The organism is Streptomyces puniciscabiei (genome assembly GCF_006715785.1).
Lineage (GTDB): Bacteria > Actinomycetota > Actinomycetes > Streptomycetales > Streptomycetaceae > Streptomyces > Streptomyces puniciscabiei.
Genome location: NZ_VFNX01000002.1, coordinates 112196 through 222722 on the forward strand (window position 1 = coordinate 112196; position 110527 = coordinate 222722).

At 69.8% G+C, this 110527-nt stretch carries 112 protein-coding genes, 1 tRNA gene and 9 pseudogenes (1 of these 122 only partly in view); 51 read left to right on the top strand and 71 right to left on the bottom strand.

All coding sequences use genetic code 11. The features are described from left to right. Window position 1 precedes the first annotated feature (1 nt). The 3 genes and pseudogenes from FB563_RS45285 to FB563_RS44350 form a co-directional block, all read right to left on the bottom strand. On the bottom strand, window positions 2–238 hold the full coding sequence (locus FB563_RS45285) for a hypothetical protein (RefSeq protein WP_055705070.1): 237 nt from the start codon (window positions 236–238) through the stop codon (window positions 2–4). A 306-nt stretch (window positions 239–544) separates the two neighbouring features. Further along, window positions 545–1396, bottom strand: a complete 852-nt coding sequence (locus tag FB563_RS31285) for an RNA polymerase sigma factor SigF (RefSeq protein ID WP_055705069.1) — start codon at window positions 1394–1396, stop codon at window positions 545–547. 385 nt (window positions 1397–1781) lie between these two features. After that, window positions 1782–2427, bottom strand: a pseudogene (locus FB563_RS44350) (glutamate synthase-related protein); the annotation flags it as partial. A gap of 288 nt (window positions 2428–2715) precedes the next feature. Between FB563_RS44350 and FB563_RS31295 the strand changes: the two are divergent. After that, the gene (locus tag FB563_RS31295; RefSeq protein ID WP_055705067.1) at window positions 2716–3321 is read left to right on the top strand and encodes a PRC-barrel domain-containing protein; all 606 of its coding nucleotides are present in this window, start codon (window positions 2716–2718) and stop codon (window positions 3319–3321) included. Then, window positions 3318–3770: a PRC-barrel domain-containing protein gene (locus FB563_RS31300; protein WP_055705066.1), complete on the top strand. Its 453-nt coding sequence runs from the start codon at window positions 3318–3320 to the stop codon at window positions 3768–3770. Before FB563_RS31295 ends, FB563_RS31300 begins: the two co-directional genes overlap by 4 nt. Before the next feature lie 129 nt (window positions 3771–3899). On the opposite strand, the gene FB563_RS43205 is transcribed toward FB563_RS31300, so the two are convergent. The 3 genes from FB563_RS43205 to FB563_RS31310 form a co-directional block, all read right to left on the bottom strand. Then, window positions 3900–4067: a hypothetical protein gene (locus FB563_RS43205; RefSeq protein WP_159045464.1), complete on the bottom strand. Its 168-nt coding sequence runs from the start codon at window positions 4065–4067 to the stop codon at window positions 3900–3902. A 92-nt stretch (window positions 4068–4159) separates the two neighbouring features. Beyond that, complete coding sequence (locus tag FB563_RS31305; RefSeq protein ID WP_234357637.1) at window positions 4160–5089, bottom strand: YihY/virulence factor BrkB family protein; 930 nt, start codon at window positions 5087–5089, stop codon at window positions 4160–4162. 118 nt (window positions 5090–5207) lie between these two features. Beyond that, entirely contained in the window at window positions 5208–5393 is a 186-nt protein-coding gene (locus FB563_RS31310) for a CsbD family protein (RefSeq protein WP_055705064.1), read from the bottom strand. Window positions 5394–5557: 164 nt separating this feature from the next. Here FB563_RS31310 and FB563_RS45585 point away from each other — a divergent pair, with 164 nt between their 5' ends. The 6 genes from FB563_RS45585 to FB563_RS31340 all read left to right on the top strand — a co-directional run bounded on the left by FB563_RS45585 (window position 5558) and on the right by FB563_RS31340 (window position 16879). Continuing rightward, window positions 5558–6397 (top strand): ATP-binding protein, encoded by an 840-nt coding sequence (locus tag FB563_RS45585; RefSeq protein WP_425281747.1) that lies wholly within the window; start codon window positions 5558–5560, stop codon window positions 6395–6397. A 301-nt stretch (window positions 6398–6698) separates the two neighbouring features. Further along, entirely contained in the window at window positions 6699–7058 is a 360-nt protein-coding gene (locus tag FB563_RS44360) for an STAS domain-containing protein (protein ID WP_055705106.1), read from the top strand. Continuing rightward, a complete protein-coding gene (locus tag FB563_RS31325) occupies window positions 7055–7990 on the top strand; it encodes an anti-sigma factor RsbA family regulatory protein (RefSeq protein WP_199832753.1) in 936 nt (311 codons plus the stop codon). The genes FB563_RS44360 and FB563_RS31325 overlap by 4 nt, the downstream gene beginning before the upstream one ends. Before the next feature lie 874 nt (window positions 7991–8864). After that, window positions 8865–13151: a HAMP domain-containing protein gene (locus tag FB563_RS31330; RefSeq protein WP_055705063.1), complete on the top strand. Its 4287-nt coding sequence runs from the start codon at window positions 8865–8867 to the stop codon at window positions 13149–13151. Window positions 13152–13242: 91 nt separating this feature from the next. Continuing rightward, a complete protein-coding gene (locus FB563_RS31335) occupies window positions 13243–15645 on the top strand; it encodes a SpoIIE family protein phosphatase (protein WP_055705104.1) in 2403 nt (800 codons plus the stop codon). A gap of 727 nt (window positions 15646–16372) precedes the next feature. After that, a complete protein-coding gene (locus FB563_RS31340; protein WP_055705103.1) occupies window positions 16373–16879 on the top strand; it encodes a MarR family winged helix-turn-helix transcriptional regulator in 507 nt (168 codons plus the stop codon). A gap of 19 nt (window positions 16880–16898) precedes the next feature. Here the strand turns inward: FB563_RS31340 and FB563_RS31345 are convergent, their stop codons facing one another. From FB563_RS31345 to FB563_RS31375, 7 genes are all read right to left on the bottom strand, one after another. Further along, window positions 16899–18086: a PP2C family protein-serine/threonine phosphatase gene (locus FB563_RS31345; protein WP_055705062.1), complete on the bottom strand. Its 1188-nt coding sequence runs from the start codon at window positions 18084–18086 to the stop codon at window positions 16899–16901. Window positions 18087–18159: 73 nt separating this feature from the next. Further along, entirely contained in the window at window positions 18160–19911 is a 1752-nt protein-coding gene (locus FB563_RS31350) for a PP2C family protein-serine/threonine phosphatase (RefSeq protein WP_142219110.1), read from the bottom strand. Further along, entirely contained in the window at window positions 19908–20981 is a 1074-nt protein-coding gene (locus FB563_RS31355) for a SpoIIE family protein phosphatase (protein ID WP_142219111.1), read from the bottom strand. Before FB563_RS31355 ends, FB563_RS31350 begins: the two co-directional genes overlap by 4 nt. Beyond that, window positions 20978–21421, bottom strand: coding sequence for an anti-sigma regulatory factor (locus FB563_RS31360; RefSeq protein ID WP_055705315.1), 444 nt, complete (start codon window positions 21419–21421; stop codon window positions 20978–20980). The genes FB563_RS31355 and FB563_RS31360 overlap by 4 nt, the downstream gene beginning before the upstream one ends. Beyond that, window positions 21421–21837, bottom strand: coding sequence for an STAS domain-containing protein (locus tag FB563_RS31365; RefSeq protein ID WP_055705299.1), 417 nt, complete (start codon window positions 21835–21837; stop codon window positions 21421–21423). The genes FB563_RS31360 and FB563_RS31365 overlap by 1 nt, the downstream gene beginning before the upstream one ends. Further along, the gene (locus tag FB563_RS31370) at window positions 21834–22730 is read right to left on the bottom strand and encodes an STAS domain-containing protein (RefSeq protein ID WP_055705300.1); all 897 of its coding nucleotides are present in this window, start codon (window positions 22728–22730) and stop codon (window positions 21834–21836) included. Before FB563_RS31370 ends, FB563_RS31365 begins: the two co-directional genes overlap by 4 nt. Window positions 22731–22838: 108 nt before the next feature. After that, entirely contained in the window at window positions 22839–24029 is a 1191-nt protein-coding gene (locus tag FB563_RS31375) for a PP2C family protein-serine/threonine phosphatase (protein WP_055705301.1), read from the bottom strand. 196 nt (window positions 24030–24225) lie between these two features. On the opposite strand from FB563_RS31375, the gene FB563_RS31380 reads away from it, so the two are divergent. Beyond that, window positions 24226–24660, top strand: a complete 435-nt coding sequence (locus tag FB563_RS31380) for a MarR family winged helix-turn-helix transcriptional regulator (protein WP_055705302.1) — start codon at window positions 24226–24228, stop codon at window positions 24658–24660. Window positions 24661–24934: 274 nt separating this feature from the next. On the opposite strand, the gene FB563_RS31385 is transcribed toward FB563_RS31380, so the two are convergent. After that, window positions 24935–25228: a hypothetical protein gene (locus tag FB563_RS31385; RefSeq protein ID WP_142219112.1), complete on the bottom strand. Its 294-nt coding sequence runs from the start codon at window positions 25226–25228 to the stop codon at window positions 24935–24937. A 198-nt stretch (window positions 25229–25426) separates the two neighbouring features. On the opposite strand from FB563_RS31385, the gene FB563_RS31390 reads away from it, so the two are divergent. Beyond that, entirely contained in the window at window positions 25427–25633 is a 207-nt protein-coding gene (locus FB563_RS31390) for a hypothetical protein (protein ID WP_142219113.1), read from the top strand. A gap of 292 nt (window positions 25634–25925) precedes the next feature. Here FB563_RS31390 and FB563_RS31395 read toward each other — a convergent pair whose 3' ends face one another. From FB563_RS31395 to FB563_RS31435, 9 genes and pseudogenes are all read right to left on the bottom strand, one after another. After that, window positions 25926–26774 (bottom strand): MFS transporter, encoded by an 849-nt coding sequence (locus FB563_RS31395; protein WP_055705303.1) that lies wholly within the window; start codon window positions 26772–26774, stop codon window positions 25926–25928. Between the two features lie 159 nt (window positions 26775–26933). Continuing rightward, window positions 26934–28085: a hypothetical protein gene (locus FB563_RS31400; RefSeq protein ID WP_055705304.1), complete on the bottom strand. Its 1152-nt coding sequence runs from the start codon at window positions 28083–28085 to the stop codon at window positions 26934–26936. Window positions 28086–28432: 347 nt separating this feature from the next. After that, window positions 28433–28669, bottom strand: coding sequence for a hypothetical protein (locus FB563_RS31405; RefSeq protein ID WP_142219114.1), 237 nt, complete (start codon window positions 28667–28669; stop codon window positions 28433–28435). A 118-nt stretch (window positions 28670–28787) separates the two neighbouring features. Further along, window positions 28788–29054 (bottom strand): DUF4235 domain-containing protein, encoded by a 267-nt coding sequence (locus FB563_RS31410; RefSeq protein WP_055705316.1) that lies wholly within the window; start codon window positions 29052–29054, stop codon window positions 28788–28790. A gap of 5 nt (window positions 29055–29059) precedes the next feature. Beyond that, complete coding sequence (locus FB563_RS31415) at window positions 29060–29506, bottom strand: DUF3618 domain-containing protein (protein ID WP_055705306.1); 447 nt, start codon at window positions 29504–29506, stop codon at window positions 29060–29062. Then, window positions 29503–29874, bottom strand: a complete 372-nt coding sequence (locus FB563_RS31420; RefSeq protein WP_055705307.1) for a phage holin family protein — start codon at window positions 29872–29874, stop codon at window positions 29503–29505. The genes FB563_RS31415 and FB563_RS31420 overlap by 4 nt, the downstream gene beginning before the upstream one ends. Before the next feature lie 230 nt (window positions 29875–30104). Then, complete coding sequence (locus FB563_RS31425; protein WP_055705308.1) at window positions 30105–30653, bottom strand: phosphatase PAP2 family protein; 549 nt, start codon at window positions 30651–30653, stop codon at window positions 30105–30107. Between the two features lie 55 nt (window positions 30654–30708). Further along, a pseudogene (locus FB563_RS31430) lies at window positions 30709–30912 on the bottom strand (ribonuclease BN); the annotation flags it as partial. A gap of 152 nt (window positions 30913–31064) precedes the next feature. After that, window positions 31065–31802: a VOC family protein gene (locus FB563_RS31435; RefSeq protein ID WP_055705310.1), complete on the bottom strand. Its 738-nt coding sequence runs from the start codon at window positions 31800–31802 to the stop codon at window positions 31065–31067. A gap of 630 nt (window positions 31803–32432) precedes the next feature. Between FB563_RS31435 and FB563_RS31440 the strand changes: the two genes are divergently transcribed. Further along, complete coding sequence (locus FB563_RS31440; RefSeq protein WP_055705311.1) at window positions 32433–32771, top strand: hypothetical protein; 339 nt, start codon at window positions 32433–32435, stop codon at window positions 32769–32771. A gap of 190 nt (window positions 32772–32961) precedes the next feature. On the opposite strand, the gene FB563_RS31445 is transcribed toward FB563_RS31440, so the two are convergent. Beyond that, window positions 32962–33555 (bottom strand): hypothetical protein, encoded by a 594-nt coding sequence (locus tag FB563_RS31445; RefSeq protein WP_055705312.1) that lies wholly within the window; start codon window positions 33553–33555, stop codon window positions 32962–32964. A gap of 171 nt (window positions 33556–33726) precedes the next feature. Between FB563_RS31445 and FB563_RS31450 the strand changes: the two genes are divergently transcribed. After that, a complete protein-coding gene (locus FB563_RS31450) occupies window positions 33727–34272 on the top strand; it encodes a DUF4232 domain-containing protein (RefSeq protein WP_055705313.1) in 546 nt (181 codons plus the stop codon). Between the two features lie 854 nt (window positions 34273–35126). Here FB563_RS31450 and FB563_RS31455 read toward each other — a convergent pair. The 7 genes from FB563_RS31455 to FB563_RS31485 all read right to left on the bottom strand — a co-directional run bounded on the left by FB563_RS31455 (window position 35127) and on the right by FB563_RS31485 (window position 41678). Then, entirely contained in the window at window positions 35127–35354 is a 228-nt protein-coding gene (locus FB563_RS31455) for a DUF5133 domain-containing protein (protein ID WP_055705314.1), read from the bottom strand. Window positions 35355–36029: 675 nt separating this feature from the next. Then, window positions 36030–36200 (bottom strand): DUF5670 family protein, encoded by a 171-nt coding sequence (locus FB563_RS31460; RefSeq protein ID WP_055705189.1) that lies wholly within the window; start codon window positions 36198–36200, stop codon window positions 36030–36032. Window positions 36201–36431: 231 nt separating this feature from the next. After that, window positions 36432–36662 carry a hypothetical protein gene (locus FB563_RS31465; RefSeq protein WP_055705190.1) on the bottom strand — a complete coding sequence of 77 codons (231 nt, stop codon included), beginning with the start codon at window positions 36660–36662 and terminating at the stop codon, window positions 36432–36434. Window positions 36663–36825: 163 nt separating this feature from the next. Beyond that, window positions 36826–37980, bottom strand: a complete 1155-nt coding sequence (locus FB563_RS31470; protein WP_055705191.1) for an XdhC family protein — start codon at window positions 37978–37980, stop codon at window positions 36826–36828. Beyond that, window positions 37973–40111, bottom strand: coding sequence for a xanthine dehydrogenase family protein molybdopterin-binding subunit (locus FB563_RS31475; protein WP_055705192.1), 2139 nt, complete (start codon window positions 40109–40111; stop codon window positions 37973–37975). The genes FB563_RS31470 and FB563_RS31475 overlap by 8 nt, the downstream gene beginning before the upstream one ends. After that, the gene (locus tag FB563_RS31480; protein ID WP_055705193.1) at window positions 40108–41100 is read right to left on the bottom strand and encodes an FAD binding domain-containing protein; all 993 of its coding nucleotides are present in this window, start codon (window positions 41098–41100) and stop codon (window positions 40108–40110) included. Before FB563_RS31480 ends, FB563_RS31475 begins: the two co-directional genes overlap by 4 nt. Then, entirely contained in the window at window positions 41097–41678 is a 582-nt protein-coding gene (locus FB563_RS31485) for a (2Fe-2S)-binding protein (RefSeq protein ID WP_055705212.1), read from the bottom strand. Before FB563_RS31485 ends, FB563_RS31480 begins: the two co-directional genes overlap by 4 nt. Before the next feature lie 280 nt (window positions 41679–41958). Between FB563_RS31485 and FB563_RS31490 the strand changes: the two genes are divergently transcribed. Then, window positions 41959–42528, top strand: coding sequence for a TetR/AcrR family transcriptional regulator (locus FB563_RS31490; RefSeq protein ID WP_055705194.1), 570 nt, complete (start codon window positions 41959–41961; stop codon window positions 42526–42528). A gap of 179 nt (window positions 42529–42707) precedes the next feature. Here FB563_RS31490 and FB563_RS31495 read toward each other — a convergent pair whose 3' ends face one another. Continuing rightward, entirely contained in the window at window positions 42708–43127 is a 420-nt protein-coding gene (locus FB563_RS31495; protein WP_234357653.1) for a hypothetical protein, read from the bottom strand. Window positions 43128–43330: 203 nt separating this feature from the next. On the opposite strand from FB563_RS31495, the gene FB563_RS31500 reads away from it, so the two are divergent. After that, window positions 43331–44311 carry an alpha/beta fold hydrolase gene (locus FB563_RS31500; protein ID WP_055705195.1) on the top strand — a complete coding sequence of 327 codons (981 nt, stop codon included), beginning with the start codon at window positions 43331–43333 and terminating at the stop codon, window positions 44309–44311. A gap of 452 nt (window positions 44312–44763) precedes the next feature. Here the strand turns inward: FB563_RS31500 and FB563_RS31505 are convergent, their stop codons facing one another. The 3 genes from FB563_RS31505 to FB563_RS31515 all read right to left on the bottom strand — a co-directional run bounded on the left by FB563_RS31505 (window position 44764) and on the right by FB563_RS31515 (window position 47423). Further along, window positions 44764–45264 (bottom strand): hypothetical protein, encoded by a 501-nt coding sequence (locus FB563_RS31505; RefSeq protein WP_055705196.1) that lies wholly within the window; start codon window positions 45262–45264, stop codon window positions 44764–44766. Between the two features lie 267 nt (window positions 45265–45531). Beyond that, window positions 45532–46179, bottom strand: a complete 648-nt coding sequence (locus tag FB563_RS31510; protein WP_055705197.1) for a response regulator transcription factor — start codon at window positions 46177–46179, stop codon at window positions 45532–45534. Further along, complete coding sequence (locus tag FB563_RS31515) at window positions 46164–47423, bottom strand: sensor histidine kinase (RefSeq protein WP_055705198.1); 1260 nt, start codon at window positions 47421–47423, stop codon at window positions 46164–46166. Before FB563_RS31515 ends, FB563_RS31510 begins: the two co-directional genes overlap by 16 nt. A gap of 151 nt (window positions 47424–47574) precedes the next feature. Here FB563_RS31515 and FB563_RS31520 point away from each other — a divergent pair, with 151 nt between their 5' ends. Continuing rightward, window positions 47575–48039 carry a hypothetical protein gene (locus FB563_RS31520; protein ID WP_234357654.1) on the top strand — a complete coding sequence of 155 codons (465 nt, stop codon included), beginning with the start codon at window positions 47575–47577 and terminating at the stop codon, window positions 48037–48039. A 176-nt stretch (window positions 48040–48215) separates the two neighbouring features. Here FB563_RS31520 and FB563_RS31525 read toward each other — a convergent pair whose 3' ends face one another. Then, window positions 48216–48854 carry a Vgb family protein gene (locus FB563_RS31525; RefSeq protein WP_055705199.1) on the bottom strand — a complete coding sequence of 213 codons (639 nt, stop codon included), beginning with the start codon at window positions 48852–48854 and terminating at the stop codon, window positions 48216–48218. 479 nt (window positions 48855–49333) lie between these two features. Continuing rightward, window positions 49334–49723: a VOC family protein gene (locus FB563_RS31530; RefSeq protein ID WP_055705200.1), complete on the bottom strand. Its 390-nt coding sequence runs from the start codon at window positions 49721–49723 to the stop codon at window positions 49334–49336. Between the two features lie 113 nt (window positions 49724–49836). On the opposite strand from FB563_RS31530, the gene FB563_RS31535 reads away from it, so the two are divergent. After that, window positions 49837–50484 (top strand): TetR/AcrR family transcriptional regulator, encoded by a 648-nt coding sequence (locus FB563_RS31535; RefSeq protein WP_055705201.1) that lies wholly within the window; start codon window positions 49837–49839, stop codon window positions 50482–50484. Window positions 50485–50582: 98 nt separating this feature from the next. On the opposite strand, the pseudogene FB563_RS44365 reads toward FB563_RS31535, so the two are convergent. Then, window positions 50583–50746 (bottom strand): annotated as a pseudogene (locus tag FB563_RS44365) (ISL3 family transposase); the annotation flags it as partial. Here FB563_RS44365 and FB563_RS43215 point away from each other — a divergent pair. Then, the gene (locus tag FB563_RS43215) at window positions 50697–50900 is read left to right on the top strand and encodes a hypothetical protein (RefSeq protein ID WP_055705202.1); all 204 of its coding nucleotides are present in this window, start codon (window positions 50697–50699) and stop codon (window positions 50898–50900) included. The pseudogene FB563_RS44365 and the gene FB563_RS43215 sit on opposite strands and share 50 nt — an antisense overlap. Before the next feature lie 78 nt (window positions 50901–50978). On the opposite strand, the gene FB563_RS31545 is transcribed toward FB563_RS43215, so the two are convergent. After that, window positions 50979–51437, bottom strand: a complete 459-nt coding sequence (locus FB563_RS31545) for a GNAT family N-acetyltransferase (protein ID WP_055705203.1) — start codon at window positions 51435–51437, stop codon at window positions 50979–50981. A gap of 195 nt (window positions 51438–51632) precedes the next feature. Here FB563_RS31545 and FB563_RS31550 point away from each other — a divergent pair, with 195 nt between their 5' ends. The 4 genes from FB563_RS31550 to FB563_RS31565 all read left to right on the top strand — a co-directional run bounded on the left by FB563_RS31550 (window position 51633) and on the right by FB563_RS31565 (window position 53263). Further along, complete coding sequence (locus FB563_RS31550; RefSeq protein WP_055705204.1) at window positions 51633–51824, top strand: hypothetical protein; 192 nt, start codon at window positions 51633–51635, stop codon at window positions 51822–51824. Then, complete coding sequence (locus FB563_RS31555) at window positions 51793–52236, top strand: hypothetical protein (protein WP_107100565.1); 444 nt, start codon at window positions 51793–51795, stop codon at window positions 52234–52236. Before FB563_RS31550 ends, FB563_RS31555 begins: the two co-directional genes overlap by 32 nt. 179 nt (window positions 52237–52415) lie before the next feature. Next, a complete protein-coding gene (locus tag FB563_RS31560) occupies window positions 52416–52871 on the top strand; it encodes a hypothetical protein (protein ID WP_142219115.1) in 456 nt (151 codons plus the stop codon). Continuing rightward, window positions 52868–53263, top strand: coding sequence for a GNAT family N-acetyltransferase (locus tag FB563_RS31565; protein ID WP_055705206.1), 396 nt, complete (start codon window positions 52868–52870; stop codon window positions 53261–53263). Before FB563_RS31560 ends, FB563_RS31565 begins: the two co-directional genes overlap by 4 nt. 547 nt (window positions 53264–53810) lie before the next feature. Here the strand turns inward: FB563_RS31565 and FB563_RS31570 are convergent. Then, window positions 53811–54911 (bottom strand): hypothetical protein, encoded by a 1101-nt coding sequence (locus FB563_RS31570; protein ID WP_055705207.1) that lies wholly within the window; start codon window positions 54909–54911, stop codon window positions 53811–53813. Window positions 54912–55212: 301 nt separating this feature from the next. Between FB563_RS31570 and FB563_RS44370 the strand changes: the two genes are divergently transcribed. The 3 genes from FB563_RS44370 to FB563_RS44990 all read left to right on the top strand — a co-directional run bounded on the left by FB563_RS44370 (window position 55213) and on the right by FB563_RS44990 (window position 56395). After that, the gene (locus FB563_RS44370; protein WP_234357655.1) at window positions 55213–55500 is read left to right on the top strand and encodes a hypothetical protein; all 288 of its coding nucleotides are present in this window, start codon (window positions 55213–55215) and stop codon (window positions 55498–55500) included. Then, window positions 55476–55742, top strand: coding sequence for a hypothetical protein (locus FB563_RS44375; protein WP_234357656.1), 267 nt, complete (start codon window positions 55476–55478; stop codon window positions 55740–55742). Before FB563_RS44370 ends, FB563_RS44375 begins: the two co-directional genes overlap by 25 nt. Window positions 55743–56272: 530 nt before the next feature. Further along, window positions 56273–56395 (top strand): hypothetical protein, encoded by a 123-nt coding sequence (locus tag FB563_RS44990; RefSeq protein WP_267888636.1) that lies wholly within the window; start codon window positions 56273–56275, stop codon window positions 56393–56395. 43 nt (window positions 56396–56438) lie between these two features. On the opposite strand, the gene FB563_RS31580 is transcribed toward FB563_RS44990, so the two are convergent. Beyond that, a complete protein-coding gene (locus FB563_RS31580; RefSeq protein WP_055705208.1) occupies window positions 56439–56699 on the bottom strand; it encodes a hypothetical protein in 261 nt (86 codons plus the stop codon). A gap of 30 nt (window positions 56700–56729) precedes the next feature. On the opposite strand from FB563_RS31580, the gene FB563_RS31585 reads away from it, so the two are divergent. Beyond that, on the top strand, window positions 56730–57029 hold the full coding sequence (locus tag FB563_RS31585) for a hypothetical protein (protein ID WP_055705209.1): 300 nt from the start codon (window positions 56730–56732) through the stop codon (window positions 57027–57029). A gap of 437 nt (window positions 57030–57466) precedes the next feature. On the opposite strand, the gene FB563_RS31590 is transcribed toward FB563_RS31585, so the two are convergent. Next, window positions 57467–58231: a YqjF family protein gene (locus tag FB563_RS31590; protein WP_142219116.1), complete on the bottom strand. Its 765-nt coding sequence runs from the start codon at window positions 58229–58231 to the stop codon at window positions 57467–57469. A 674-nt stretch (window positions 58232–58905) separates the two neighbouring features. Here FB563_RS31590 and FB563_RS31600 point away from each other — a divergent pair. After that, window positions 58906–59466 (top strand): barstar family protein, encoded by a 561-nt coding sequence (locus FB563_RS31600; protein ID WP_234357850.1) that lies wholly within the window; start codon window positions 58906–58908, stop codon window positions 59464–59466. Window positions 59467–59743: 277 nt separating this feature from the next. Here FB563_RS31600 and FB563_RS31605 read toward each other — a convergent pair whose 3' ends face one another. From FB563_RS31605 to FB563_RS31615, 3 genes are all read right to left on the bottom strand, one after another. Then, window positions 59744–60103, bottom strand: a complete 360-nt coding sequence (locus tag FB563_RS31605; RefSeq protein ID WP_055707796.1) for a helix-turn-helix domain-containing protein — start codon at window positions 60101–60103, stop codon at window positions 59744–59746. Window positions 60104–60185: 82 nt separating this feature from the next. After that, complete coding sequence (locus FB563_RS31610; RefSeq protein ID WP_055707797.1) at window positions 60186–61691, bottom strand: S1 RNA-binding domain-containing protein; 1506 nt, start codon at window positions 61689–61691, stop codon at window positions 60186–60188. Between the two features lies 1 nt (window position 61692). After that, the gene (locus tag FB563_RS31615; protein WP_055707798.1) at window positions 61693–62295 is read right to left on the bottom strand and encodes a recombinase family protein; all 603 of its coding nucleotides are present in this window, start codon (window positions 62293–62295) and stop codon (window positions 61693–61695) included. 475 nt (window positions 62296–62770) lie between these two features. Between FB563_RS31615 and FB563_RS31620 the strand changes: the two genes are divergently transcribed. After that, on the top strand, window positions 62771–63496 hold the full coding sequence (locus FB563_RS31620; RefSeq protein ID WP_055707799.1) for a DUF4241 domain-containing protein: 726 nt from the start codon (window positions 62771–62773) through the stop codon (window positions 63494–63496). Window positions 63497–63623: 127 nt separating this feature from the next. On the opposite strand, the gene FB563_RS31625 is transcribed toward FB563_RS31620, so the two are convergent. Then, window positions 63624–64130 (bottom strand): hypothetical protein, encoded by a 507-nt coding sequence (locus FB563_RS31625; protein WP_234357851.1) that lies wholly within the window; start codon window positions 64128–64130, stop codon window positions 63624–63626. Window positions 64131–64195: 65 nt separating this feature from the next. Between FB563_RS31625 and FB563_RS44385 the strand changes: the two are divergent. Next, window positions 64196–64509, top strand: a pseudogene (locus FB563_RS44385) (GNAT family N-acetyltransferase); the annotation flags it as partial. Window positions 64510–64538: 29 nt separating this feature from the next. Here FB563_RS44385 and FB563_RS43220 read toward each other — a convergent pair. Beyond that, window positions 64539–64691 (bottom strand): hypothetical protein, encoded by a 153-nt coding sequence (locus tag FB563_RS43220; protein ID WP_159045562.1) that lies wholly within the window; start codon window positions 64689–64691, stop codon window positions 64539–64541. A gap of 705 nt (window positions 64692–65396) precedes the next feature. Here FB563_RS43220 and FB563_RS31635 point away from each other — a divergent pair. From FB563_RS31635 to FB563_RS31650, 3 genes and pseudogenes are all read left to right on the top strand, one after another. Next, window positions 65397–66890, top strand: coding sequence for an alpha/beta hydrolase (locus FB563_RS31635; RefSeq protein WP_055707800.1), 1494 nt, complete (start codon window positions 65397–65399; stop codon window positions 66888–66890). Window positions 66891–67266: 376 nt separating this feature from the next. Beyond that, entirely contained in the window at window positions 67267–67566 is a 300-nt protein-coding gene (locus tag FB563_RS44390) for a hypothetical protein (RefSeq protein ID WP_234357852.1), read from the top strand. Between the two features lie 19 nt (window positions 67567–67585). Next, window positions 67586–68155 (top strand): annotated as a pseudogene (locus FB563_RS31650) (IS630 family transposase); the annotation flags it as partial. A gap of 31 nt (window positions 68156–68186) precedes the next feature. Here the strand turns inward: FB563_RS31650 and FB563_RS31655 are convergent. Beyond that, on the bottom strand, window positions 68187–68696 hold the full coding sequence (locus FB563_RS31655) for a DinB family protein (RefSeq protein WP_055707806.1): 510 nt from the start codon (window positions 68694–68696) through the stop codon (window positions 68187–68189). Then, window positions 68693–69190 (bottom strand): SRPBCC family protein, encoded by a 498-nt coding sequence (locus FB563_RS31660; protein ID WP_079048914.1) that lies wholly within the window; start codon window positions 69188–69190, stop codon window positions 68693–68695. The genes FB563_RS31655 and FB563_RS31660 overlap by 4 nt, the downstream gene beginning before the upstream one ends. Before the next feature lie 271 nt (window positions 69191–69461). On the opposite strand from FB563_RS31660, the gene FB563_RS31665 reads away from it, so the two are divergent. Next, on the top strand, window positions 69462–70040 hold the full coding sequence (locus FB563_RS31665; protein ID WP_055707803.1) for a GNAT family N-acetyltransferase: 579 nt from the start codon (window positions 69462–69464) through the stop codon (window positions 70038–70040). A 640-nt stretch (window positions 70041–70680) separates the two neighbouring features. On the opposite strand, the gene FB563_RS31675 is transcribed toward FB563_RS31665, so the two are convergent. Continuing rightward, window positions 70681–71163 (bottom strand): hypothetical protein, encoded by a 483-nt coding sequence (locus FB563_RS31675; protein ID WP_142219118.1) that lies wholly within the window; start codon window positions 71161–71163, stop codon window positions 70681–70683. A 489-nt stretch (window positions 71164–71652) separates the two neighbouring features. Here FB563_RS31675 and FB563_RS31680 point away from each other — a divergent pair, with 489 nt between their 5' ends. Then, on the top strand, window positions 71653–72213 hold the full coding sequence (locus FB563_RS31680) for a hypothetical protein (RefSeq protein ID WP_324615856.1): 561 nt from the start codon (window positions 71653–71655) through the stop codon (window positions 72211–72213). Window positions 72214–73172: 959 nt separating this feature from the next. On the opposite strand, the gene FB563_RS31685 is transcribed toward FB563_RS31680, so the two are convergent. Both FB563_RS31685 and FB563_RS31690 read right to left on the bottom strand, forming a co-directional pair. Next, a complete protein-coding gene (locus tag FB563_RS31685) occupies window positions 73173–74195 on the bottom strand; it encodes a DNA-directed RNA polymerase subunit alpha (RefSeq protein WP_142219119.1) in 1023 nt (340 codons plus the stop codon). A gap of 367 nt (window positions 74196–74562) precedes the next feature. Next, entirely contained in the window at window positions 74563–75462 is a 900-nt protein-coding gene (locus FB563_RS31690; protein ID WP_055709665.1) for a phosphotransferase, read from the bottom strand. A 366-nt stretch (window positions 75463–75828) separates the two neighbouring features. Between FB563_RS31690 and FB563_RS31695 the strand changes: the two genes are divergently transcribed. Continuing rightward, window positions 75829–76377 carry a GNAT family N-acetyltransferase gene (locus tag FB563_RS31695; protein ID WP_055709664.1) on the top strand — a complete coding sequence of 183 codons (549 nt, stop codon included), beginning with the start codon at window positions 75829–75831 and terminating at the stop codon, window positions 76375–76377. 608 nt (window positions 76378–76985) lie between these two features. On the opposite strand, the gene FB563_RS43600 is transcribed toward FB563_RS31695, so the two are convergent. The 4 genes from FB563_RS43600 to FB563_RS31725 all read right to left on the bottom strand — a co-directional run bounded on the left by FB563_RS43600 (window position 76986) and on the right by FB563_RS31725 (window position 80688). Further along, on the bottom strand, window positions 76986–77126 hold the full coding sequence (locus FB563_RS43600; RefSeq protein WP_199832998.1) for a YciI family protein: 141 nt from the start codon (window positions 77124–77126) through the stop codon (window positions 76986–76988). A 269-nt stretch (window positions 77127–77395) separates the two neighbouring features. Next, on the bottom strand, window positions 77396–78295 hold the full coding sequence (locus FB563_RS31710) for a Vgb family protein (protein ID WP_055709663.1): 900 nt from the start codon (window positions 78293–78295) through the stop codon (window positions 77396–77398). A gap of 5 nt (window positions 78296–78300) precedes the next feature. Continuing rightward, window positions 78301–78957 (bottom strand): CatB-related O-acetyltransferase, encoded by a 657-nt coding sequence (locus tag FB563_RS31715; protein ID WP_055709662.1) that lies wholly within the window; start codon window positions 78955–78957, stop codon window positions 78301–78303. Between the two features lie 261 nt (window positions 78958–79218). Continuing rightward, window positions 79219–80688, bottom strand: a complete 1470-nt coding sequence (locus FB563_RS31725; protein WP_055709661.1) for an MFS transporter — start codon at window positions 80686–80688, stop codon at window positions 79219–79221. Between the two features lie 152 nt (window positions 80689–80840). Here FB563_RS31725 and FB563_RS31730 point away from each other — a divergent pair, with 152 nt between their 5' ends. From FB563_RS31730 to FB563_RS31745, 4 genes are all read left to right on the top strand, one after another. After that, window positions 80841–81407, top strand: coding sequence for a TetR/AcrR family transcriptional regulator (locus FB563_RS31730; RefSeq protein WP_055709660.1), 567 nt, complete (start codon window positions 80841–80843; stop codon window positions 81405–81407). A gap of 223 nt (window positions 81408–81630) precedes the next feature. Beyond that, window positions 81631–82074: a hypothetical protein gene (locus FB563_RS31735; RefSeq protein WP_055709659.1), complete on the top strand. Its 444-nt coding sequence runs from the start codon at window positions 81631–81633 to the stop codon at window positions 82072–82074. A gap of 491 nt (window positions 82075–82565) precedes the next feature. Continuing rightward, entirely contained in the window at window positions 82566–82925 is a 360-nt protein-coding gene (locus tag FB563_RS31740) for a VOC family protein (protein WP_055709658.1), read from the top strand. 1024 nt (window positions 82926–83949) lie between these two features. Continuing rightward, window positions 83950–84252 carry a hypothetical protein gene (locus FB563_RS31745; RefSeq protein WP_142219121.1) on the top strand — a complete coding sequence of 101 codons (303 nt, stop codon included), beginning with the start codon at window positions 83950–83952 and terminating at the stop codon, window positions 84250–84252. A 379-nt stretch (window positions 84253–84631) separates the two neighbouring features. Here the strand turns inward: FB563_RS31745 and FB563_RS31750 are convergent, their stop codons facing one another. From FB563_RS31750 to FB563_RS43225, 3 genes are all read right to left on the bottom strand, one after another. Next, entirely contained in the window at window positions 84632–85381 is a 750-nt protein-coding gene (locus tag FB563_RS31750) for a transposase family protein (RefSeq protein WP_142218408.1), read from the bottom strand. A 248-nt stretch (window positions 85382–85629) separates the two neighbouring features. Then, on the bottom strand, window positions 85630–85923 hold the full coding sequence (locus FB563_RS31755; protein WP_055707405.1) for a hypothetical protein: 294 nt from the start codon (window positions 85921–85923) through the stop codon (window positions 85630–85632). Between the two features lie 118 nt (window positions 85924–86041). Further along, window positions 86042–86197: a hypothetical protein gene (locus FB563_RS43225; RefSeq protein WP_159045550.1), complete on the bottom strand. Its 156-nt coding sequence runs from the start codon at window positions 86195–86197 to the stop codon at window positions 86042–86044. A gap of 213 nt (window positions 86198–86410) precedes the next feature. Here FB563_RS43225 and FB563_RS31760 point away from each other — a divergent pair, with 213 nt between their 5' ends. Continuing rightward, a complete protein-coding gene (locus FB563_RS31760; protein ID WP_199832880.1) occupies window positions 86411–87052 on the top strand; it encodes a nucleotidyltransferase domain-containing protein in 642 nt (213 codons plus the stop codon). 324 nt (window positions 87053–87376) lie between these two features. Here FB563_RS31760 and FB563_RS44400 read toward each other — a convergent pair. Both FB563_RS44400 and FB563_RS31770 read right to left on the bottom strand, forming a co-directional pair. After that, window positions 87377–87709: pseudogene (locus FB563_RS44400) on the bottom strand (transposase); the annotation flags it as partial. A gap of 114 nt (window positions 87710–87823) precedes the next feature. After that, complete coding sequence (locus FB563_RS31770; protein WP_142219123.1) at window positions 87824–91378, bottom strand: hypothetical protein; 3555 nt, start codon at window positions 91376–91378, stop codon at window positions 87824–87826. 222 nt (window positions 91379–91600) lie between these two features. Between FB563_RS31770 and FB563_RS31775 the strand changes: the two genes are divergently transcribed. Next, window positions 91601–92371, top strand: coding sequence for an IS5/IS1182 family transposase (locus FB563_RS31775; RefSeq protein WP_055707402.1), 771 nt, complete (start codon window positions 91601–91603; stop codon window positions 92369–92371). Between the two features lie 945 nt (window positions 92372–93316). Here FB563_RS31775 and FB563_RS31785 read toward each other — a convergent pair. After that, on the bottom strand, window positions 93317–93979 hold the full coding sequence (locus tag FB563_RS31785) for a class I SAM-dependent methyltransferase (RefSeq protein WP_055707401.1): 663 nt from the start codon (window positions 93977–93979) through the stop codon (window positions 93317–93319). Window positions 93980–94226: 247 nt separating this feature from the next. Between FB563_RS31785 and FB563_RS31790 the strand changes: the two genes are divergently transcribed. Both FB563_RS31790 and FB563_RS31795 read left to right on the top strand, forming a co-directional pair. Continuing rightward, entirely contained in the window at window positions 94227–94514 is a 288-nt protein-coding gene (locus FB563_RS31790; protein ID WP_107100679.1) for a helix-turn-helix domain-containing protein, read from the top strand. A gap of 303 nt (window positions 94515–94817) precedes the next feature. Then, entirely contained in the window at window positions 94818–95369 is a 552-nt protein-coding gene (locus FB563_RS31795) for a GNAT family N-acetyltransferase (protein ID WP_055707400.1), read from the top strand. 208 nt (window positions 95370–95577) lie between these two features. Here FB563_RS31795 and FB563_RS44410 read toward each other — a convergent pair. Then, window positions 95578–95688: pseudogene (locus FB563_RS44410) on the bottom strand (IS5/IS1182 family transposase); the annotation flags it as partial. Window positions 95689–95774: 86 nt separating this feature from the next. Here FB563_RS44410 and FB563_RS43230 point away from each other — a divergent pair. Continuing rightward, a complete protein-coding gene (locus tag FB563_RS43230) occupies window positions 95775–95948 on the top strand; it encodes a hypothetical protein (protein ID WP_159045549.1) in 174 nt (57 codons plus the stop codon). 488 nt (window positions 95949–96436) lie between these two features. Further along, a pseudogene (locus FB563_RS31805) lies at window positions 96437–96565 on the top strand (IS701 family transposase); the annotation flags it as partial. A gap of 912 nt (window positions 96566–97477) precedes the next feature. Here FB563_RS31805 and FB563_RS44415 read toward each other — a convergent pair. Beyond that, window positions 97478–98428, bottom strand: a pseudogene (locus tag FB563_RS44415) (M48 family metallopeptidase); the annotation flags it as partial. A gap of 400 nt (window positions 98429–98828) precedes the next feature. After that, complete coding sequence (locus FB563_RS31820; RefSeq protein WP_055707398.1) at window positions 98829–100046, bottom strand: arylsulfotransferase family protein; 1218 nt, start codon at window positions 100044–100046, stop codon at window positions 98829–98831. Window positions 100047–100703: 657 nt separating this feature from the next. On the opposite strand from FB563_RS31820, the gene FB563_RS31825 reads away from it, so the two are divergent. Then, the gene (locus FB563_RS31825) at window positions 100704–101036 is read left to right on the top strand and encodes a helix-turn-helix domain-containing protein (protein ID WP_055707397.1); all 333 of its coding nucleotides are present in this window, start codon (window positions 100704–100706) and stop codon (window positions 101034–101036) included. Between the two features lie 60 nt (window positions 101037–101096). Here the strand turns inward: FB563_RS31825 and FB563_RS31830 are convergent, their stop codons facing one another. After that, window positions 101097–101834, bottom strand: a complete 738-nt coding sequence (locus tag FB563_RS31830; protein ID WP_055707396.1) for a hypothetical protein — start codon at window positions 101832–101834, stop codon at window positions 101097–101099. A 531-nt stretch (window positions 101835–102365) separates the two neighbouring features. On the opposite strand from FB563_RS31830, the gene FB563_RS31835 reads away from it, so the two are divergent. Beyond that, window positions 102366–102614 carry a hypothetical protein gene (locus tag FB563_RS31835; protein ID WP_055707395.1) on the top strand — a complete coding sequence of 83 codons (249 nt, stop codon included), beginning with the start codon at window positions 102366–102368 and terminating at the stop codon, window positions 102612–102614. 229 nt (window positions 102615–102843) lie between these two features. Here FB563_RS31835 and FB563_RS31840 read toward each other — a convergent pair whose 3' ends face one another. After that, entirely contained in the window at window positions 102844–103644 is an 801-nt protein-coding gene (locus FB563_RS31840) for an aminoglycoside phosphotransferase family protein (RefSeq protein ID WP_055707410.1), read from the bottom strand. 278 nt (window positions 103645–103922) lie between these two features. Further along, window positions 103923–104582, bottom strand: coding sequence for a TetR/AcrR family transcriptional regulator (locus FB563_RS43235; RefSeq protein WP_341874445.1), 660 nt, complete (start codon window positions 104580–104582; stop codon window positions 103923–103925). On the opposite strand from FB563_RS43235, the gene FB563_RS31850 reads away from it, so the two are divergent. Beyond that, window positions 104581–105417, top strand: coding sequence for a patatin-like phospholipase family protein (locus tag FB563_RS31850; protein ID WP_208766328.1), 837 nt, complete (start codon window positions 104581–104583; stop codon window positions 105415–105417). The genes FB563_RS43235 and FB563_RS31850 overlap by 2 nt on opposite strands. Before the next feature lie 351 nt (window positions 105418–105768). Then, on the top strand, window positions 105769–106509 hold the full coding sequence (locus tag FB563_RS31855; RefSeq protein ID WP_055707392.1) for an SDR family oxidoreductase: 741 nt from the start codon (window positions 105769–105771) through the stop codon (window positions 106507–106509). A 24-nt stretch (window positions 106510–106533) separates the two neighbouring features. Here the strand turns inward: FB563_RS31855 and sigJ are convergent, their stop codons facing one another. Then, complete coding sequence (gene sigJ / locus FB563_RS31860; RefSeq protein ID WP_055707391.1) at window positions 106534–107448, bottom strand: RNA polymerase sigma factor SigJ; 915 nt, start codon at window positions 107446–107448, stop codon at window positions 106534–106536. Between the two features lie 182 nt (window positions 107449–107630). On the opposite strand from sigJ, the gene FB563_RS31865 reads away from it, so the two are divergent. From FB563_RS31865 to FB563_RS31875, 3 genes are all read left to right on the top strand, one after another. Continuing rightward, on the top strand, window positions 107631–108041 hold the full coding sequence (locus FB563_RS31865) for a cupin domain-containing protein (RefSeq protein WP_055707390.1): 411 nt from the start codon (window positions 107631–107633) through the stop codon (window positions 108039–108041). Between the two features lie 278 nt (window positions 108042–108319). Beyond that, entirely contained in the window at window positions 108320–108757 is a 438-nt protein-coding gene (locus FB563_RS31870; RefSeq protein ID WP_055707409.1) for a cupin domain-containing protein, read from the top strand. Window positions 108758–108792: 35 nt separating this feature from the next. Next, window positions 108793–108869: transfer RNA gene (locus tag FB563_RS31875), tRNA-Met, on the top strand. Window positions 108870–109096: 227 nt separating this feature from the next. Here the strand turns inward: FB563_RS31875 and FB563_RS31880 are convergent. After that, window positions 109097–109717 carry a DUF4241 domain-containing protein gene (locus FB563_RS31880; RefSeq protein ID WP_055707389.1) on the bottom strand — a complete coding sequence of 207 codons (621 nt, stop codon included), beginning with the start codon at window positions 109715–109717 and terminating at the stop codon, window positions 109097–109099. Between the two features lie 192 nt (window positions 109718–109909). After that, window positions 109910–110527 carry the 3' portion of a dihydrodipicolinate synthase family protein gene (locus FB563_RS31885; RefSeq protein WP_055707388.1) on the bottom strand. It continues 309 nt past the right edge of the window, so only the last 618 of its 927 coding nucleotides appear in the window; its start codon lies beyond the right edge, outside the window; the stop codon is at window positions 109910–109912.

Here is a 110527-nt window from a genome sequence, read left to right on the forward strand (position 1 = left end):
CTCACTGGACGCACGGCCGCCGCTCGCGCGGGAGCGAGCAGTTGCAGTGATCCGTGCGCGCCGGCCCAGTCGCTGATCCGTACCGGATGGCCGACGACGTGCCAAGTGGTGACGGCTGCACGACGATGTCGGCGGCCAGGTGCGCGCCCACCAGGGCCACCGCGACGCCGATGGCCTCGCGGAAGCCCGTGAGGAAGGCGGCGCCGAGCGCGCCGACGAGGGTCAGGGTGATCGGCACATGCGCACGTCAACCGCCACCACCGGTGTTCCTCCTGCGCGGAGTGCGGGGCGCGGTGCGGGAACGGGTGCCGGGCCGTGTGCTCGCCCAAACCCTCCAAGAGCAGGGCCTGCCATCGTGCCCCTCCGTGGCGGCGGCCTCGGAGGCCCGGGGTCCGGCTCTTGGTGTCCGCGACCTCCACATCGGCCATCCGGTCCCCTCCCGCGGTCGTCGAACTGCGGGCGGGGTCCTGCCGGCCGGCAGGACCCCGCGGTGTCCGGCGCTGCGCCCGGCCGCGAGGACAGCCGGCTGTCGGGCGCCCGGGCCTCATCCAGTGGTGAGCATGCCTTCGCGCAGGCGGGCCAAGAGACGGGAGAGCAGCCGGGAGACGTGCATCTGGGAGACGCCGAGGCGTTCGCCGATCTGGGCCTGGGTGAGTTCCTCGACGAAGCGCCAGTGGATGAGCTTGCGTTCGCGCTCGTCGAGTTGGGCGATCAGCGGGGCGAGGGTGCGGAAGTCCTCTACCAGGCCCAGGGCGGCGTCCTCGTTGCCGATGAAGTCGGCCAGCGCCGCTTCACCGTCCTCGCTGCCGTTGATCGCCGCGTCGAGGGAGGTCGACCTGTGGCCGTTGGAGGCGAGCTGGGCCTCCACGACCTCCTCCTCGGGCAGGCACATCAGCTCCGACAGCTCCTTGGTGGTCGGCGTCCGGCCGAGCCTGCTGCTCAACTCCTCCTTCGCACAGGCGAGTTGGACGCGCGCCTCCTGGAGTCGGCGCGGTACGTGCACGGCCCAGGAGGTGTCGCGGAAGAACCGCTTGATCTCACCGACGATGTACGGCACGGCGAAGGAGGTGAACTCGACCTCACGGGACAGCTCGAACCGGTCGATCGCCTTGATCAGGCCGATCATGCCGACCTGGACGATGTCCTCCATCTCCTGCGGGCCGCGGCTGCGGAACCGGCCGGCCGCGTAGCGGACGAGGGACATGTTCATCTCGATGAGCGTGTTGCGCGCGTACTGGTACTCCGGCGTGCCCTCCTCCAGCACCGCGAGCTGGTCGAAGAACACCTTGGACAGCTCCCGCGCGTCCCTCGGCGCGACCTTGGAAGGGTCTGCTATCTCCGGTACGCCCGGTACGTCCACTGTCTCCTCGGCAGTTGGTACGACCGTCGTCGCCATCGTGCGCCCCTCCCAGTCGATCGGTTGTGCCCTTGCCGGTCGTCCCCGGCAAGCAGGCGGATACCCGGCAGTCCGAGCGGCATTCCTCCCGCTTCTCTCAGTCCTGCTCCCCGTGGCTGCGTACGACCTCCTTGACCTCGGCCGGCGCGAAGCCCCAGCCCTGCTCCACGGTCGGCTCGGCCGGTACCGCGATCTCGTCGGGGCTGGTAGGGACGACGAGCGCACCGGGCCCGGACCGCCGAGAGCGCGGCGCACGGCGCCGTCCATCTCGGCCGGGCCCGTCCCGGGCATCCCGGTGATGCCCATGGCCTCGGCCACGGCGGCGAAGTCGAGGTCGTCGAAACGGTGCCGCACTCGGGCAGCCCTGCCTGCAAGCCCTGGACGCCGCCGTCCTGTCGGGGACGTCGAGGGCGCGGGCCCGACGGGGTCCTGGGTCGTGACACCGTTGCGGCAGGTGTTCGTGTGGCGCTGGGCTCGGTTGCAGCCGACGGCGAACACCATGGCTCGTGCGGCATTGCCGTAGTCGGGCCCTTGCACCATGCGCTTGACGAGGTGGGTGCCCGTGGCGATCCTGCCGCTGACGCCGACCCTGATCAGGTCGCGCAGGCCGGTCCCCACAAGGACGTTGTGCACGGTGAGCGCGCGGGGTGGAGAACACCCGGTGGTACGGGGCCAGACGACCGTACGGCCCTCGGGCACGTGCGGGACGCGGGCGATCTCGGCGTTCACCTTGGCGCCGGGCGGGACACCGCCGATGCCGGGGGTTTGGCGCCTTGCGACGGTTTCGGGGACAGGCACTTGACGTCGTCCTGCGCGGCCTCGTAGGTGAATTCGGCCGCGTCGAAGTCCCCGTCCCGGGTCCGGCAGCCGAAGTACCCGGTGCCGATCTCCCACAGGAGGTCGCCCCCGGGCCGCGGGTGGTCCTCGGACGGTCCGCCCTCACCGGTGTCCTGGGCGAACCCCCCGGCCGCGACACCTCGTACGCCAGCCGGCACCCGCTGCCGCCCGACAATGCCCGCCGCCCTGGAAGAAGACCACGGCTGACCTGATGTCTCCCACTCGCGCCTCACGGGTGCGCCGGAGGCGTGCAACGCCCTTACCGCGGGCAACCGGATAGCCCAGGGACGTGCACACAGCGCGACGGCCCGGGTGACGACGCAAGCAAGGAGGTCCGCGATGGAATGGTGGGGCTGGGTGGTCCTGCTGATCGCGGTGGCAGGATTGCTCGCCGCGACAACGTTGGCAGTCCAGGCGAAACGCCGTAACGGCACGGTGATCGCGGTGCGTTCGGGTCACCGGAGCAGCGGGGAGGGGGGACGGTGAACACCCTGATGCTCGCCTCCGAACTGACCAAGCGCGTGGTCGTGACGCTGGGCGGCGAGGCGGTCGCCCAGATCCGCGACACCGTCTTCGACGCTCGGGCCGGTCGGATCACGGGCTTCACCCTGAGCGGACGCGGGCTGTTGTCCGGCCCTCTCAAGGAGAGCCTCCCCTTCTCCGGAGTGCACGCCATCGGACCGTCCGCCGTGATGATTCCCAGTGAGGCGGTCCTGGAGAACCGCGACGCGGTCGTGGGGACCGGCGAAGCCGAACGCGGTCAGGTCATCGGCGCGCCCGTCCTCACCGACCAGGGGACCGAGGTGGGCACAGTCCTGGACGTGGTGATCGAGGCCGGCACCGCCGGACGGGTCATCGGATTCGAGATCGCCGCCCACGAGAACCTCGATTCCCGGAAGCGGAAGACGTTCATCCCGCGCGGGGAGACACTGGCCGTCTCCGGCCGGGCCCTGGTCGTCCCCGCGCACGCCAGCCGTTTCGTCGCCGACGACCTCCCCAGCTTCAGCGCTCAGGTCGAGGCCTTCCGCGCCCAGGCCGCGCAATCACGCGCCGGCGTGCCCGCGGCCGGAGAAGGAGGTGCGGCATGATGATGTTCTCCCAGGCCCTGGGCCTGCCCGTGATCACCTCCGTAGATGCCGAACAGCTCGGGCGCGTGGAGTCGCTGACCATCGATGCCCGCAACGGGCGGGTCGCCTGCCTGCGTCTGTCCGGGGCTCCGAAACACGCCACGACCATCGCCTGGAACGCGATCGAAGCCGTCGGCCGGGACGCCGTCATCGTGCGCTCCCGCACCGGCACCGATCCGGGGCAGAGCGACGTTCCCACCCACCACGAGGCCCTCGGGCACCGGGTCCTGACGGAACACGGCACCGCGCACGGCACCGTCAAGGACATCGCCTTCGACAACACGACCGGGCGCATCCTCACGCTCTACACGGCGCTCGGTGACGTCCCCGCAGACCAACTCCTCGGCCTCGGCTCCTACGCCGTGGTGGTCCGCGTCGAGCCCGCCGGGGCTCCGGGGGCACGGGGGTGAGCTGCGCGCGGTCGTAGCCACCCGGGGTCCGATATCGGCGGCCTCCTCGTCCGGTCGGCGGTCGGCAGACGCAACGGAGACGCGACGGGCCGGTCGCCGGGGCGGACGTGCGTTGTCCCCCCTCCCGCGTCAGGCATGCGGCAGGCTCAGGCCCGACCGGCGGTGTACGACTTCAGCGGCGGACGGGACGGCCAGGGGCCGGATCACGTACAGGCCCACCGGCCGGCCCACCGGTCCATCGCGCAGCTCGTCGAGTCCCGCGCCGGTGCTCAAAAGGACGGCGGCGACCAGTGCCACGCCGGGACTCGTACGCTTCGGATTGCGTCATGTCACTCCCTCCCCCGCTCGCCCCGCGCTGCCGGCACTGACGACGGTCACGACCCGGACCGTCAGCCGGGAGGCTGCGCGGGCGGGGACGCGGAGCCGGTGATCGCTGCCGGCCGTGGCGCGCCAGGTTTCGCCAACTCGGCGTTGAACTGGGCGCCGATCAGAAGCGCGAGGTTGGACAGCCACAGCCAGACGAGAAAGACCACCACGCCTGCCAGCGAGCCGTACAGGCGGTAATAGGTGCTCACATGCGAGGCGTAGACGGTGAAGCCCAACGAGACGATCAGCAGGAGCAGGATCGCCAGGCCGCCGCCCGGCGCCATCCTCCGCACGGGTCTCGAGCAAGACGGACCCGAACGGTAGAGCACCAGCACCAGGGCGCCCGCGACGGCGGCCAGGACAGGCCAGCGCAGTGTGTCCCACGCGGTGTGGGGCACGGTGCCCAGGTTCAACGCCCGGCCCAGACGCCCGGCCAGGCTGCCGCTCACCAGCAGCGCGAGAGTGGTGGTCACCAGCAGGCTGATCAGCACGATCGCCGTGACGATGATGCGGGGGGCCGTGCGCCACACCGGCCGGTGCGCACTGACGTGGTGGATCGCGTGCAGGGCCCTGCGAAAGACGCTCAGGTAACTGCAGCCCGACCACAACGCGCCCACGACACCGAAGAACACCAGCATCCATGCCGCTGACGACTGACCGGCCATTTGCCGGAGTGCGCTGCGCAGCAGTCCGCGCGAGGTGGCCGGGACGACCCCCGTCATCCGGTCGATCACCTCAGGAGTCGTCTTGGGCATGGTCAGCCCGATGACCGAGAGGATGACCAGCAGTACGGGGAACAGGGCCAGGACCGCGTAGTACGTCAGGGCGGCCGCCCAGTCCATGACGTCGTCGTTCCAGATGGACACCGGTGTCCGGCGCAGCGCCGCCCACCACCCGTACCGCCGACCGCCGGCCTGCCGCATCACCGCAACGCCCTCTCCACGCACCCTCATCCACTCGCCCCGGCAGTCCCTCTCCCTCGGCGGCTCGACGCCGGAGAGCCGCGGAAGTATGCGTACGAAGGCGGGCCACGGCCCGATCAGCCATGACCCGCGTTCGTGGGTGTGCCGTTCAGTCCCCGAAGATGTCCTTCGCCGCGTCCTTGGCCTTCTCCCCCGCCTGCCTGACGTCACCTTCGACCTGGTCGGCCTTGCCTTCGGCTTCCAGACGCTCGTTGCCGACCGCCTTGCCGACCGCTTCCTTGGCCTTGCCCTTGATCTTGTCGCCGGCGTTGCCTGCCTTGTCCGCGCCGCTCATCGAAACCGCTCCTTCCCAGCCCGGGCTCGTCGTGTTCCCCGGCACCTGTACCCGCGCCGCCCCGGATGATGTCCCCTCCATGACCGGACCACTCGCACGGCAGCCGTGGACGGCGCTCTCCGCGCCGCGTGCCCCGGCCGGCCCGGCATCGTCACCATGACGTCGTGATCGCGACACTCTGCGGTCATGCCTGGGACCGTGTTTTGTGGGTATCCGGGGGCCTGATGAAAACCGGCGCTTCGGAACGTGAGGCGGTGTACATGGACGCGGCTGGGCATGATGAGTGCCAGTTGCCACTCATAGCGGGTCCGCTAGCGGTGTCCGCAGCCTTCGAGGGCAGCGAGGAGATCGCCAAGGCTCGTGAGCTGGCCCGTCGCTTCCTGACGGATGTGCAGGCGCTGCGCGGTCTGCCGGTGTCCGGCCGCGCGATGGGCATGGTTCAGCTGGTGGTGAGCGAGCTGGTGACGAATGCCCGAAAGTACGCGCCTGGCCCGTGCCTGTTGACGCTGAAGATCGAAGACCGGGCCGCCCAGGTGAGCGTCTGGGACAGCGGTACGGCAGTGCCGGCCGTCCTGGCGCCGGACCCGAGCCGCATCGGGCAGCACGGGCTCGAGATCGTGATGGCGGTCTGCCAGAGCTTTGCCGTTCGCCGGGAGCCGGTGGGCAAGCGCATCACGGCCACGGTGGCGTTGGCCGCTGATCCCGGCGGAGACGCCTCGGTCACCAGCCGATGTGACCACGCCCGGTTGGGACGGGGTCGCCCTCGATTTCCGCCGACGGCTGACACCGGTGAAGCCGGTTGCGAACGCGCCATTCTGGCCCGCACGGCGGGTCTCCTGTACGGCCAGGCAGAAGACGCGGGACGGTGCGCACGGCCGGCGGGGACTCGTGCCGTGCGAAGTCAGCGGCATCGCCTTTTGGCGGGGTCTTGTCTGCTCCCGGCTGGGCGGACTTCGGGAGGCTGTCGAGCATGTTGTCCCACGTGTGAACCCCAGCACTTCTGATGGCTGTTTCCGGAAACCCCTCGCCCCCGCCCGTCAGGGAGAAGCGTTCTGGCTCGGGACGTGTGGGCTCGCCCCTACGCCTCGGCCTGATCATCGGTCATGGGCCCGACCGCTGGCGGACCGTAGCCCCCTCACCAGTGACCGATGATCTCCCCGGCAAGCTCTGCGCGATACCGCCGAATCCCGGCCGTCGGACAACTCGCCCGGGTTGGCGTCATAAGCCTGGTATAGATGGACAGCGGCCGTACTCATCCGGGTGCACGCCGTCGAGGGGCGATTCGGGCAGAGTGAGGGGAAGAGCGTGGATGTCCCACTCGAAACGGAGGGGCACTGCACCGTGCCGTCAGACGGCGGGGCATGGCTGGAAGTTCGTCCGCTGCTGGAGCGCCCAGGCGTGTATGCAAAAGGCGAGGTCGGCGTGAGCACGCGGCCGATGTGGCAGGAAGCCCTCTGCCGGCTGTCACGGCGGAGCGAGAGCTGCCTGTACGTCGAGATGTCCCGGCTGACGTTCATCGACGTGGCCGGGGTGACGGATCTGGCGATGACCGCACGGTCACTGAGTGGGGATCGTCTGCTCGTCCTTGAACAACCACCGCCCCAGGTACCGCGCATTCTGGACTTGTTCTGGTCCGGCCTGGGCGGGATCGAGGTGGCTGCATGACCGGCACCGCCCCCGGGCCCCAGGAGTTCGTGCACCCGGCGCTGTTCTACAGCGGGGAGCAGCAGTATGTGGCAGGTACAGTCCCCTTCGTCCTCGAGGGGCTGGCCAGGGAGGAACCGGTTGCGGTCGCCGCGCCGCCGGACCGACTCCAGCTGATCAAGGACCGGCTCGGTGACCAGGCCCGCCGTGTTCACTTCGTGGACATGACGCAGGCCGGCCGGAACCCGGGGCGGATCATTCCCGGAGTGCTGCGCCGGTTCGCCGATGCCCATGCCGGTGGACGGGTGCGCATCATCGGTGAGCCGATCTGGCCCGGTCGCAGCGCGGCGGAGTACCCCGCGTGCGTGCAGCACGAGGCGCTGATCAACGCGGCATTCACCGGCCGCGCCGTCACCATTCTGTGCCCGTACGACGTCGCCGGGCTCGACCAGGAGGTGCTGAAGGACGCCTTGGCCACCCACCCGGTGGTGGTCGCCGAGGGGAGCGAGACGGCTTCGGCGGCGTACAGTCCCGAGGAGATCGTCGCCCGGTACAACCAGGCTCTGCCCGTGCCGTCCGCCGCCCAGGCGACGAAGTTCGAAGGCAGTGGCCAATTGCCGACGGTACGCGAGTTTGCCGTACGGCAGGGCGAGCGGCTGGGGTTGGAGGGGACGCGGCTGCAGGATCTCCAGCTGGCGGTGGCAGAGCTGACCACCAACAGCGTCGTTCATGGAGCCGGTGGCGGCACGCTGCGGATCTGGGCGGAGGACAAGCAGGTCGTCTGCGAGGTGCAGGACGCGGGCCGGCTCACCGATCCACTGGCCGGCCGGCGCCCCCCGGCACCCGAACGGCCCGGCGGCCGGGGCCTGCTCCTCGTCAACCACCTCGCCGACCTCGTTCGCATCCACACCAGTGAGGCGGGTACCACGATCCGCTTCTACATCGACCGCTGATCCCTACTGACCCGGCGGCATCGAGACCGCTCGCCCCCCAGCCGACCACAACCCGCGCCTCCCGCCGAGCCGTTGACCGGGACTAGGACGACAAGGAGGCTGCAGTCGTCGGGCAGCTCGGCGGCGGCTTGCCGGTGCAGCAGGGCATGGATTTCGGTCGGTACCGAGCCCGGCCGTCACGGTGGCGAGCGCGGTGGCGAGTTGTTCCGAACGCCATCCCGGGCGATCGGATGTTCTCGTCCCGGCTCGCCGTTCGGCTCGTGGTGGACGCCGGATAGCCGACGGCGGGGCGTGCGGCCTCCAAAGCATCGAAGTCGGTCCACGTACTGTACATGCCGACCCGGCCGTCACAGGGACCCGACACAGCCATCATGAAAGCCCGCGGGTGCTCTGCTCCCCCATGGCGAGCCGGTGCTCGTGCGGCCGGTGCTTCGGCGGAGCAAGCTGTCTGTCCGGCGTGCGGAACGGGGTCGGCCCGGGTGTACAGCCGGTACGCACGGCGGCCGACGGACGCGCGGTCGGCCGTCGCCCGATGGACGATCGATGCACAGGTTCGGCGGTTGCGCGCTGCAGGGGGCGTCACTACGTCAGCACTCCTGCGGCACGATCGTGGTGGACACCGAGACGCGAAAACCAGGTCAGGTACCCCGTGGCTCCGGTGTCATGCGTGCCTCTTCGTGGCGGATTCCTTCCCCGGTGCGCAGCGACCGGAGGCTTTGTTCGGCGGGTACCGAGTGGGTTAGCCTGCGGCGTATTTTCCTCCCGCCTGAGGCCTTGAGGTGAGGGAATGCAGAACGTTCACGGGCCCACCGGCCCACCAGGGTGTTCGAGTCTTCACTGCTGAGGGCTCCAGGGGAGCGGGACGAGGGTGCGCATGACCAGCGACAGGACCGAGCTCGTCGACGCCGGGCCGGGCGACGGGGAGCTCAGACAGCTTCTGGCGGGGCTGACGGCCGTGCGGGACGGCGACTTCGGCACACGTCTGCCGGAAGACGCCGGCGGTCTCATGGGCGACATCGCGACCGTGTTCAACGGCATGGTCGACCAACTGTCCGTGTTCACCTCCGAGGTGACGCGCGTGGCCCGGGAAGTCGGCACCGAGGGGACGCTCGGCGGGCAGGCGGAGGTGCCGGGGGTCTCCGGAACCTGGGCCGACCTGACCGACTCGGTCAACGCCATGGCCGGGAACCTGACCACCCAGGTCCGTGACATCGCCCAGGTGGCCACGGCCGTGGCCAAGGGCGACCTGTCCCAGAAGATCGACGTGCCGGCGCGCGGGGAGATCCTGCAGCTGAAGGAAACCGTCAACACGATGGTGGACCAGCTCTCCGCCTTCGCCGACGAAGTCACCCGCGTCGCCCGCGAGGTCGGCACCGAAGGACGCCTCGGCGGCCAGGCCAAGGTGCCCGGTGTCGCGGGGGTGTGGCGGGACCTCACCGACTCGGTCAACTTCATGGCGGGCAACCTCACCAACCAGGTCCGCAACGTCGCCCAGGTGACGACCGCGGTGGCCAAGGGCGACCTGTCGCAGAAGATCACCGTCGACGCACGCGGCGAGATCCTCGAACTCAAGAACACCATCAACACGATGGTCGACCAGCTCTCCGCCTTCGCCGACGAAGTCACCCGCGTCGCCCGCGAGGTCGGCACGGAAGGACGCCTCGGCGGCCAGGCCGACGTCAAGGGCGTCAAAGGCACCTGGCGGGATCTGACCGACTCGGTCAACTTCATGGCGGGCAACCTCACCGCCCAGGTCCGCAACGTCGCCCAGGTGGCGACCGCGGTGGCCGAGGGCGACCTGTCGCAGAAGATCACCGTCGACGCACGCGGCGAGATCCTCGAACTCAAGAACACCATCAACACGATGGTCGACCAGCTCTCCGCCTTCGCCGACGAAGTCACCCGCGTCGCCCGCGAGGTCGGCACCGAAGGACGCCTCGGCGGCCAGGCCGACGTCAAGGGTGTGTCGGGCACTTGGAAGGCCCTCACTGACAACGTGAACGTGATGGCGTCGAACCTGACCGGCCAGGTGCGCTCCATCGCCCAGGTCGCCACGGCCGTCGCGCGGGGCGACCTGTCCCGCAAGATCACGGTCGCGGCCGAGGGGGAGGTCGCCGCACTGGCCGATGTGATCAACACGATGGTCGACACCCTGTCCGCGTTCGCCGACGAAGTCACCCGCGTCGCCCGCGAGGTCGGCACCGAAGGACGCCTCGGCGGCCAGGCCCACGTGCCGAACGTGGCCGGCACGTGGAAGGACCTCACCGACAACGTCAACTCCATGGCGAACAACCTGACCGGTCAGGTACGCAACATCGCGCTGGTGACGACCGCCGTGGCCGGGGGCGACCTGTCGAAGAAGATCGACGTGGACGCACGCGGCGAGATCCTGGAACTGAAGACGACCATCAACACGATGGTGGACCAGCTCTCCGCCTTCGCCGACGAAGTCACCCGGGTCGCCCGCGAGGTCGGCACCGAAGGACGCCTGGGCGGCCAGGCCGAGGTGGAGGGCGTCTCGGGCACCTGGAAGCGGCTCACGGAGAACGTCAACGAGCTGGCAGGCAACCTGACCCGTCAGGTACGGGCCATCGGCGCCGTGGCCAGCGCCGTGGCCGAGGGCGACCTGACCCGCTCGATCACGGTGGAGGCCTCCGGCGAGGTCGCCGAGCTCAAGGACAACATCAACTCCATGGTGGAGTCGCTGCGCGAGACCACCCGGGCCAACCAGGAGCAGGACTGGCTCAAGACGAACCTGGCGCGCATCGCCGGCCTCATGCAGGGCCACCGGGATCTGCCTGTGGTGGCTGAACTCATCATGGACGAGCTGACACCGCTGGTGTCGGCCCAGTACGGCGCCTTCTACCTCGCCGAGGACGGTGAGCGCGGCCCGGAGCTGCGGCTTGTCGGCTCCTACGGCAGGCCCGACGACGACGGGCGGCCCACCCGGTTCTCCTTCGGCCGCTCACTGGTCGGCCAGGCCGCACGCAGCCGCCGTACCATCACCGTCGACGAGCTGCCCCAAGGCTACGTGACCATCTCCTCCGGGCTCGGCCAGGCGGTGCCGGCCGCGCTGATCCTGCTGCCGATCCTCTTCGAGGACCAGGTCCTCGGCGTCATCGAGCTGGCGTCGGTCACCGCCTTCACGCCCGTCCACCGGGACTTCCTGGAACAGCTCCGCGAGACGCTCGGCGTCAACGTCAACACGATCGTGGCCAACGCCCGCACCGACGAGCTGCTGGAGGAATCTCAGCGGCTGACCGCCGAGCTGCAGGCGCGTTCGGCCGAGTTGCAGTCCCAGCAGGACGAGCTGCAGCGCTCCAACTCCGAACTGGAGGAGAAGGCCTCGCTGCTGGCGGCGCAAAACCGCGACATCGAGGCGAAGAACCTGCAGATCGAACAGGCCCGGCGGGAACTCGAGGCGCGCGCCCAGCAGTTGTCGCTGGCCTCGAAGTACAAGTCGGAGTTCCTGGCCAACATGAGCCACGAGCTGCGCACTCCGCTCAACAGCCTGCTCATCCTCGCCCAGCTCCTCGCTCAGAACCCCTCGCGCAACCTCACCCCGAAGCAGGTCGAGTACGCGGGAATCATCCACTCCGCGGGCAGCGACCTGCTGCAGCTGATCAACGACATCCTGGACCTGTCGAAGGTCGAGGCAGGCAAAATGGACGTCACCCCGGAGCGGGTGCCGCTGCGCCGGCTCATCGAGTACGTCGAGGCCACCTTCCGGCCCATGACCACCCAGAAGGGGCTGGAATTCGCGGTCACCACCGCGGCGGGCGCGCCCGCCGACCTGCTCACCGATGACTCCCGGCTACGGCAGGTGCTGCGCAACCTGCTGTCCAACGCGGTGAAGTTCACCGAGCAGGGCAGTGTCGAGCTGGCCATCGAGCCCGCAACGGACGACGAGGTTCCGCAGGACGTCGTGCGCGGCGGTGCCGTCGTGGCGTTCCGGGTGCGCGACACCGGCATCGGTATTCCGGAGCAGCACCTGGAGTCGATCTTCGGGGCGTTCCAGCAGGCGGACGGCACCACGAGCCGCAAGTACGGCGGAACCGGCCTCGGACTGTCCATCACCCGGGAGATCGCGCATCTGCTCGGCGGTGCCGTGGCGGTGGACAGCGCGCCCGGCCGGGGCAGCACCTTCACGCTGTACCTGCCGGTGGCCCGGCCGGACTTCGAGGAGCTGCTCGAGGCCGCTTGGCCCACCCCGAACAGCCCGAAAGAACCGGCAGAACTCGCATCGGCCGCCACCGCGGGACAGACCACCGCTCCCCCGCAGCCGGCCATTCCCCAGCAGCGGCCGCGCCGACTCCTGGTGGTGGAGGAACGGCCGCGCGGCCTGCTGACCCTGGTCGCCGAGAGCGTGGTCGCGGACGTGGCCCGGCACCGCCCGGACGACGGCTTCCCGCTGCCGGCGGTGGACGTCATCACCGCCGTCGGAGCGCTGGAGGCAGCGGGCGCACTGGCCACCGAGTCCTGCCACTGCGTCGTACTGGACCTGGACATGTCCGGCGGGGAGGCGGGCCGGTTCCTGCAGGCACTCGAAGGCGACTCGGGGCTGGCGAGCGTACCGGTACTCGTCCACAGCAGCCACCGGCCGGAGGTGGCACGGGCCGAAGCGCTGCGCTCCCACCGCGACGACGGGTCCCTGGAGTTCCTGTCCAGCCTGGACGAGCTGCGCGAACGCATCGCCCTGCACCTGGCCGCCGAGGCACCCGGGGAGGTGCTCTCCCTGGTCCGGGTCGAGGACCCGCAGGACCTCGCACCCCCGGTGGACGACAGCTTCCGGGGCCGTACGGTCCTGGTCGTCGACGACGACGCACGCAACCTGTTCGCACTCAGCGGGATCCTGGAGATGTACGGCTTCCGGGTGCTGCACGCGGAGAACGGGCGCAAGGGCATCGACACGCTGCTCGCCAACCCCGACATCGCGTTGGTGCTGATGGACGTGATGATGCCGGAGATGGACGGCTACACGGCCACCTCCGAGATCCGCAAGCTGCCGCAGTACGCCGAGCTGCCGATCATCGCGGTCACCGCCAAGGCGATGCCCGGCGACCGGGAGAAGTCCCTCTCCGCCGGCGCCAGCGACTACGTCACCAAGCCCGTCGACACCCGCGACCTCATCGCCTGCGTCCGACGCTGGCTTTCCGCGTGAGCGCGCCGGTGCCTCCCGCCGACGGGGCGAGTACAGCCCGGCGTGGCACGACCCGCGTCCAAGCGCCGTTCAGCCGAGGAGCGTGTACATCGTGAAGACGCCCGAGCAGCCAGGCGAACCGGACGGCGTCGAGTCGGGCACTGCGCCGCTGGATCTCGCGGGCGTCTCCCCCACCTCCCCCGTCGGCAGGCTGGCCGCCACGGTGGACCGGCTGCGCCGCGAGGTCCGTGCCGCGCATGCGGAGGCGGAGGGCCGTGCGCTGATCGAGCTGGCCAAGGGCATCCTGGTCGAGCGGCTGGGCTGCGGTCCGGCGCAGGCCGCCCGGCAGCTCGCGGAGCTGACCGAGCAGGCCAAGTTGACGCCACTGGAGTTCGCGGTGGAAGTCATCAACCAGGCCGCCCGCGACCGGGTGTCGGAGGTCACGGACGCCTTCCTGAGCACCGTTGCCGAGACGCCCGCGCGCCAGGCCACCGCCCTGCGACTGCGGGCGGCGGAGAGCGGCGCGCTGGCCGCGAACGACACTCAGGACGTGGCCAACGCGTTGCTGGAGCATGCCCTGCGCCCGCTCGGTGCGGTCGCCGTGGCCGTGTGGAGCGCGGGCGCGGACGGCTCGCTCACCCTCAGCGGAAGCGCCGGCTTCTCCCCCGCCGAGGCCGTCCGGTGGCGCTACGTCCCCCCGGAGGTGGCGACCGTGGCGCGCCGGGGCCTGACGGAGCGCACCGGTCAGTGGTTCCCGTCGCTCGCCGACACCGGGCTGCCCACCATCGGCCGGCACATGCATCCGGCCGGCGGCCGGGTTGCGGTACCCGCCGGCGCAGGGGGCCGCATCCACGGCGTCCTGGAGATCGCCTGGCCCGGGCCGCTGGAGCCGCAGCCGCCGCAGATCGTCCGGCAGGTGGAAGCCCTGGCCGAGCTGTGCGCGCACACGCTGGAGACGTACACGCTCCGCCAGTGCCCCGGCCAGGACCCACGGATCCTGCCGGACGCCGCCGAGCTGACGGAGCTGGCCGATGGACTGCACGACCCCGCTCTGGTGCTGGTGCCGCACATCGACGGCTCCGGCCAGCTGGTGGACTTCCGCATCCAGCACGTCAACAGCCGTTTCCTGGACCCGGCCGGCCGGCCGCGCGCGCTGGTCAGCGGAGCTCTGTTGCTCGAGGCGTACCCCATGGCCGCAGGGAAGAGCGAGCTGTTCCAGCGGGTCGAGCGGGTCTACGCCACCGGGGAACCGTACCGGGGCCGCCGGATGCGTCTGACCGCACTCGTCGACCAGGTGCCGCTGTCGGCAGTCGCGGACATCAGCATCAGCCGGCACGGCAGCAGCGTGCTGCTGATCTGGCGTATCGAGGACGAGACGGCGCAGCTGGCGAGCCTGCTCCAGCACGCCCAACGTCTGGGCCGTATCGGCGGCTTCGAGGAGAACCTGCTCACCGGTGAGATCACCTGGAACGACCAGTTGTTCCACCTCTACGGCCGGTCCCCGGCGAGCACGCCCGTACCGCTGGAGGAGCTGCCTGCGCACGCGCACCCCGACGACGCGGTGGCCCTCGGCCGGTTCCTGCGGACGCTGCTGCACCGCCGCCGGCCGGCCTCCGCGGCCTTCCGGCTGCAACGCCCAGACGGCGTGACCCGGCACATCCGGGTGGTCGCCGAACCGGCCCTCGACGCCGACGGCGGCCTCTTCGCTGTGCGAGGCGCCTACCAGGATATTTCCGCCCAGCACTGGACGGAGGTGGCGCTCGCCGCCACCCGGGACCAGCTTGCGCATACCGAGCAGCAGGCGGCTGAACGCAACCGTCTGACGCTGCAGTTGCAGCACGCCATCATGCCTCCCACGCAGGCTCCGCTGACGGTGCCCGGTCTGGAGGTCGCGGTGCGCTACCGGCCGGCGGAGACCGAGCATCTGGTGGGCGGCGACTGGTACGACGCCGTGATGCTGCCGTCCGGGCTGGCGCTGCTGTGCGTGGGTGACGTCGCAGGCCACGGCATCGAAGCCGCCACCAGCATGGTCGTTCTGCGCAACGCGTTGCGTGGCCTGGCCGTTACGGGTGCCGGGCCGGGCCAGTTGCTGTCCTGGCTGAACATCGTGGCGCACCACTTGACCGGAGGCATCACCGCCACTGCGGTGTGCGCCCTGTACGACCCGGATCAGCGCAGTCTGCGCTGGGCACGGGCAGGCCATCTCCCGCCCGTGCTGGTCCGTGGCCGGGAGGCGGCCCCGCTGCCGTTGGTCAAGGGCCTGCTGCTGGGCGCAGTGCCCGAAGCCGTCTACGAGGAGGCCGAGCTGCAGTTCGCGCCGGAGGACATGCTGCTGATGTACACCGACGGGCTCATCGAGCGCCGGGACCGGTCCGTGGAGGAGTCCCTGACCTACCTGCTGACCACGGCCCGTACCGCGCCGAAGACCCTGGACCAGCAGCTCGACCGTCTGCTCACCTACAGTAGGTCGGACACGGACGACGACACCTGCATCGTCGGCATCCGTGTGACGTAGCCGCGACTCGGGCCACCGGTCCGGCTCCGGCGGAGTGCGCTCGAGCGACCCGATGGATGCGCGACGACTGCGTCTGGGCCCTGAACGCCTACGACCACGCCGAGCAGCAGACCGGCCTCGGGCCGCCCGGAGGACGTGCAGCCGTCTGGCGAGGGTCTTTTCGCGCCGTGTCCGCGCCGCCCAGCACACGGGTGCGCCAGTGCCGCAGCGGCGCGTCCAGTGCTTCTTATGGCGTTATGGCGCCGCTGGGGACAGCGAAGTGCCTGCCGTCAGGATGGCGTTCAGTCCCGCTGAGTCGCTGAAGGGGACGTCACCGGGATACTGCACGATGCATTGTTCCCCCGAATTCAGGAGATTCAGCAGATCTCTTGTGAACGCCTGGGCCGTGAGGTGATCCATCTCGCCAGTGAATTACACCACGAGACGCCGGCCGGAACGGTAGTCGGCGACCGAAGGAGCATTCGGCGTGCCCACCGCCGTTTCCGCAGATCCGCTCCGGAAAGCGCCTGTCCTGGATGCCCGTGTTCAATCCGGCCGGCCCTGCGCGCCGGGGGCCGGGCGGCCGCCCGGTTACGGCACGGCTGCCGGCACCGAGGAGGCGGCAGGACCGTTTGTGCGTCTCCTACGATGGCGCGGCCGGCGGTGCTTGCCCGGCGGCCGTTCGGGTACCGCGTTTGAATGAGGGTGGTATCCATATGGGCAGGCGATTACTGAAAGCGATGTGTTCGTGACTCGTCTCAGCGGCTTCGGGGACGACCGGGCAAGCGGGCCGGGCGACGATCCCATGGCGGCTCTCGCGCTGGAGCTCGCCGATGCCGTGGACGGTCTCGCGACCCTGTGGTCCGTCGCCGCGCAGGGAGCTCGGCTGCGCCTGTCGCCGCACCAGCTGCGTGCCCTGCGGATCCTTCAGGCCGCGCCGGGGCTCAACCTCACCGCTCTGGCGGAGAGCATGGAAATAGGGATGCCCACGGCCAGCCGGCTGTGTGACCGGCTGGAGGCGGCCGGCCTGCTGGAGCGTGTGCTGCATCCGCAGAAGCGGCGCGAGGTGCAGTTGAACCTCACCGGGCACGGCCGGCAGGTGCTCGACGAGGTGGCCGCCCGCCGGTCGCGGGCGCTCGCCACCGTGTTCGCGGCCATGGGGACGGGCGACCGGGACGCACTCAGTCGCGGGCTGCAGGGCTTCCTGGCGGCTCAGGACGGCATCACCCGGGTCCCGGACCGCCCCGATGCCTGATCGCGCTACCAGGACCCGGTCAGTCGCGCCGGCCCACCCAGTCGAGGCAGACCACGGCGGCGTCGGACATGAGGTCCTTGCTGCCGTAGTGCTCGATCAGCCCCGCGACGACCGAGCGGGCCGTCTCGTGCGGCGGCACGGACCGGGTGGCGCCGAGGATCTGGCGCAGGGCGCGTTCGCCGAACAGATCCCCTGCCGCCGAGCGGGTGCCGTGCACTCCGGTGCTGACCGCGATCAGACGGTCGCCGGGCTCGACCTGGAAGGTCTGTTCGACGTACAGCGTCTCCTCGAACATGCCGAGCGGCAGCTGCGCCTCCAGCTCGATCCGCTCCGTGTGGTCGCCGCGCCGGCGGAACAGCTGCGGTGACCCGGCGTCGACCGCGCGCACCGCCCCGGAGACCAGATCGAACTGCAGCAGCAGCGTGGAAGCGTACGCCTTGCCGCCGTACTGGGCGAAGACCGCCTGGTCGGCGAGGGACGCCTGGTCGGCCAGGGCGATGCCGGCGCGGCGGGCGTTGCGCAGGGCGCCGACGGCCAGGCTGGTCAGCAGCGAGGCGTCTATCCCCTGGCCCATGCCGTCGGTCACGGTGAGGATGAGATGGTCGGCGTCGGCGGACCAGTCGAAGTTGTCCCCGCCGATGGCGTAGGCGGGCTCGAGGTGCGCGCCGATGGCGTACTCTTCGCGGGCCGAGCCGCAGCCGGGCAGCAGCTGCCACTGCATCTCGGCGGCGAGGGTGAGGCGGCGGGTGCGGCGCGCCTGGACGTAGAGGTCGGTGTCGCGGTCGGCGGTGGCGACCTCGTGGCCGAGCGCCGTGGCGAAGTCGGCGAGCTGGAGCACCGTGTCCGGGTCGACGCGACCTGCGGGCAGGCGCACGGAGAGGACGCCCATGCGGTCTCCGCGCACGGTGATGGGCAGATGCACCAGGTGGCCCGCGGGCTCGCGCAGTACCTCGATCACCGGGCTCTGGTTGACGAAGGAGCTGCCCGCCGGGCCGTCGTGCGCGGGCACCGAGGGGCCGGTGTGCGGCAGGTCGGACACCGGTTGCAGCACGGTCAGGCCGTAGTCGGCCAGCAGGAGGGTCACCTCCTCGGCTCCCACCCGCTCGGCCAGCAGACGGCGGGCGGTGGCGACCAGCGCGTGGGGCGGGGCCGCGCGCAGTAAGGCCTCCGCGGACGGAAGCGATTCAGAGGCTTTCACGGCATCCACCCTCTCGCCTGGTGGCCTCCACGCTACCGCTCGGCGGGCCGCTGCCGGCAGCTCTCCTTTCCCGGCCGTGAGGTCAGTCCGCCTCCGTACTCCGCTGCGGCCCGGCCGGCGTCATGGTGTGGCACAGCAGCAGACAGACGTCGTCGTCGCGTTCGGAGTCGTGCAGGAGGGGTTTGAGCAGGGCGTCGGCGGCGGCGTCCGGGTCCTGTTCCAGCTCCGGTGCGCTCAGTGCGCCCAGCGCCCGGCCGAGGCGTTCGATACCGGGGTCGATGCCCTGCGCCCGGCGTTCGACCAGGCCGTCGGTGTACAGCACCAGGGACGAGCCGGGCTGCAGGTCGGCGACGTGATCGGCATACGTGTACGTCAGCGGGATGCCCAGCATGACGCCCGGCTTGCCACCGAGGACCCGCACGGTTCCGTCGGCGCCCCGCACGACAGCGGGCGGATGCCCGGCCGACGCCCAGAGCACCCGCGGTTCGCCGGGCCGGAAGCGGGCGACCAACGCGGTGGCGTACAGGTCGGGCTGCAGGTGCCGGAGCATGTGGTGCAGGCGGGTGAGGATCTGGCCGGGGGTGGAGTTGTCGACGGCGTAGGCGCGCAGCGCGGTGCGCAGTTGGCCCATGACGACGGCGGCGTGCAGCCCGTGGCCGGTGACGTCGCCTATGACGGCCAGCAGGCTTCCGTCCGGCTGAAGGAAGGCGTCGTACCAGTCGCCGCCGATGTTCAGTCCCTGGGTGGCGGGGAGGTAGCGCGCGGCCAGGAGCAGGCCGGGCACGGTGGGCAGGTCGGTCAGCTGGGCCCGCTGCAGGGTGTCGGCGGTGTCGCGGTAGCGCTCGTACCGGCGGGCGTTGTCCAGGGCGATGCCGGCACGGCGGGCGAGTTCCACCAGCATCACGCAGGTGTCCGGGTCGAAGCGGGGACCGGGTGCGGTGAGGGTGAGGACGCCCAGCAGGCTGTGGGTTCCCAGGGGGATGGCGAGCAGGGGCCGCTCGGGAGACAGGGCGGAGGGCGGGAGGTCGCCGATGCCGGGGAGGTTGCCGGGGTGGGGGGCCGCGTGCTGGGGGCGGCCCGTGCGGGCGGCGGTCACTGCGGCCGCCGAGTGCTCCCGTACGCGGTGGGGCCGCTCGTCCTCGTCCTCGTCGAAGAGCCAGACGTCGAGGTCGGCCGCGTAGTCCGGGATCAGCAGCTCGGACAGGCGGCGCAGGATGGCCGTAGGGCTGAGGGACGCCGTGATGGCGGCGCTGGCGTCACCGAGCAAGGTCAGCAGGCGCCGGGCTCGCTCGGCCTCTGCCCGGGCGGCCCGCTCGGCGTCGAGCAGTTCGCGCTGGGCCCGTACCGCGGCTTCCAGCTCGGAGTGCAGTGCCAGCACGCCCTGGTTGGTGTCGTGCAGCTCCTGCCGGTGCAGCCGGATGAGGTGTTCCTGCTCGCCCAGGAGGGTCAGCAGGGCCGCGGTGTTCTCGTCGGCGTGCAACAGCGCCTCGGGCAGTGGCATGCCGGTGCGGAGAGGGGGCCCGGCGGGCGGGCGGGACAGGGGGCAGCTGAGGGCGGGCGCGCCGTCCGGATCCGGGAGGGCGGAGCCGACCGGCCGCAGCGAGACGTCGAGCCGGCCGCCCTCGTGCGCGTCGGCGTGCCGGAGGTGCAGCGTGAGTTCCCACTCGCCGCCCTGGCCCAGGCAGCGGCGCAGTCGGGCGGTGAGCGACGTGAGGACGCGGACCCGCTCCAGGGCCGGGGTCTCGCCGTCCGTGAGGACGCGGTCGACGGCGGCACGGGCCAGGGCCGCGTCCGTGACGGAGGCGATCTTCCAGACGTCGGGAGGTGCGGTCATGGACGTCCGTCCGGGAGTTCGGGGGCCAGGACGGCCACGCTGGTGTCGTCGCGCAGCGGGCGGGCGGCGCTGCCGGCGTCCCGCAGGACGACCGCGGCCGTCACGGCCGGGTCGTGGCCGAGGAGCTGAGGGTCTTGCGGTGGTGCCCAGCGGCTGGGCAGCCCGTCGCTGTGCAGGACGAGCAGGCTGTCCGGCCGCCAGCACGAGTGCTGTACGGGCACGGTGGCGGGGAAGTGGGCTCCGACGATGCCCGGGTGGGAGATGAGCGGCCGCCACACGTCCTCGGTGCGGAGCCGGGCGCCGATGTTGCCGACGCCGGCGAAGGACAGCCGGCCGGTGCTCTCGTCGAGCTGGGCGACGCCGACGGCCGCGCCGCGCGTGGTCCGCAACGCCGTGTGGAGGCGGCGCAGGAGCTCGGCCGGCGGCAGACCGGCGCATCTGTGCAGTTCCTCCACGGCGGCGGTGGACGCCTCGGCCGCCTTGCCTCCGTGGCCGAGTCCGTCGGCGAGCAGCAGCGTGACCGTCGAACCGGAGCGGACCCAGGCGAAGGCGTCCCCGGAGTGCTCGGCATGGGCGAGCGAGGTGACGATGCCCCCGGCCCGGGCGCCCGTCGGAAAGTGGGCCGGCCCCGGGGACGGGGCGCCCGGGGGACGCGCGGGCCTGATGCGCGCCACGGCGACGGTGCCCCGGCCCGGCCTGCTGTGCAGGTCGAAGTCGCTGGAGACGCGCAGGCAGGTTCCCAGGCCCGCGCCGAGGGAGGAGGAGGCGGTCGTGTGCCCGTCCTGCAGCGCCGCCTGTACGTTGCCGATGCCCGGCCCGTGATCGAGCGAGGTGATCTGCACACCCGGCACCCCTTCCGCGCGCGTGTCGCAGGGACCGGTCAGGTTGATCACGATGCGGCCGCCGCTGGCGTGCTTGACGAGGTTGGTCGCCAGCTCGGTGGCCACCAGCGCCGCGCCCGCGGTGGAGTCGGCGTCCAGCCCTGTGCGGGCGCAGGCGGCTTCCGCGGCCACGCGCACGTCCCGCACCCGGGTGCTGTCCTGGACGGGGATGTCCCACACCCGGCTCATGGCGCACCCGTGCGGGGGCCGGGCAGTCCGGTGACCCAGTCGGTGATGGTGACGGTCGTGCCCTTGCCGGGACTGCTGTCGATGCTGAACTCCTGGACGAGCCGTTTGGCGCCGCTCAGGCCCAGCCCCAGGCCGCCGCCGGTGGTGTAGCCGTCGGTCATGGCCTGGTCGATGTCCCGGATGCCGGGGCCGGCGTCGACGAACGACAGCCGCAGTCCGCGCCTGCCCCCCTCGTCCAGGATCGTCATCGCCATGGACCCGCCACCACCGTGCACCAGCGTGTTGCGGGCCAGTTCACTGACCGCGGTGACCAGCTTCGTCTGCTGGACCAGACTGAAGCCGAGATCGGCGGCGGCCCGGCGTACGTGCTGGCGTACCCAGGCCAGGTCCGCGTCCGAGCCGATGGGCAGACGCGTGGTCGGCGCGAGTGGGGCATGCATCATGCACCCTCTTCCGGATGAACGGGTGAGGCTGCCGAGGGGGCACGGCCCAGCAGGGACAGCGCCCTCTCGACGTCCAGGGCCGTGACCAGGCCGGGCAGGGTGAGACCAAGCTCGACCAGCGTGATGGCCACGGCGGGACGCATGCCGGCCAGCACCGTCCTGGCTGCCAGCAGGTGTGCGTTCGCGGCGATCTCGGCCAGGATGCGGCCGAGGAAGGAGTCGACCATCTCCACTCCGGAGATGTCGATCACGACGCCGCCCACCGGCACCGGGCTGGCCGCGATACGGTGGGCGAGATCGTCCTTGAGTTGTTCGGCCGCTCCGTCGTGCAGCTCTCCTTGCAGGGTGACCAGCAGGACGTCTCCGAGTGCCAGGACCGGCACCCTACCCGCGTGGTCGAAGAAGCCGGTCACCGTGCGTTCGCTCCCGCGTCCGGGCGTGGCGAGACGACGATGCCCTGCTGAGTGAGCGCGTGGGCCAAGGCGTCGGCGAGGCCGGCCCGCGTGATGATCGACCCCAGGTCGATACCGAGGTGCACTATGGTCTGCGCGATCGCGGGGCGGATGCCGGAGACGATGCACTCCGCGCCCATCAGACGGGCCGCGGCGACGGTCTTCATCAGGTGCTGGGCGACGAGGGAGTCGACGGTCGGCACGCCGGTGATGTCGAGGATGGCGTACCGGGCCCGCTGCTCGACGATGGCCTCCAGCAGGCTCTCCATCACCACCTGGCTGCGGGCGCTGTCCAGCGTGCCGATCAGCGGTACGGCGACGACGCCCTCCCACAGCCTGATGACCGGAGTGGCCACCTCCAGCAGCTGCTGGCGCTGCCGGGCGATCAGCTCCTCCCCCGCGCTGAGGGTCGTCTCCATGACCACCAGGCGCAGCGTCCCCATGAGCACCGCCAGTGCGAGCACACACGCGTGCGCGTGCTCGTCGGCGGCCTCGAACTCGGCGCTCAGCAACGCGGCGGCCGGTTCTCGCAGTCCCGCGACCTCCGCGGCGATCTGGGCAGGGCCGAATCCGGCTCGGGCGCGGGAGGCCGCCATCCGGCCGAGCTGGTCCTTCACGGCACCGAAGCCGGGGGCGTCGATGTCCTCCAGCCGCCCGGAGCGGGCCACTTCGGCCAGAGCGTCCACCACGGCCTTGCACGCCTCGACCGCCTCGTCCCGGGAGACGGTGAACACCGTGCCGAAGAGAGCGGCGTCGGCCCACCGTTGGGCGATCTGCTCGCGCCGCCGCTCCAGGAAGCCAGCCAGTTCCCGCACGACCTCGGGGGCCACGTCGTGCTGCTCCGCCACCTGCATCGTCTCCCTGCTGCACGCTCGGCGGCCCGCCCGGCGGCAGGCCATGGAACAATTATTGCTTTATGGCAAGCGTTGGTGCGACGGTACCGGCCGAACCACACGCGATCGTCACATTCGCTCCGCCGGGACCGGCCCGCCGCCCATGTCCCTACCCCGCCAGTCCAGGCATACGACGAGGGCGTCGTCGTCCGGCACCGGCTTGCCGCGGTGGCCGGTCAGTTCGCGCAGGATGGCGCGCGGCACCTCGGCGGCGGGCAGCAGCCGGGTGGCCTGGATGGCCCGGGCCAGTGCCTCGTCCCCGTACGCTTCGCCCTTGGGCGAGGCCACGGCGTGCACGCCGTCGCTGACGAAGACGAGTCGATCACCGGGCTCGACCTGGAAGTCCTGAGCCACGTAGTCGGTCTCCTCGAACATGCCCAACGGAAGCTGGGCGTCGAAGGTGACGCGCTCCACGGCGCCGTTCCGCAGTCGCAGCATCTGAGGGGAGCCCGCGTCCACGACGCCGGCCCGGCCGGTGGCAAGGTCGAAGTCGAACATGAGCACGGACAGGTAGCAGCGCCCCTGATAGTGCGCGTAGACGGCCTGGTCGGCGAGGGCCGCCTGGTCGGCGATGGAGATGCCGGCGCGCCGCGCGTTGCGCAGGGCGTTGATGGCCAGGTTGGTCAGCAGGGCGGCCTCTATGCCCTCGCCCATGCCGTTGGTGACGTAGAGCATCAGGTGGTCGGCCGTCGCGGACCAGTCGAAATTGTCGCCGAAGATGGCGTACGCCGGCTCCAGTTGAGCCCCCAGTTCGTACTCGGGGCGGGAGCAGGAACGGCCGGGCAGCAGCTGCCACTGCATCTCGGCGGCCAGGGTGAGCCGGTCCTTGCGCCGCACCTGCAGATACACGTCCGTGTCGCGCTCGGCCACGATCAGCTCGTGCCCCAGTACCTCGGCGATCTCGGCCAGTTCGGGCTCCCAGCGGCGTACCGCCTCGCTCCCGGGCAGGATCACGGACAGCACGCCGAGCCGGTCGCCGCGCACGGTCACCGGCAGGTGCAGGCGGGCCCGCCCGTCCCGGCCATCCTCGCAGTACGGCTTCTGCGAGCCGAAGGCCCGGCCGGCCGGGCTGTTGTGCACCGACACCGGCTGAAGCGTGGGGGCCGACACCGGCTGAAGCACCGTCAGGCTGTAGTCGGCCATCAACAGCTCGACGTCTTCTGCGCCGTACTGCTCGATGAGTACGACACGCACGGCATCGAGCAAGTCGTAGGGGGCCGCGGTGCGCAGAGCGCGTTCAGCGGCATGGAATCTCTTCACGATGGGAAAACACCAACCTTTCGCCGGACAACGCACGGGCCTCGCCCATGAGGCCGAACTCCCGCAAACGCGTCGGTCGCCCCGGATCAGCCGCGGCCGCCCGTGCGCCTAGTACGCTGACAGGCACCCCAGCGCCTGCGAGAGTGTGACCGTGACTGCCTTCCGCCGCTACCCAGAGCCCGAAGAGGTCGCACACGTGACCACCAGGGCCGTCGAGCTGCTGGAGGTCGTGTGGGGCCGGGCCTCCACCGCGCCCACCTCCGCGTCCCAGCTTCGGGTGCTGCACATCCTCGAGCACCACGACGGCATCAATCTGCGCACGCTGGCCGAGACCCTGGCCTCGACCCCGCCGTCCACGAGCCGGTTGTGCGACCGGCTCGTCGCCGCCGGGTTCGTCGAGCGGGTGGTGAGCGCGGAGGACCGGCGGGAAGTGCGGCTGCACCTGAGCGGCCGAGGCCGCGCCTTCCTCGCCGACCTGCGCGCCCGCCGGGAGCGGGAGCTGCGGAAGGTGCTGGCGGATATGCCCGCCGCCAAGCGGATCGCACTGCTGGAGGGGCTCGAGGCGTTCTGCGGCACAGCGGCGACGCAGATACACGAGGACACCACGGATCCCAGCAGCCAGACCGCCTGAGCCGCCGTTGGGGGCGCCTGCGCCACCGCCGCCTTTCGGCGACGACGACCAGCGCACGGAGTGGTCTCCGTCCACCGGAGCATTCCAGGGTCCTTCCCGCGCACGTCCGACACGGCCACTTTGTTGCCTCATGGCTATTGTTGTCAAACGGCAACAGTGCGTCTGACAGCCTTACGTGGATTCGGTTACCCCGTAACGGCGCGATGTGCGGGCGTTGTGCCGTATGTCTCGGCGAAGCTCCGCCGGACTCGGGCAAGTCGGACGTGCACCCCGCTCAGAGCAGGACGCGGGCGATGAGCAGGGCGAGGTCGTTCTCGCCGCTGGGCGAGCGCAGGGCACCGAGGAACTGGTCGCAGGTGTCGTCGGTGTAGAGGACCAGTTCGCCGCCGGGGCGGAACGGGATGGTCGCCGCCTCGAAGGGCAGGTGGCCGGCGAGGCAGACTTCGCAGGTGCCCTCGTGGGGTCGTAGAAGCAGTAGATGCAGGTGGTGATGGTCTGCTCGGTGGCTTCGGTCAGATGGTCCAAGCGGTGGAGGGCCTCGGCGGGGGCGAGCGAGAGTTCGGCGCACGCGAGGGCGGCGCTGCTCAGTGCGGTGAAGACGTAGCCGATCCGAACCGGCCTGGTTCTCTGCCCATCGCCCGAGCCGCAACGACATGGCCACCCGGCCTGTGGGCGGCGCCGCCTGGCCACGCCCAGGCGGTCGAGAGCGCGCCGCACATGGGTCCGGCCTCCCGGGGCCGGCCCGGATCGGATGTCATCGGCACAGGTGAACAGCCGGACGCGCCTGGCCGTGCTGCGCCACGACCAGCGCGCCGCCGACCTGGCCGGCGCTAACGGCATGCTGGACGAACCAGCGGCCCAGGCCCGGCAGACGCAGCCGGGTCGTACGCCGCCGCTCGACACCGATCTGGCCAGCGACGTCATCCTGGCCTGTCCGCTCTCAACCTCGGATCAAAAACCAGTTCCGGGATGAAACATCGGGAGAAAGCGACCTCGCAGTTCGGCTGACGGTGAGCTGACGCGGGCCGCTGCCGATCCTGGCGTTCGGATGCACAGCAGGGCTGGACAGGACCAGCCTTGTCCGGCCCCGCTGCCACGCCCGCACCGATAGCGTGCACGTGGTCCTGGCTCGCGCGCCTCTGGCGGCTCTGCGGGGGCAGAGGGACAGTCGCCCTTGGCCCCGGGGCTGCCGGCCGTGGTGGGGAGGGCGGTCGGCGGGTCGTTGGGCCTGTGGTGACGGCGGTGCTGCCGGGTCTCGCCCTGCGCTATGGAGTTGTGGGCCGTGGGTGCAGCCGTTCCCCCAGGAGCGAGAGACTGCCGATGCCGAGGGTGATCAGTGTGCAGGCGATGAAGGCCGGTGCGGGTCCGGCGGTGTCGAGGAGTGCGGCGGCTGTGAGTCCGGCGGCTCCGTAGCCCACCCCGGCCGCGGCGTAGAGAACGGAGAAGCCTGTTGCCCAGGCATGCTGGGGAAGGCGTTGTTGGAGGGCGAGGTTGCGGATGACCAGCAGGGGGCTGTAGAGGAACCCGCCGATCGCGAAGGCGAGGGCGAAGTTCATGGGGTGCGTGGTCAGGCCGGGCAGGGCGAAGGCGCCGGTCAGCACGGGCAGCAGGACGAGGGTCTGGCTGAACGGGCTTCCGGGCCAGCGGCGGCTTCCGTAGGCGAGGCCGGCGGCCACGCTGGCGACGGCGAAGGCGGTCATGACCGGCCCGGCCAGCGCCGGGGAGGAACCGACGTCGTCCAGCCGGGCCGGCAGGAGGACGTCGACGGTGCCGATGAGGAACATGATCGCGGCTGACAGCAGGGTGGTGGGCCAGGTGAGCCGGAGGATCGCCGCTGTCCCCAGCCGTTCGGGCAGCGTGCCTTCGCCCGGGGTCCCGGTGCGGGGGTCGGTGTGCGGTATGCGGTGGGCGAACAGGAGGGGGGCGGCGGAGGCGGCGGCCATGGCGATGAGGGCTCCGATGGCGGAGAACTGGACGTAGAGCAGGGAGGCGAGTGGAGGTGCGACGGCCCAGACGATCTTCTCGAAGGAGGCTATGTGCAGGTCGTTCCGGGTCAGCAGCGTGTAGCGGTGCATGTAGTTGGAGCCGAGTACGCGCTCAGCGGCGAAGTGCATGTGCGTGCAGCCCCCACGCGGGCGTTCACCCCGTTGAACAGCAACCTTCCTTCGGCGGTGAGGATGGAGTCGCAGTTGAGGTATCCGCCGTCCCCGGGTCGGCCAGGGGCTGCCGGTCGCGGTCCGGTGCGGCGGTCGGCGGACGTCGGGTGGTGGCCGCTACGCCGTGGTGTGGCGGTGCCTGCGGACGACGTACACGCCGAGCGCGGTGAGGACCAGCAGGCCAGCGGACACGCCGAGCCAGCCGGTGCCGGGGTCCGCGGTGACGCCGCGCTTGGCGACCGGACGGCCAGTGACGATCAGCTGGCCGGTCCTCTTCACCCGGCCGTGGTGCGCGACCACGGTGACCGGGTAGGTGCCGGACGTGAGACCGGTGCGAACGGTGGCCATGGCGTAGTAGCGCGGGTCGTCGCCGTCCGCGGCCTTGGTGTCGTCGCGCCTGAGGTTGACCGGTTGGGTGAACGCCGGGGAGGTGGCGGAGAGCCGGTTCTCCTCGCCGGGGTCCGGGTACGTGTCCTTCCACAGCACGTAGACCCTTCCTCCGGCGCGGACCCGGTAGCCGTGCTCGCGGGCGGTGTCGAGGTCGAACGTCGGGGAGAAGACCGGACCGCGGGCCCTGCCCAGGTAGTCGCTGTCACCCGGCCGTGCCGCCCGTACCGTGAGGGACTTCTCGGCGACCCGGCGGCCATCCGGTCCGTACAGGCCGAAGGCGTACGTACCGTCCTTCACTTCCGGGCGGATGTACGGCTGACCGGTGAACAGGCGGGGGGTGTAGTGGTCGTACTGGTTGTCGTGGACGAGCCGGACCGGATCGGCCAGCGCGGTGGAACGCACGGTGAAGTCGGTACCGGTCTCTCCCGGGTACAGGTCGTCGAACTCCGTGTCGATCTGCTCCCCCGGCCGGGCGGCTGTGCCGTAGAGAGCCTGCACCTCGAACGACGGACGCTGGGACGGCAGGACCCGTATCTTGTACCGGGCCACGGCACGGTCACCGATCTTCGCGACGAGCGGATACACACCCGGCTTGTCGGACAGGGCCAGCGTGGCCACCGCGTCGAAGCGACCGTCGTCGTCGGACCACTTCAAGGCGACCGTGCCGGAGAACGCCGACGAGGTGGCGGTCACGGCCTTCGCTTCCCGCGGCACCCCCTCCAGGGACAGGTCCACGAGTTGCCCGGGGCGGGCCCAGTCGCTGCCGAACATCTCCACGTCGAGCTTCGGACCGGAGGCGGCGAACGCGGTCCCCGTCGAGAGACAGCCACTCAGCAGGATCCCCGAAACCAGCGCGGCCACCCGCCTGGACCATCCCATCGCGCTCCCCTGCTCGTCGTGACGGTTCCGGCTCCCCGCCGGGGGCCGCGCACATGTAGACGTGAGAAACGGGACAGTTGGTTGTCCGCCGGACACAGCAGGCGCACAGTCCGTGGCCCGCCACCTTGGTGAGGCGGCGGGCCACGACGGACACGGCGAACCGGGCGGTCAGTCCACCAGGTTGACCGCACGGGCCGAGGTGGCGCCGATCTCCTAGGCGATCTCGGCCGGCACCGGCTGTGGAAAAGCACGTTCAATGCCGAACCTGGGCTCTGGCGCGAGGCTGGAGCCGCCTGCTGGATCCGCATACTTGCGCCGGGGCATCGCCGACTGGGTCCACGGCCGGGTCACTCGGGTGGGTCGGCGCGTGTTTGGAGCTGCTGCCAGCAGTGGTGGACGTGCTGTTCAGCCTCTCGCACGGCGCAGGAGGCGGCATCCGCGAGCGCGGCCACGGTCTTGTCGGCGCGGGGTGCGGTGTGACCGCGCACCGGGTGGGCCAGGCGGGCGACGCGTCCTCGGCCCCCCTGGTGGAGGACGACTGCCCGGGCGACCAGGATCGTGGCGATGACTGCTGCAGCGGTCATCGCAACAGCTGCGTGCTGATCGGACATGGCTGTGAGGGGTCCTTCGTGGGGGTACTGGCCGGGGCGATGGGAGGGCTGGTATTCGTGTCCTACCGGCCCTCCCGCCTCCTCATGCACCTCAGCCGGGCCAGGTTCCGGTCAGGCGGCGGACGACGATGGCGCCGGCGCGGTCGACGGCCGCTTTGACTCCGGCGAAGATCGCACCTTGCAGGGTGGCGGCGAGGAGCACTTCGCGCCAGGCGCGGTCTTCGTCGGTGGCGTCCGGGGCGTCCTCGTCGTGGCCGAGCATCTTCCACGTCTGCTTGAACAGCGCTCCCGCGGCCATGCCGCTGACGGCGCCGAGCGCGAGACCAACCGGCTTGTAGGCGATCTTCGAAGCCTTCACCCGGTTCACCCCTTCCGGCGGCAGGCCAGCCACACCACGACGGCCACACCCGCTGCCGCCAGCAGCACCTTGCGGTTGTCACGCGCCAGCTGCGCTCCCTGGGCGGTCTTCTGGCGCACTGGCTCGGGCGCCTTCTCCTGCCATAGCTGACCGGCCTGGGTCGCCTTCGCCCGGGCCTGCTCGGCCGCCTTCGCGGCCTTGTCCTTGACCGGATCGGGCAGCTGGTCCTGCGCCTGGTGGGCCAGGTCGGCGGCCTTCGCCTTGAGTTCCCCAACCTTCAGGGCGGCTTGTTCCTTCAGCTCGCCAGCCTTCTCCTGGGTGCGCGCCCTGACGTCGGTCTTCGCTGCGAGCGCCTCGACCGTCTCCCCGAGCTCGGAACGGGTCTGCTCGACCTGCTCGCGCAGTTCCTCGGGGCTGGAGGCGGTGGGTTCGTCGTGAGGCGGCTGGGTCATCGGTGTGCGCTCTCCTTGATCTCGGCCACGTCGGCCTTCACGTTCTCGACCGTCTGCTCGGGCGTGGGCGGCGCGGCCCGGTCGACCTGCTTCTTTCCACTCATGGCCATCACCGCGGCGATCACACCCAGCACCGCTGTGACGATCAGCCCGGCCGCCCACACCGGAAGCGCCACCGCCAGTGCGGCGACCACGGTGGCGACCAGCGCCTGCGCCATCAGGAAGCCGACAACGCCGGCGCCGCCGAACAGGCCGCCGCCCTTGCCGTAGCGCTTGCCCTTCTCCTTCATCTCCGCCTGTGCCAGGCGCAGTTCGCCGCGCACCAGCTCGGTCAGCTGCTGCGAGGCCCGCTGCACCAGCTCGCCCACCGGCTCCTGGCCCAAGCGATCCGCGCTGGGCCGGGACCCGGCATGGTGCGGCTGCGTGCTTGACACCACGGCCACCTCCTGTCCCTCTCAACTTCCTGCAGGCCGGACTGCGTCATGCGCCCGACCATCCGACGAGTGCGCGAGTACCCCGAGCAGGCGAGTTCAGGACGGGCGGTATGGCAGGCGTGTCTGCCTGCACCCGCCAGTCCGCCCGGCTCTCCCCCAACCGGCTAAGGCCAGTGGCGCAGGATCAGGCGCGGAGCGCGCCGGGCGAGCCAGGCGCTGGCCAGGCCGATGGCGGCACCGGTGGCCACGTCGCTGGGGTAGTGGGCGCCGCTCTGCACCCGCTCCAGCGCCACCATGGCAGCCGGCACCGCGCATAGTGCGCTGGCGGCCGGCCAGGCGGTTACCACGGCGGCGGTGAAGGCCACCGCGGCGGCGGTGTGTCCGGAGGGGAAGGAGGAGGAGTCGGGGCGGTCGTCGACCTCGTCGTGGGGAAACAACTCCTTCGGCGGCCGGGGCCGGTCGGCCACCTGCTTGCACAAGCCGTTCGAGATCAGTTGGGCGATGACCAGCGCGGCCAGGCCAGTTGCCGCTGCTTTGCGGCCGCGCCACCCGCCCAGCCACGCCATCGCGGCCGCGGCGCCGCACCAAAGCTTCGTGCTCTCCGCGATCTCCTCCACCACTGAGAGCACCTTGCCGGCGCGGGGCGGGATGCGGCAGGCAGCCTGCTTGGTCAGCGACCGATCAGCATCACGCAACCCTGCCAGAAGCCTCATGGAGAGCTGGTATCCCGCAGGTCATCGACATATTCCCAAGATCGTCAGGTGGCGGTCAGACCTCACCCAGCCGACGTCGGTCGTCCTCGTCCCACTTCCGAATGTCGCGAGGCTGGGTGTACGGCTCGGTGTCCGGTGGCAGGCCGCCCGCGATGGCCCGCTGGCGTACGGTCTCGGCGTCGAACTCCAGGCCCAGCAGGACGGCCAGGTTGGTGATTCGCAGCCAGACGAGGAACACGATGACGCCGGCCATGGTGCCGCCGCCGGGCGCCACAAGCGAGAGGCCGCAATGGGCAGCCGGTTCACGCGCTGGCTCACCGGGGACATCATCCCCGTACCCGGCGCCATGGGCGGTTGACGCCACGCGGTCTTCGCCCCTGCCCGGGAACCGGCCGGAACCGTTGCTCAAGGTCAACGAGGGCTGAGCAAACAGAACTCGTTGCCCTCCGGGTCGGCCAGAACCGTCCAGGAGACTGCGGACCGGTCCATATCAGGGTTGGTGGCGCCCAGCGTGCGCAGTCGGGCTGTCTCGGCAGCCAGGTCGTCACCGGGGTAGGGGCAGACGTCGAGGTGGACGCGGTTCCACACACTCTTGGTGTCGGGGGTGCGGAGGAACTCCAGGTAGGGGCCCACGCCTCTGGAGGAGCGCATGGTCGCGTGGTCGTCGGTGACCTCGTGCAGGGTCCAGTCCATCGCCTCGCCCCAGAACCGGGCCATCTCTCGTGGGTCGGTGCAGTCGACCACCACCCTGGCAATCGGCCCGGTGTCCTGGTAGATCGGGCGGGGCTCCAGGACGCAGAACTCGTTACCTTCCGGGTCGGCCATGACCGTCCAAGGGACGTCGCCCTGACCCACGTCGGTGAGCGTCGCGCCGAGATCCTTCAAGCGCGCGACCAACTCCGCATGTTGGGCGGTCGTAGTGGTGGCCAGATCAAGGTGCACGCGATTCTTGACCGTTTTGGGTTCCGGGCGGGCGACAATGTCGATGCAGACGGCCACGGGGTCGGGGTAGGCGAACCCGACGGGTTCGAGGTTGGTCACGCCGGGTCCCTCGCTGTCGACACCCCAACCCAGTGCCTCCGCCCAGAACCGGCCGAGCGCGGAGTCGTCATGGGCCTTCATGTTGATCTGCACAAGTCGTGTTGCCATGCCGCAGATCCTAGAAGCTCCGCCAGCCCAGGCCACCGCGATCAGGCATGGCCTCGACCAGGTGCTGGCCGCGGTCGCGTTTGCCGAGACTTCCGACCGAGGCGAGTCCTCGTGAACGAAGGCAAGCCCCGACACCGACGGCACTGACCGATCGAATGCTGCTCAAGCCTCCGGCATCCTGGTGGTGGAGGCGGTGTCGAAGGCCCGCCAGGCCGGTGCCCGAACTGCCGCGGCAGGCCCGTCGTGTACACAGCACGTATCAACCGCCCTGGGTGACCGGCCGTCGGGCTCACGTCGGGTCATCGCCCGGCTGCGAGTGCGCCGGTACGTCTGCGACCGGAAGAGTCGTTCCCGTACGACGTTCGTCGTACAGGTGCCGGGTCTGTCCACGCTACTGCCGGACCAGTACCGGGCTGGCGGACTGGCTGCGGTCGAATCGTGATCCAGCTCGGCGGCCGTCCGGCCCTGGCTGTGTCGGTCGTCTGCAGATCACCGCGGGCCGGACCCGGCTGCTCAGGCTGCTGACGGCGCCGGACTGTGCGCCGCGGGTGCTGAGAGTGGACGAGTTCGCCTTCCACAAGGGTTGCACCTACGACACCGTGCTGGTCGACGTCGGAGTCCGGCCAGGTCGTGGACGTGCTGCCCGACCGCACCTCCGAGACGTTCGTGGCCTGGCTCACCACTCATCCCGGCGCCGAGATCATTTGCCGGCACCGAGCGAGCACCTGCACCAAGGCGGTCAAGGAAGCCGCCCCCAACACCCTGGCCTGCCGTTCCGCCCTCCTTCTGACTCGCAGCGCCGTTCAGGCCCTGCACTGGGATGTGCTGCGCGCGCTCAGCCACCCGGACCAGGTGATACGCCGCGCGCAGTGGGACTACTGCCACATGCGCGGCGCGCCGCAGGCACTCGCGGAGGCGCTGGGCAGCACCGAACTCGTTGTCCTGGGCAGGGTCGATCGCCCGTTCTGAAGCCCCACCCATGCTCTGGAAGAGCTCTCCCGAGGCAGCACGGCACACACCGGCCCGGAGCACCACGTGCGGACGGTCAGGCGCGGCTCACGGAAGATCCAGTACCAGCTCATCCACGGCTGTCCGGCCGAGACCGGGCTGACCACTGCTTCGCCCTGATCGCGTTCGACCTCGGCACTTCCTGAACGCATCAGCGAAGGTCGCGTGGTCCGCGAGCGGTGATCGGTGGGCCGCCGTCCTCCGGCAGGACGACCAGGAACCGCCAGAGGTCGTGCTCAACGTTCGCCAACCCGATCGTCGCCGCGGACGCGAAAGCCTCGGCAGCGGAGTCGGCGCCGTCGGTCAGCTCATCGAGCCTTGCGTAGAACTTCGCCAGATCTGTGGAACGGCCGTTGATCCACAAGCGCACGTTCGCCCCCAGGCGAAGGGCAGCGAGCAACTCGTCACGCGTCGTACTCGGAGCCGAGTCCAGGACTCGGTCGTGAAGGCGCTCCTGGACGCATGGCTGTGTCGGGGCCGCCTCGGCCTCCTGGCGACACCGTCGGCACGACTGCACAGCGTCGGCGACGAGCAGGTGCAGATAGTGAGTGGTATGCCGTGCCGAGATGCCGCACAGCGTCCCGCGCGCCCCCACCGCATGCTCCACACCGGGGACGCCGTTCACCTCGCAGACACCGAATCTGGCCGGTTCCCGCGCTGTTGCAAACGACCAGCCATCATTCGGGGCATCGAACACGCCGACGAGCATGCCACAGCCGTCGCTCGCTTGCTCAGCCACCGACATCGCGAGTTCAACCTGAGTAGCAGCGCGAGTTCTCTTACGCACGGCCGTAGTTGGAGCAGGGTGACGTTCTCCGGAACGCGGAACCGCAACTCGGGCATTGCGCGTCCTCAGGTGTGTAGGCGCGCACTGACCTCGCGCGCCGATTCGTATTCGAGGGGAACCGAAATCTTCATGAAGAGCAATCTGACGGCCCTGGCCCTTGCAGCGATCGTCGTCGCCGGCACTGCCGCGGCCGCCGTCCCGGCCTCGGCCGCCCCCGCCAGGGCCGCCGCCCCGGCCCGCTGCCACACTGCCGACCTGAAGGCAGGCTTCGCCACGGGGGATGACGCGAAGCCGGAGATGGGGCAGGCCAAGAAGCAGACGCAGGCGTACATCTGGTTCACCAATCGGAGCAAGCACACCTGCACCCTGTCCGGCTTCGCCGGTGTCGACATGGTCGGCGCTCAGAAGACCGACGGCACCTGGTCGCTGGCGCGCTCCTCCAAGAAGCCCGAAAAGATCACCCTGGGGCAGGGGGACACGGTGGACTTCAGCATCACCCTGCTCCCGGTGGCCAGGTCCACCCCGCAGAAGGAGAAGTTCGTCCCGGCGAAGTTCCTGGTCACCCCGCCGAACGAGACAACGCACTTCACCCTGAAGTGGCCGTTCGGTGGCCAGATCCTCAAGCAGGACGGCGCCACCCGCCCGGGTACCTACGTCAACCCGGTCGGCGTGTAACCAACTCGACGGCCTCTGAGCTCCCTTCAGCGTCACTGGTGGCCACCGACGGACTGCCGGGATGGAAGCCTACGGAATTCGTCGGGGACGCCCCGAGGCGTGCAGCGAGAGTTCGTGCCCTCCGAGTGCCCGAACTTTTCATGCTCCGATTGCCGAGAAGACGTCGAACGGCCGCACCCATACTGAAGCCCCAGGTCGCCGACCTGGGGCTTCAAGAAGAGCGGGTGACGAGAACGGAACTCGCGCTCTCAGCTTGGGAAGCTACGGCACGCGGACCGCTCCGCTGCAGTGGGGCACCTGCGGGTGCGGGACATCCCCGGCACATCGGCTTGCGGATGCACATCCCCTATGGGGGCGTACCTGGTCTGCGGGTGATACCCACGGTGCGCCGCGATTGCCTCCGCCGGTCAGGTGGGGCCGTCCGGGCTCCGGGAGGAGGCCGTGTCGCCGGTCATCGCCCCGATCGCGTCCTTGACGAGCAGCACTCGCGGCGGGTAGTCCTGCGCTTTGTGCCCCGGGGTCGTCCAGCACGGGGGTGCGCCCCCGCCTCCGGATCGGCGACCGCGTACAGGTGGTGCGGGATCCCCGGGGGGTGGTCGATCCGGAATTCGACTTGCTCGTGCGTGCCGCCCGGACCGGTGTCGTGTTTGCCGTCGTGTCGGAGATCGCCCTGATGGTCTCCTCAGTCTTGGCCGTCGCAGTCGGCGCGGTTGTTCACATCGTCGGGCCGCAAGTGTGCGGGCACCAGCGCGCTGCGACAGACTGGACGTACGGCCAGTTGCCGAGGAGACCAAGGGTGGGTGTCACAAACGATATGTGTCTCCGATCGACTACGCGTCAGCTGCCAAACCAGGTCAGGTTGCAAGGAGGGAGTCGTCCTCGACACGTGCACCGGGCAGCCGGTGCCGGGCTGCGATGAGCGCGGCGTCGATGTCGCTGGTACCAGTCGACACACACAGCGTGTAAGCAATGTCGTCCATCCGCCGCCGCACCTCCTCATGGCCCTCCTCCGCCTGCAGAACACACAGCGTCTCGTACTGCTCGATCAAGTTCTTCAGCACTGCGGGGTGCGCCATGAGCATCACAAGCCTCCCTTGCAATCACCAATCTCTGCGCCTTACACCGAGCCATGTGCCCCGCTTCCCGGACACCATTCCCACGCTGTCCAACCACGCGGCGTGAGCTCCGAGCCGGCACGGACTCAGCCAGAGGCGCACGTCGGACCGTCGGGCGCTTCGCCCGCACTGCCGAGTGCGCCGGCCCCGTCGTGTGAGGGCTCCTCTGGACACGTCTTCCGCTGAAGTGGCCCGCCTGCTGCACTGCTCAGCCGCCACCGCAGGCCGATGAGTCTGCGCCTGTTCCCGCCCACGGGATATCGGCTGCTGCTTCAAGTAGTCCGCTGCGGCGGCCTTGTTCAACGCGTCGACAGAGCCCGCCGCGTCACAGCCCCTGGCGCCGGACAGCCGCGCCGCCCGGCGGGCAACACCGGCCTGCGCCGAACACACTCGCACCACGAAAGGGCCGGTGTCGGCCCAAGTGGGGCGCTCAATACGGCAGCTGCTGTGCAGCGGCCCGGCAGAGACGGGGGCACAGGGTTCCGCTGCTGTCTCTGCGGTGCCGGTGCATGGCCCGCATACCCTGCGATGCGTCCGATACGTCCGGATCCTCTCCGACTCACGCCGGTTGAGGTGCCTCAGGTGAGTGGGGCCCGGCCGTATGGCCGGGCCCCACTCACGCTCGCGCTCAGGTGCTTTCGTCTACCAGCGGTACCAGCGGCCCCGGCGGCCACCGCTGTCCGCGGACCGGACGACGAAGCCCAGCAGCCACACGATGAGCACGATCACCGCGATCCACCACAGCGCCTTCAACGCGAAGCCCGCGCCGAAGAGGATCAGAGCCAGCAGAAGAACCAGAAGCAGGGGAACCATCGATATCAACCTCCTGGCCACCGGATGCCCTTACTCCAGGCCTACAAGCACACAAAACAGGAGTTACTTCTCTGGCGTGAGGGGCATATGCGTGCTGCGCGTCATGCACGGTTCCCCCCATTTCACATCTCACTCCCCGCAGCCATGCAGGGCGTTTCACCCAAGGTGTAGCCATGGCCCTGGGTTTGTCGGCACAGTGCCGGGTCATGCGCAGCCGGCACCCGGTACCGGCTATCCGGGGGCGCGAGCGGCATGACCGCCGACGACAAGGCAGGCGCCAGAGCCGAAAAGGCCGACGGCGACCAGGCTCACGAAGACTCCGGCGCTGGTTGAGCCGACGATCGGGATGAGGTCCATCAGCGCGACGGGTCCGGCGGCCTGCCACACAGCGGCGAGGATGCGCTGGTGGTCCGGCGGGAGCATGGTCTCTTCCACGTCCGGCTCGCGGTACGGAATCAGCATCACCGATCTCCACCCACCTGCCCATCGGCGCGGCCGAGGCCCGCTCGTCGGCGAGTTGTTCACTCACCCGCTCCAGGACCCGCTCGTCCAGTTCCGCACGCCGTGCGGTGAGCCGTTCCAGCAGCTCGGGATCATGCACCGGAGTGCGCGCCTACGGGTGAGCTCACGCCGGCGCGCCTATTCCCCCCGTCGCTCCGGCGGTCCGAAGGTCGCGGTGGATCGGTGTCCGGCAGCCGGTCAACGGCAAGCCGGTGCCGCCCCGTCTGGCGGCGACGATCTCCGCGGCGATCGACAGGGCGGTCTCCTCGGGCGTACGGGCACCGAGGTCGAGGCCGATCGGAGAGCGCAGCTTGGCCAGCTCCCGCTCGGTCACGCCCTCGGCGCGCAGACGCCGGTTGCGGTCCTCGTGGGTGCGGCGCGAGCCCATCGCGCCGACGAAAGCCACCGGCATGCCGAGGGCCAGCCTGAGCAGGGGCACGTCGAACTTCGCGTCGTGGGTGAGGACGCACAGGACCGTGCGGGCGTCGGTTCCGGTGCGCCGCAGGTAGCGGTGCGGCCAGTCGACGACGACCTCGTCGGCGTCGGGGAAGCGGGCCCGGGTGGCGAAGACCGGTCGGGCGTCGCACACGGTCACGTGGTGGCCGAGGAACTTTCCGGCCCTCGCCAGCGCCGAGGCGAAGTCCACCGCGCCGAAGATGATCATGCGGGGCGGCGGCACGTTCGACTCGACCAGCAGGGTGAGACCGCCGGGGCAGTGCGAGCCGTCAGCGGAGATCTCCACCGTGCCGGTGCGGCCCGCCTCCAGCAGGGCACGGGCCTCGGCCGCCGCCGTGCGGTCCAGGTCCGGGTGCCCGCCGAGAGCGCCCTTGTGCGTGCCGTCCTGCCGCACCAGCAGGGCGCTGCCCAGGAGTTCGGCCGTGCCGCGGACGACCCGGGCGAGAGCCGCGGACCGGCCCTGGGCGGCGGCCGCCACGGCCGCCGCGAGGACCGGCCGGGCGGGCGCCTGGCCAGAAACCGGCGTCACCAGCACCTCGATCGTGCCGCCGCAGGTCAGTCCGACGGCGAAGGCGTCCTCGTCGCTGTAGCCGAACCGTTCAAGCACGCTCTCCCCCGTGCGCAGCGCCTCCAGGCACAGGTCGTACACCGCGGCCTCGACGCAGCCGCCGGAGACCGAGCCGATGACGGTGCCCGCACCGTCCACGGCGAGGGCGGCGCCGGGACCGCGCGGTGCGCTGCCGCCGACGGCCACTACGGTGGCGACGGCGAACTCCCGGCCCTCGTCGATCCACCGGTCCAGTTCCTCGGCCAGGTCAAGCATCAAGCGCTCCCGCTGCCGCGGTCAGGACCCGGTCCGGCCGGATGGGCAGGGCGCGGTGGCGCACGCCGGTCGCATGCCAGACCGCGTTGGCGATGGCGGCCGCGGCGCCCACGATGCCGACCTCGCCGATACCCTTGATGCCGACTGGGTCGTTCGGGTCGGTGTCGTCGATCCAGTCGGCCTCGACGTGCGGGACGTCGGCGTGGGTGGCCACGTGGTAGCCCGCGAGGTCGGCGCCGACGTGACCGCCCGAGGCGCGGTCCCGTACGGCCTCCTCGTGCAGCGCCATGGAGATGCCCCAGATCATGCCGCCCACGAGCTGGCTGCGCGCGGTGAGCGGGTTGACGATCCGGCCCGCCGCGAAGATCCCGAGCATGCGCCGCACGCGCACCTCGCCGGTGGTGACGTCCACGGCGACCTCGGCGAACTGGGCTCCGAAGGAGTGGCGCTCTGCGGGCGCGAGCGAGCCGATGGCCTCGGTGGTGTCCGAGCGCACCGTGATGCCCTCCGGGGGGATGGCGGCGCCCAGACCCAGCCTGTCGCGCAGTTCCTCGGCCGCGGCCGTGACCGCCCAGGACCAGGAGCGGGTGCCCATGGAACCGCCGGCGATCATCGCCGGTCCGAAGTCGCTGTCACCGATGCGGACGCGGACCCGGTCCGGGGGCACGCCCAGCGCGTCGGCGGCGACCAGAGTGAGCGCGGTACGGGCGCCGGTGCCGATGTCGGCCGCGGCGATCCGCACGGTGAAGCCGCCGTCCGGGTGCGCGGTCACGGTCGCCGTGGAGGGCGCCGCGCCCGCGGGGAAGGACGCCGCCGCGGTGCCGGTGCCGAGCAGCCAGCGGCCGTCCCGGCGCAGGCCGGGGCGCGGGTCCCGGTCTGCCCAGCCGAACCGGCGGGCGCCCTCCCGGAAGCAGGCGGCCACATTGCGGCCGGCGAAGGGCAGCCCGGACACCGGTCCCCGCTCGGGGTCGTTGCGCAGCCGCAGCTCGACCGGGTCGATGCCGCTCTTCTCGGCGAGTTCGTCGAGCGCCGCCTCCAGCGCGAAGGAGCCCGGCGCCTCACCCGGGGCCCGCATGAACGTCGGGGTGGGTACGTCGAGCCGGACCACGCGGTTGGCGGTGTGGTGGGCGTCGGCGTCGTACATCACCCGTGCCACCCCGGCGCTCGGCTCGACGAACTCGTGCACGGTGGAGGTGAGGCCGAGGGAGCTGTGCTCCAGCGCGCGCAGCCGACCCTCGGCGTCGGCGCCGAGCCTGACCCGCTGGATGGTGGGACTGCGGTAGCCGGCCAGCGAGAACATCTGACTGCGGGTCAGGACGACTCGCACCGGGCGCTGCAGGACGGTCGCGGCCATCACGGCGGCCACCTGGTGGGCCCGTACGCCCTTGCTGCCGAAGCCGCCGCCGACATGCTCGGAGCGCACCCGCACCGATGCCGGGTCGAGCGAGAAGAGGTTCGCGAGTTCGCCGATGACCCAGGTGGCGCCCTGGTTGGAGTCGACCACCTCGAGCCGGCCGCCGTCCCAGTGGGCGGTCGCCGCGTGCGGCTCCATCGGGTTGTGGTGCTCTTCGGGGGTGCGGTACTCGGCGTCCACGACGATGGCCGACGCGGCCAGTTCGGCGTCCAGGTCCCCCTTCTCCGTCACTGCCGGCATGTGCCCGTCCACCGGGTAGGCGCCGGGGTGGTCCGCAGTGAAGTCGATGTCGTGGGGCTCCTGTTCGTACGTCACCACGAGCTTCTCGGCGGCCTCCCTGGCCTGCTCGGACGTCTCGGCCACGACCAGCGCCACCGGCCAGCCCAGGTGCGGCACCCGGTCGTGCTGGAAGACGGCACAGGTCGGGTCCGGCTTCATGCCCATCAGACCGGTGTAGTCGGTGTTCACGCGCAGGGCGTTGCGGTGGTCGAGGACGGCGAGGACGCCCGGCATGGCGAGGACGGGGTCGCTGTCGATGGCGCGGATGCGGCCACGGGCGACCGTGGAGAGCACCAGCCAGCCGTGTGCGAGGTCGGCGAAGGGGATCTCTCCGGCGTAGCGGGCCGTGCCGGTGACCTTGTCCCTGCCCTCCACGCGGGTGTGGGCGGTGCCGACCGAGCGCGTCTGCGTGTGTGTCGCGGTGGTGACGGTGGTCATCGGGCGGCCTCCTCTGCGAGTCCGGTGAGCTCGGCCACGACGAGGTTGCGCATGAGGGTCACCTTGTATCCGTTCTGGGGCAGTGGCCGTGCCGCCGCCAGTTCGGCGTCCGCCGCGGCGGCGTAGGTCTCTGCGTCGGCCGGTGCGCCGATCAGGACGCGTTCGGCGGCGAGGGCCCGCCAGGGCCGGGAGGCGACGGCGCCGAGGGCCAGGCGCGCGTCGCGTACGACGCCGTCCCGCACGTCGAGCGCGGCCGCGAGCGAGCCGATGGCGAACGCGTACGAGGCGCGCTCGCGCACCTTGCGGTAGCGGGAGTTTGTGGCGACCGGGACGGGCGGCAGGACGACGCCGGTGATCAGGGCGCCCGGCGGCAGGGCGGTCTCGCGGTGCGGGGTGTCGCCGACGGGCAGGTAGAAGTCCGCCAGGGACGTCTCGCCCGACCCGTCGGCGGTCTCGAAGTGGACGACCGCGTCGAATGCGGCGAGCGCGACGGCCATGTCGGAGGGGTGTACGGCGACGCAGTTCTCCGACGCGCCCAGGATCGCGTGGTTGCGGTGCTCGCCCTCGACGGCGGGGCAACCGCTGCCCGGGACACGCTTGTTGCAGGGCTTGGTGACGTCGGTGAAGTAGCCGCAGCGGGTGCGCTGGAGCAGGTTCCCACCGACCGTGGCCATGTTGCGCAGTTGTCCGGAGGCGCCGGCCAGTACCGCCTGGGCCAGTGCCGGGTAGCGGCGGCGGACCTCGGGGTGCGCGGCCAGGTCGCCGTTGGTGACGGTGGCGCCGATGCGCAGGCCGCCCTCCGGCGTCGGCTCGATCTGATCCAGCGGGAGTTCACGGATGTCGACGAGCCGGGCAGGGCGTTCGACGCCGGACTTCATGAGGTCGACGAGGTTGGTGCCGCCGCCGAGGAAGCGGGTGTCCGGATCGGCGCCGAGCAGCGCCACGGCGCCGGCGACGTCGGACGCCCGCCGATAGTCGAACTCCCTCATGCCACAGCCTCCTTCGGCTCCGTCCCCAGGCCCGCGCGCCCCGCGTCCGGCTGCGCCTCGGCCGCCCGGGCCACGGCCTCGACGATCGAGACATAGGCGCTGCAGCGGCACAGATTGCCGCTCATGCGCTCGCGGATCTCTTCGGCCGTCAGCGGCGGTGGTCCGGCCTCGGGCCGGATGTCATCGGTGACGGCGCTGGGCCAGCCCGCCGCGTGCTCCTGGATCACCCCGATCGCCGAGCAGATCTGTCCCGGAGTGCAGTAGCCGCACTGGAAACCGTCCAGGTCGAGGAACGCCTGCTGCACGGGATGCAGCTGATCGCCCTCGGCGACGCCTTCGATGGTGGTGATCTCCCGGCCCTCGGCCGCCACGGCCAACTGCAGGCAGGACACGGCCCGGCGGCCGTCCAGCAGGACCGTACAGGCGCCGCACTGTCCCTGATCACAGCCCTTCTTCGAGCCGGTCAGCGCGAGGCGCTCGCGCAGTGCGTCGAGCAGGGTGGTGCGGTGGTCGACGGGCAGTGTGTACTTCTCGCCGTTGATGTTCAGGGTGATGACACTGGACGTCGATGAGGCCATGAGCAGCTTCTTTCGCATTTCCAGGGCAGATGGGGCGTTTCAGCAACCGGAGTACCGGGCGGGTGCGCAGGGTGTGTGGTGCGGGACTGTGCCGCAGAGGGGGGCGGCGATGCGTGGTGCTGGAACCGAAGGGGACCGCGGACTGCCACAGGGACGCGTCCGCAGCTATCGTGTACATCAACCGGACAGCTGTCCGTTAACTGGAAAACGTAACGGACAACTGTCCGCTTAGCAAGGGCGAGGTTCGGCCACGAAGCCTCGGGAAGGACGAGTGCCGCAGATGAACGACGCACCCCGGCGCTCGGACGCCCAGCGCAACCGCGAACGCATCCTGGAGGTGGCTCTCGCAGAGTTGTCCCGTTGCGCGGACACGCCACTGAGCGCGATCGCCAAGAAGGCGGGCGTCGGACAGGGCACCTTCTACCGCAACTTCCCCAGCCGCGAGGCACTCGTCCTGGAGATCTACCGGCACGAGATGCAGCAGGTCGCCGACAGTGCCGCCCACCTGCTCCGGACCCGGCCGCCCGCGCAGGCCCTGCGCGCCTGGATGGACCGGCTTTCGGAGTTCGCGATGACCAAGGCCGGCCTGGCCGACGCGATCCGGCAGGTCACCAGCGCGCCAGGCAGTCCGGCGAAGCCGGCCCCCACGCCGGTGATCGAGGCGGCGAACCTGCTGCTCCGCGCCAACGAGCAAGCCGGCACCGTCCGTTCCGGCGTCACCGGGGACGATTTCCTCCTCGCTATCGCCGGCCTGTGGCAGCTCGACCCCCACGACGACTGGCAGCCCCGCGCCACCAGGCTCCTCGACCTCGTCATGGACGGCCTGCGCACGGGAGCGCCCGGCCGGTGAGCACCGACGCACGATTGCCAAGACCATGATCGCCTATATGACCGCCTGCAGCACCGAGCGGCACCATACTCTTGGGCAACTGGAGCGAGGCGGATCAAGATGCTGAGGCGCCAGATGTTCGGCCGCGCTGGCTTCGAACTCCTACGCAACCGCGCCCTGCTCTACTCCTGAAAGGCTGCTCAGGACTCATCGTCGATCAACCCGAAGTCTTCTGGGAACTCCTCCAGGAACTCGCGACGAGCCGCGTCGGTCTCGGCTGCTGCCATCTCCCCAACCAGCTCAATCAGTTCCTGTCGCTGATCCTTGGGCAGCGTACTGACCACGTGGGCGACGCCCTCCATCACCTTGACCGCGTCGTCCTGATCCATCTGCTCGTCTTCGCTGCCGTCGATGAACCACAGGACGTCGATCAAGGCTTCGGCCAAGGCACGAGTCAGGGACGGGTACGAAGGCGTCACGATGGTCTCCCAGCAGATCAACGGCAGAGTCCAGCCATCCCACCACACACCACTGACATCAAGTGGACCGTAGCCCGAGACGCGGCAGCAGTTGTTCATCTCGTGGGGAGGCGCTCGACGTCGGCCGGAGTCGATGTTCACGAGAAGGGGAGGCAGTTTTGACCGCCGCACTCCGGGACGGACATCTGACCGGATGGGTGCCACCGCCGAGGGCCGGGTTTGCCGAATCGGCAAACAGACTCGTCTTGCGAGCGGGGTCTTCCGCAGGATCGGCATTGAGCCGGCGGAACGGTACAAGGGGGCCGTTCCGGGGCACAGAAGGCTGACGGTTGGGGAGGAGACGCATGACGCAGCAGGTCACGGAGATCACACACCGGTTGGTGTCCTCACCGGGAGGCCGGATTCACCTGGCGGAGCAGGGAACCGGGCCGCTGGTGCTGCTCGTACACGGCTTCCCGGAATTCTGGTACTGCTGGCGCCGTCAGCTGCCGGTACTCGCGGCAGCGGGATACCGCGCGGTCGCCATCGATGTCCGCGGCTACGGCCGGTCCTCCAAGCCGACCGCGGTGGATGCGTACCGGATGCTCGCCCTGGTGGAGGACACCGTCACGGTGGTCGACGCCCTGGGCGAGGAGTCCGCAGTGGTCATCGGCCACGACTGGGGCGCCACCATCGCGGCGCACTGCGCCCTGCTCAAGCCCGAGGTCTTCCGGGCGGTGGGACTGCTGAGCATCCCCTACACCCCGCGCGGCGGGCCCCGCCCCAGCGATGTCTTCGCTCAGATGGGCGGGGATGAGGAGTTCTACGTCTCGTACTTCCAGGAGCCGGGCCGCGCCGAGGCCGAGATCGAACCCGATGTGCGTGGCTGGCTCGCGGGCTTCTACGCGGCCCTGTCCGCCGACACCATGCCCGCACCCGGCATGCCCGATCCGCACTTCGTCAGCAGGGCCGGGATGCTGCGTGATCGGTTCCCCGCCGGCCAGCTGCCCGCGTGGCTCAGCGAGCGGGACCTCGACGTCTACGCCGGGGAGTTCGAACGGACCGGCCTGACCGGAGCACTCAACCGCTACCGGAACATGGACCGCGACTGGGAGGACCTCGCCGCCTTCGACGGCGCCCCCATCACCCAGCCGTCCCTGTTCATCGGCGGCAGCCTGGACGCTTCCACGACATGGCTGGCCGACGCGATCAAGGAGTACCCGGTTACGCTGCCGGGCCTGGTCTCCTCCCACCTCCTCGACGGCTGCGGCCACTGGATCCAGCAAGAACGCCCCGACGAGGTAAACCGACTCCTGACCGACTGGCTCGCTGCCTTGCCCGCCTGACGCGCTCCCCCAGCGGCGCCCAGTGCTGTCGAAACACCTGAACATCCGCAGCATCCTCCGAGAAGGCTCAACTGCCGGCGGAACCGCTGTCGAGGCGCTGCTCATGCTCATGAACAGCGCCAGACGTGGCGCAAGCCCTGCAGGCGCTGGGCGATGAGCAGGTGGAACGGGCCCGTGCGGTGGTGGAGACCCTGGTGGCTCTGCACCGGTGACCGCAGCACGTACGGGTGGATGCGCACCGGTACACCGAGTCCATCCGGTGCGCGCCCCCGGTCCGTCGGTGCGCATCCACCCGGTGGGCGATGCAAAACGGCCTCCTGGAAGCCGCAGTTCAAAGGACTGGCGTGACCGTCTTCCCCTGTCCTCACGCTGTTCGGGGACAGCAATCTGCAGTAGACAGTCCGTGAGGCCGTATCCCCGACGGCGACGGCTCGGAGCAGGTGTCTCGGCGCTTACTGCTGCAGGTCGGCCTCGTCCGCCCGGCGGAAGATGTCTCCGCACGTGGGAGACGGCACCCGCTCGCGGGCAGCAAGGACTGTCAGCGTATGGCGCACTTCCGTGCCCAGCCGAAGAAGCTGAAGACTCGACTGACCGCCCTTGTAGGCGTACAGGCGGAAGACTTTGACAGCCATGTCGTCGCGGTCGTCGGCGAAGGTGTCTGGGAGCCCGGCGAGTAGTTCGAAGTCTTGCTTGCCGGTCGCCGCGTCGGCCACGGCGCTCAGGGGCAGGCTCTCGAACTCAGCGGCGAACAAGGAAGCGTCCACCGCGACAGCATGGGCTGCCAAGGCCGCGATGACCTCGATGAGTCGTTCCCCCACCGCCAGTTCGATGTCCCAGCCCCGCAGCCGCTCTTGGCGGCGATCCTGACGCCACGGCTCCTGGTCCAGCAGCGGCAGCAGGACGCGACCCAGGTACGCGCAGCGACTCCACAGCATGTCGTGGTCCGAGGTCATGTGCGATCCTCTCCCCAGCCTTTGGAGGGCCTGTACCGCCCGAGCGGTGCAGGCCCTCCAACTTCCCACTGGACGCAGGCCAGGTACAGGACGGGGCTGCTGTTCGCCCTACTGCTGCCCGCAGAGCCACCCGAGCTCACGAGGGTCCCGTACGTCGTCGTGCGAAAGGCATGCGTCTAATGGGCTTGGAGGCGCAGAAATCGCAGCTGGTCGTCGTTCGTTGGCGAGGAGTCCACGCCCCGTCCGCCTCACCACGTAGGACACGGTCTAAGACCTGTTCAGGTAGGTGAGGACGGCGCGGACACGGCGGTTGGTGTCGTCATCGTCGGAGATGCCCAGCTTGCCGAACATGGAGGTGGTGTACTTGCTGATGGCGCTCTCGCTGAGAAAGAGGCGGCGGCCGATGGCCTGGTTGGGCAGTCCCTCGGCCATGAGGGCCAGCACGGAGTACTCGCGTTCGGAGAGCCGCTCGAGTCCCCGGCTCGGGGAACTGTTGGACAGCAGTTTCGCGATGACAGCCGGGTCCATGGCGGTCCCGCCGCACGCGACGCGCTCCAAGGCGCCGATGAACTGGTCGGCGTCGAACACGCTCTCCTTGAGGAGGTAGCCCACGCCGCCGGAGCCGTCGGTCAGGAGCTCGCGGGCGTACAACTGCTCGACGTGCTGGGAGAGGATGAGGACCGGCAGACCTGGCATCTCGCTACGGGCGGCGAGGGCCGCCCGCAGGCCCTCGTCCGACTGGTCCGGTGGCATGCGGACGTCGATGACGGACACATCCGGGCGCCACGTCCGCAGCGCATCGAGAGTTTCAGGCCCAGTGGTCGCTGTCGCCACCACCTGGTGCCCGTACGCCTCGATCAGGCGGACCATCCCGTCACGCAGGAGGTAGAGGTCTTCGGCTACAACGACTCGCATGGCAGCACCATCCTGACACGAGTCGGACCGCCCGGCGGGCTGATGATCTCCAGGGTCCCGTCGAACACCGCGAGACGGCGGCGCAGGCCGGCCAGCCCGCCGCCGGCTCGTTCGTCGGCCCCGCCCCGACCGTCGTCCTCAACCTCGACAACGAGGTCGGCCTCGTCCTTGGCGAGGCAGACGCGCGCCCGCGAAGCATGGGCATGCCGGACCGCGTTGGTCAGCAATTCGGCGAGGCCGAAGTAGACGGCCGGCTCGATCGGCGGGTCCAGGGTCAGCCGGGCGTCAGCACTGACGGCCACGTCGAGCGGGATGTCAAGGGCGAGGGCGCGCACTGCGTCTACGAGCCCCCGCTCGTTCAGTACCGGTGGACTGATTCCCCGGATCAGCTCGCGGAGCTCGGCCAGCGAGGCGGTGGCGCCGACACGCGCATCCCGCATCAGTGCCTTGGCCCGCTCCGGGTCGGTCTCCATCAGTTTCTCGGCGGTCGCCAGGGAGAGCCCGAGCGCAACCAGGCGGGCCTGCGCTCCGTCGTGCAGGTCCCTTTCGATCCGGCGGATCTCGGCAGCCTGCGCGACCGTCGCGTCCGCGCGCTGGGCGGTCAGCTCATCCACCCGGTCCGCCAGCGCCATCGCAGGCGACGGACGCAGGAAGCGGACAGCCACCGGCTCGACGAGCCGCCAAGCGTACGGGGCTGAGGCGACGGCCACGACCAGGCCGAGCGTCCCGACGAGGCGCGCGGCGAGACCCGGCCGGCCGAGCCCGAGGACCGCCGCGGCCACCCCAGCCGGCGGAAGGGTAGCGACCACGCCCGCGGTGAGCGGCAGGATCCCCGTGAACCGCAGGTCGCGCCAGTTGGCTGGGTCTCTCCACCGGAGCCGCCACTTCTGATCCAGAAGGGCGTCCCGACGGGTGCGTTCGTAGGAGAAGCCGTTCCACCAGTACCCGGTGGACATCCGCGTCACCGGTCCGGCCTGCCGGTATCCGGCGGGGATGACGGTGGCGGTCCACCTTGCGACGAGGAAACGGACCATCCGGCAGACCGGGCGGGATAACGCGAGCGTGCCCCCACACACCAGCACGAGCGGCGCTACCCACGACCACGGGTTTCCCGCCCTCCACCAGATCCCCAGCGCCACGGCGGCGGCCCACACGGCAGGGACCAGCATGCTGACGACCGCCACGACACACGCCCGCACGAACCCTACGCCGACGCCCGCCACCCACGAACCCAGCTGTCTCATGACTCTTCCTTCGCCTACCGTTCGGTACTCCCACTGTGCACCGCGCGGAGCCCGCTACTTCCCTGGTCAGCCAGGAAGTGGGGCTACCCCCACCCGCTTGTGTGTCCAGGCGGATACCGCGTCAGTCAAGCGGTTCATAGCGTCGGTGAGCATGGAAACCAACACGCACTCCACGGCCGATGCGGCACTCCTCAACACCCCCCGTGCCCAAGGAGCCTTCGACACAGCGAAAAGCAGCCTCAAGGTATACGGCGTACTGAGCACCGCCGCCCTCCTGGCGGTCACCGCGGTATCGATCAGCGGTCACATGGTGAACACGTTCATGTGGGTCCGGGCAGTCCTGCTGCCCGTAAGCGCCGCGCTGATCTACCGGATGACCGGATCCGCTTCCCGGGGGTCTCGACAGGCCTTCGAGCGCGTGCGGGCTCTCGCCGTCATCATGCCGATCGCGATCATCGGCGTCGACCTGATCCCGGGCATCTGTCCGCCCTGGTATGCCGTGATGCAGGTCGTCTGCATGCTGCCTCTCATCCGAATCGCATGCACCACCCCATCTTTATCGGGTGGAGGCTTTCCAGGCCTCCACCGGTCCACTACTGGCCGACAAAGTTCGTAACGTGCAGGCCGGAGCAGGGGCAGCGCTGGCGCCCACGCCCGGAGGCCATCCAGATATAGACCGTTACCAGAGCTCGCCGAACCGGCCGATCGGGATCGCGGAGACGAATCGCCGCCTGAGCGTGGACCGCTTCCCTGCGTCCATCACCTGCCATGGCGTGCACCGCGAGCATCTGTTCACGCCAACCGCGCGACTCCTCCCGTCTCGAGGGCCGTCCAGAGAGCGCCGTCGGGACCTACGGTGATGCCGTGCGGTTCAGATGACGGCGACGGCAGGTCGTGCTCGGCGATCTCACCGCTCGCGGTGATGCGACCGCTGCGGTTGGCTCCCCGTTCGGTGAACCAGCGGTCCCCGGTGGAGGCCTCGACGATGGCGTGGGGTTTGGCCGTGCGGTCGGGAAATGGAAACTCCTTGATCGTGCCATCCGGTTCGATCCTGCCGATCTGCCCTGCTTCGATCTCGACGAACCACAAGGCGGTGCCGTCACTGGTGATACCCACCGGGGCAGCGCCCGGGGTGGGCAGTGGGTGAATGACGACGTCGCCGGCGGTGGTGATGCCGCCGATCCGGTGGTCTTGCGACCGGGTGAACCACAGCGCGCCGTCGGGCCCTGCGGTGATGACCGCAGGACGACATGTGGGCGGGTCCAGGGGGTAAACGTTGAATTCGCCGTCAAGGATGAGACGCGCGATGTGACCACGGTGCGCCAGGGTGAGCCACAGGGCACCGTCGGGTCCGGCGGCGATGCCGTACGGCCCCGCCGCCTTATCTGCCACGGGAATCTCCGCAATGGCTGGGCCATCCAGATGGTGCATGGCAACTCCTTGGACGGGACGGGGTCAACTGGTGTGTCCCGCCTGGGGCGTTGACTTCCTCGTACCAGTTCGAGGATGAGCCCGGCGAAGGTCGGGGCACGGCAACGCCGTGGTTCGAGCTGATGCAGGCCGGACGGCGGCCTGGGGCGGCGGCTTTGGCGTTGGCACGCACTTCGTCGCGCCGCAAGCGTAGAAGCTGTTCTCGGCCGGCCAATCGTCGTCGGACAGGCGATGCGGTCGTACACGCCGAGCCCCGGAACGAGGCTTCACCACACCGCGCACGGCCGCTGCCGCCCTCCGCCGGTGGAGTCTCACCAAGACGGGCATACGACAGGGCTTCGCAGGAAGGTGCGGTGATGTTCGCCTCTGGGATCGAACTCCCTGTCTCTGAGTAGGCGCAGCGGCCACCACGCGTTCCGGGCGCAGCCAGTGGGTGAACGGCGGGCGGCAAGCGTCAGGTCCCTTGTCGCGGTGGTGGGTCAGTCGTGTTCGGGAGTGGACCATTGGACGAACTGGATGATCACGCCATTGGGATCGGCAACCTGGAACAGGCGTTCACCCCAGGGCTCCTGGCGCAGGGGCATGGTGATCTCTATTCCGGCGTCACGCAGTTGCTTTTCCTGCTCTTCCAGGCCGTCGTCGAGAGTGAAGGCCAGGATCAGGCCATCGGCATGCCGGTCGCGCTGTTCGGGCGGCAGTACCTGGATGCCGCGGGCGAGGAGGACGACATCGACCGCGTCGGGCCGCTTCAGGGATGCGAAACCGTCAGCAGCCTGCTGGACGGTGTAGCCGAGGTGACCGGTGAAAAACGCCTGGGAGGCGGCGACGTCCTCAACGGTCAGGGAGACGGTGGAAGCGGTGAACTGCACGAGGTGGTCCCCTTCGACTGACTTCTACCGGGCGAAATTTACGACGGAAGTAACTTTAAGTTGGGGCTCAAGGGGTGTCAAACATAAAGATGCTACGGGCGTAAGATTGCGCCATGGCTAACCAGACGTCCGTCCCCGCCGCCGGACTGCGCGAGGCGAAGAAGCAGGAGACCCGGCAGCTCATCTCCGACCACGCCACCCGGCTGTTCATCTCCCAGGGCTTCGAGCGGACGACCATCGCCGAGATCGCCGCCGCCGCCCGCGTCGCCAAAAAGACGGTCACCAACTACTTCGCCCGCAAGGAAGACCTCGCCCTGGACCACCAGGAGGAGTTCGCCACCTCCCTGGCCCGGGCCGTCGCTGCCCGGCATCCGGGCGAGTCGGCGTTGGCCGCCCTGCGCCGCGCGTTCGCCGACGCCGTGGCCGACCAAGACCCGGTCGCGGGGTTCTGCGGCCAGGAATTCGCCCGCATGATCGCTGACAGCCCGACCCTGACCACCTGCCTGCAAGCTCTGCACGAGCAGCGCGAACGCCACCTCGCTCAGGTGCTCGCCGAAGTCACCGGCGCCGAGTCCGACGACATCACCGTCCAGACCGCCGCCGGCCTGCTGGGCACCGTCCACCGCGTGCTGTTCCACCGCATCCAGACCCTGACCCTCGCAGGCCACGCCAACGACGAGATCGCCCGCATCATCGCTGCCGAAGCCACCCAGGCATTCGGCCTGCTGGAGCCCGCGCTGTCCGACTACGCCACCGCCTGACGCGAACATCTCGCTCAGCCCCGACCGGCAGACACGCTCCCGAGGACTCGGCGGTCAGGCGGTTCCTCCCTCCAGCCCACGAAAGCGGCTCTTCGCAGCTGAGGGTGGAGTCGCGGTCCAAATCCACCGGGTACGAGCAGGCTCCCCCGGCGACGCAATGGGAGAGGCCGCGGAACACGAGGGCGAAGCCGCGCAGGTGCTCCAGTCGGCCGGTGACGGCCCCGGTCGGTCCGTCGGACGTGCCGGGCCGGTCGAAGTGGGCCGACCCACGGCTCTGCGCGGCGACCGCCGACCGGCCCACCTTCAACGCCAACCTGAGCGAGACCCGAACGAAGCCCTACCGTCTGACGCGCACCGTGTTGCCCGGCGTTGAGAACGGCCATGAAGGCGGCGTTCATGATGCGGAGGAACGCTGACGACAACGCCCCGCCGGAGCGTGTTCCGGCGGGGCGTCGTCGGTGAGGTGCCGTTTTCGTCGGCAAGATGCCGGTGGTTCAGCGAGTAACCTCGTCGGCCTGCAGTCGGAGATCGAGCCAGGGGATCGTCTCGCCCGGCAACAGGTACTCGTCGGTCTTCACGAATCCGTGCTGTTGCGCGAAGCGGAGGCCGTCCGTGTTGGACGCCAGTACCACTGTCTCGATGACCTCGGCGCCGAGCTCCCTCGCCTGGGCGAGACCACGCTCATAGAGTTCTGCGCCGAAACCGTGGCCACGGTGGGTGGGCAGGACGCGAGCGATGACGGTTGCCACGGCTGCCTCGCTCGTGAGTGGGCGAACCGTTGTGCAGCCGATCAGGGTCTCGTCGAGATAGGCGACCTCCAGAACGTTGTGCTGGGAACGTTCGCGCACCTCGTCGAGCGACCGGTGGTGCGTGGGAATGACGAGGTTGTGGACGTACTGCCAGTCACGGACCGTGGCGTCGCCGTCCACCTTTTCGATGCGAAGGCGGGACATCGGGCCAGCAAACCCGCAGGTGGCAGTCCTCGTCAACAGCGATACGGGAGCCATGCCTGTGCCGCGCACACTGGATGGTCAGTCGCCGACGACCTCGCTCACGGCGGCTCGGGCGGCGGCCTCATCGACGAGGTACTTGCCGGTGTGCCCGAAAATCGCCCGGCTGGCTGGTGGCATGGTGGACAGTCCTTCGCCGTGAACGACGTGCTGCCGAAATTGGACCAGCTGCCGTTTTCCTCGGTCGAGAGCGTGTTGGTGGAGTCGGTCGCGGTGACCGACGCGGTCGTGCGGGCGGGGGGCTCGTACGACCGCAGGACAGGCGGCCTGTCCGGGATGTGGATGTCGGTCAGGGCGAATACACGGCTCCTACCTCCGGTTCCCTCGTGATCCGCCAATGGCGGGCAAGTTCGTCGTGGTGTCGTTGCGGGTGCGGCGGTTCGTCTGCGAGGAGGAATCCCGCGAGCGCAAGACCTTCGCCGAGCAAGTACTGGTGTCTCAGTCGCAGGTTCGGGCGACGGACCGAGCGGCTGCGGTCGACGCCGGCGTCGGTCGGTCTTGCGCTCGCGGGCCGGGCCGGCGCCCGGAAGACGGAGGTCTTCACGGTTCCGTCAGCCGGAACACCCTGCTGAGGCTGATCGCCTCGCTTCCGGACCCCGCCACCGCAGCACCCCGCGTGCTCGGGGTGGACGGGTGCGCCCAGCGCAAGGGCCGTATCTACGGAAGCGTGCTCGTCGACGTCGAGACACGTCGCCCGGTCGAACTCCTTCCCGACCGGGAGGCGGACACGCTCGCGGCCTGACTCGCCGAGCGGCCCGGCATCGAGGTCGTCTGCCGCGACCGTGCCTCCTTCTTCGCCGAAGGCCTCACCCGTGGTGCCCCGCAGGCCCTCCAGGTGGCCGACCGCCGGCACCTCTGGCACACAACCTGGGCGAAGCCGCCGAGAGGTGCGTCTACCGGCACCGCGGCCGCTTGCGCCCCGTGCCGGCACAGCCGGAGGAACTCCAGGAGGAGCCTGAGCCGACCGTGTTGTCGCCCTGGCCGACACGGCGCCGATTCCCGGAACGCACCGGCGCGAAGCACGCCACCATCCACGCTCTCCTCACCGCCGGTCACAGCAAGCGGTCCGTCGTCCGGCAGCTCGACATGACCCTCAACACGATCCTGTGCTTCTCCCACACCACGACGCCGGAAGAGAAGTTCACCGGCCCCCGGCCCTCCGTCAACCCGCGCCGTCACGCGCTGGTTCCTCACCCACCACGACGCCCTTTCCGAAGGCGACCGCCTCCAGCCCTGGATCGAAGCGGCCACCTCATCAAGGTGTTCAAGCGTCAGATGTTCGGCTGGGCGCTGGTTTCGAACTCCTCCGCAAGCGAGTTCTCCTCGCTCCGTAATTTGATTGCTGGACCTGACCAGGACTCTACGATCGAGGAGTGACGATCGAGTACGAGTGGCGGGGCGACTTCGACAACGCTGCCCTCAACGCGCTGCATGCTGACGGTTTCGGCCACCCCGTCACTCAGACCGACTGGCGAGAGCGACTTGAGCGCCACAGCCTCGGCTGGGTCTGCGCCTGGGAAGACGGCTCGCTGATCGGCTTCGTCAACGTGGCCTGGGACGGCGGAGTTCACGCCTTCGTCCTGGACACGGTGGTCGCCCAGCATCGCAAGCGGAGCGGTGTGGGAGGCGCGTTGGTTGCTGCTGCTGCTCACGAAGCTCGTGCCGCGAAGTGCGAGTGGCTCCACGTCGACTTCGAGGACCACCTTCGTTCGTTCTACTTCGACGCCTGCGGCTTCAAGGAGACGACAGCCGGACTGATCGCCCTGTAGCACGGTGGGCCAGGATGCACAGGGTCAGAAGCGGCACCGACAAGCCCTCGCCGGACCCCTGACCCAACTACTTACACTCCGTGACTGTGGGTCTTGCTGGTAGGCCTCGCGGGATCCTCCGGAAGCCGCCGGTGCCGACCGCGTTCGGGCTGATGGTTCTGGGCTGTGCGCGAACGACTGCTCCGGCTGGAAGTGCTGCTTTTCCGGCCCGCTCGTACCCGTGGTTCATCACGGAAACCATCGCGGCGATGTCGACGGCCGCCAGGGCGACATCGACCACGGCGGCGACCCGGCCCGGATCGCCGCCGCCGCGGCACGGGCGTACTCGAGGCTGGGTTGTTCTTCCGGAGTGCTCATGAGCGCCGTACGGACACTGGTTCACCGTGATGACCGGGCATCCGGGGCAGGTCGTCCGCTCCCGGTCGTCGCCCGGCCGAACTGCGGACAGGAGGCCGACGGGTGCGGAGGGTTCGGCGTACGCCGGGCTGCGCGAGCCGGTCAACTGGGCAGCGACACAGACGAGTTGGCCAACCGGCCCGGCTCGCGCTCAGCGGCGTCCGTGGCGGCGCTCGGCCCGGTTGCGAGGCGGGAGCGGTCGGGCGGCCTCGGCCCGCTCCTCCTGCTCGCGCACCCGGCGCTCGTAGTCCTCGCTGGCGCCGATCTCGGCGGCGGTGCGGCGCGCGAGCGTCGGGGCGGCCCAGGTGCCGATCGCCCAGGCGACGGTGGCGGGCAGGACGGGCGCGAGGAGCAGCAGCGTCCAGCGGCCGCCGGCGGCCGAGGCGGCGTTCCTGCGCTGCCGGGAACGGTGCTCCCGCCATGCCTGTTCGGGGGTGGGGATCTCCACCGGTGCGCGGCGAGTGCGCACGAAACCCGCGACGAGGCTGAGCAGGCAGGCGACCGCCGTCACCGTGTACACCGCGGTACGAGCGGAGCGCGGCACCCCCACCGCTTCCCAGAACCCCACGTAGAAAGCGGTCACGACGAGCCCGGCGAACAGCAGCAGGGCGAGCTGGGAGCAGCCATGTGCGATCCGGCGCAGCCAGTATCCGGCGCCGCGGTCGAACCAAGTGGTGCCCAGGCGCGGAATCGCCGCCGGCTCCACCTGCTCCCCGGGGACGCCGTCCGCCGTACTCTTCATGTCGTCCCCACCAACATCAGAAGATCTTGTGCCCAGCGCCTTGGACTTGTCGCTGATCCAGTGGCCGGTGCCGGTCACCATACCTTCGCCCGCGTGCCACGCCTGGGCGCCGGAGTGGCCGATGCCGTACAGCGTGCCCACGACCGCGCCGTGGTCGTCCCAGTCCTCGCTCCAGTGCTCGTGGAACAGCTTGTCGGCGAAGGTTCCCACGCCGACGATGACCGCACCGCCGACCGCGGCCGTGGCGACCACCCCGTCCACCGGGACCGAGGCCGCGAGAGCGACACCGGCACCCAGGCCCACCAGGCCGCCGCCCACGTCGACGAGCACCGAGTGGCCCCAGGACCAGCCCTCGTCATGGTCCTGCTTGGCCTCCAGACCGCCGACGACCACCGTGGCCGCGACGTCGATGACCGGGATCTCCTTGAGGAACCGGGGAGCACCCTCGGCGAGTTCACTGCCACGCAGGACGTCCGCCATCTTGTAGTTGAGGAACCGGTCGTACGGCATGTGGGAGCTTCCGTTCTCCAGCCCGGCCAGCCGTCCTTCCAGGCTGGCGAGCGACGGCGCAGCGTACGGCGGCCGCGACCCGCTCGACGCAGCCGCCAGAGGCCGGGGGCGCGGTTCAAAACGGGCTCGGGCAACCGACCGGTAGTCGGGTTGAACCGGTGCTGGTGGGCGGAGAGACTTGCGCGGTGATCATGGAGCTGCCCCCCCGTAATCTGACCTGGGACGAGGTGGATCCCTCCCTCATCCGTTCGACGGAGCATCGGCGGCGCGGGTGGTGAGATCGCTCAGGCCGGCCGGGCGGATGCCCCGACGCCCCGACGTATCGCCGGGTCACCGGGCCCTGCACGAGTGGAGCTGGGACGAGGCCAGTCCCTGGTCCGACGCCATGACGTACGCCCTGGCCGAGCGCTACGGCGCTGTGTCGCCGGCTGGCGGTGGGCGCACGACGAAGGGGACGGCGACGGGGGTCCGGTCGGCAGCTGGTGCTGCGATCGAGGGTCTCGTCCGGGGTGGTGCCGAGGCCTACCCGCTGGACCTGGCCGACATCGACGACCAGCGGATCTTGTGGGACCGCATCGCCACAACCTGATCCTGCACGTCACCGACCGCACGGGCTGCGGCAGCGCCTGGTACGGGCAATGCCATCAGGTACTCAGCTGGTTCCTCACCCGCGGGGGCGTCGCCGCCGTCGATGCCGAGCACCAGGTGGACCGGGCGATCGGCGGACGGTTCAAGAGCTGGACCGGCCCCGACCCGGTACTGGTCGAGGACATCGCCGAGCGGCTCGCGGCCTCCGTGCGGGCGCACGCGGACGCCCGGGCCGCCGAGTAGCCGCTTCCCGACCACTTCGAGCGCTGGCTCGCGCTGCGGGAAGCCGTGCCGTGGCGGGAGGCCCAGGACGGCACCGGGGACGGACCGGTGACGCCGTCCCGCGACGGAGCGGCGGAGGGGAATCCGCACCTTCGACGCCATCCTGGCCCCCGCCCGCGGACAGGGCCTGCTCACCGCCCTGGAGCCGATGCGGGCCGACGCCGCACGCGGCGCCCGGCTCGGCTTCGACCTGATCCGGGGCCGGCAACGACACGTTCTGGACACGCCCGGGCCGCCGCCGTTGCGCACCCTGGCCGCCGTCGCCAAGGGCGGCCGGAACGGTACGGCATCGGCCCGGACATGCGCGCCCGCCTCGACGCCTGCCGGCCGAGAGCGCGAAGGACGCCGCCCGGCCCCACCCGCTGACCACCCGGGCCGCACGCGCCTTCCTCGACGTCTGCTTCTTCCACCCCTTCGACGACGGCAACGGCCGCTCCGCCCTCCTCACCTGCCTCTTCGTCCTGGCCCGCGAGGGTGTCGCGCTCGACGGCGTGCGACTGCTGCGCCGTGTCTCCTTCCAGGCCGACGAGCCACAGGACGCGCCGACCCTCGCCGGGTACGTCGACCTCCACCTGTGCGAGACCCGGCGAAGGACCACCGGCCCGGCCTCCTGAACGGCCTGCGGCCGCGTCCCGCTCCGACCGGTGCCCCCGGCCGCTACGTCGCACCCGGCCCGGCGACCCCCTCGAACGCCAGCTGCTTCGCGGCGGCCAGGATGCAGTCGCGCGGCACCAGGACCAGGGACTCACCCTCGCCGATCGAGGCGCCCAGCTCGTCCATCCGCACCGCCTCCGACTCGGTCAGAAGATGCAGCTTCCCGATCACGAAGAAGTCGCCGTCGTCCCGCTCCACGACATCCGGGCAGTTGTTCGCTCCGACGGACCCGCGCTCGGCGGGCGTCGATCCGATACGACGCATGAGGCTCCTTACGGTGACACGATCGATGTTATGAACACCAATACGGACTGGACCTACCGGGTGTTCGAGCCGCACGGCTCCGAGGGGTGGCGCCCCTACGGCAGCGACCCCGAACAGTGGCACGGCGTGATCACCGCCGCCGACACGGACGAGGGCGCCAAGCACGCCATCGGCCGCATCGTCGCCGACCTCATGACCGAGTGGGAGAGGACCGGCCTCCACCACGCGATGCACGTGCGCGTCTTCCTCTGGCACGGCGAGGCGGGCGAGACGGAGGATGCAGACTTCGTCGTGGAGGTCCGGCCCCGGTCGGACTTCGACACAGCGTGACGGACCAGGACGCTCGGCAGCCGAAATCACCGCCGCAGGCCACCCATGTCGGATGGAACCCGTGATCGCGGCCTCGTGCTTCGCCTCGATGATCTGGGCGATGGCCCAGGTACAGCGGTCCTCACTCGACTTCCCACGCCGGGCCGGATCCGAAGACGTGGAGCCCGAGGACATGGCGAGCACAGCCTGGGAGTGGCGGGGCGTCGGGCCCAAGGTTTGGGACTACCGCCCGGCTGGGGCGGCCTCATGTCTCTCGTGCCGCCGCTAGGCCGGCGGCTGGCGCGGTGGCCCGCCCGGCACGCGTCACGGGCGGGCACGCCCCGATCCCCGGCCGCGCCCGCGCCAACCCATCCCGCCCGCCCCTTCTCCTTCACTCACTGCGCAAGCGTGGGCTTGCGCGCTCCCCCGGCTTCCGCCCAGCCGCCGCGTGCGCAGGTTCAGGGGGTGGGCAGGCCGCCCGGGCGGACGGGGCGACCGAAGCGGACTGGCACGCCGGGCGAGTACAACACGCTCACCGGCGGCCCAGATGGCGACGGCAGCCCGGCGGCGGTGACCAACTCATCCTCGCAGTCCAGAAGTTCGGCCCGGTGCAGTGGCCAGCGGGGGTGGGTGTTGGGCAGGTACACCGACCGGCCGAAGAAGGCGTTGTGCATCCCCCAGCGCGCGGTCAGGAAATGTTCGAGGGCGGTCGGCTCCGCGATCCGCTCGCCTGTGCGCACCGTGATCCGACTGCGTGCCCCGCGCGGTCCCGGCCAGCGGCGGTGGCTGGTGTAGCTGATGGTGTCCGCGTCGTGGTGGATCGCCATCCTGGCCCACATGTAGGGCAGCCGGAAGGCGCTGCGGGCGACGGCCACCGGCAGCAGCCGAGAGGCCTCCAGCGAGCGGAACACCACGCCGCGCCGGCCGTGCCGGTCAACGGAGTAGAGCCGGACGTTGGTCTCCGGGAAGGTGCCGAGGTACGGGATACCCGGAACCTTGAACCAGCCGACCCGGTACATCCGGAACGCCACCAGGCCGATGTAGGTGAGCCCGTCGTGCGTGTCCGGCACAGTCCCGGCCGGCAGCAGCGGCGCCACGTCCGCCGGGTCGGCGGCCCAGTGCAGGAACGACAGGTCGAGCCAGGACTGCGTGAGCAGCGTGTCCGGCACCTCGCGCACCGGATCGGGCGTTATCGGCTCCACAGGGGCAGGGGCGAGCGACATCGCATCAGAGTCGCACACCCCTTACGGCCGTCCACCCGCCCCCCCGCCCGCAATCAGCCGCTCGGTGCAGCAGGGCAGGCCACCTCGGACGCGGGTGGAGGGCGGGATCAGTCGCCGTCGACGACTCCGGAGGCCGCGCGATCTCGACCTTGCCCTTCGGAGCGCCGGACTGCGAGCCCAGGGCCCCTTCGCCCTGTTCGGTCCGGCCAGGCTCTTTGCAGTTGAGGATGACGGCCTGCTCGTCGAGGACGAGTTCAGCGGCGACCTGACGCGGGAGTTTGTCGGCGACGTCCCGTTTCAGGGTCGCGGTGCTTCTCTGCACCGCGCTCTCACGGGGTGAAGGCGGTTATGTGACTCGGCAAGGCGAACGCCGGGCAGGTCACCCGACGTCGGTAAGATCAGCGCTCTCATTGGGGGGTGCGATGCGAACATCAGGGCGGGGCGGCGAGGGGCAGAAGTACGCGCTGACCTCGGATGAGGACGACAGCGATTTCTGGGGCTTCGCTCAGGACGCCGAGGGGCTTTTCACGCCTCTGCAGGAGGGAGCGCGCCGAGTGCACCTCGCAGGTTGGCTCCCGCAGGGGGGCCTCCTGAGGAGCGTCGGTCATGTCGGTAGTCGTCGTGCCGTGGCCGGGAACGCCTGGGTCGAGCTCCTCGACGCCCACGGTGTAACCATGGGGTCCTACTTCGTCAACGAGGTCACCGTCCTCGACGTCAAGCCCTCCGCCCGCGGAGCCGGCCTCGTCGACCTCACGGTGACGCTGTGGTGCGAGAACGCTCTGGCTGGAGCGGAACAAGTGTGGGGTCTGATCCGCACAGGTCACCTGGACCGCACTGGCATGTGGCAAGACCTTGCCCCCGAGGACAGACGAGCGTGGCTGTCGGTGGCGCTGTGGTCCCAGGAGTACCAGCGTCAGGGAAAGCCGGACGCTCCCGCAGGCGAGACATTCACCCTGGACGGTCGGCACATCGTTGACAGGGACACCTTTTACTGCGCGATCGGCGAGGCCATCAACGGGCCCGGCGGCTACTTCGGCTGGAACCTGGACGCTCTGGACGACTGCCTGATCGGCGGGTGGGGCGCCTCCACGCCGTTCACCTTGCACTGGGATGCCTCGGCCAAGGCTCGGGCACGGTTGGTAGAGCGCGTGCGCGCCGGCGCTCGCGAGGTTGCGCTGTTCGACCTGCTCCTGGAGATCCTCGAGGAACGGGGCGTGAGCGTCGTCCTTCGGTGACAGCACGTCGCTTCCAGGCACCGGACTGCGGGAAGGTCGTTTGGACCCCTTCGGACGGCGGCGTCCCCTTCGGACGGCGGCGTGCGGGGCAGAGCGGCGGGCGGTGACTGTACGGCAAGCGGCGATGGGGCAGGTCCGGAGCCGGGCGCAGGATCCGGCAGCGGGGCGGTCGCTGCAGGGCCAGGAGGTCGCCGGGCGTTTGGGGAGTTCTCGTCGTAGAACCATCGCAGCGCCCCGGAGCTGCGGCGAGGCAGGTGTCGCCGGGCTCGTCTGCGATCTAAGCCGGCGCCGGGTTCCGCGCCACAAAGTCGAGCGCCCGTTGCGCGAGCCACAGGTCATGGACGGCACTGGGGGGCCGCAGCAGAGAGCGTTGGAGCAGTGATTCCGCGCGTGACAAGCGTTTGCGGACTGCGGATGTCGACAGGGACAGCGCGGCCGCGGTCGGGGCGATGCATGCGTCGAGGCGCAGCCAGGTGGTGAGCGTGTCGAGGACGAAGGAGGGGGTTTCAGGTGCGTGCAGGGGCCGGAACTGGTGTTCCGCCCACGCCGCGACGCGCGGCAGCTGGAGGAGTTCGCCCAGGGACGGGGCCGGCGCCCGTGCGGCGTCCCGCCGAACGGTTGCCTCGGGATGGGACAAGGAGACTAGGTGCGGGGTCAACTCATCTGACTCAGCACCGGACTTGTACCTGTGCTCCTTGCGTGTATGGGCAGCCGCTTCGTCAGGAATGGCGATCTCCCCCGTGGCGCGGCGTACGGGCCTGCGTCCGAGACAAGGCGATGCGACGCCGGGTGAGATCGACATCGGTGATCCTCACGGTAAGCATGTCGCCAACCTCGACAACGTCTCCGGTCGATTCGTCCAGCTCGCTGGTGTGCACGAGCCCTTCGAAGCCGTCCTCTCGTTCTTCGATGCGTACGAAGACGCCGAACGGCACGATCTTGGTGACCGGTCCGGTGACCACCTGCCCTATCCGCTGCGCTACCTGCGGCCACGGGTCTTCCTGCACTGCTCGGAGCGACAGTGGAACCCGTTCCCAGACCATGTCGACATCGAGGACCTCGGCCGTGATCTCTTGGCCAACACTGACGACGTCGGACGGGTGGTTGATCGGCCGCCAGGACAGCTCCGGAATATTGATCATCGCAGTGAAGCCGCCGATGTCCACGAAGGTGACGCCGAAGCTGGCGATGGACGTCACCGTACCGGTGACGACCTGGCCGCGCCGCAGGGTCTTCAGGAAGGCCCAGTCCCGGTCGCTGGGCGTCGGCTCGGTCTGCCAGCGTGCGCGGAGAATACCGTCGCTGTCGGGCAGTACGGCCGTGAACAGCGGGTGCCGCTCATCGGTAGCCAGGGATACGACGCCGGCAGAAGACGCGCTGGCGAGCTGGGAGGTCACTGCCTCGAACTGCGTCTCGTCCGCGACCGTGCTGGTGATCCGCCCGTCAGCGTCCTCCCAGATGATTTCCACCAGGCCCTCGTCGGGCAGAGAGGCCATGGCCGCGTCGACGCCGGTGAGCAGGTCCGGCCACACCGCCAGCTGTGCGCGAGGGGTCAGCTGGGCACGCACCGCCTCGATGTTGTCACGGGTGAGGCGGTGCCATCGGGAGGCGTTCGCGACGTAGGTCTCCTCCAGGAACGTGGCACGGTGGGCGCTGACCGCCCAGTGCAGGCGGCCCCAGAAGTCGGCATCGGCCGGACGCTGCACATGCTGTGGGTCGTCGGGGGCAAAGTCGTACGGCGATGCGTGCAGGCGTTCCGGGAACAGGCCGAGCGAGCGGGTGCGGTTCAGCGCCACGTCGCAGGGACTGCTACTGCCCACATAAAGGTACTGGTCCCAACCGACGTGGACCGCGAACGCTCCTTCCACCTCCAGGCGGCACCAGGCGCCGTTGCCGCGGAGCATGGCCCGGACGACTTCCAGGCCGACGGCGATCGGCACCAGCGCACCGTCGTGGAATCCGGCGAGGCCGGCCGGGAACAGGCCGGCCAGGCCGTAGCCGTCGACCGGTGGCTCCAGGCCGAAGTGGGCGAAGCCGCCGATCTGCGGCTCACGGATGGCCAGCCGGTCGACACCGGATTCCTCGGCGAAGGCGGCGACGGCCTGCAGGTAGGCGGCTTCCACCGGTCCGCGATCACTGGTCACGGGCTGGGCCCCGGTGTAGTGGCCGTGCTCATCGCGGTCGGCGAGGTCGTACTTGGTGACCCGGTAGACGTAGGGCAGCACGTCACTGCCCCACAGAGGGCGAAGACGCCGGTGCGCTCTCGTGGCGTTCGAGAACGCGGTAGACAGGGGCGCGGCGGACGGAGAACAGCTCCGCGAGGTCGGCGGTGGTGTGCTCGCCGGACTGGTGCTGCTGCACCAGGTGCGTCTGCTGGCGTGCGGTGAGCTTGGGCTGCTTGCCCTTGAGTTTGCCCTTGGCCCGCGCCACCGCCATGCCTTCGCGGGTACGCATGCGCAGGAGGTCGACCTCGAACTCGGAGAAGGCGGCCAGGGTGTTGAAGAACATCTTGCCCACTGGGTCGGCGGGGTCGTAGAGGGTGCCGCCGAGCGAGACCTTGACGCCGCGGGCGGTGAGCGAGTCGCCGAGGTCGCGGGCGTCGGGAACTGAGCGTGCGAGGCGGTCGAGCTTCGGGACGACGAGGGTGCCGCCGCCGCGCACGGCCGCGAGGGCCTGGGCCAGGCCCGGCCGGTCGCGGTTGGTTCCGGTCAGTCCGTGGTCCAGGTAGATCCGGTCCTCCGGGACGTCCAGGCTGGGCAGGATCTCGCGCTGGGCGGTGGGGCTCTGCTTGTCCAGACTGCATCTCGCGTAGCCGACGCGTGCGTTCATGTCCGGCAGCGTACGGTGAGCCCCCGCTCAACGTGCACATCCGCGGACACCCTGGGGGCGGTGGATGTACAACCTTGCAGTCCGTGACGGCCAGGACCGACTGGCCGAGGGGAGTACGTACCTCATGGGCCGCGCGGTGTGTCCGCGTTGTGCCAGTGTGTTCCACATTGCGATAAGTACGCAGCCGCCAACCTCCCCCCTGCTTTCTGTTCGACTTGCGTTCCAAGATCGGTTGAGAGACGGCCTCTCAGAGTCGGTCGGCTTGATTCCCCAGGCCAACCCGCGCTGACCTGCGGGCCGGCTGCCTACCCTCGGCGACCTGCCAGGCGGCATCCGACGCAGTGGCGGTCGCCGGCGAGCTGAACTGGCCGGCCACGGTCGCGTTCCCCGGGTCGATGTGCGAACTGCCGATGTCACTGCGCCCACGTACCGTTTCGGTTGACCGCCCGGCAGGGTGGTGACGGAGGGATGAGACATGGAGTGGAGCGGGGACGCTCGCCTGGCGGCCGGGCCGGAGGCCACCTGGTACCTCGAGACGGCGTTCACGCCCGGGGAGCACCTGGGGACGGTGTACGACGATCCGACAACTCCCGTGGTGGTCACGGAGATTGAGGAGCCGGCCACCATCCGCATACCCAGCGGCCGTCTTGTCGTCGACGCGCCGTGGCATGACGACGAAACCTGGGAGTACGAGCGAGGACTGCCGACGAGTCCCCCGCGGGAGCTCGCGGTGCGCATTCCCCCGGGCACCTACCGGGTGGAGATCGCGTGGACGGCGGGGCCGTACGAGTTCTTCGGGGAACAGTTCGACGGCGTTGCGTGCGCCGCGACCCGCCTGCGCATCAGTGACGATCCCGTGGTCGGGTGGGAGATGGGCCTGGGCGTCGACGACGATGTCGACCGGCTTCAGCCGGGCGAGCAGATCCGCTTCTACTCCGACGCCAATGTGGGCTGCTTCGCCGACGCCGGCGCGTGGAGGGCTTTGTCCGCGCCGTTTCGGGCCTATGTGAACGGCATGCCGGTACCACGCAACTCCGAACAGCTGCCCGACGGGTGCGAGCGGGTCTCCGACGAGTCGCAACAAGCCGATCTGGTCACGTTCACTGCAGAGTCGGGCGGCGTCGTCTGGCTGGGCCGCACCAAGACCGGCGACGTGGCCGCGATCGTCGTGACCAGTGGCATGCCTGGTGCCAAGGCCTGACGCGGCGCTACCGGGGCCCGCCAGCCGCCGAACTTCCCCACTCGCTCGAGGACTTGATCAGGTGAGGCCGTCGCGAGATGTCTTCCTCACTCTGGTATGCGCACTGCTCTGCTGGCGACGCCTGAACTCAGCTGTCGCCCGACCAGTACCAGGCGGCGGGCTGACCCAGCCCACCGATGGGGATCAAAAGGTCGAGTGTGTAGACGAGGGGCTCGGCGCGGGTGCCTTGACCTCGTTGGACTGGGTGGGGAGAGCGAATGCCGAAGGACAGCGTGCCGAGCAAGGTCAGCGCGAGGAGCCAGACGCCGGCCAGCCAGGGTCGGTAGCCATTGCCCACGGTGACGTCGAGCAGGTGCCCCCACGCTCGCGCCGCAGGATGCGGTGTGCTGCGGCGGTGACGCTGCTTGGCCAGCACCCGACGCGCATCGTCATCGTGGCCGGCCATCCGGTACCGGCTCGCCAACTGCTCGTACGGCTGTGGGCTGTAGCCGGGGCTGCGGCGTATCCACTCCACACGGTATGCCACAGGGTGTCGACGTCCCACCGCCTCGCCTCGTTCACCCGCCTCGACGGCCTTGACGGAGCCGTAGACGAAGCCGTTCCAACTCCACCACGTCCGGCCAGCAGTGCTCATTGTCGTGGAGATAGGACACCTGCGCGCCCCACAGGTCCACGGTGCCGGACGGCGGCCGAGCCCGGGGGCGGCAGCCCTGCGGCCTGATCGGCCTGGGCGATATCGATCTCGCTGGAGGCGGTGCCGAGCTGCTCCTGTACTGGCTGCTTCCCGTCGGCCGGGAGCGCGGCGCCATGGTCGATGCCGTTGTCCGCGTGCGTCGGTGGGCGCTGGAGGACCTGGGTTGCATCGCTTGCGGACCACGCACTCCGTCGCCAACGCCGCCTCCTGCTGGGTGGCGACGAAGGCCGGATTCGCTCTCGAGGGCACGATGCGAAGCGCCCTGCTGCACTCGGATGGCTGGCATGACGAGCATCTGTATGCCCGTGTCCAGGGTGACGCCTGGTCTGGGCGAGGAGAGGGCGCCGGTCATCCGGCGATGACTTCGAAGACGGCGGCTCCGCAGGAGGTGTCGTGGATGAGGGTGACGGCCTCGCCGGAGAAGAGGCTGTCGCTGCGTCCGGCGAGTGCGAGGTGGTGGGCGAGGCAGGAGGTGGTTTCCTCGCTGGTGAGGGGCGGCATGTTGTAGCGGATCGCGATGCACTGGCCGAGGGCGGCGAGCTTGCCGAGCCTTCCCCGGTGACAGCCTGTGCTGGGCGGAGTCGATCAGGTCGAGCGGCACGGTACGGCTGGGGCCACCCCGACGCCATCACGGCACCGGTCCACGAACGCGACACCGCCGCCATCGCGGTCACGGCACTGGGTGTCGGCGCCGAGGACACGGTGGCGACCGATCCATCGAGCGCGGCCGTACTGACAGGAGCCGAACTGATCTCGCAACGCCGCCAGGTGGAACAGATCGGGCAGGCGATCGGCAGGACTCTGCGTATCGAGGAACTGTCCCCGGACAGGCCCGCGAGCCCTACGGCCGCTTTTCCGGACCAGCAACCGTCGAGGCCGTCTTGCAGTTCCGTTCCCTGGCTGCCGCCGACGGGTCACCATGTACGCCGACCGTGCCGCGTGTGCTGGGTCGGCCCTTACCCAGTTCCACGGCGCGTCGGCATCATCCACCACACGCCCGTCGGCAGCGAGCGCCACTGTTGTCCGGGTCCCGGCCTGGTCGTATCGTAAGGCACCCAGACGTCGACCATACGTCGACACGCACCCGGTTGCGCTGCGTGCGCGAGACGCCCGCGGGCCAGGCAAACGCCTGTGGGGTAAACCCCCTTGCGCAGAGGCCTGTTGGCAGGATGTCATTGATGGGCGGGGCAGGCGAAGCTCGTCGGTATGACGAAGAACAAGCGAAACGCGGCTCTGTTCGCCGCGTCTGCCGCCGTCCTGAGCCTCGCCGTACCCCTCACTACGGCGTCAGCTTCGACGGCCGGCCATGCCAGGCCCTCGCACCTCGTTTGGACCAAGTGCCAGGGAACGGACCTCGACCCTCGGCAGGAGTGCGCGACCATCGATGTGCCGATGGACTACGCCGACCCGCACGGCAAGAAGATATCCCTCGCGTTCTCCCGCATCCCTGCCGAGAACCCGAAGACACGCCGCGGCGCCCTGTTCATGATCCCTGGCGGGCCCGGCGGCGGCAGCCTCGACGACCCCTCGGGCAAGGGGCAGAAGCTGCCGCAGGAAGTGCGGAACACCTATGACCTGATCGGCTTCGATCCTCGGGGGTACGGCCGTTCCACCCCGGTCAGCTGCGACCTGGAACGAGGTGACCTCGCCCGGGCGAGGCTCTTTCCCTGGCCTGCTCCCGACGGCTCCGTCACGGAGACCATGGCCACCGCGCGGCGGATGTCGGATGCCTGCGCACGCAACGGCGGCCGGCTGATGCGGCACATCAGCACCGCCAACGAGGCCCGCGACCTCGACCGGATCCGGGCTGCGCTCGGCGAGCGGAAGATCTCGGCCTGGGCCGTCTCGTACGGGACGTACGTCGGCGCCGTCTATAACGAGCTGTTCCCGCATCGCACCGACCGCTTCGTGCTGGACAGCAACGACAACCCCGACCCGGTGCGGGTGGAGCGAGCCTGGCTCGCCGCGTTCGAGGTGGGTGCCGAGGACAACTTCCCCGAGTTCGCAAAGTGGGCGTCGCGGCGTGGCAACCCCGATCGAGTGGCCGGGACTGCGGCCGAGGTACGCCGTCTCTTCCTTCGCCTCGCCGCACGCCTGGACCGTGAGCCCCTCCCGTGGCCCGGCGCCGATCCGCAAGAGCTCAACGGCAACGTGCTCCGACAGGTGATGCTGGAGAGCCTCTACGACCCGGACGACTACCCCGCCCTGGCCAGGCTGATGCTCGCCGCCCAGAAGGGCACCATGCCGCCCGCGCCCCAGGCGCCACCCGAGCCTGTCGTGCAGAACGTCACCGCGGTCAGTGCCGCCACTTTCTGCAACGACGCCGCCTGGCCCAGGTCCGCGGCCTGGTACGAGAAGGGGGTCCCCGAGAGCCGCGCCAAGTTCCCGCTGACCGCGGGGATGCCGAGGAACGCGGTGGTGTGCGCCGTCTGGCCGTACACGCCGCAGGAGCCCGCGGTACGGATCACCGACCGTGGCCCCTCCACGGTCCTGATGGTCCAGAACCGGCGTGACGCAGCCAGCCCCCTCACCGGCGCCCTCAAGCTCCGCGAGGCCCTCGGCCGACGCGCCGTCATGGTGACGGTGAACTCCACCGGCCACGAAGCCTACCTCGCCAACGGCAACGCATGCGGCGACCAGGTGGTCTCCGACTTCCTGGCGACGGGGAAGCGGCCGACGCGGGACATCCTCTGCGGTTAGGCCATGTCGTTCAGATCATCCGATCGTTGGTCTGTTGTGCCGTTGACCGACGCGCAGTGGGCGCGGATCGAGCCGTTGTTGGCGGGTGGAGTGACCACCGCCAAGTGATCGACGCGATTGCCTTCAAGTCCCGGACTCGGACGCAGTGGATGCACCCGCCGGAGAGGTGCGGAAGCTGGCGGGGCGTCTCCACGATCGTCCGCTCTCACCAGCACGCTGCCGGGGCCCGCAAAAAAAAAGGGGCTCCGGCCGGGAGCCGGCGGCCGACCATGCAGTCGGCTGGTCCCACGGGGGCTGACCACGGAGATCCAGCTCGCGGCCGACGGCGGCTACCGACCGCTGGCGTTCGTCCTCCCGTAAGCCGCGGGCTTCGAGCATGGTGCCGCCGCTGAGTCTCAGCGGCAGGACGCTGAACCACTGGCGGGTGCGGTGCGTGCCGGTGCGGATCGCCACGATCCGGGTTCCGGGCCGGACGGCGGCCAGGATCGTGCTCAGGGTGTCGGGCAGGCGACCGGACGGCCGTCCACGCTGCATGTCGATCCTGCCGCTGGACGACACCTTCCCCGCCAAGGAGACCGAAGCGGCCGGAGGGCGGGCCGTGTTCATGCTCGTCGAGCCCGACCATGCGGGATGCGCGAGATCGCTTCCCTGGTCGAGGGAGGATGCCTGCGCGTGATGGTCGACAAGAGCTTCCCGTCCACAGCCGCGTGATTCGGATCGGCCGCGAGGCGTTACGCTGCCTGCTCACCCGCCGCGGCATCACCCTCCAGCGGACCAAGACCTGGAAGGAGTCCCGGACCCAAACCGGGAGGCGAAGCTGGATGGGATCGAAGAAGTCCTGGACCGCTTCCCGGACCGGGTCTTCGCCTTCGGCGAGTTCGGCCCGCTGGGGATCCGGCCCACCGCGGGCTCGGGCTGGGCCGCCCGGGCGCCGCCAACACGTTGGCCGGGCTGAAGTCGATCCGTGCCGCCCGGCCCGACGTCGCCCCGATGTACGTAAGGTCGAACTGTGTTTCACCCCGACCTACGCCTCGTGGGCGAACCCCATCGAGGCGCACTTCGGACCGCTACGGCAGTTCACCATCGCCCACTCCAACCGCCCCCATCACACCGTGCAGATCCGGGCCCTGCACGCCTACCTACGCTGGCGCAACGCCAACGCCCGCCACCGCGACATCCTGGCCGCCGAACGCGAAGAACGCGCCCGCATCCGCAGCGAGAAAGGCATCCGCTGGGGCGGACGCCCCCTCACCACCGCGGCCTGAAGAACCCGACGCACCTCACCCGGTCACAGAACTATCCGGCGTAGGGGGTGCCGCCGAGCCAGGTGGTGCCGTCGATCAGTTCACGCACCGCGTCCAAGTGGCCGCTGTGGCAGGCGACTTCGGTGAGCACGTGGATCAGGATGTGCCGCACGTCAGGCAGCTGCCAGGTGGGCCAGATCTCCACGGGCCAGGCGGCGGGCTCCTGTTCGGGCGCGGCGGCGGCGAGCACGGCGTCTGCACGCGCGATGGCCGCCCGGTAGCCGGCGAAGACCTCGTCGGTGGGCATCCCGTCGGGTACGTACCAGTGCGCCTCCGCGCCTGCCGCGAGCTGTCCGGACACATCAGCCTCGCCAGCGATCACGCCGGGGAACCAGAAGCGTTCGACATCCACAGTGAGATGGCGCAGCAATGCCAGGCAACTCCAGCCGCTGGGCAGCACCGGCCGCCGCAGATCCTCCTCCGAGAGCCCTTCGAGGATCCCGAGGACGTGCTCGCGCTGACGGTCCAGGGCGCCCTTGAGGGCGTCGAGTTCGGCGTTCACCGGGCGGCGCACAGTGCGGCGAGGCGTTCCAGGGTGCTCACCATTTGTGTCTGCCACCAGGCGCGTCCGCTGTCCACTTCCGCGCGTTTGTCCTCCGGCATGCGCGAACCGTCGAAGGTCTCGGTCACGACCGTCGCCCCGGCTCCCTCCGGGAGCAGGTCGAAGATCCACCGGTGACCCCAGACGGCTCCGGGCGCGGTGGCGTCCGGGTGCCCGCGACCGGGCCTCGGCTCCCAGCCGATGCGGCGGTCCGGCTCGTACTCGACGACGTGGTTGTTCATCTCGTAAGCGCCGTATCGCTCGTTGTGCATCCGCATCACGAAGACGTCCCCGACGCCCGAGACCACGGCGTCGCAGACGCCAGCGCGGAGCATCCCCGAGCCGTCGAGGTCCGGGTGCCGTCCGGGGTCGGCCAGGATCCGGAAGATCTCCTCCGCCGGGGCCCCGATACGCCGGGACGCCACCACCACGGGCTCGCCTGTCGTACTCGTCATCCGCGCGCCTCCGTCAACCGCAGAGCATGAACCCGACTCCGGTCCGGACGCTACACCGGGGGTACGACAGCGCCTCGTCGAGGACGTACCACATGCCGTCGGTTGGCGATCAGGAACTGCCCCAGCCCCCCGGCGAGCCTATGCGGTCACAGCACTAGGGACGCTTGGTCGCACCGATGAGCGGACACGTCTGCCAGCCCGCCAAGAAAACCTGTTGCGAGTGACCCGCATCGGATGTCCGATTGATCGGCCACCGATCAGGGGAGGGAACATGAGGACGCCGCTGCCCACCCCCTCGTTGCACACCGCCCGCCTTCGACTGTGTGCCTTCGAAGACGCGGATGCGGACGACCTCTTCGCACTGCACAGCAGCGCCTACGTGCTGCGCTACTGGGACGCGCCACCGTGGAGCGAACGCGTGCGCGCCGAGAAGTTCATCACGGCTTGCCGGCAGATGGCACAGGAGGGCACCGGGGCACGGCTGGCCGTGGATCGTGTCTCCGACGGGGCGTTCATCGGCTGGTGCAGCCTGAACAGGTGGAATCCGGACTACCGCAGCGCGTCGCTTGGCTACTGCTTCTGCGATGCGGCGTGGGGCCACGGCTACGCGACCGAGGCCGCGCGCGCTTTGTTGCGGTGGGCATTCGACACGCTGGACCTGAATCGCGTCCAAGCGGAGACCGACACGCGCAACCTGGCCTCTGCCCGCGTGCTCGAGAAGCTCGGCTTCGTGCGGGAAGGGACGTTGCGGGAAGACTGCGTCGTCAACGGCGAGGTCTCCGACTCGTGGGTCTACGGGCTGATCAGGCGGGAGTGGCGGCCGTCGTCCGAGCCGGTTCCCGCCCACTGAATTCCCAACTAACCTGTTGAGGCTCTATGCCTGTAGTCACAGCGTCAGGCCCGTCGGCCCGTAGGTGCTGCAGAACGCGCAATCACAGCTGGTGAGACAGTTCGCCCGGCAATGGGCGGTCGGCCAGAAGCGGGATGCGCAGGGGCCTGGGTCGAGCAGCCTCCCGTCGCGGGGCACCGTCCTGTCGCACCAGGTACAGCGGATTGCTGCGGGGACGCCGCCGTCCTGCAACCGCCGGGCCGCCACGGTCGCCCTGTCGAGTGGGGCTTCCTCCAGAACCGTCACGGGGGCGCGGTCGAGTAGAAGCTCGCCACGCCACAGGCTCAGTCCGGTCACCGCTCTGACTGCCTGCAGAGCCTCCTGCCCGCCCTTCCCGGGCTCGGTCACAAGGACGGCAAACCCTGGCACCTCCACTGATGTCTCTCCTTCGGCGACGGGGTACGTGGCCCCAGTATGTCGACGGACAGAGCCCTCGAACCGTCAATTTTCGAAGGCTGGAGTCACGCGTCTGCGGACGGTCCGCCCCGCTGCTGGCGGTGTCGACGTGCCTTACGTATCGGGCGGCCCGAACGCGGCCTCGACTGGTGGGCTGGCGTATTCGAGTGTGTCTCCTCCACCGCTCGTGATGAGTCACGTAACGTCAGGCCGTGGGCGCACCGTTGGGCCGGTACTCCTCTGAGGGCATCGAGTCCCATTCGGTATTCGCGCCGTCGCGCGTCACCATGAACAACGGACGCGATCGCAGGACCTGCCCGACTGGTTGCCCGCGCACGAGCACCCCGGGATCATCCGGTCCTGCATAGCCCTCGGGCGTGTAGCGGAAGTTCACGTCCATTGCCTCGGCATACGCGATTGCGTCGCTCTCCAGTTCCGACAGGTCTCTCCCGACCAGCGGGATCCCGTCGTACGCGACTTGGGGACCGTGCACGGCGTCGGCGGCGATGCAGAAGAGCCCCACAGCCTGGCTCACATAGGCCATGACGGCAGGTGAAGAAGGAGCCACCCCGGGTCGGTGGACCTCGACCTTCCAAGTCGGCGAGAAGATGGCGTGGTCCCGCCTGCAAACGCTGACCTTCGTCCGGCCGAGAATCTCAGCCGACTCGACCACTTCGTCGACGGTCATACCGAACCGTAGCGGTCCGACACCGACAGCCGGCGCATAGGACCACTCGTCCCGTTCGTCGACTCCGTAATCGGCTTCGCTCCTGAACGCCATAATCGCCCCTCCACAGACACCTGAGAACGTGCCGCCGCCCATCATGTCAATCGCCGGCCAACGCACTGCCAGGTGCCGCCGGGCGCGAGCAGGCTCGTGTACTCAGAGATCGCCTCCGGCAACGGCGGGAATCTCAGCGAGCACGTCTGCGCCACCCACGAGCCAGGGTTGGTGACTTCAAGGCTGTGGCACACATTTCGTGACGATCATGAGGGGGAGGCAGAAGAGGTGATCGAAGGGGCGTCCAGGCCGCCTTCGGTTCGCAGTCCCCGGGCTGCTCAGTCCTCCGCGCTGTGTACCGTCCATCGGGTGAATCGTCATCTTGCTGATGCGCCTGACGGGCTCTCCCGCCGGGCTCGATCCTTCGTCTGGGCACACGGCCTGCGAGTCGACAGTGTGGGCGTCGAGCAGTATCGGAGCCGCTGGCTGGAGCACGGGATTCCGGCAGCGGAAGTCGACAGGGTCGTGGCCTTCGAGGAACGTTGGGGCGGCATGGTGCTTCCCCCGGCGCCGATGTACGACGGCGGGCCGAGAATCTTCCGCCCCGACACGCCGGAGCGGACGCCGACGGATGGGTGGTGGTTCGAGGCTGGAGACCAGCGGACCGCGGTGCCCTTCTCCTTCATGATCGGTCCCCGTGGCGAGTTCGGAATCCACGCCGAGCGATGGGTGCCGCTGCATGCGAGCGTCGAAGGATGGGTCGAGTCGCTCGCGCTCGCCCATCACGCGGCCATGTGGGCCCAGCAGATCACCAAGGTCACCGGCGAGGACATCGACGCACTTCAACTCGGGCTCCACGAACCGGTTCCGGAGGTAGAAGCACTGGCCGATGGGTGGTGGCGAGGCACGGACTCACTGATCGCGGTCTACACGGGCGAGGCCGAGTGCTTTGCCAAACCCGAGTACCGGACCGCCGTCATCTACTCCGGCCTCGACAAGTGGGGCCTGCACGGCTGAGCCGTGGTCGTCGCGTGCGGTGAGGACCACTCGGCGGGTGCACGGCCGACAGCCGCGAGGAACCAGTGCCGTCCCTCGGTGCGTGTGGTGCGGCACACCTCCGGCGACGCGTCCTCAGCAGCCCATGAGCCAGTCGGCGCCGTACCGTCCGCCGGGGCACCGCCCAGACTTCGGCCCTAGCCCGAAGCGGATAGCGTTCAACCATGACGGTGGACAGGTACAGCGCGGCCGACATACGCATCGTGGAGTTCGACGAGCACGTGCGGGCACAGCCTCAGATGTACTTCCAGGTCGGCCGGAGGAACCCGCAGTTCGCTACGCGGGTGCTGGAAAACGTCCTGGGCCACGCTTCACCCCGCTGCCCGACTCGTTCTGGTGCACACCCTCCAGGTCGAAGCCGAGAGCACCGGCGAACTTTCCTCATCAAGGTCTGGCGGAACGGCCACGCCCTCGAGCAGGAACTCGCCGGTCTGAGGCCGCTCTCGGCTCCCCGGGACATCGATCCCCCACCGGGTACAGGCACACTCATTGCTTTCGAACTGGACCGCACCTATCTGGAGCAACACCACGCCCCCATGCTAACCCGACAGGGCTGGACCTGCATGGGCCCGACTGCAACGGACCTGCGGGACCCGGACAGAGCCGCACTACGTGACCGTCGGCATGAGTCGATCGAGCGGGTCGAGGAGACGCTCCCGCGTGCCCCGGCCAAGGCCCCCCGGTGTTGGGCGGTCCCTGCACGGGGCGCACTGTGCGGGGACCACCCGGAGCCCTGCAGTCCTGTCAGCTCATGACACCACCACGAAAAAGCCGGCCTGCCTCGCGTCCTACTAGACGTATCACCCGGGGGAATAAAACTTGCCTCCCTGCTCCGGACCGCCCGACACCCCCGTAGATCGTCGCCGGGCTCACATCCAGCGGCATCTGCCTTGCTGGCTTCCCGCAAGCCGGCGCAGCGTTCAGTACTCCTCGGTCTCCACGAAACCCGCGTCCGCGTCGTCGTCGGCGCCGAAGGCGTCGGCAGCGGCCGTGGGGTCGAATCCGGGCGGGCTGTCCTTCAGGGCCAGGCCCATGCCGGCCAGCTTCGCCTTGACCTCGTCGATGGACTTCGCACCGAAGTTGCGGATGTCCAGCAGGTCGGCCTCCGAGCGCGCCACGAGCTCACCCACCGAGTGGACGCCCTCACGCTTGAGACAGTTGTAGGAGCGGACCGTGAGCTCCAGCTCCTCGATCGGCAGCGCCAGGTCGGCGGCCAGGGCGGCGTCCGTGGGGGACGGGCCCATGTCGATGCCCTCGGCGTCGATGTTGAGCTCGCGGGCCAGACCGAACAGCTCGACCAGGGTCTTGCCGGCCGACGCCATGGCGTCACGCGGACGCATGGCCTGCTTGGTCTCGACGTCGACGATCAGCTTGTCGAAGTCGGTGCGCTGCTCGACACGCGTGGCCTCGACCTTGTACGTGACCTTCAGCACCGGCGAGTAGATGGAGTCGACCGGGATACGGCCGATCTCCTGGCCCACCTGCTTGTTCTGCACGGCGGAGACGTAACCGCGGCCACGCTCGACCGTCAGCTCCATCTCCAGCTTGCCCTTGCCGTTGAGCGTGGCGAGGACGAGGTCGGGGTTGTGCACCTCGACACCGGCCGGGGGCGCGATGTCGGCGGCGGTGACCAGACCCGGTCCCTGCTTGCGCAGGTACATCACGACCGGCTCGTCGTGCTCCGAGGAGACGACCAGCTGCTTGATGTTGAGGATCAGGTCGGTGACGTCCTCCTTGACGCCCGGCACGGTGGTGAACTCGTGCAGGACGCCGTCGATCCGGATCGAGGTGACGGCGGCACCCGGGATCGAGGACAGGAGCGTACGGCGCAGGGAGTTGCCGAGGGTGTAGCCGAAGCCCGGCTCCAGCGGCTCGATCACGAACCGGGAGCGGAACACGTCGACGACCTCTTCGGTCAACGAAGGACGCTGAGCAATCAACACGAGGTATTGCCTCCAGGGTTTGGCGCCCGCTATCTGACGCCATGGACACCCCGAGGGTACGGGCCCTGCTCCCTCCCGGGTTGCCGAACCGCCTGACCACACCCGCCTGCCATCCGATCGGCAGACGGGGCGAAAGGCCGTCCCGCCGCCGGCCGACTTCGAGGCGCCCGAGCGGATGGCCGCAGACGGACGGCAGATCATAGTGATCAACAGGGAGGGCCACAGGCGTGTCTTCGACTTCGCCATGATGCCGATCCCGGAACGTCGTCCCGCTCAGCCCAGACGCCCGCTGACCCACAACCGCACGCAGCTGCCCCGGCCCCACCCGAGACCGGGCGCATCCTGCGCTGGTCGATCGATGCCGATGTCAAAGGCCCTTCAGTACGCGCTCAAGCGCCGACCGGCCTGCGGGCCCCCAGTTCGGCTTGCCTCCGGGCAGGCCGCGGTCCCCGTTCTGGCCCATCAGCATCAGGAACAGGCTCTTCATTGCGGCCAGCCCACGCGCTCGTCGGACCAACGCCTCGTCCGCCTGCGCATAGCTGTCGAAGAACCGCGAGGCGCCGCCCGCGGGGAGCAGCAGCCAGGCGGCCGCAAGGTCCCAGGCCGGGTCGCCGGCGAAGACATCGCCGAAGTCGACCACGCCCGCCAGTGTCCCGTCCGCGACGACGACGTTCGCGGGATGCAGGTCGCCATGAACCCACACTCGCGGGCCCTCCCACCCGGGAGCCGCGGCCGCGTCGTCCCACACGGCCCGGATGTCGTCTTCGACGAAGTGGCCGAGGTCCACGGCCCGCAGGAAGTGCTCGAAGCCCTCCGTGCACTCCTTGGGGTGACCGCCGCGGTCCGAGGCGTCCGGTGCTTCGGCGGGCGCCTCCACATGCAACGCCTCGAGGAAGGCCGCCAGGATGTCGGCCGCATGGTCACTGCGGGTGATCGAGCCGTGGTCCAGCGGTGTGCCCTGAACCCATGTCATGACGGTCCAGATCTTGGGGAAGCGCTCGGACGGCGCACCGTCCCGCACGGGGACCGGGATCGGCAGCGGCAGGCGCGAGGCCAGGGTCGGCAACCACCGGCGCTCCTTGAGCTGCAGATCCGGGCTGGTGTCCATCCGCTGCATCCGGACCGCCAACTCGTCCCCGAGGCGCCACATCTGGTTGCCCCAGCCGCCCGCCACCTCGCGGATGGGCAGCGCCGCCAAGTCCGGATGCTGGTCACGCAGCAGGTCGCGGACCAGACCCTCGCTGATCTCAATCTCGGATTCGATCATGCGGAGTCACAGTACTTGGCGTACGCGGAGGCAACCACGTTCTTCGGGGGATCCAGCTCCCCGACTGGAATCGCCGAGCCCTCTCGAAGAACCCGCCGCTAGAGCGCCCCAGGCTGCGCCGTCCACCAACTGAGGCAGTGAGTCGTTCACGTCGGGCGAGGCCCGGTGGGGTCGTGAACGCGGTCGCATCACCGCAGGCGCAGCGAGCATTGGCCGGCAGCGCAGGTCCCCGGCAGCAACCGGGGCTCGTCCCCGTGCCCGCGGGGACGGTCCGGCCCGACCTCGTCCACGGCGAGGCCCGGGCCAGTGGCTTGATCGGTCCGCGCTTCTTGAACGCTTTGGAGCGTGCTGGCTAGGTTGGCTGGCATGGCTGACCCCAGACCCCTCGCCTGGCCACCTGCCCCGATCAAGACCGAGCGGCTCGTACTCCGCGAGTCCGAGGCCCGGGACCGCGATGCGGTCATCGAGCTGAACGCCTCGCCGGAGGTGAACACCTACCTTGGTGGCCCTCGACCGCGCGCCGAGCTCGAACGCACGGTGCCCGAGGTGCCCGGGCAGCGCCGTGGCTGGTTCGTGGTCGAGCTCGACGGAGCAATGATCGGCACGGTCCAGCTCAAACCGCACGCCCCCGAGAGTCCGAGCAACCGCCGTCTGGAGGCCGGGAAGACGGAACTCGGCTACTTGTTCCTACCGGAGGCGTGGGGCCGCGGGTACGCCACCGAGGCGTGCACAGCGGCACTCGACTGGTTTGCCGGCGCGCTGCCCGGGGAGCCGGTGGTGCTCTACACCCAGACCGCCAACGCCAGCTCGATGCGCCTCGCGGCGAAGCTGGGGTTCACCGAGCTGGAACGGTTCCAGTCGTGGGGCGCCGAGCAGTGGTTCGGCGTGTGGTCCTCGCTCACGCCCTCCCATTGATCGGCTCTGCGGTCGACGATCGCACAGGCTTCCCCGGCCCCCGGTCAGGCGCCCTGCCTGGCGTGTTCCGCGGCGGTGGCTGGTAGCGGTAGGACTCGGTGCCGGTCTGGATGGGGGTGCAGCGGAAGGTAATCCGGTCGGCGATGGCAGCGCAGAGCTGCGGGGATGCCGGGCGTCCTGTGTGTGGCCGGCCCGCAACTAGCCGCCCCACTGGCCTACTCCGGTCCTGAATTGGTGCCTGCCGCATTCAGTGAGCGCAGCTGCCTCAGCTGACGGGTTATCTGTCCTTCGCTGTGTGTGCCGACCTATCGTCGAGCTGGCGATTGGGGGCGTCATGGTGCGGGACACTCGGCTGACTTGTGACCAGGGGCGGAGTGGATGGCGCACCCAGCGCGAGCGTGGCCGTCGCCGACCACTGATTCCGACCGTAGCCTCGCTCGTGCCGAGGGTTGTTCTTGCGGCCACCAGCGCGGCCACAAACAAGGTGCTTTCACCTTCTCCCAGTGGATCGGCCTCGGCAACGGCGGCGTCATCACCGACAACAACCCTTCGAGCAAAGGCGATCCTGCGGCCGGGCACTGTGCCGTCGGGCCGGCTCCCAGCGCCAGTCAGGCGGATTCGAGGATCGGGCGGACCTCGACGGTCTCCGGCGTGGGGAGGCTCCTGGCCAGTTCTAGGGCTTTCGTGCGGTCGGCTACCTCGACGATGAACCAGCCGCCGAGGGTCTCGTCGCCAGCGTGCGTGGGCACGTCGGTCACCGTCGACGTCCCGTCTGTCTCAGTGCGCAGTGTCGCGGGGCGGTGTGCTCGGTCTCCAAGGCTTCCCCGCCGACCAGTTTCCCGGCCGGGGCGAGGCCCCCGATCCAGCCGTCGTGTTCCTTGCGGTATGCGGCCCGGTCGGCCTGGACGGCGGTATGACTCGTCCGTCTCGAAGATCACGAGTGCGTATTTCATGGGACTTCGTCTCCCGCCGCCGTACGGGCGAATACTGCTGACGGTGTGAGAGGGGGGTGGTTTGTTCAGGCGATGCTGTCCGGTGGGGCGATGCGGGCGAGTGAGCCGATCTCCAGCGCGGTCCACAGGGCGCCGTCGGGGCCCACGGCGATGCCGTGCGGTTCGGAGCGGGGGGTGGGCAGGTCGTGGACGGTGACGGAGCCGTCGGGGGTGATCGTGCCGACGCGGTTGCCTCCCCATTCGGTGAACCACACGGTGCCCTGTCCGTCGACGGTGACGGCGTGCGGCCGGGCGGCGCGGTCGGGCAACGGGAACTCGGTGATCTGCCCGTCGGGAGTGATCCGGCCGATCTGACCGGCGGCGATCTCGACGAACCAGAGCGCTCCGTCGTGGCCTGCGGCGATCCCGACGGGCGCTGCCGCCTCGGTCGGCAGGGGGTGGAGGGTGACCGCACCGTCCATGCCGATCCGCCCGATGGCGTTGGCCTGGTTGAGGGTGAACCACATCCCTCCGTCGTCCCCGGCGGTGATCGCCGAGGGAAACGCGCCGGTGGCGGGCAGCGGAAACTGGGTGAGGTGACCGTCGACGGTGATCCGGCCGATGCGGTCGGCAGCGGTCTCGGTGAACCACAGTGCGCCGTCGGGTCCCGCAGCGATCCCGAACGGCCCGCAGCCGGAGCCGGGCACGTCGAATTCGTCGATCACGCCGTCGGTGGTGATTCGTCCGATCCGGTCCGCCCGGTACTCGGTGAACCACAGCGCGCCGTCCGGGCCGGGTGTGATGACGGTCGGCCCGCTGTCCGGGGCGAGTTGGTGGCTGGTCGGCTCCTCACCGGGGACCAGGCGGCCGATCCGGCCGCTGTGGACAAGGGTGAACCACAGGGCGCCGTCCGGGCCGGTGGTGAGGGCGTAGGGTCCGGCCGCGCGGTCGGCCACCGTGTGCTCTTCGATGGATATCTGGGGCATGTGGTTCAAAGGGTCTTCCCCTGTCCGTGCTCGCTGGCGATGCGTTCGATGTCGGCCGGGGTTCCGGCCATGATGGTGCGGGCGTGTTCGGTGACCAGGTCGGCGGGCCAGTCCCACCACGTGGCGCGCCGCAGCCGCTCGACGTCGGCGTCGTCGAAGCGCTGCCGGATGGGTCTGGCCGGGTTGCCGCCGACGATCGTGTAGGGCGGGACGTCGGCGGTGACCACGGCGCCGGCCGCGATGATGGCACCGTCGCCAATCCGTACGCCGGGCATCACGGTCGCGCGGTACCCGAACCAGACGTCGTTGCCGACGACTGTGTCGCCGCGGCTGGGCATGGCGGTGACGATGTCCAGCGTCTCCTCGGCCCACCTGCCGCCGAACATGGTGAACGGGTAGGTGGACGCCCCCATCGTCGGGTGCTCGGCGCCGGCCATCAGAAAGGTGGTCCCGGTGGCGATCGCGCAGTACTTGCCGATGGTGAGGCGCTCCGGCCCGTAGGCGTAGAGGACGTTGCGGTGCTCGAACTCCGTGGCTCCGTCCGGGTCGTCGTAGTAGGTGTACTCGCCCACGCTGATGTTCGGTGAGGTGACCAGCGGGTTGAGGAACACAACACGTTCGTGGGCGGGCAGCGGGTGCACGGTGGTCGGATCAGGGGACAAGGTCGGGGTCCTTTGCGTGGTTGCGGGATGTCGCACACGGCCCTGGCGGGGCGTCGGCGGGCCAGGGGCGGATCACCCTGGCCCGGCGGGGCTTCGGGTGTTCTCGGGGCTGGGCGGGGTGACCCACTCGATGAACTGGGCGATCACCCCGCTGGGGTCGGCGACCTGGAAGCAGCGTTCGCCCAGGGGTTCGGTAGCGGCATGGTGATGTCGACGCCCTCGGCGCGCAGCCGCTTCTCCTGGCCAAGGCCGTTGTTCTTGTCAACGGCTGTTCAGGGGTGCCTCGTTCGAGGTGGTGACCGCACCTGGGCCGGTGGGACGTTGCGGCGCCGCGCAGCCTTCCGCGGGCCTGGACCTCGCCAGCCACAGGCCGGTGAACACGGCGGTGACCAACGTGACGGTGCCGGCGGCAAGGAAGGCGCTGTTGAGGCCGGTCTCGAAGGAGGCGCCGCCGGATTGCCGGGTGCGGACGATGGCTCCGAGTACCGCCACGCCGAGCACCGCGCCGATCTGCCGGGTGGTGCTGCTGATGCCTGATGCGAGGCCGCCTTCCTGCGGGCTGACTGCTTGGATGGCGGCGCCTGTCAGTGGGGACATGGCCAGGGCGAAGCCGATGCCTGCGAGGGCCAGCCGCCACCATACGTTCCCGTAGCCGGTGTCGGCGTGCACCATGCCGAGCGCCAGCAGTCCCAGGCCGGCCAGGGCCAGGCCGGTGGTCACCACGATGCGGAAGCCGTACCGGGCGGCGAGTCGGCCCGCGTACGGGCTGACGATCACCATGGCGAGGGATACCGGCAGGGTCTGCAGGCCGGCGCGCAGGATCGAGCTGCCCTGGACGTACACGAAGAACTGAGAGAAGAAGAACGACGAGCCCATGAGCGCGAAACCCACCACGACCATGGCGGTGTTGGACACGGTGAACAGGCGCTGTCCGAACAGCCGCAGCGGCAGCATCGGAGCGGAACGACGGGCTTCGACGGCGACGAAGGCGGCAAGGAGGATCACCGCGGCGGCGAAGCTGCCCAGGATGACCGGTGAGGTCCAGCCGCGGGCACCCCCCTCGATCAGCCCGTAGGTCAGTACCCCCACCGCCAGAACGGACAGCACCGTGCCCGGGATGTCGATCGCGGGGGCACTCGGGTTGCGGGACTCGCCGAGGTGGCGCAGGCCGACCAGCAGCAGGACCACGCCGATGGGCAGATTGACCAGGAAGATGGCGGGCCAGCCGAAGGCTTGTGCCAGCACGCCGCCGGCCACGGGGCCTGCGGCCAGACCGATTCCGCTGAGTCCGGCCCACAGCCCGATCGCCTTGATCCGTTCTCGCGGCACGGGATAGGCGGCGGCGAGCAGGGCGAGCGAGGCAGGGCTCAGCGCCGCGGCCCCGATGCCCTGCAGCACCCGGCCGGCGACCAGCCAGCCGAGCGAGGGCGCGAGGCTGCACAGCAGCGACGCGGCAGTGAACACCGCCACGCCGGTCAGGTACACCCGCTTGCGGCCGAACCGGTCGGCGAAGACACCGCCGGACAACAGCAGCATGGCGACCAGCAGTACGTACGCGTCGACGATCCACTGGAGTCCGGTCAGCTGTGCGTGCAGCCGGTGCTGCATATCGGGCAGTGCCGCTCCAACGATCGTGTTGTCGAGCAGGACCATGAATTGACCCAGGCAGGTGACCGTGAGCAGCACGGCCCGGTTTGATCGACTGCCTACGGTCGCATGCGATGCAGCCATGGGATCCCCCTCAATCGTTGGTTGCGCCCGGTCCACGGTCGACGCGGGTGGCGATACACCTGAGCGCCCTAAAGCAGCCGATGACTGCGTTAAGCGACTATAGAGAGGATGGCCCCACAAACGCAAGTCGCGACTGCGTTAAGGTTGTGGGCATGAACGAGCGACAGCGAGCCCGGCGGCCCGGCGGGCGCAGCGCCCGCGTCGGCGCGCAGGTGCACCAGGCCGTCACCGACCTGATCAGTGAGCGCGGCTACGGCAACTTCACCGTCGGCGACGTCGCAGCCCGCGCAGGCGTAGCCGACAGCAGCATCTACCGCCGGTGGGGGAACCTGGAAACCCTGCTCACCGACGTGGCGCTCACCCGCCTCAATGCGCAGTCGCCGATGCCCGACACCGGGAGCCTCGCCGGCGACCTGCGCACCTACGCGGCCCAAGTGGCCCGCGAGATCACCGGACCCGACGGTCCGGCAGTGCTGCACCTGGCCGTCGCCCTCTCGAGCAGCGGTCCGCAGGGCCTGCAGGCTGGTGCCGACCTCCGCGCCGAACGCACCCGGCAACTGCAGTCCATGCTCGATCGCGCCCGCGACCGTGGCGAGCCCGCACCCGATGTGTTCGATGTGCTGGACCACATCCTGGCCCCGATGTATATCCGCGTCTTGTTCGGCATGGTCCCGCTCACCCCGGACTACATCGACGGGCTGGTCGACCGATTGCTGTGACCTCGAACCGGTTCCTTATCGGACCACGGAGGTTCCTCCCGCAGGGCGGGCCCGCCTCCGATTCCGCGGGCGGTGAATGACCGGATACGTTTTCGTCCCGCTGGTCAACTGCACTCTGCGGCGAAGCCATCACCTGCACCGGACGTTGGACAGCGACTCAGTGGCTGCGGTCTGGATGCGGCCGGGTCGGCAACGCCCGGACGGGAGTCGGTGGCGACAGGGCGTGGCAAGCCCCCTCGACGTCGCGGAACTCGCAGAACTCGCCGCGCTCATCGACAAACTCGCCGCTGTCGGCATCAACATGACCGAGCCCGGCGTCACCCCGCCCTCGGCCGCCGAGACCGACCCCGGCAGCGACAGCACGGCCGGCTCGCCGATCGGCTCCGGTCCGCTGGCCGGGATGACAGTGGTCGTCACCGGCGCCATGACAGGAGACCTGGAACGGCTCACCCGCAACGAGTTCCTGGTCCAGTCCAGCGGGTCCAAGAAGACCAGCCTCGTGGTCGCCGGCGAAGGCGCGAGTTCCAGGCGGGCCAAGGCTGATCAGCTCGGTATCCGCCGTCGCCACCTCGGACGGGTTCGCCGCCCTTGTTGCCGACCTCCTCGACTGAGCCGAACCAAGACGTTGCGCCGAGTGCCTGCGGTGGTCAGACGGCGTTCCCAGTGATCGACTGCCCGTCCGCGCCTCCGGCTCCGACAGTTGCTCGGGCTCCAGTCGTCGGGCGGGCCGCGACTGCCCGACGCCCGCCGACGCTGACACGCCACATGAACGCTCCTGCAAGCGCGAAGCCGGGCTTTCCCGCCGTACGGGCCTGTCTGATCCGCTGGTCAAGCCCAGGAGGTGCGCACATGCCTGCACCGGACGGCGGCACCGCGGTCCCGCATCCGTCCTGCCCCCGTTCGCCGTACGCCGCCTGTGATCTGCGCCCGGCGCCCGCTTCGCGCGGCCGGGCCACGGCGGGAGACTCGAAGTTCTATGAGGCTGCGCCATCTTGAAGTGGCTGGTCAGCAGCGGTGGTGTGACCCCGTTTCGAGCGGCTCGTACTGGTCGCGGGCGGCAGTCTGGGGTGCAGATCGTCCGCCAAAGCGGCTTTGCCGATGAGTCCACCGTCTTCGAACGGTCTACCCAGCGACACGACCGTCCTCGACAGGAGTGCCATGTCCACCATCCAGCCAGTGATCATCACTGCCGACCAGGACGTCCTGCTCGGCTTCTATACGAAATTGTTCGGCGCCGAGGAGATCTTCCGGGCACCGGCGGAAGGCCCGGCCTTCTACCTCGGCTTGCGCATCGGCGACACCGACCTCGGGCTGGTGGCCAAGACGAAGCCGGGGACCGGGGCGGCACCGCGGATCCTGCTCAGCATCGACGTCGACGAGACACTCGGCCGGGTGGAGGCGCTGGGCGGCTCCGTCCGCAGCGGCCCCAACGACATGCCGTGGGGACAGCGCGTCGCCCACATCCAGGACCCCGACGGCAACCCGTTGAACCTCACCCAGCCGATCCCGGCTCAATGACGCCGTTCCGGGCGCCAGTGCTGGTCATGGGCCGCCCGCGGTATGGATCGGCGGCGGCGCCGACGCGCAACCCCGGCGGGTGCGCCCCGATCACCGCTGCGCCCGCGCCGCGGATACCAGGTCCCGGACGGTTCACCGTCCGGGACCCTTATGCGGTCACGGCTCAGCGGGCCGCGAACCTCCCTGGGAGGCTCATCGTGTACCGGTCTCCCCCAACTGCTTGGGAACCCACTGCAGGGTCGAGCGGTGCCACGTCGTTTTCGAGGGCGCGTCTGGAGGCGGGTGGGTCAATCCCCGGGTTGCTGGGCTGGCTGGCAGCCGGTCGTCAGCAGTGTTCGGATCTTGCGGGCGAAGTCGAGGCCGGGCATGGCAGGCGGCTGCGTCGAGGGACCCCGGAGGGGGCAGGCGAGTGTGTCAGGTGGCGGTTTACCGATCAGTGGGATTGCCAACGAGGAGCGGTGCGGGCGGCAGCGGCAGCAGGGCGAGCGCGCCCGGCCACCGACTCCTACACCGAGTAATCCGGTGTCGTCATGCTTCGTACCCGGCCGCTTCGGATGACTGACGCACTGGGCCCAGGCCCGCGTCACCGCCTGCCTCTTCCGGAGCCACGACCACCGCGTCGAGGGCGCCCCGGAGCTCGGCAGACCCGCCCGAGCACCTAGCATGCGGACGCCTCACCACTGCCGGCGGGATCCCCGTCCGGGCCCACGGCCCTGCCCGCCCCCCTCCGCGCCGCAGGCTGCTCGGCGGAATCAGAATCCGTCGCATCGCGAGTTCGACTGCGGAGCAATCCCGACGACGGTCATCTGCGTATGAAGTAACAGGAAGCAAATCCCTCTCCACAACAACATCAATCGAGAAGTTCGCAATCGCTTATGGTCCATAACGGAGGTGATGGTCCGCCGCCTGAATGCGCTTCGCGGGCGGCGAGCGGCGCACAGAGCTACGCGCAGGCTCTCAAGCGCCGGGGACGGCTCATCGAGGCCGCCGGAAAATCAAGCACACCCTCAGAGAGGGGCTCACCATGCGCGCACACACCCGTATCAAGCGAGCGGCCATCGCGGTCGCGGCGGCACCGATCCTGGCCATCGCCGCCGGAGCCGGCGCCGCCCATGCAGCCGCCACCACGGCGCCCGAGCACGTCGTCTCGTTCCACCAGGACAACGGCTGGGGCTGGGGCGGCGGCCACGACCACGGCTGGGGCTGGGGTGGAGGTCACCACAGCCATGGCTGGGGCTGGGGCTGGGGTGGAGGACACCACAGCCACGGCTGGGGCTGGGGCTGGGGTGGAGGACACCACAGCCACGGCTGGGGCTGGGGCGACTGAGTGCCAGCAGAACTGATCGCCCACTGAGATCCAGTGCTCACCCCGAGAGGAGAAGTTGCCATGCGTGCAAACATCTCCACGGTCAGGCGCGTGGCAGCCGCCATCTGTACTGCTCCCCTCATCGCCATAGCGGCCGGCGCGGGAGCCGTCAGCGCGGCTGCGGCTGACCACCACGCAGCGAACAGCACCGCCGCCATGTCCCCCAAGCCGTGTCCTCCCAAGCAGACCTGTCCACCTGGTTGGGGCCCCGGATGGGGCTGACGGCCCAGGAACTGTAGGACCGCGACGCGGTCCTACAGTTCCTTCTCCAGCTTCACGACCCGCGTCCTGGAGGGTGGTACTCCTGGTTGCCGGCTTCCGGGCCGGTTACTGAGCCTTTTCAACGTTGCCTCTCCAGGGTGAGGACTGCGGCGGCGATGTCCGTCATGCGGTTCGGGCTGCAGCGGCTGCGGCGGAAGATCCGCCAGGACTTCAGGCGGGCGACACCTCGTTCGACGGGAGCGCGGGCCTGGGCGAGTGCCCGGTTCAGCGTCCGCTCGGTCGGTGACAGTTCGCCGTTGGGCGGGCGGCGGATGGCGGTGGTGGCCCAGGAGCCGGCGCCGATGTAGGCGCGGTCGGCGACGATCGGGACGCCCTGGCGTTCGCAGATTCGGATGATGCGGTGGGTGCGTGCGGCGGTCAGATCGTGAGCACGGCCCGGCAAGGCCGGCGAGATCCACAGAAGCTGGCCTACGGGATCGGTGACGACCTGCACGTTCACGCCGTGGCGCCGGTGCTTGTGGGAGTAATCGGCGCGTCCGTCGCCCAGGCGGTCGCACTCGCTGAGGGTGCCGTCCAGGAGTACGTAGTCCGGGTCGTGCTCGCGCAGGGTCTTGAGCAGGCCCGGCGCCCGGTCGGCGAGGAGCCGCACGACGGCGGTGGTGTAGGCGTGGGCGGTGCCGACGGATATGCCGAACCCGGCGGCGATCTGCGCGAGAGTCTCGTGCTTGCGCAGGTAGGCGAGAGCGACGAGGGCGCGCTGGTGCGGCGGGAGCTTGCAGCGGCGGTCACCCTCGCGGGTGACGATAAGCATCGTGACCCACTCGACCAGCGCATGAGGCAGGTCGAGTGCGGCAGGATAGGGAACCAACAGGGCTCCTGGACCGGCAGGTTGAGACTTCGAACACCTCACCCAACGGCACGGGAGCCCTGTCCGTTGCGGGCACCAAGGTCATCACCCGATCGGTGGCCACGCTGAAAAGGCTCACTCACTGAATTTTGCGGATGAGCCCCCGCGTGGCTTGCCAGTGCACGCCTCCCCTTACCGGCGAGCCTTCCGCCAGGGACGGGGTCGTTCATCTGGTCGGCGGCCCACGAGGGCAGCCCGCCAACATGACGTCAGGAGTCCTGGCGCACCTGGTCATAGTCGTCGCTGTCGCCCGGGCCCAGCCGCTCCGGCGCCTTCGCAGCCAGGGGACGGAAGGGGAAGTTGCGCAGCCGGAGTCGGGAGAATGTCCCGGACGGGTTCGTCGCCGTACTGGTCAGCAGCCGCTCGCAGGCGGTCAGCGCGCGCTGAGCGCCGAGCAGCGCGCTCGCCCGCTGGGCGAGGCCGCACGGGAGCAGACCCGCCGGGCTGGCTGGCCGGCTGGCCCCGAGCATCCCCAGTTCCCGCATGATCACCTCGTGGATCATGCGGCCACGAGAGACGCTCACCGAAAGTCAGGACGAACGCCTCCTTCCAAGTCCGGCTCGGCTCCCCGGACGGCACCCGTGCCTGCGGTCTCGCTCGGGCGTTCGCCGACATGGCCCGTCACCAGCGCGGATACCTGTTGCTGGAGTGGATCCGGCAGGCCGAGAAGGACGCACCGAAGCCCATGAAAAGCTTGGCCGGCTTCCTGCGCCAGGACTCGCCGCGGTGCCCGCCGATCTGGCCCTGCCCTGGAGCTCCGGAGTCGTCGAAGTGCATGTGAAACCGGGTGAAAACACTCAAGCAGGCTATGTACGGCGCAGTCTCATTCGAACTCCTCGGGGCCCGGTTCCTCACCCAGCGATGAGACGTCACACCGACGACACTGCACATGCTTTGGCTTCTTGTCAGCAAACATGCCTGATGACGGCCGTGATCCGGATCCGGCCCAATAGCCGCGCCTCGGTCGGGTCGTGGCAATAGATTGTTCCGATGACCGATTCCCTGCCGCCCGGCGGCGCCGTACTTGATACGGACGAGCTGGATGCTCGGTGGGCGGACGCCTGGCGACCGGAACAGGTCGCGGATTGGCTGGGCGGGGTCAGCGTGCCCTGGTGTGTCGTGGCAGGGTGGGCTCTGGATTTGTTCCGCGGATGGCAGTCGCGGCCCCACGGCGATCTGGAGATCGCAGTACCCGCGACGGGGTTCGCGGAGGTTCGGAACCGCTTCCCCGAGTACGTGTTTGACGCGGTGGGTTCGGGACGGATCTGGCCAAGAGCAGGAGCTGAGGTGCTCGCGGCCACGCACCAAACCTGGCTGCGGGACCCGACGAGTGGTCAGTTCCTCTGCGACGTCTTCCGCGAGCCGCACGAAGGCGGCACGTGGATCTGCCGGCGGGACGACAGCCTGCGGCTACCGTACGACGCGATCATCGAACGGAATGCAGACGGCATCCCCTACCTGGTGCCAGAGCTAGTGCTGTTGTTCAAAGCGAAGGAGGCGCGGCCCAAGGACCACGCCGACTTCGACGGAGTCCTGCCACTGCTGAGCCAAGCGCGGCGCGACGGTCTTGGTGGGTGGCTCAAGCGCGTGCATCCCGGACATCCATGGCTGGCGAAACTGGCGCGACAGTGACGCGGGCCAATGATGAAACACCACGCTGACGGTACCGCACTCGTTTCACGCTTCGGATCACGGAACTGCGGACAGAGCCGAATTCAAAGAGCCTCAACAAACCCTGCCGACCTGTCAGTGCACAGCCCTACGACCCCAGGGTCCAGTGCCGTGGTGTGGCCACCCAGTGCGGCATCTGGGTGAATCTCGGCCGGGTCCTGGTGCTCGTAGCGGTCGGACTTTCCGCCTGGTCTGGTAGAGCGCCTTTGCGGCGCTACGCGCTGAGCGGCGGGGGCGCTCGCCCTTCGACCGCGTCGGGGATGCACTGCCGGGGATGTGATCACAGTGAGCGACACGCATCCCGGCGGCGTCGTGGTGGGCGCGCGTAGTGGTGGAGTCGATGTTGAGCAGGGACAGGTCTGCCTTTCCGGACTTCGCGGCCTCCGCGATCATGCCCTCCAGCAATGCCTCGAACCCGCCCGCGTTCTGTCACAGCCGAAAGCGGTTGTGGACGGTCGACCAGGCTCCGAACTCACGCGGCATCTCCCGTCACTGCCCACCCGTCTTGAAGCGCCGGATCACACCCTCGAACTGCTGCCGCAGCCGCCCCGGATACGGGCCGTACTCGCCGACCGGCAAGTACGACTCGATGAAATCCCACAGTTGCACTCGCGTCAGGCAAACGCTCCACCGGACAAACGCTCCACCGGACCAAACCCCCACTACAAGGGCGAATCAGCAGATTGATCACGCCTCGATATACGCCCTGGTACTGCAACGGTGGTTGCCGTATTAGGCAGCGACGAGCGCCTCCACCGTCGAGTTCGGATCCCACTCGGGGTCCAGGCCGGTCAGCCGCTCAGCGACCCGGCGCCAGGCCTTCGGGTCAGTGCCGAGTCGCGCGCGCACGAGGTCCGCGAGGAGCGTTCGGGCCTCGGCGGCCTGGGGCGGGGCGTCCGGGCGGCGGGCGGCAGCGCCCAGGTAGGCGAGCAGCCGCGCGGCCGGGGCAGCGAGGCGCACCAGGTCTTCGCCGTCGAGCAGCCCCGCGCTGAGCAGCCCGTCCAGCTGGGTGGTCGGCGCGCACTGGTACTGGTCGCCGAGACCGTGCCGGGCCCGCTCCCGGGTGAGCTGCGCGCTGCCGGGCAGGCCGTCGGGGCCCGGCTCGGGCAGCAGCGCCGCATGCCGCAGTTTCAGGTCCTCGGGGACGCCGTCCAGGCGGACGATGTCCTGCCAGCACGGGAGCGGTTCCTGGGCGTGGGCGGCTTCGAGAGCGGCCCAGTCCACGGGCTCGCCCGGCGGGCGGGACTCGACAAGGTCGCGTGCGTGCCGGGCGCGCCGCAACCTTCGGACGAGCTTCTCCGGCGCCAGTTCGCGGTCCAGCCGGCCGCGGAGGACGGCGGCGGGGTCGGAGGACGCCAGGGCCTTCGCGCATACGGTGGCGGCGGAGCGTCCCAGCACGTTCTGCCCCGCGAGCCGCGCCAGCCGGTCGGCACCGCCATGCTCGAGCAGGCGCAGGCAGCCGAGTAGTTGATGCCCGAGGCCGAGCCGCGGGCCCTCCCTTTCGAGCAGCTCCTCCACGAGGTCGGGTTCGGCGGAGCACAGCCACATCAGACCGCCGGCCGGCCGCGCCGAATTCCCGGCACGCCAGTCGGCGAGCACCCGGGCGCCCAGGGACGGCCGTCCGGTGTCGGGCCGTGACCGGGTCACGATCCGGTGGGCGACCGGCCAGGGGTTCCAGTGCCGCAGCAGGGCGAGGTCGACGTCCGGGTCGTCGAGCTCGACGAGCCGCTCCACCGCACCGCTGCGCTCCATCCAGCGCGACTGGGCGGCGAGGACACGCAGCGCGTTGTGGTCGCGGTCCGTGAGCAGCCGGTCGAGGACGGCCTGTGGTGTGCGGTCGTGGCGCAACAGGTACGCGGCAAGCAGCCAGGGGCCGTCGGGGCCGAGTCGGGGCAGTACGGCGCCGACCACCTCGGGGTCGGCGAGGCAGAGCAGGGTGCCCTCCGGCCAGGCCCAAAGATGGTCGCCGCGCTCCAGCAGCCTGATGGCCTCGTCGGGCGTGGTCGGCCTGGTCCTGCCGATGGATGTTCCGGGGCGGGCTGCAGGGCTCGCACCGGATTGCGCGTGCTTCAGCAATTGCGCCCAGGTCAGATCCTCCGAGGCGGCTTCGGAAGCCGTCACGGTCGCGGCCAGGTGGAGCCAGGCATCGGGGTCGGTGCCGAGTTCGGCGCGCAGTCGACGGGCGAGCGCGGTCCGCCACGCTTCGGCGAACGCGAGTCGCCGCCAGTCGTGGGGCAGCAGGAGCAGGCGCCGGGCGGGCAGGAGGGAGAGCAGCTCGTCGGCGGGCAGGACGCCCTGCACATAGGCGCGCTCGATGTGCTGCGCCCCGGATTCGTACGTCTCGGGCAGTCGCGCGCGTAGCTGCGCGAGGCTGGGCGCCTCGTACGCGACTCCGTCCTGGGAGGCGGGGAAGCCATGGGCGGCGCAGGCGAGGGCGAACCAGCGAGGGGTGGCGAGGCCGGGCGCGGTCGCCGGCTCGTACATGGTCAGTGCGCGCAGCACCTCGGGATCCTTCGGTCGGGGCGCACCGTCCGGGGCGAGGGAGTACAGCAGGTCGAGCGCGGCCAGAGCGTGCATGCGCTCGCGTCGGTGCAGAGGCCGTCGGGATGGGGGCTCCGAGGCCGGTGGTAGGGGCTCGGCCGCCGGCCGGGGGTCGGCGGCGCCCTCGGCCGTTGGTTCGGGCCGGGACGGCGTATCGGGCGCGGACGGTGGTTCAGGCACTGCGGTCTCGTCCGCGGCCTTCCCCGCCGTGACGATCAGCTCCGCGACCGTTCCCCCGTGGTGGGGCAGCAGGACATCGAGCGCGGCCCAGGCTCGCTGCCGCTCCCCCAGATGCGTCTCCGTCAATGCCCTCAACTCGGCGACCGCCGCCGTGCCCAGCAGGTCGCGTTCGGCGAGGCGGGCGAGCGCGGCCAGGGCGGAGGCGGCAGGGCGCGCGGTGCCGATCAGCTCGACCGGGTCGAGGTACCCCGCCACCGCCATGCCCTCCGCCCAGATGGCGGCGCTGTCGTCGAGTTCCTCCTCGGCGAGGCGCCGCGCGGGCGGGGTGGTGTTCCCCGCGCGCCGGCCCGCGGCCCGCCACGGCTCGTTGAGGACGCTCAGCCGGAAAGCCTCGCGCTGTGCATCGCTCGCCGCCTCGTGGCGGGCCAGCTCCTCGCAGGCCTTGGGCATGAACGGAGTCGCGGCATGGGCCTCGGCGAGGGCGTCGAGATCGTGAACGTACGGCTCGGACAGGAGGTCGCGCAACGTGCTGGTGCCCCGGGCGGTGGCGAGCAGCGCGGGCAGTCGGGCGGGATCCTCGTAGGGCTCGCACCGCGCCCGCAGCAGGCGCGGCCCGTCGCCGTTCGGGGCGGCCAGGGCCTGGGTGACCGTGTCCACGACCGCCCGGCTGAGCCAGGCGGCTGCGGCGGGGTCGTTTAGCAGGGCGCGTACGGCGTCCGGGCCGGTCCGCTCCCAGATGGTCAGCAGGGCATACTGCTGGGCCACTTGGCGCACGCCGGAGCGCAGCGCCGGCACCACGAGCTGCGGATCGCCCGAGCCGAGCAGTGGGGCGAGCCAGGTACGCGGGACCTGGCCGTGCGGCGCCGTCAGCTCGGCGCGCAGAGCGGTGTCGAGCGGAACGGTGTCGATCCGGTCCACGACGGTGCGGCGCAGGGACTGTGTGGTGCGCGGGTTGCGGTAGACGGCTGCGGCGACGTGGGCGTCGCCCACCGCGACCAGCCGAGCCAGGACCCGGGTGTCGAGCCGGGGATGGCGGGCCAGAGCTGCCCGGGTGCGCGTATCGCCGTGCTCGACGACGGCGTCGACGAGGGTGGGCGCCGGGTGAGTCCCGCCGGCCAGCAGCTCCGTCGTCACCCGTTCGGGCAGGGAAGCGAACGCGGCCGCGGCGTGACGCGGCTCCGCGTGCTCGAGGAGCAGGCCGAGCGTGCGGTGGACACTGCGGGGCGCGGGCGGCCGGAGCGTGTCGTCGGACTCCGGCGGCACCGGCAGCTCGGCGAACAGCTCGGGCAGGCTGCCGCGGTACCCGACGAGTGCGTCGTGCAGCGCCCGCCAGCGGGTCCCGTCCGCACCGAGGTGACGCTCCGCCAACTGTTTGAGGCAGGCGGACGCCTCGTGATCGACTCCACCCGCAACGGCAACCTTGGCAGCCAGCGAGCGCGCGGGCCGCGCCCGCTCCACCATGCGCAGCGCCGCACCACTCCACGGCCCCGCGTCCTCCGCGTCCTGTCCGGCCCCGGCCATCTCGCGCAGCAGCCGCCCGGCCGCCCCCACCTGCGTCCTCGTCATGATCGCCATGCTAGACACCGCCACTGACAACCCCATGGGCACCAGCGCCAGTCTCGTCCGCCCCACCAAGGAGCCCTGACAACGGCCCTCTCGCGCCCAGCGGCATCAGCCACGCCCGCGCGACGCTCGGATCCTGAACCCCACCAGCCTCCGCCGAACCCGCACCACGGCTGCCGGGCTAAAGGGTGTTGCAGAAGGCTCGGTGGCGGGCATTTTGCCTGTATGGGCGGGGTGTTGCGGGCTGAGCCGGTGTGGGTGGAGACGTTCACCGGGTTGCGGATGGGGCGCTTCGAGAAGCTGCTTCGGGTGGTGCGGGAGCGGGGCGGCAACGGTCCCGGCGGTGGCCGGCCGTGGTGTCTTCCACTGGCCGAGCGGGTACTGCTGGTTGCCGTCCATTACCGCACGAACCTCACCATGCGGCAGCTCGCCCCGCTCTTCGGCTGCTCACCTGCCACCGTCTGCCGGGTCATCCAGCGCTTGCGACCATTGCTTGCGCTGGAGCCGGCGCCCGGGCCGGTGCCAGGCGTCGACCGGTTATGGATCGTGGACTGCACCCTGGTCCCGGTCCGGGACCGTAAGGTCGCAGCCTCCTCACGCAACTACCGGTTCTCGGCGAATGTGCAGGTCATCATCGATGCCGACACCCGCCTGCTGGTGGCCTCCGCCCGGCCGGCACCCGGCAACAAGGCAGATGCACACGTCTGGCGCGAGTCGGACCTGCCGGCCGTGGCGGCGGGCACGACGGTGATCGCGGACGGCGCCTACCTGGGCACCGGGCTGATTGTCCCGCACCGCAGACGAGCCGGACGTCCCCTCCTGCGCGGCCAGGAGGAAGACAACGCCGAACACCGACGCGTACGGGCCCGCGTCGAGCACACCTTCGCCCGTATGAAGAACTGGAAGATCCTCCGCGACTGCCGCCAGAGGGGCGACGGCCTCCACCACGCCGTCCAGGCCGTAGCCACCATGCACAACCTCGCCATGGCAGGGTGAAACAGCAGGTCAGACATCACCCAGACACGCCCGCCACCGATCACGTGTCCTGCCCCGCGAAGCGTTCTGTCCCTGGCAGACGGTATGGGTGCGCCATCGCAGGTGGGCGGCTGACGGCACATGGGACACGGTTCTGGCCCAGCTGACCGCCCACCGACGGAATCGGCTGGACGGGCCCGGTCGACTCGACGATCGACCGGACCCACCAACTCGCCACGAACACACGCCGGCCGGAGAAGACACCGGCGCCGCCACCTGCCGCAGCGAGGGCGAAGCTCCTGCCACCAGGGGCGAGCCGGCCGGCCATGCAACAGGCCGATCCCGCGGTGGCCTGGCAACCAAGATGCATCAGGACGTGGACACCGGACGCGCTGCTCGCAGACAAGGCGTACTCCTAGAACGGATCCGCGCAGACCTCGCGGCCCGTGGCATCCGCACGGTGATCCCTGAGCGCACACCGCTGCCTGGGAACGCGGGTTCCTCCAATCCCGGTAAGCCGCTGCCCTTGGCCAGTCCGCGTGATCACCAGCTCTCGGTCCGACAAGGGCGCGGAAACCGTGTCGAACGCCACGAGGAGATGTGACTCAAGTGGGGCCTGAACGCCATGCGGTCCAGGACTCCGGTCTCCATATGGGGCAGCGGCCGGTGCCGGACTGCACCCTGCGCAGCCGATGAATAGTTGGCACCACGTCCACCGTTGATCCGGCCAGGCGGCCACGACGCCTGCGTTCTCCTCGCTGGTAAGGGTGACGCACGCGCAGCAGACCTGCCTTCCGGCACAGATGCGGCATGTCCAAGTGTCGGCACATGAAGCGCAACACGGTCGAACGGGCGATCACAAGCTGAAACAGTTCCGGGCCGTCGCCACCCGCTACGAACAAGCGCGGATACATCTACGTTGGCACCGTTACCGCTGCCGCAGTCATGATCCGGCCCCGATCCTGATCAAGACTCCCCAGTTCGATTGCCGGCGCCCCAGAAGAACGGGCCAGCTGTCGGCGTAACTGTGACGTCCCAGCCGAGCTCGCGAAGCTGTTTTTCCAGCTCTGCCGGCTCGTACGGAACTTTCACGATTCGGTAGGCCGTCCCATCAGGGATGCGCCGCTCGATGGTGGACGATTCCGGGCCCTCGACGAGCTCCTCTGGCGTGCGGTAGTGGTCATCGACGAAGAACACCCGGCCCTGGGGCGCGAGGGCGGTGCTCACCAGAGACCAGAAGGACTCGAATCGCCTGGCTGGCACGTGCGAGAGCCAGCACCCCATGAAGACGACGTCATAACGGCGGTCAGGTTCCCAGGCAAACAGGTCAGCCTCGACGAATCTCACCCGGGCACCATCAGAGACACGGCTCGCGGCGATCGCGAGCATTTCCTGGGACGCATCGACGGCAGTGACGTCGCTGGCGTGGCGGAGCAGCTGAGGGGTCCAGGTGCCCGGACCGCAGGCCAGTTCCAACACACTGCCAGCCGGCCGGAAGGCGTCGAGCGCCTCAGCCAGCTCAGCGCCGCCGGGAAGATCGAGGAGCTGGTCAAGGTAGTCCGGGGCAAGGGCACTGTAGTAGGCACGCTGTTCGGACAGGAGCTGTTCCTGAGCTGATCCGGTGTTCACAGCGCCACTGTGGGACTTGCCCCAGGGGCAAGGTCAACCCTCAGAAGTTGTTTCCTTTGATGTCCGTACGGCTTGCAGCGTCGGTCCTGCGTCGCCTCACTGGCCCACGGAAGCTGTAGGTGGTGTCAAGGCGCCGTGGCTGCCTGCATGATCTCGTGCCAGGGCGTGGCGTCGAAGATCAGGCGGATGGTGTCGATGGGGCCGTTGGTGAGGTGGAAGTGTTCGGCGGTGCGTTGGGGCACTCACCGTGCGTCGCGATGGCAACGGCCACCGCGTCTACGACGACAACGCCGTGGAACAGGCACGCACAGTTCTGAAACTGCGGCGCGTCGGTCTCTCGTTGCCTGAGGTCACCGCCGCCATGGTGCCGAAGAAGTCGGCGGCGCAGGCGGTCGTAAGGGCGAAGATCGCTGAACTCGAAGGCGAAGTCGTCCAGAGGCAGGAGGCGATCACCTTCCTGCAGCACACCGTTGTGTGTCGGCATCGCTTCCTCGACGACTGTCCGCACTGCGCGACGTTCGTCCGTGAAGCCTGAGCCGCCCACCCGCTGGGAAGCCCAAGCGCCAGCGGTCCCCCTGGTGCCCTTCCTCGCAGCAACGTATGGCCGACTCTGCCGTCATCAACGTCATGACCCGCAACAGCCGGCTGACCCGGTCGACACCGCCGCGGTCGGCCAGGAGGGAGATGTGAGCTGAAGTCCCCATCGTCAAGGGCGAATTCGGGCGAGCTGGACGGGACTTACTGCCCCTTATGACGCGGCAAGCCCCGCCGCCGTCCGCAGCGGACGGGCGGGCGTGCGAAGATCCAAGAGTCGGATAAGCGCACTTGGAAGGTGGCTATGTTCGTGATTTCCCTGGGGGACGGGGCCGAGCTGCGGCCGTTGGAGCCGTGGCAGGCCGAGGAGTTCCTAGCGCATATGGACCGGGGCCGGGACTTCATCGGTCAGCACATGGAACTGCCCGATCTCGCCTCAGACCTCGACTCCGCCCGCAGCTATCTCCAGCTTTACGCCGACAAGGCAGCCACCGACACCGGCCGACTGTACGGAATCTGGCTCGACGGCACCCTCGTGGGTGGAGTCTCCTTCCCCAAATTCGACGCCGCCGCAGGCACCTGCGAGGTCGGCTGCTGGCTGGAGCCTGCTGCCACAGGCCGTGGCCTGGTCGGACGTGCAGCACGGATAATCATCGACTGGGCGTGCAACGAACGCGGCATCCACCGGGTGCAGTGGCTGGTGTCGCCGAAGAACACGCCCAGCATCAACGTCGCCAAGCGGCTCGGCATGACCCGTGAGGGCGTCCTGCGCGAAACCTACCTCTACCGGGGCGTCCGCCACGACGCCGAGGTCTGGTCGGTGCTGGCGCGGGAGTGGCAAGCCCTGGCCAACTGAGCGGTCCTTTGATGTGCCGTTTCTCCATGTTCACAGCTGTCGAACCGTCCGGTCCGCAGGAAGGGCAGGCTGCCGCTTAAGCGACTCGCCCCTGACCATGGAGCGAAGCCCACGGTGCGCGTCACCGCTCCCGACTCGACCGACTCTCCTGCAAAAGCAATCCTCACCCGGCGCGAACGACCGCTACGGGAAACGGACTTGACCTTCTTCAGTTGGAAAGTCTGCGGTGGCTGATGAGGGCTGCGGCGATTCCGACGAACGCCATGAAGTGTTCGGCCTTGCCCTCGTAGCGGCGGTGCGGGCGTCGGCAGCCGGCGAGCACGACCTTTTGTGGTCAACGGTGGCTTCACAGCTGCCTGGGGTAGCCCGGGCAAGCTGTCGGTGGCAGCTGCTACGAATGTCGACATGACCGACGACGAGATCATCCATAGGATCCGAGAGCAGGATGCGGCTGGCGAACTGCCGCCGCCGGCGCCGCCCGAGGCCGTGGCCGAGCTTGAGGCCGTGGTGGGGCATCCGATGCCGCCGCTCCTCAAGCGGATCTATCTCGAAGTCGCCGACGGTGGGTTCGGCCGCTGAGGTGAGGCTTTGTCCCTTACCCCGAAGACCTCACACTGGCCGAACGGCTCTGCGGGTGGCTGGACGGACATTCGGACTTTCCGGCAGCGCCCGCCGGTCCGTACTGCCCAGTACTCCAGCTGTAGATCGCGATCTTGCTGCTTGGGTACCGGGTCTCGGGCCGAGCTGATCCCCGCCTCGATCGGTGCGGTCCGATGTACTTGCGGTCTCAGCTGGACTGGTCAGCGGAGGGGCTGACGGCCCTGTCCGTGCCGTAGAGGCGGCCCTGGTCGCACAAGGCGTCGATCTCGGCGTTGTCTTCCTCGCTCAGTTGCGCATCCAGCGCGACACTGATGACGCGTCGGGCGCGAGCCAATCGCGGAGCGACATCCCAGTCTGCGATGAATCTGCCGACCGTGTACTCGTCGGCGGTTCCGGACATGTCCACCAGACGATTCCACTCCAGAGTTGATGCTCGGGCTCAGATCCCGAAAGCGTTCGAGGCCCTGATGGGCCGCATCGCGGGACGGTTCGTCCGTGTGGAACCCCGGCGCCGGGCCCGGGCGTTCGTGCTCGGGCTGTTGCCGGAACTGCCGCGCAAGAACTGCTGGACCCTCGCAGAGAAGGCCGGGGACGCGAAGATGGCCTCGTGCAGGTAGTGGCAGCCGGTGGCCCGGGAGACGCCGGCGTCGCGGGCCAGCAATGCGCGCAGCCGCGCTCGCGGAACCAGTGGAGCACCAGCACCGCCTGCTGGAACGGGCCCAGCGCCCGGGACCTTGTCGACGTGCCGGCGGTGGGCGACCAGCAGGCGGGCGAGGAACTCGACGACGTGGCGCGGGAGGTCGAGCGTGGCAGCATAGGTGACCAACGTGAAGCCTCTGGTTCAGCGGACGTTCTCGTGAGTGGGAAGCGTCCTGAGCAGGGCGCGCAGGGGGGGCGGTGTCGGGCGTGTCGGCGACGGCCGCGTCGAGGGCGTCGTCCATGCCCTTCTCCCACAGCTCGGGCAGGGCGAGTCCGGGTTGCCCCGACCACGCGATGTCCGGAGTGGCGTGTCCGGCCTCGGCGAGGCGCAGGTGGACCATGCCCGCGAGCCCGTCGAAAACCTTGGGCCGGATGAAGTTGCGGGCGGGCGGGCCGATCAGTCGCGCCGCCTGATGTGGCTTGGGCATGCGGTCGGCGACAGCCATCCATAGCAGGCCGCGGTCGAACGCGTCGAGTATCTCCTCCAAGCCGGGCAACTGGTCGTTCACCACCCCCTCAGCCGTGGCCTCTCGGCGTACGGTCACCGTACTGTCTGCGCCTTGCGCCGATGAGCGAAGCGCCCTTGCGACGGCGACCCGCAGCGGCCGGGACCAGCCCTCGGCGTCGGCCAGCGCGCGGGCCATGACGAGGTCGTCCCAGCTCATGCGTCGCAGCCGCGCCGCCTCCTGCGGCAGCGTGCGCGCCTCCAGCGCTGCGAACATCCGTTCCGGGTCGTGCAGCAGGGTGAGCGCGGCCGGCTCGTCGGCCGAGCCATCGGCTCGGTCGTCGGCGGGCAGCTTCTCGATCAGGGCGATCCGTTCGGCGGTCGGCGGGTGCGAGTCGTACTCGTGCGGCCGCGGCGGACGCTGCCCGGCGGAAAGCGCAGCGAGCCGCTCCCCCGTCCGGGCGGCGAGCAGCCGTTGGAAACCGCCGTGCACCTCGCCCACGGGCGGCAGAGCTCCCAGCGGCCCGCCCATCGCGGCGTACGTCTCCAGGTAGTGGGTGTGCGCGGCGGCGAGCACCGGAAGGACGCGCAGCGCGGCGGCCGTCGCGTCACGGCCCGCGTGCCGGGCGGCCATCTGGTCGGCGGCGAGCTCCTGGTGGCGGGCCACGGACTGCGAGGTCCGCAGGAACATCCGGGCGTAGCCGACGTACAGGGTGCCGATCGCGTAGTGCAGCCGGGTGCTGCCCTCGCGGAACGCTTCCACCGTGTGCAGTACGGCTTTCCGCCCACGCATCGTGACACCGCCGAGCCGGGTGTCGAGGTTGCCGTAGTGCCCGAACTCGTGGGCGAGGACGGCGCACAACTGCGGGACGGTCAGCCCGGCGAGCAACGGCAGGCCCAGGAACATACGGCGTCGTCCGGGCAGCAGCCCCAGCAGGCGGTTCTGTTCGGCGACCCCCGCGTTGACCTCGGCGACCAGGTAGAGCTCGTCCGGCGGCCGCTCCCCCGTCACTTCGGCGGCGGCGCGCACCTGTTCCCACAGCTCGGGCTGGTCCTGGGGCGTGACCGCCACCGCGCGGGGCACCGGGCCCAGACGCCCGGCCCGCAGGAAGACGAACATGCCCCGCAGAATCGCCGCTGCCAGTAGAACGGTGACGGTCAGGACCATGCCTTCGAGCCAGGCCGCCGGCGCGGTGAACAGCCGTGTCACCAGCAGCCAGTCGAGCGCCGCCATGGCCGACAGCAGAACCACGCCCATCAGATAGAAGCCGGCCAGCAGCACGAGCGCGCGGACAGCACGCAGTCGGAACGTCATCGGAAGATCCCCCACAGGGCTCGGCCAGCCCGAATGGGCCAACAACGCTCGCGGATCCTACCTCCAGCTCTCCGAGTAGGTCTGCCGCCCTATTGACCAAGGTAGAGGCCGTGCACGCAGCCCGGCCACATGGACTCGCTAGGGCCACGGTGCAGCCGTCGCCGGGACTCTGGTCATAGCGGTACGGCGGTGATCAGCTCGATGTCCATCTTCATGCAGACCACGCCACACTGCCCTGACCTGAAGGACAAGCGTGATCAGGGACACCCAATAACCACCAGAACGACACCAAGGTTCTTCGCGCTCGTCACGTGCTGGATCGCCCGCTTCCGGGGCGTGACCCCCGCTGACGTCCTACGCATCGTGCGCAGGTGTGACAGCACCGTCACGTCGAACCTGCCTACTTCCAGGGGAAGCGGTAGGCGCGATAGCTGTTCACGCCCGTGGGGAACTGGGCCTTGAACACGACCTTCCCCGAGGCGTTGAACTCGGAGACGTACGGGAGCGACCCCCATCCGACGAAAGCCCCTCCGCGGCGGAGCGGCTGCGCGTTGCCCTGCGAGGACGCGCTGAGGTAGTCCGGCTGGTTCACAGACTTCACCAGCGTCGCCGTACGCGCCTTCTCGTCCACGCGGACGGTGACGACCCGGCTGAACGGAAGCTCCTCCACCGCCCCGGCCCCAGTGTTCGCGGCCCCTGCGGACTCGTTGTCGAACCAGCTGTACAGGCCGCCGCCGAGCGGTTCGGGATCGTGCTGCCACGCGAAGATCGTCCCGGCCGTGTTCAGGTACTGGCCGGGCGCGGCCTGCTCCTTGAACGTGCCGGCCTTGCCGCCGAGCTGCCACAGCACGGTGCCGTTGTGCCGGTCGACCTTGTACGTGGTCCACGTGTTCCGGGCATCGACGAGCAGGTCCCCATCGGTGTCGGGCTTCACCGCGTTGATGTGGAACCAGTCCCACGGCTTGCTCGGCGACGACGGCAGCGGCTGCTCGCTCTGCGCGTACGGCACGTGATCGGCCGCCTTCCACTGGAACAGGACCCGGCCCGTGCGGATGTCTATCTCCTGCACCACCCCGTCGATCACCGCCTGGTGCGCGGAGCCGCCGATGTCCGTCAGATCGGCGGTCTCCTGCTTGTACGCCAGGACGAGTGCCGTGCCACGACCGGTGATCAGGAACTCGTGCCCGTCGGCGGCGTACCCGTTCCCGGCACGGACCTCGGCGACCTTCCGATACCGGTTGTCATAGATGTAGTTCACGCCACTCGCGAGGGAGCCCAGCCCGGTGCCCTGCCACCAGGTCAGAACCGGCTTGCCCCGGTAGGTCTGGGCACGGAAGTCCGCCGCCTGCTGGCCGGCCGGCACCTTGTGCGACCACACGACACGCCTGGCGTCGCCGTTCAGGATCTCCACACCGCTGGAGTAGGCGCTGTTCGCCGAGTTCGGTGAGACGAAGATGTCCCCCCGGCCCGCTGTGCCCTTGTCGGTGAGGACAGTCACCGGCGGCAGCGGCTTGCTGTCCGGGGTTGCGGATGCGGTGCCGGCCAGGGGCAGCAGGCCCGTGACGACAGTGGTGGCCGCAGCGATCAGGACCTGCGCGGGGATGGGCTTGTGACGCATCAGGTGTCCGTTTCTGGCAGTGCGAAGCCGAACCGGGTCGGCTCGGTCACGGGCATGCGAAGAAGGCGCGCACCCGGCCGGGTATGCGCGGTGAGAGATGGCAACTACAGGAAGGTGCTCCCGCGCACAGCCGATGAGGCTGTCAGGCGCGGGCGGATACCGCTGGAGGCGGAACGGCTCTCAACAGGGGCGACACGCAGCAGAACACACCCGCATGTGGTCGATGTGACCGCGAGTCGTGAGGATCTTCCGCTGCTGCATGCGGCAGAACGTAGCCGCGCACGGACCGGAGCGTCAATCACCGTCCACGCAGCGAACAGCATGGCCGACCGGGACTGTTCCGGATCATGCCAGTCCGTGCGGCCGGCGTACCCCTGTCAATCGCCGTTGGCGACCTCCCGCCGGACCAAGGCGTCAGCTGCTTCCAAGAGGCTCGCCCTTTCCTCCCGGACGGCCTGCCAGCGGGTGCAGGCCAGGCGGCATCTACCCGAACGGGTGATGTTGCGGCAATTCCACAAGCGACTACTGCAGGTCAGCGCCTCGGACGGGGAGTATCGGGCGTAGAGTCTTCACCAACTGAGTTTTTAGGCCTAGCTAAAGGTGGCATGCTGATGGGGTGGCAACGAGCGTTGTCTCTCCATGAGTTGGGGGTGAATCATGGGCATTTTTGCCCGTGACGAGAGCCGGACGACCTTGGCGGCTTCCCGGATAGCGCGGCAGGCTACGGCCTCCCTGGCCGGCGTACTGGCGGGGCGGGGCAAGACCCGCTCCGATCTGGCGGCGGCGATGGGTGTCAGCCCGGGACGTGTCAGTCAGATCATGTCCGGCGATGCGAACCTGACCGTGCGCACTCTCGCCGCCGTAGCGGAGGCGCTGGATGCCGACGTCCAGATCACGTTCTGTCCCCGAGGGCAGTCGGCGGACGCCAGGGCCAGCAGCAGCACGGACGCGTCGCGCGTCAGGAGCAGCGGGCTGCCGGCCCGACACTGAGCCTCGGGCCCGGCACGAGTGCCGCTCGGTCGTCCCGTCGACAGCTGATGCGCCTGTTCGTCAGCGGGTGAGCCAGCGTTCGAACCAGCGACGCTGTGGCGGCAGAGCCGGGTGGTGGAACGCGTCGTTGGACGTCGCCTTCGCCCGCAACGTCTGAAGTTCTTCGTTCTCGCTGCGACGGCCGTGGGCATAGGCGAAGCGCAGCAGGTGTCCACACTGGGCGAGGGCGGTGCCGAACGCCTGGCGGCGGGCGACGAGTTCATCATCGGTCGGTTCGCGCTCGGCCTGGCGGCATGCCTCGTCGATGCTTGTCGCCACGTCCAGCGCCACGTCGATCGCCGTCTCCACCTCCGTGTAGATCGCGTTGATCGTCTTGGTCTCGGCGGTGAGGGGATGCCGCTCCAGCAGGTACAGCCTGAGATCGTGGACGAACACCCTGAGCTGGGCGGAGGTTTCGATACGAGCGAGAAAGCGGTCCGACCAGGTACAGGCATCCAGGTGCACACGCTGCACCAGCCGCTCCCTGACCAGGGCGATGCCCAGGGTCATGAACTTGATATACGGCTGAGCCGTCTCGTCCTGTTTGCGCCTAGGCAGCGCGGTGGCCCCCGTCGCGGCGCCCGCGATCACCGGAGGAATCGACGCCGCGTGCGGCAGCAGCACCACCGCGCAGGCCGCCACCCCGCCCATCAGCGCCAGCACGAGCAGCATCAAAGAAAACGACGCCCAGCTGCCCAGCAGCCGTCCCTTGCCGGAGAACTCGCGTGCCAGACCCACCCAGGCGATGGCCGCGCTCACGGCAGCCGGTAACACGTAGACTGCCAGCCAGGTGTGGTGAAGCCAACTCATCGGCAGCCGCCCTCAAGACGTTCCACGGACAGGCCGGACCGCCTCAGGCGTGCGAATGCCAAGATGCCTCCCTCTTGGCACGTGTCGCACCAGCGCTCAGCCTCTCGCCGCCCACCAGTCCTCGACAGCTGCCGCGAGTGAAGTTGATGATGTCAGCCAACGTGATACCACGCCGTCACTTTCAGCGACAATTGGCCAGCGTGTCCGGCTGACCCCGGTGAGCCGCTTCTCCTGTTCAAATACCTGCTGACAGGCCACAGCCCGCCCGGCGCCGGTTCCTCGGCGATGACGGGGGCCATGGGAATCGCTCCTCGGAGTCCGCCGGCCACGACCGACAGATGCTGCCGCAGCTCGGGCCATGCGTGCTCCTCGATCCGCTGAACTCCGCCGGCGGCCTCGACGCGCCAGTGGTTCTCGATGCTGCCCGCGAGGGTGCTGCTTCGCTCGTGAAGGGTCAAGTCGGGCGGAGGAAGAACCGAGTTGCGCAGCCAGGCGATGAACGGGCGACTTCGGCGACTTGCCGCGCAGAGCGATGCTTCCGCCCTGTTGCAGCTCGAAGGCGATGACCGGGAACTTCGGCGTAAGCAGCGGCTGATCAGGGCCGTAAGGTTTCCCCGCCCCAAGCGGCTGGAGAACTTCCGGTTCGAGAAGGACCCTCACGTCTCACCGGAGAACATCGGCGAGCCGAAGAACCCCGCCTGGTCCAGGAGGGCCGTCCTCCCGTCCTGATCGGCGACAGCGGCACGGCCAAGCGTCTGTACCTCGACCTGGGCGAGAGGGTTCCAAACTGCTGTTCCGAATCTTCAACCAGCCCTGGCTCTGCGCGGCCGTCGCCGACCGGATCACCTTCCGCTGCACGCTGATCCAGACCGGCACCGACTCCTACCGTTCCAGGCCACCGCGAACGGACGCGGCACCAAGAACGCCCCGTGTGTTTGTCGTCGAACGTCCGCTCCGGTCAGTTCAGCAAGGCAGTCGTGAACGTCTTGCGGTGGTCCACCAGCCAGGTCTGCATGCGGTCCCAGCGTTCCCATCCACCGCGCTCGGCCAGCGCCTGGAGATAGGCGGGGTCACCGTCGGCCACGCGGCGGGTGACGAAGGCCCGGCAGACCTCCGTGGCCTGCTCGATGACGCCGGGCAACTCGGCGCGGTCCCCCGCCGAGAGGCCGTAGCCGTCGGCAAGGGTCCGCAGCCGTGCGGGCGCATCCAGCCCAGAGGGGTAGAGAGCGGCCGCGGATGCGGGATCAAGCATGGGCACCCAATAGCGGGCGGTCATGGCGATGTCCCAGAGGGCACGGCCTGGGGCCGCCAAGTCGAAATCGATCAGCGCCGCGGCACGGCCGTCACGGAAGACGACGTTCTCCGGGCACACGTCGTTGTGGCACAGCATCGTTCCCCCCTCCGGGTCGGCCAGGTCCCGGGGCCACTCGGCACGGGTGTCGACCGCCACGGCCGCGCTGGTCTCATGCAGACGCCGCAGCAGGCTCCCCACCGATGCGAGGGCAGAACTCGTCATCGCCCAGTCCGGGAACGCCGGCAGAGCCACGTCGCCAGGGATGAAGGTCAGTTGCTCACGGGCATCCGCGGTGAGACCGACAGGGGCCGGCGCCGCGTCGAAGCCGTGCTCCTTCAGCGCAAGGAGATAGGCATGCAGGGCGCGCGCGTTGCGCGGCGCCGGCCGCTCGACCAGCGCACCCCGGCGAAAGACCGCCCCCGCGTTCGCCATCCCGCCGACCAGCGCCTCACCCTCAGCCGTCATGACGATCACGCTATCGCCAATCGACCCAGCGCGGGCCGGTCCGCGAACTCGGCGCGAAGAAACGCCCCAAGGCTCACACGCAAGACCGGGGCCAAGCGGAGAAACGTCGTCTCCGCTCTGGTTACCCAAGTGGCTCCCTCAGACCCGGGTACGAATCGCCCTCGTACCTGTGGGGCTACCTGCAGCTGTTCCTCACCGCCAGCGTACGGTCTGTCCCCGAACTCCCGTACGTCCGGCGGGAGTTCAGCACAGCAGCTCCCGGGAGGGGCGCCGAGATGTCACGGTGTAGGCGCTTGCAGGAGGGCGGCGAACTGCTCCAGGGCGAGATCGGTGCGCTCGCGTTCGCCGGTGGTGGTGAGGTCGAACAGCAGGCCGCGGATGACGGCCATGACGAGGGTGGGGGTGGCGGTGTCGTCGTTCCCGGCGGTGATGTCGGCGAAGACGGCGCGCAGTGGGCCGAACCAGTCGGTGACGGCCCCTGCCTGGTCCGGGTAGCGCTCGGGGTGGGCCAGCAGGTCGGCGTGGACCTCGAAGAACAGCCGAACGAACGGGGCGCGTTCGGGCGCACTCAGCCACACCCAGATCCCGCGCAGCCGCTCCTGGACGGTGGTGCCGCTCCGCGGCAGGTCGTGGGCGAGGCGTTCAGCGCCGCGCCGGCGTGCCTCGGCGAGAACCGCGGCCACCAGCTCCTGCTTGCTGCCGAAGTCGTAGAGCAGCATCCGCGGGCTGGTACCCAGTGCCACCGCCAGCGGGCGAAGACTCAATCCAGCCAGCCCCTTCGCGAGGACGTAGTCAGTGGCCTGCGCCAGAACGCGCTCCCGCCGGCCGGAATCGGAAGGCCGTCCCACAGTGCACCGTCCTCTCGTACGGCAGAGCCGTGCAAGTATATGACACGGGTGTTTCAACAACGGACGGAGAGCCATGGAGGCCGACGGCATGCACGACCTCGACCGGGCACTGGTCCTGGGGCCCGGCGGGCATCTGGGCACCGCGTGGATGGCCGGACTGACGGCGGGCCTGCGCCGCTTCGGGATTGACCTGGGCGAGGCCGACCTCATCGTGGGCACCTCAGCCGGGGCGATCGTCGGCGCGGTCATCGCCACAGGGCAGGACCCCGCCCGCCTCGCCACCGTTCCCGCACGGCGCTCCGCCAACGCCTCGTCCGCGCCGCGCCGCCCCGGCCCGGCAGTCACGGGCGCGGTGTTCGCCGTCCTCGGCGACCCTGGCCTGGACCCTGCCGAAGCCCGTCGCCGGGTGGGCCGCATCGCCCTGAAAACGTTCGACCCGGAGACGGAGAACCAGCTGATCGCCCAGCGCGCCGCACTGATCGCCGCCGACAGCTGGCCGCGACGCCCCCTGCTGATACCGGCCGTTGACGCCGAAAGCGGCGAGCCGATCGTGTGGGACGCCGCCACGGGTGTCCCACTGGTTCTCGCGGTCGCCGCATCCAGCGCCTTCCCCGGGATCGAGCCCCCTGTCACCGTTGACGGCCGGCGCTACCTGGACGGCGCCTTGCGAGCCGGCACCAACACCGACCTGGCGGCCGGCAGCCGCATCGTGGTGGTCATCGATCCGCTCGCCCACCGCCACCCACACCCCACGACCGAGGGCGCCTGCCTCGTGGTCCCCGATCCGGCCGCGGTGCGCCGGTTGGACGCCGAGCAGGGCGACCCTGACGCCTGGACAGCGGCCTACCAGGCCGGTGAGGCCCAGGCCGGCACGGCAGCTGAGGAACTGCGCGCACACTGGCGGCCTGCCGCGGACCGCGGCTGAGGGCTACGAGTCGCCCGGCGCCCCATTCTTTGCGTCTTGGACGATGTGGGGGGATCGACTGAGCCTGTCTGCGGGGCGTGCCGAGCGGGGTGGTGGGATCCAAGGTTCTGTCGCTCGTGATGGCCGAGGTCAGGGCCGTGTCCAGGATGTGTGCTCGCAAGCGCTCGAAGGACGCGCCGAGGCCGGAGGTCCGCGCCACGGCTGACCGGCGCACCCGCCTCCGGAGCGTCGCCTTCGGCTGTCACAGGCTTGGCTGCTGCCCTGTCTTGTTGATGTGCGCGTGGACGCACCGGGTCCGGCGAGGTGTCGCCGGTATCCGTCGGGAAGCCGAATCAACGAACGGAGACAGTGATGAAGATCGTGGTCGTCGGCGGTACGGGGCTCATCGGCTCGCAGGTGGTCGCGCTGCTGCGCGACAGTGGTCACGAGGCCGTAGCGGCCGCTCCCTCCACGGGCGTCGACACCCTCACCGGTGAGGGTCTGGCGCAGGCTCTCATGGGCGCGGACGTGGTCGTGGACGTGCCGAACTCCCCCTCCTTCGATCCGGAGCCTGCGCTGGACTTCTTCAGCCGCTCGGAGCGGAACCTGACCGAGGCGGCAAAGCAGGCGGGTGTCCGTCACCACGTCGTGCTCTCCATCGTCGGCGTCGACCAGGTGCCCGACTACGGCTACTACCGGGCCAAGGTCGCCCAGGAGGAGGCCGTGCGGAACAGCGGCGTTCCCTACAGCATCGTGCGCGCCACCCAGTTCTTCGAGTTCATCGCCCCGGTGATGGACATGACCACCGAGGGCACGGAGGTGCACCTGCCGTCCCTGCGGCTGCGCCCGATGGCCTCCGCCGACGTCGCCGCAGCCGTCGCCGACGCGGCGCTGGGCGAGCCGTCGTACGGCGTCCGCGACATCGCGGGCCCCGAGGTCGAGCGGCTCGACCGGCTCGGTGAGATCACCCTGGCGGCGAAGCCGGACGGCCGCTCCATCGTCACCGACGAGGCCGCGAGCCCGTTCGCGGGCATGCCCGACGGGGTTCTCATCGGCGACGACACGGCCCACCTCGCGTCCACCCGCTACGAGGAGTGGCTGAAGCAGAGCTGACCGGTCCCTCCGTCGTCAGAGCGACTACGGGCGTCCCGTGGGTCTGCGAGCCGACCGCTCGTAGGCCCTCAGCTTGTCGGGCGCCAGGACCCAGTACAGCCCGTCGATACCGTCCGGTCCCACGGTGACGCTCACCAGGGCGACCGTGACCCCGTTCTGGACGAGGAGCAGGCCGGGTCGGCCGTTCGCCTCGGCCACGCCGTACTCGGCCCCGGGGAAGAACTTCTTCGCGAAGGCGCTTACCCTGGCCACGCGCTCGGCTCCCACGATCTCCACCCGTGCCACGCCGCGCATGCCGTTCCCGTCCGCGTAGGCGACGACGTCCGCCGACAGCACGCTCTCGAGCGCGGCGACGTCACCGTGCTGCGCGGCGGCGACGAAGGCCTCGACCAGCCGTCGGTGCTGGGCCGCCTCGACGGGTTCCCGGCGCTCGGCGGACAGCCGCTTGCGGGCCCTGCTGAGGATCTGCCGCGTATTGGCCTGGCTCAGCTGGAGCATGCCCGCGATCTCGTCGTACGCGTAGCCGAACGCCTCCCGCAGCACGTAGGCCGCCCGTTCCACGGGGTTCAGCTTCTGCAGGACCAGCAGCACCGCCAGCTCCAGCGCCTCGCCGCGCTCCGCGCCGACCTGCGGATCCACACTGGTGTCCACCGGCTCCGGCAGCCACGGCCCCACGTACGCCTCACGGCGAACCCGCGCCGACTGAGCCACGTTGATCGCCAGACGCGTGGTGATCTTCGCCAGGAACGCCCCGGGATCCCGCACCGCGCTCCGGTCGGCGCCCTGCCAGCGCGGCCACACGTCCTGCACCACGTCCTCGGCCTCGGACACGCTGCCCAGGATGCGGTAGGCGATACCGAACAGCTGTGGACGCAGTCGCTCGAACGCGTTCGCCGCTTCGTCGAGGGAGTTGTCGGTGAGCTGCTGTTGCTCGTCCATGGTGCCGATGCCTCCGCAGGTCGACCGTCGTGCCCCCAGGCGGGCGTACCTCCGGCGACGAGGACGGCCCGTCCGCTGTGATCCTACGGCGGCCGCATCCTTCGCGTTCGCCGGCGTCGGGCTGTCACAAACGGCGAGGCCGTCTTGTCCTTCCTGTGGACAGTCCCTGTTTGGAGGAGAACATGAGCGCTGAGCACGCACACCTGCCCCCGGGCGTTGAGGTGATCGCGGCCCTGCCGGAAGCGGCGGCCCGGATCCCGGACGGTGCCGAGGCCAGGACCATCCGGGTCACCCTGCCCCCCGGTGACCCCGGTGCCCCGCCGCACCGGCACCCCGGGCCGGTCTTCGGCTACGTGACCCAGGGCGAGATCCTCTTCGAGCTGGAGGGTCAGCCGCCCCGGGTACTCAAAGCCGGTGACGCCCTGTTCGAGCCCGGGGGCGACACGATCCACTACCAGGGCGCCAACAACCTTCCGGACGCGCAGTCACAGCTGGTGGTGATCATGTTCGCGCCGCCGGGTACCCCCGTTCTGACCGTGGTCGGCGCGGACGAGCTGGCCGAACGACGACACCTACGCGTTACCCGGCTCTGACTACCGCGTTCAGAAGCCGAAGCTCGATGCCGCTGACTCCCGGATTGTGGCGACCACGGACGGGAGGCAGGGTGGTGCCGAGACCGTTTGGGCGAGGCAGAAGGCACACGGCCTGTCGGGGATGCGGGCTGTGGCTTGTCCTCATCGCGAAGCGAGGTGTGTGAGCCGGGAACCGGCCAACACGGCCACCGCCGAACAGGTGGGTCGCTACACCGGTCCGGAAACACGGTGGCCGACGCGAGATCGTCCACGCCGGGCAGGATACGGAGGTGTGGTACATGTCCGCGAATAGACCAGAACAGGGGAGCGCCCACGAGGTCTCCTTGCCGCCCGAAGTCAAGTTGCTGCAGGAGGTCACTCCGCCCTTCTTTCCCGAAGGCGGTTCAGGAATGACCATCCTCGTCGAGTGGCCTCCCGGTCACCCCGGGCTCCCTCCGCATCGCCACTCGGGCCCGTCGTTCGGCTACGTGATGGAGGGGGCGCTCCGGTTCGAGCTCGAGGGGGAGCCGGAGCGTGTGGTGGAGGCCGGTGGGACGTTCTGGGAGCCAGGCGGTGACGTGATCCACTACCAGGACGGCAACGCTCTGCCGGACGCGCCGACCAAGTTCGTGGTGACCATGGTGTGCGCGCCGGGTCAGCCGATGCTCAGGCTGGTCGACGAGGAGGAGCTGAAGGAACGAGCGCACCTGCGCGCCCCGCGGCCCTCCGAAGGCTGACCCGCATGATCCACCATGTAGAGTGGCATCATCGACGCGGGGTGGAGCAGCTCGGTAGCTCGCTGGGCTCATAACCCAGAGGTCGCAGGTTCAAATCCTGTCCCCGCTACCAGAAGAAGGGGCCCGCAGGCGTGGGCCCCTTCTGCGTCTTCACCGGCCGGCATCGACCCGCCGTCACCCGCGGCCAGGTTCACCACTCCGCGCGGGTATGAGGCCAACGTGCCGGCCGCTGTGCTCACCTGACCACCGCCTACCGGACTGCGACGGAAGGCCCCGGCGGACCTGGCCGGAGGACGCGGCGTGCCGGGCGGGTTGCGACCGCCTCCGGCCCGGCCCGGCTCACGTGACCAGCTGGTTATGGAAAAAGGCCGGTCCAGTCGTGACGATCGACGCGATGCTCCCGGTCTCCGTGCGCCCCAGCCATACGATGCTCCCTCCTCCGGTCGGGAACGTCACGAGGTCGGCTCCGAGGGTCTCGTCGCTCGCCCGCTCGAACGACTCGCCCAGAGACTCAGTGGCCCGGGATGCGTCCTGCCGGCCCGCGTCGACGTCGAGCCAGAACCGGCGGAATGGCTCGGTCAGCGACGGCCAGGCCGTGGCGTCGGCGAAACTCCCCGTATTTTCCTCCGAGTCGAAGGTGGGCCGCTCACCGGGGACGATTCGCTCGATGCTCTCGCCGACGCCGAGGGCCGCCTCCCAGCAGGCCACGGGGGCATCGCTGACGAGGAGGCGGACAGCGACCTCCTCGCGGCCGTCGAACTGCTCGCCGTCGTACTCGTACGGCGCTTCCGTCCAGGAGGCCTGCACCCGGTGAACGCCAGCAGGGATCCGGTCCTTCAGTTCCCGGCCGGCCGGGGTGGGCAACTCCGGGTCGCCGTCATCCGGCCAGGGCGAGGCGACGACGAGTCGGCCGCTCGGCATCCGGATCGGACTCACCTCCGTCACCTCGACGACGTACACGGGTCCGGCATGCGTGCCCACCTGCGCCCCTGGAGTGAACACCGCCTCCAAGTAGCGGCTCTCTTCCGGACCTGCCGCCAGACGCTCATCTGATGTGTATCCCATGGCAACCGTAGGTTCCGGGAACGGACGGGCCCCATCGGCTTGCAGTCGAAGTCCACCGGGTTCCCCCCGAAGGGCCACGGGCCCGTGTCAGGCCGTGGCCCCTTGGTGGGCGTGGTGGGTCCGGGCGGTGGCCAGGTCCGCCGCTCGCCGGACCGAATCGGCGGAGGCGGCCAGCAGCGGCAGCCGGACGGCCGGGCTGGGGATGCGGCCCTGGGCGTGCAACACCCCTTTGATCACGGTCGGGTTCGGCTCGGCGAAGAGCGCGGCGGACAGCCGGGCCAGCTCGGTTCCCAGCCTGCGGGCCGGTCCGGCGTCACCGCGCTGCCACCGCGAGATGAGCTCGGCGTAGTCGGCGGTACGGATGTTGGCCGACGCCAGGATGCCGCCGGGGGCGCCGGCCGCGAGCAGCGGCGAGATGACGGCGTCATCGCCGCCGAGCACAGCGAAGCCCGGTGTCGGCGAGCCGAGCAGTTCCATCGCGGCTGCGTCGATCGCGCCGGTCGCGTACTTGACGCCGACGACCTCCGGCAGGTGCCCGAGCGCGTTCAGCGTGCTGGTGCTGAGGCGCTGACCGGTGCGGTACGGAATGTCGTAGACGACCAGCGGCAGGCCCCCGTGTTCGGCCAGTGCCGTGAAGTGCGCCAGCGTTCCCGCCTCGCCGGGCCGGGTGTAGGGCGGCGCGGGAACCAGCGCCGCGGCGACGTC

Excerpts from the sequence above, each read along its gene's own strand:
- FB563_RS31490 (WP_055705194.1), top strand. The coding sequence starts at position 41,959 with ATGAACGACGCACCCCGGCGCTCGGACGCCCAGCGCAACCGCGAACGC.
- FB563_RS31585 (WP_055705209.1), top strand. The coding sequence starts at position 56,730 with ATGAACACCAATACGGACTGGACCTACCGGGTGTTCGAGCCGCACGGC.
- FB563_RS31355 (WP_142219111.1), bottom strand. The coding sequence starts at position 20,981 with ATGAGCCGGGTGTGGGACATCCCCGTCCAGGACAGCACCCGGGTGCGG.
- FB563_RS43225 (WP_159045550.1), bottom strand. The coding sequence starts at position 86,197 with ATGCACTTCGACGACTCCGGAGCTCCAGGGCAGGGCCAGATCGGCGGG.
- FB563_RS31865 (WP_055707390.1), top strand. The coding sequence starts at position 107,631 with ATGAGCGCTGAGCACGCACACCTGCCCCCGGGCGTTGAGGTGATCGCG.
- FB563_RS31485 (WP_055705212.1), bottom strand. The coding sequence starts at position 41,678 with ATGGCCTCATCGACGTCCAGTGTCATCACCCTGAACATCAACGGCGAG.
- FB563_RS31370 (WP_055705300.1), bottom strand. The coding sequence starts at position 22,730 with ATGCAGGTGGCGGAGCAGCACGACGTGGCCCCCGAGGTCGTGCGGGAA.
- FB563_RS31625 (WP_234357851.1), bottom strand. The coding sequence starts at position 64,130 with ATGAGCACTGCTGGCCGGACGTGGTGGAGTTGGAACGGCTTCGTCTAC.
- FB563_RS31755 (WP_055707405.1), bottom strand. The coding sequence starts at position 85,923 with ATGATCCACGAGGTGATCATGCGGGAACTGGGGATGCTCGGGGCCAGC.
- FB563_RS43235 (WP_341874445.1), bottom strand. The coding sequence starts at position 104,582 with ATGCCGTCGGCCTCCATGGCTCTCCGTCCGTTGTTGAAACACCCGTGT.
- FB563_RS31675 (WP_142219118.1), bottom strand. The coding sequence starts at position 71,163 with ATGACCGTCGACGAAGTGGTCGAGTCGGCTGAGATTCTCGGCCGGACG.
- FB563_RS31350 (WP_142219110.1), bottom strand. The coding sequence starts at position 19,911 with ATGACCGCACCTCCCGACGTCTGGAAGATCGCCTCCGTCACGGACGCG.
- FB563_RS31525 (WP_055705199.1), bottom strand. The coding sequence starts at position 48,854 with ATGCACCATCTGGATGGCCCAGCCATTGCGGAGATTCCCGTGGCAGAT.
- FB563_RS31360 (WP_055705315.1), bottom strand. The coding sequence starts at position 21,421 with ATGCATGCCCCACTCGCGCCGACCACGCGTCTGCCCATCGGCTCGGAC.
- FB563_RS31395 (WP_055705303.1), bottom strand. The coding sequence starts at position 26,774 with ATGCACTTCGCCGCTGAGCGCGTACTCGGCTCCAACTACATGCACCGC.
- FB563_RS31745 (WP_142219121.1), top strand. The coding sequence starts at position 83,950 with ATGCGCGCACACACCCGTATCAAGCGAGCGGCCATCGCGGTCGCGGCG.
- FB563_RS31450 (WP_055705313.1), top strand. The coding sequence starts at position 33,727 with ATGAAGAGCAATCTGACGGCCCTGGCCCTTGCAGCGATCGTCGTCGCC.
- FB563_RS31310 (WP_055705064.1), bottom strand. The coding sequence starts at position 5,393 with ATGAGCGGCGCGGACAAGGCAGGCAACGCCGGCGACAAGATCAAGGGC.
- FB563_RS31665 (WP_055707803.1), top strand. The coding sequence starts at position 69,462 with ATGAGGACGCCGCTGCCCACCCCCTCGTTGCACACCGCCCGCCTTCGA.
- FB563_RS31435 (WP_055705310.1), bottom strand. The coding sequence starts at position 31,802 with ATGGCAACACGACTTGTGCAGATCAACATGAAGGCCCATGACGACTCC.
- FB563_RS31770 (WP_142219123.1), bottom strand. The coding sequence starts at position 91,378 with ATGACGAGGACGCAGGTGGGGGCGGCCGGGCGGCTGCTGCGCGAGATG.
- FB563_RS31570 (WP_055705207.1), bottom strand. The coding sequence starts at position 54,911 with ATGCCGTACGACCGGTTCCTCAACTACAAGATGGCGGACGTCCTGCGT.
- FB563_RS31535 (WP_055705201.1), top strand. The coding sequence starts at position 49,837 with ATGGCTAACCAGACGTCCGTCCCCGCCGCCGGACTGCGCGAGGCGAAG.
- FB563_RS31840 (WP_055707410.1), bottom strand. The coding sequence starts at position 103,644 with ATGACGGCTGAGGGTGAGGCGCTGGTCGGCGGGATGGCGAACGCGGGG.
- FB563_RS31795 (WP_055707400.1), top strand. The coding sequence starts at position 94,818 with ATGTTCGTGATTTCCCTGGGGGACGGGGCCGAGCTGCGGCCGTTGGAG.
- FB563_RS31740 (WP_055709658.1), top strand. The coding sequence starts at position 82,566 with ATGTCCACCATCCAGCCAGTGATCATCACTGCCGACCAGGACGTCCTG.
- FB563_RS31730 (WP_055709660.1), top strand. The coding sequence starts at position 80,841 with ATGAACGAGCGACAGCGAGCCCGGCGGCCCGGCGGGCGCAGCGCCCGC.
- FB563_RS44370 (WP_234357655.1), top strand. The coding sequence starts at position 55,213 with ATGCCCCGACGCCCCGACGTATCGCCGGGTCACCGGGCCCTGCACGAG.
- FB563_RS31465 (WP_055705190.1), bottom strand. The coding sequence starts at position 36,662 with ATGCTGATTCCGTACCGCGAGCCGGACGTGGAAGAGACCATGCTCCCG.
- FB563_RS31695 (WP_055709664.1), top strand. The coding sequence starts at position 75,829 with ATGGCTGACCCCAGACCCCTCGCCTGGCCACCTGCCCCGATCAAGACC.
- FB563_RS31620 (WP_055707799.1), top strand. The coding sequence starts at position 62,771 with ATGGAGTGGAGCGGGGACGCTCGCCTGGCGGCCGGGCCGGAGGCCACC.
- FB563_RS31690 (WP_055709665.1), bottom strand. The coding sequence starts at position 75,462 with ATGATCGAATCCGAGATTGAGATCAGCGAGGGTCTGGTCCGCGACCTG.
- FB563_RS31635 (WP_055707800.1), top strand. The coding sequence starts at position 65,397 with ATGACGAAGAACAAGCGAAACGCGGCTCTGTTCGCCGCGTCTGCCGCC.
- FB563_RS31515 (WP_055705198.1), bottom strand. The coding sequence starts at position 47,423 with ATGAGACAGCTGGGTTCGTGGGTGGCGGGCGTCGGCGTAGGGTTCGTG.
- FB563_RS31480 (WP_055705193.1), bottom strand. The coding sequence starts at position 41,100 with ATGAGGGAGTTCGACTATCGGCGGGCGTCCGACGTCGCCGGCGCCGTG.
- sigJ (WP_055707391.1), bottom strand. The coding sequence starts at position 107,448 with ATGGACGAGCAACAGCAGCTCACCGACAACTCCCTCGACGAAGCGGCG.
- FB563_RS31325 (WP_199832753.1), top strand. The coding sequence starts at position 7,055 with ATGACCGGCACCGCCCCCGGGCCCCAGGAGTTCGTGCACCCGGCGCTG.
- FB563_RS31285 (WP_055705069.1), bottom strand. The coding sequence starts at position 1,396 with ATGGCGACGACGGTCGTACCAACTGCCGAGGAGACAGTGGACGTACCG.
- FB563_RS31445 (WP_055705312.1), bottom strand. The coding sequence starts at position 33,555 with ATGTCGGTGGCTGAGCAAGCGAGCGACGGCTGTGGCATGCTCGTCGGC.
- FB563_RS31470 (WP_055705191.1), bottom strand. The coding sequence starts at position 37,980 with ATGCTTGACCTGGCCGAGGAACTGGACCGGTGGATCGACGAGGGCCGG.
- FB563_RS31425 (WP_055705308.1), bottom strand. The coding sequence starts at position 30,653 with ATGAGGCTTCTGGCAGGGTTGCGTGATGCTGATCGGTCGCTGACCAAG.
- FB563_RS31580 (WP_055705208.1), bottom strand. The coding sequence starts at position 56,699 with ATGCGTCGTATCGGATCGACGCCCGCCGAGCGCGGGTCCGTCGGAGCG.
- FB563_RS31400 (WP_055705304.1), bottom strand. The coding sequence starts at position 28,085 with ATGGGATGGTCCAGGCGGGTGGCCGCGCTGGTTTCGGGGATCCTGCTG.
- FB563_RS31300 (WP_055705066.1), top strand. The coding sequence starts at position 3,318 with ATGATGATGTTCTCCCAGGCCCTGGGCCTGCCCGTGATCACCTCCGTA.
- FB563_RS43230 (WP_159045549.1), top strand. The coding sequence starts at position 95,775 with ATGACCGACGACGAGATCATCCATAGGATCCGAGAGCAGGATGCGGCT.
- FB563_RS31545 (WP_055705203.1), bottom strand. The coding sequence starts at position 51,437 with ATGTCCCGCCTTCGCATCGAAAAGGTGGACGGCGACGCCACGGTCCGT.
- FB563_RS31475 (WP_055705192.1), bottom strand. The coding sequence starts at position 40,111 with ATGACCACCGTCACCACCGCGACACACACGCAGACGCGCTCGGTCGGC.
- FB563_RS31660 (WP_079048914.1), bottom strand. The coding sequence starts at position 69,190 with ATGACGAGTACGACAGGCGAGCCCGTGGTGGTGGCGTCCCGGCGTATC.
- FB563_RS31590 (WP_142219116.1), bottom strand. The coding sequence starts at position 58,231 with ATGTCGCTCGCCCCTGCCCCTGTGGAGCCGATAACGCCCGATCCGGTG.
- FB563_RS31505 (WP_055705196.1), bottom strand. The coding sequence starts at position 45,264 with ATGACCTCGGACCACGACATGCTGTGGAGTCGCTGCGCGTACCTGGGT.
- FB563_RS31870 (WP_055707409.1), top strand. The coding sequence starts at position 108,320 with ATGTCCGCGAATAGACCAGAACAGGGGAGCGCCCACGAGGTCTCCTTG.
- FB563_RS31760 (WP_199832880.1), top strand. The coding sequence starts at position 86,411 with ATGACCGATTCCCTGCCGCCCGGCGGCGCCGTACTTGATACGGACGAG.
- FB563_RS31725 (WP_055709661.1), bottom strand. The coding sequence starts at position 80,688 with ATGGCTGCATCGCATGCGACCGTAGGCAGTCGATCAAACCGGGCCGTG.
- FB563_RS31850 (WP_208766328.1), top strand. The coding sequence starts at position 104,581 with ATGCACGACCTCGACCGGGCACTGGTCCTGGGGCCCGGCGGGCATCTG.
- FB563_RS31520 (WP_234357654.1), top strand. The coding sequence starts at position 47,575 with ATGGAAACCAACACGCACTCCACGGCCGATGCGGCACTCCTCAACACC.
- FB563_RS31510 (WP_055705197.1), bottom strand. The coding sequence starts at position 46,179 with ATGCGAGTCGTTGTAGCCGAAGACCTCTACCTCCTGCGTGACGGGATG.
- FB563_RS31820 (WP_055707398.1), bottom strand. The coding sequence starts at position 100,046 with ATGCGTCACAAGCCCATCCCCGCGCAGGTCCTGATCGCTGCGGCCACC.
- FB563_RS31615 (WP_055707798.1), bottom strand. The coding sequence starts at position 62,295 with ATGAACGCACGCGTCGGCTACGCGAGATGCAGTCTGGACAAGCAGAGC.
- FB563_RS31710 (WP_055709663.1), bottom strand. The coding sequence starts at position 78,295 with ATGCCCCAGATATCCATCGAAGAGCACACGGTGGCCGACCGCGCGGCC.
- FB563_RS31460 (WP_055705189.1), bottom strand. The coding sequence starts at position 36,200 with ATGGTTCCCCTGCTTCTGGTTCTTCTGCTGGCTCTGATCCTCTTCGGC.
- FB563_RS31600 (WP_234357850.1), top strand. The coding sequence starts at position 58,906 with ATGGGGTCCTACTTCGTCAACGAGGTCACCGTCCTCGACGTCAAGCCC.
- FB563_RS31330 (WP_055705063.1), top strand. The coding sequence starts at position 8,865 with ATGACCAGCGACAGGACCGAGCTCGTCGACGCCGGGCCGGGCGACGGG.
- FB563_RS44390 (WP_234357852.1), top strand. The coding sequence starts at position 67,267 with ATGGTGCCGCCGCTGAGTCTCAGCGGCAGGACGCTGAACCACTGGCGG.
- FB563_RS31855 (WP_055707392.1), top strand. The coding sequence starts at position 105,769 with ATGAAGATCGTGGTCGTCGGCGGTACGGGGCTCATCGGCTCGCAGGTG.
- FB563_RS43220 (WP_159045562.1), bottom strand. The coding sequence starts at position 64,691 with ATGCCGCCCCTCACCAGCGAGGAAACCACCTCCTGCCTCGCCCACCAC.
- FB563_RS31305 (WP_234357637.1), bottom strand. The coding sequence starts at position 5,089 with ATGAGGGTGCGTGGAGAGGGCGTTGCGGTGATGCGGCAGGCCGGCGGT.
- FB563_RS31415 (WP_055705306.1), bottom strand. The coding sequence starts at position 29,506 with ATGACCCAGCCGCCTCACGACGAACCCACCGCCTCCAGCCCCGAGGAA.
- FB563_RS31405 (WP_142219114.1), bottom strand. The coding sequence starts at position 28,669 with ATGACCGCTGCAGCAGTCATCGCCACGATCCTGGTCGCCCGGGCAGTC.
- FB563_RS31500 (WP_055705195.1), top strand. The coding sequence starts at position 43,331 with ATGACGCAGCAGGTCACGGAGATCACACACCGGTTGGTGTCCTCACCG.
- FB563_RS31775 (WP_055707402.1), top strand. The coding sequence starts at position 91,601 with ATGGGCGGGGTGTTGCGGGCTGAGCCGGTGTGGGTGGAGACGTTCACC.
- FB563_RS31825 (WP_055707397.1), top strand. The coding sequence starts at position 100,704 with ATGGGCATTTTTGCCCGTGACGAGAGCCGGACGACCTTGGCGGCTTCC.
- FB563_RS31455 (WP_055705314.1), bottom strand. The coding sequence starts at position 35,354 with ATGCTCATGGCGCACCCCGCAGTGCTGAAGAACTTGATCGAGCAGTAC.